The 115,343-nt window shown below is 69.1% G+C and carries 92 protein-coding genes (1 of these 92 running past the window's edge); 56 read left to right on the top strand and 36 right to left on the bottom strand.

Features of this window, described 5'->3' with window-relative positions:
* Positions 1 to 1,184: the 5' portion of a phosphoribosylamine--glycine ligase gene (gene purD, locus ACSF8R_RS08595; RefSeq protein WP_434811453.1), read on the bottom strand. 91 nt of this gene lie to the left of the window's left edge; 1,184 of the gene's 1,275 nt are visible here — the first part of the coding sequence; it begins with the start codon at positions 1,182 to 1,184; the stop codon falls past the left edge of the window.
* Positions 1,185 to 1,366: 182 nt separating this feature from the next.
* Between purD and ACSF8R_RS08590 the strand changes: the two genes are divergently transcribed.
* Complete coding sequence (locus tag ACSF8R_RS08590; protein WP_434811452.1) at positions 1,367 to 1,720, top strand: sterol carrier family protein; 354 nt, start codon at positions 1,367 to 1,369, stop codon at positions 1,718 to 1,720.
* A 30-nt stretch (positions 1,721 to 1,750) separates the two neighbouring features.
* On the top strand, positions 1,751 to 2,092 hold the full coding sequence (locus ACSF8R_RS08585) for a potassium transporter Trk (RefSeq protein ID WP_434811451.1): 342 nt from the start codon (positions 1,751 to 1,753) through the stop codon (positions 2,090 to 2,092).
* Positions 2,093 to 2,094: 2 nt separating this feature from the next.
* Here ACSF8R_RS08585 and ACSF8R_RS08580 read toward each other — a convergent pair whose 3' ends face one another.
* The gene (locus ACSF8R_RS08580) at positions 2,095 to 2,703 is read right to left on the bottom strand and encodes a zinc-binding alcohol dehydrogenase (RefSeq protein ID WP_434811450.1); all 609 of its coding nucleotides are present in this window, start codon (positions 2,701 to 2,703) and stop codon (positions 2,095 to 2,097) included.
* Between the two features lie 61 nt (positions 2,704 to 2,764).
* Between ACSF8R_RS08580 and purM the strand changes: the two genes are divergently transcribed.
* From purM to ACSF8R_RS08565, 3 genes are read left to right on the top strand one after another with little or no spacing between them, the layout of a single operon-like run.
* Positions 2,765 to 3,913 carry a phosphoribosylformylglycinamidine cyclo-ligase gene (purM, locus tag ACSF8R_RS08575; RefSeq protein ID WP_434811449.1) on the top strand — a complete coding sequence of 383 codons (1,149 nt, stop codon included), beginning with the start codon at positions 2,765 to 2,767 and terminating at the stop codon, positions 3,911 to 3,913.
* Between the two features lie 35 nt (positions 3,914 to 3,948).
* Entirely contained in the window at positions 3,949 to 5,412 is a 1,464-nt protein-coding gene (purF, locus tag ACSF8R_RS08570; RefSeq protein WP_434811448.1) for an amidophosphoribosyltransferase, read from the top strand.
* Positions 5,409 to 5,627 (top strand): hypothetical protein, encoded by a 219-nt coding sequence (locus tag ACSF8R_RS08565; protein WP_434811447.1) that lies wholly within the window; start codon positions 5,409 to 5,411, stop codon positions 5,625 to 5,627. The genes purF and ACSF8R_RS08565 overlap by 4 nt, the downstream gene beginning before the upstream one ends.
* A 3-nt stretch (positions 5,628 to 5,630) precedes the next feature.
* Here the strand turns inward: ACSF8R_RS08565 and ACSF8R_RS08560 are convergent, their stop codons facing one another.
* On the bottom strand, positions 5,631 to 5,828 hold the full coding sequence (locus ACSF8R_RS08560; RefSeq protein WP_434811446.1) for a DUF3073 family protein: 198 nt from the start codon (positions 5,826 to 5,828) through the stop codon (positions 5,631 to 5,633).
* A gap of 160 nt (positions 5,829 to 5,988) precedes the next feature.
* On the opposite strand from ACSF8R_RS08560, the gene ACSF8R_RS08555 reads away from it, so the two are divergent.
* Positions 5,989 to 6,525: a universal stress protein gene (locus ACSF8R_RS08555; protein ID WP_434811531.1), complete on the top strand. Its 537-nt coding sequence runs from the start codon at positions 5,989 to 5,991 to the stop codon at positions 6,523 to 6,525.
* Between the two features lie 128 nt (positions 6,526 to 6,653).
* On the opposite strand, the gene ACSF8R_RS08550 is transcribed toward ACSF8R_RS08555, so the two are convergent.
* The gene (locus ACSF8R_RS08550) at positions 6,654 to 7,277 is read right to left on the bottom strand and encodes a PadR family transcriptional regulator (protein WP_434811445.1); all 624 of its coding nucleotides are present in this window, start codon (positions 7,275 to 7,277) and stop codon (positions 6,654 to 6,656) included.
* A gap of 2 nt (positions 7,278 to 7,279) precedes the next feature.
* The gene (locus ACSF8R_RS08545; RefSeq protein ID WP_434811444.1) at positions 7,280 to 8,149 is read right to left on the bottom strand and encodes a DUF4097 family beta strand repeat-containing protein; all 870 of its coding nucleotides are present in this window, start codon (positions 8,147 to 8,149) and stop codon (positions 7,280 to 7,282) included.
* A gap of 157 nt (positions 8,150 to 8,306) precedes the next feature.
* Here ACSF8R_RS08545 and ACSF8R_RS08540 point away from each other — a divergent pair, with 157 nt between their 5' ends.
* Positions 8,307 to 9,071 (top strand): MerR family transcriptional regulator, encoded by a 765-nt coding sequence (locus ACSF8R_RS08540; protein ID WP_434811443.1) that lies wholly within the window; start codon positions 8,307 to 8,309, stop codon positions 9,069 to 9,071.
* Between the two features lie 69 nt (positions 9,072 to 9,140).
* Here ACSF8R_RS08540 and ACSF8R_RS08535 read toward each other — a convergent pair whose 3' ends face one another.
* Positions 9,141 to 9,302 (bottom strand): hypothetical protein, encoded by a 162-nt coding sequence (locus tag ACSF8R_RS08535; protein ID WP_434811442.1) that lies wholly within the window; start codon positions 9,300 to 9,302, stop codon positions 9,141 to 9,143.
* Between the two features lie 170 nt (positions 9,303 to 9,472).
* Here ACSF8R_RS08535 and ACSF8R_RS08530 point away from each other — a divergent pair, with 170 nt between their 5' ends.
* The 4 genes from ACSF8R_RS08530 (at position 9,473) to ACSF8R_RS08515 (ending at position 14,533) form a co-directional block, all read left to right on the top strand.
* A complete protein-coding gene (locus ACSF8R_RS08530; protein ID WP_434811441.1) occupies positions 9,473 to 10,435 on the top strand; it encodes a DNA topoisomerase IB in 963 nt (320 codons plus the stop codon).
* 20 nt (positions 10,436 to 10,455) lie between these two features.
* Positions 10,456 to 10,902, top strand: coding sequence for a fluoride efflux transporter FluC (locus ACSF8R_RS08525; protein ID WP_434811440.1), 447 nt, complete (start codon positions 10,456 to 10,458; stop codon positions 10,900 to 10,902).
* Entirely contained in the window at positions 10,899 to 11,276 is a 378-nt protein-coding gene (locus ACSF8R_RS08520; RefSeq protein WP_434811439.1) for a fluoride efflux transporter FluC, read from the top strand. The genes ACSF8R_RS08525 and ACSF8R_RS08520 overlap by 4 nt, the downstream gene beginning before the upstream one ends.
* Positions 11,277 to 11,368: 92 nt before the next feature.
* The gene (locus tag ACSF8R_RS08515) at positions 11,369 to 14,533 is read left to right on the top strand and encodes an efflux RND transporter permease subunit (RefSeq protein ID WP_434811438.1); all 3,165 of its coding nucleotides are present in this window, start codon (positions 11,369 to 11,371) and stop codon (positions 14,531 to 14,533) included.
* 122 nt (positions 14,534 to 14,655) lie between these two features.
* Here ACSF8R_RS08515 and ACSF8R_RS08510 read toward each other — a convergent pair whose 3' ends face one another.
* Entirely contained in the window at positions 14,656 to 15,234 is a 579-nt protein-coding gene (locus ACSF8R_RS08510; protein WP_434811437.1) for an antibiotic biosynthesis monooxygenase, read from the bottom strand.
* 232 nt (positions 15,235 to 15,466) lie between these two features.
* Here ACSF8R_RS08510 and ACSF8R_RS08505 point away from each other — a divergent pair, with 232 nt between their 5' ends.
* The gene (locus ACSF8R_RS08505; protein ID WP_434811436.1) at positions 15,467 to 17,641 is read left to right on the top strand and encodes a DEAD/DEAH box helicase; all 2,175 of its coding nucleotides are present in this window, start codon (positions 15,467 to 15,469) and stop codon (positions 17,639 to 17,641) included.
* 226 nt (positions 17,642 to 17,867) lie between these two features.
* On the opposite strand, the gene ACSF8R_RS08500 is transcribed toward ACSF8R_RS08505, so the two are convergent.
* Positions 17,868 to 18,914 carry an Rv2578c family radical SAM protein gene (locus tag ACSF8R_RS08500; RefSeq protein WP_434811435.1) on the bottom strand — a complete coding sequence of 349 codons (1,047 nt, stop codon included), beginning with the start codon at positions 18,912 to 18,914 and terminating at the stop codon, positions 17,868 to 17,870.
* A gap of 143 nt (positions 18,915 to 19,057) precedes the next feature.
* On the opposite strand from ACSF8R_RS08500, the gene ACSF8R_RS08495 reads away from it, so the two are divergent.
* Entirely contained in the window at positions 19,058 to 20,065 is a 1,008-nt protein-coding gene (locus ACSF8R_RS08495; protein ID WP_434811434.1) for a M15 family metallopeptidase, read from the top strand.
* A gap of 253 nt (positions 20,066 to 20,318) precedes the next feature.
* Positions 20,319 to 21,482 carry an acyl-CoA dehydrogenase family protein gene (locus tag ACSF8R_RS08490; protein WP_434811433.1) on the top strand — a complete coding sequence of 388 codons (1,164 nt, stop codon included), beginning with the start codon at positions 20,319 to 20,321 and terminating at the stop codon, positions 21,480 to 21,482.
* A 211-nt stretch (positions 21,483 to 21,693) separates the two neighbouring features.
* Here the strand turns inward: ACSF8R_RS08490 and ACSF8R_RS08485 are convergent, their stop codons facing one another.
* The 7 genes from ACSF8R_RS08485 to ACSF8R_RS08455 all read right to left on the bottom strand — a co-directional run bounded on the left by ACSF8R_RS08485 (position 21,694) and on the right by ACSF8R_RS08455 (position 27,862).
* Complete coding sequence (locus tag ACSF8R_RS08485) at positions 21,694 to 22,272, bottom strand: ECF transporter S component (protein ID WP_434811432.1); 579 nt, start codon at positions 22,270 to 22,272, stop codon at positions 21,694 to 21,696.
* Entirely contained in the window at positions 22,269 to 23,147 is an 879-nt protein-coding gene (locus ACSF8R_RS08480; RefSeq protein WP_434811431.1) for a siderophore-interacting protein, read from the bottom strand. The genes ACSF8R_RS08485 and ACSF8R_RS08480 overlap by 4 nt, the downstream gene beginning before the upstream one ends.
* Before the next feature lie 65 nt (positions 23,148 to 23,212).
* Positions 23,213 to 24,046 carry an energy-coupling factor transporter transmembrane component T family protein gene (locus tag ACSF8R_RS08475; protein ID WP_434811430.1) on the bottom strand — a complete coding sequence of 278 codons (834 nt, stop codon included), beginning with the start codon at positions 24,044 to 24,046 and terminating at the stop codon, positions 23,213 to 23,215.
* Complete coding sequence (locus ACSF8R_RS08470) at positions 24,043 to 25,899, bottom strand: ABC transporter ATP-binding protein (protein WP_434811429.1); 1,857 nt, start codon at positions 25,897 to 25,899, stop codon at positions 24,043 to 24,045. Before ACSF8R_RS08470 ends, ACSF8R_RS08475 begins: the two co-directional genes overlap by 4 nt.
* Positions 25,900 to 25,946: 47 nt before the next feature.
* Positions 25,947 to 26,507: an ECF transporter S component gene (locus ACSF8R_RS08465; protein WP_434811428.1), complete on the bottom strand. Its 561-nt coding sequence runs from the start codon at positions 26,505 to 26,507 to the stop codon at positions 25,947 to 25,949.
* Between the two features lie 48 nt (positions 26,508 to 26,555).
* A complete protein-coding gene (locus ACSF8R_RS08460; RefSeq protein ID WP_434811427.1) occupies positions 26,556 to 27,512 on the bottom strand; it encodes a pirin family protein in 957 nt (318 codons plus the stop codon).
* Positions 27,512 to 27,862: a GNAT family N-acetyltransferase gene (locus ACSF8R_RS08455; protein ID WP_434811426.1), complete on the bottom strand. Its 351-nt coding sequence runs from the start codon at positions 27,860 to 27,862 to the stop codon at positions 27,512 to 27,514. Before ACSF8R_RS08455 ends, ACSF8R_RS08460 begins: the two co-directional genes overlap by 1 nt.
* Before the next feature lie 52 nt (positions 27,863 to 27,914).
* Between ACSF8R_RS08455 and ACSF8R_RS08450 the strand changes: the two genes are divergently transcribed.
* The 13 genes from ACSF8R_RS08450 (at position 27,915) to ACSF8R_RS08390 (ending at position 44,328) form a co-directional block, all read left to right on the top strand.
* Entirely contained in the window at positions 27,915 to 28,037 is a 123-nt protein-coding gene (locus ACSF8R_RS08450; RefSeq protein WP_434811425.1) for a hypothetical protein, read from the top strand.
* 37 nt (positions 28,038 to 28,074) lie between these two features.
* Positions 28,075 to 30,354, top strand: a complete 2,280-nt coding sequence (locus ACSF8R_RS08445) for a carbon starvation CstA family protein (protein ID WP_434811424.1) — start codon at positions 28,075 to 28,077, stop codon at positions 30,352 to 30,354.
* Between the two features lie 4 nt (positions 30,355 to 30,358).
* Positions 30,359 to 30,601, top strand: a complete 243-nt coding sequence (locus ACSF8R_RS08440) for a YbdD/YjiX family protein (RefSeq protein WP_434811423.1) — start codon at positions 30,359 to 30,361, stop codon at positions 30,599 to 30,601.
* Positions 30,602 to 30,822: 221 nt separating this feature from the next.
* Positions 30,823 to 32,013 carry a sensor histidine kinase gene (locus ACSF8R_RS08435; RefSeq protein WP_434811422.1) on the top strand — a complete coding sequence of 397 codons (1,191 nt, stop codon included), beginning with the start codon at positions 30,823 to 30,825 and terminating at the stop codon, positions 32,011 to 32,013.
* A 37-nt stretch (positions 32,014 to 32,050) separates the two neighbouring features.
* Positions 32,051 to 32,821 carry a LytR/AlgR family response regulator transcription factor gene (locus ACSF8R_RS08430; protein ID WP_434811421.1) on the top strand — a complete coding sequence of 257 codons (771 nt, stop codon included), beginning with the start codon at positions 32,051 to 32,053 and terminating at the stop codon, positions 32,819 to 32,821.
* Positions 32,818 to 33,204 carry a heavy metal transporter gene (locus tag ACSF8R_RS08425; RefSeq protein WP_434811420.1) on the top strand — a complete coding sequence of 129 codons (387 nt, stop codon included), beginning with the start codon at positions 32,818 to 32,820 and terminating at the stop codon, positions 33,202 to 33,204. Before ACSF8R_RS08430 ends, ACSF8R_RS08425 begins: the two co-directional genes overlap by 4 nt.
* On the top strand, positions 33,201 to 34,658 hold the full coding sequence (locus tag ACSF8R_RS08420) for a cation acetate symporter (RefSeq protein ID WP_434811419.1): 1,458 nt from the start codon (positions 33,201 to 33,203) through the stop codon (positions 34,656 to 34,658). The genes ACSF8R_RS08425 and ACSF8R_RS08420 overlap by 4 nt, the downstream gene beginning before the upstream one ends.
* Positions 34,659 to 34,716: 58 nt before the next feature.
* The gene (locus tag ACSF8R_RS08415; RefSeq protein WP_434811530.1) at positions 34,717 to 37,350 is read left to right on the top strand and encodes a DEAD/DEAH box helicase; all 2,634 of its coding nucleotides are present in this window, start codon (positions 34,717 to 34,719) and stop codon (positions 37,348 to 37,350) included.
* 48 nt (positions 37,351 to 37,398) lie between these two features.
* Complete coding sequence (locus ACSF8R_RS08410; protein WP_434811418.1) at positions 37,399 to 37,938, top strand: DUF1697 domain-containing protein; 540 nt, start codon at positions 37,399 to 37,401, stop codon at positions 37,936 to 37,938.
* A 32-nt stretch (positions 37,939 to 37,970) separates the two neighbouring features.
* On the top strand, positions 37,971 to 38,174 hold the full coding sequence (locus tag ACSF8R_RS08405; protein WP_434811417.1) for a hypothetical protein: 204 nt from the start codon (positions 37,971 to 37,973) through the stop codon (positions 38,172 to 38,174).
* Positions 38,175 to 38,228: 54 nt separating this feature from the next.
* The gene (recQ, locus tag ACSF8R_RS08400; protein ID WP_434811416.1) at positions 38,229 to 40,328 is read left to right on the top strand and encodes a DNA helicase RecQ; all 2,100 of its coding nucleotides are present in this window, start codon (positions 38,229 to 38,231) and stop codon (positions 40,326 to 40,328) included.
* A 43-nt stretch (positions 40,329 to 40,371) separates the two neighbouring features.
* The gene (locus tag ACSF8R_RS08395; RefSeq protein WP_434811415.1) at positions 40,372 to 42,054 is read left to right on the top strand and encodes a formate--tetrahydrofolate ligase; all 1,683 of its coding nucleotides are present in this window, start codon (positions 40,372 to 40,374) and stop codon (positions 42,052 to 42,054) included.
* Between the two features lie 168 nt (positions 42,055 to 42,222).
* Positions 42,223 to 44,328: an acyl-CoA dehydrogenase family protein gene (locus ACSF8R_RS08390; protein WP_434811414.1), complete on the top strand. Its 2,106-nt coding sequence runs from the start codon at positions 42,223 to 42,225 to the stop codon at positions 44,326 to 44,328.
* A gap of 58 nt (positions 44,329 to 44,386) precedes the next feature.
* On the opposite strand, the gene ACSF8R_RS08385 is transcribed toward ACSF8R_RS08390, so the two are convergent.
* The 3 genes from ACSF8R_RS08385 to ACSF8R_RS08375 are packed head-to-tail and all read right to left on the bottom strand — an operon-like array spanning position 44,387 to position 47,534.
* Entirely contained in the window at positions 44,387 to 45,898 is a 1,512-nt protein-coding gene (locus tag ACSF8R_RS08385) for a tripartite tricarboxylate transporter permease (RefSeq protein WP_434811413.1), read from the bottom strand.
* The gene (locus ACSF8R_RS08380) at positions 45,886 to 46,557 is read right to left on the bottom strand and encodes a tripartite tricarboxylate transporter TctB family protein (protein WP_434811412.1); all 672 of its coding nucleotides are present in this window, start codon (positions 46,555 to 46,557) and stop codon (positions 45,886 to 45,888) included. The genes ACSF8R_RS08385 and ACSF8R_RS08380 overlap by 13 nt, the downstream gene beginning before the upstream one ends.
* The gene (locus ACSF8R_RS08375; RefSeq protein WP_434811411.1) at positions 46,554 to 47,534 is read right to left on the bottom strand and encodes a Bug family tripartite tricarboxylate transporter substrate binding protein; all 981 of its coding nucleotides are present in this window, start codon (positions 47,532 to 47,534) and stop codon (positions 46,554 to 46,556) included. The genes ACSF8R_RS08380 and ACSF8R_RS08375 overlap by 4 nt, the downstream gene beginning before the upstream one ends.
* 180 nt (positions 47,535 to 47,714) lie before the next feature.
* On the opposite strand from ACSF8R_RS08375, the gene ACSF8R_RS08370 reads away from it, so the two are divergent.
* The 14 genes from ACSF8R_RS08370 (at position 47,715) to ACSF8R_RS08305 (ending at position 70,559) form a co-directional block, all read left to right on the top strand.
* On the top strand, positions 47,715 to 48,935 hold the full coding sequence (locus ACSF8R_RS08370) for an ATP-binding protein (RefSeq protein WP_434811410.1): 1,221 nt from the start codon (positions 47,715 to 47,717) through the stop codon (positions 48,933 to 48,935).
* Positions 48,932 to 49,639, top strand: coding sequence for a response regulator (locus tag ACSF8R_RS08365; RefSeq protein WP_434811409.1), 708 nt, complete (start codon positions 48,932 to 48,934; stop codon positions 49,637 to 49,639). Before ACSF8R_RS08370 ends, ACSF8R_RS08365 begins: the two co-directional genes overlap by 4 nt.
* 35 nt (positions 49,640 to 49,674) lie before the next feature.
* Positions 49,675 to 50,265, top strand: a complete 591-nt coding sequence (locus ACSF8R_RS08360; protein ID WP_434811408.1) for a DNA-3-methyladenine glycosylase I — start codon at positions 49,675 to 49,677, stop codon at positions 50,263 to 50,265.
* A complete protein-coding gene (locus ACSF8R_RS08355) occupies positions 50,226 to 52,607 on the top strand; it encodes an ATP-binding cassette domain-containing protein (RefSeq protein ID WP_434811407.1) in 2,382 nt (793 codons plus the stop codon). The genes ACSF8R_RS08360 and ACSF8R_RS08355 overlap by 40 nt, the downstream gene beginning before the upstream one ends.
* 322 nt (positions 52,608 to 52,929) lie before the next feature.
* On the top strand, positions 52,930 to 54,216 hold the full coding sequence (locus tag ACSF8R_RS08350; protein WP_434811406.1) for a DUF418 domain-containing protein: 1,287 nt from the start codon (positions 52,930 to 52,932) through the stop codon (positions 54,214 to 54,216).
* A 170-nt stretch (positions 54,217 to 54,386) separates the two neighbouring features.
* On the top strand, positions 54,387 to 60,413 hold the full coding sequence (locus ACSF8R_RS08345) for an Ig-like domain-containing protein (protein WP_434811405.1): 6,027 nt from the start codon (positions 54,387 to 54,389) through the stop codon (positions 60,411 to 60,413).
* A gap of 40 nt (positions 60,414 to 60,453) precedes the next feature.
* Positions 60,454 to 61,425: an AAA family ATPase gene (locus ACSF8R_RS08340; protein WP_434811404.1), complete on the top strand. Its 972-nt coding sequence runs from the start codon at positions 60,454 to 60,456 to the stop codon at positions 61,423 to 61,425.
* The gene (locus tag ACSF8R_RS08335) at positions 61,425 to 62,804 is read left to right on the top strand and encodes a DUF58 domain-containing protein (RefSeq protein WP_434811403.1); all 1,380 of its coding nucleotides are present in this window, start codon (positions 61,425 to 61,427) and stop codon (positions 62,802 to 62,804) included. The genes ACSF8R_RS08340 and ACSF8R_RS08335 overlap by 1 nt, the downstream gene beginning before the upstream one ends.
* Positions 62,801 to 65,062: a transglutaminase-like domain-containing protein gene (locus ACSF8R_RS08330; protein ID WP_434811402.1), complete on the top strand. Its 2,262-nt coding sequence runs from the start codon at positions 62,801 to 62,803 to the stop codon at positions 65,060 to 65,062. The genes ACSF8R_RS08335 and ACSF8R_RS08330 overlap by 4 nt, the downstream gene beginning before the upstream one ends.
* Positions 65,059 to 66,189, top strand: a complete 1,131-nt coding sequence (locus tag ACSF8R_RS08325) for an RDD family protein (protein ID WP_434811401.1) — start codon at positions 65,059 to 65,061, stop codon at positions 66,187 to 66,189. Before ACSF8R_RS08330 ends, ACSF8R_RS08325 begins: the two co-directional genes overlap by 4 nt.
* The gene (locus ACSF8R_RS08320) at positions 66,186 to 67,007 is read left to right on the top strand and encodes a PP2C family protein-serine/threonine phosphatase (protein WP_434811400.1); all 822 of its coding nucleotides are present in this window, start codon (positions 66,186 to 66,188) and stop codon (positions 67,005 to 67,007) included. The genes ACSF8R_RS08325 and ACSF8R_RS08320 overlap by 4 nt, the downstream gene beginning before the upstream one ends.
* Positions 67,007 to 68,227, top strand: a complete 1,221-nt coding sequence (locus ACSF8R_RS08315) for an FHA domain-containing protein (RefSeq protein ID WP_434811399.1) — start codon at positions 67,007 to 67,009, stop codon at positions 68,225 to 68,227. The genes ACSF8R_RS08320 and ACSF8R_RS08315 overlap by 1 nt, the downstream gene beginning before the upstream one ends.
* Positions 68,224 to 69,831: a serine/threonine-protein kinase gene (locus ACSF8R_RS08310; RefSeq protein ID WP_434811398.1), complete on the top strand. Its 1,608-nt coding sequence runs from the start codon at positions 68,224 to 68,226 to the stop codon at positions 69,829 to 69,831. The genes ACSF8R_RS08315 and ACSF8R_RS08310 overlap by 4 nt, the downstream gene beginning before the upstream one ends.
* Positions 69,828 to 70,559 (top strand): hypothetical protein, encoded by a 732-nt coding sequence (locus ACSF8R_RS08305; RefSeq protein ID WP_434811397.1) that lies wholly within the window; start codon positions 69,828 to 69,830, stop codon positions 70,557 to 70,559. The genes ACSF8R_RS08310 and ACSF8R_RS08305 overlap by 4 nt, the downstream gene beginning before the upstream one ends.
* A gap of 17 nt (positions 70,560 to 70,576) precedes the next feature.
* Here ACSF8R_RS08305 and ACSF8R_RS08300 read toward each other — a convergent pair whose 3' ends face one another.
* Positions 70,577 to 71,005, bottom strand: a complete 429-nt coding sequence (locus ACSF8R_RS08300) for a dehydrogenase (protein WP_434811396.1) — start codon at positions 71,003 to 71,005, stop codon at positions 70,577 to 70,579.
* 102 nt (positions 71,006 to 71,107) lie between these two features.
* Between ACSF8R_RS08300 and ypfJ the strand changes: the two genes are divergently transcribed.
* The 3 genes from ypfJ (at position 71,108) to ACSF8R_RS08285 (ending at position 74,690) form a co-directional block, all read left to right on the top strand.
* Positions 71,108 to 71,974 (top strand): KPN_02809 family neutral zinc metallopeptidase, encoded by an 867-nt coding sequence (gene ypfJ / locus ACSF8R_RS08295; RefSeq protein WP_434811395.1) that lies wholly within the window; start codon positions 71,108 to 71,110, stop codon positions 71,972 to 71,974.
* A complete protein-coding gene (pip, locus tag ACSF8R_RS08290; protein ID WP_434811394.1) occupies positions 71,974 to 72,951 on the top strand; it encodes a prolyl aminopeptidase in 978 nt (325 codons plus the stop codon). Before ypfJ ends, pip begins: the two co-directional genes overlap by 1 nt.
* 173 nt (positions 72,952 to 73,124) lie before the next feature.
* A complete protein-coding gene (locus tag ACSF8R_RS08285) occupies positions 73,125 to 74,690 on the top strand; it encodes a DEAD/DEAH box helicase (RefSeq protein ID WP_434811393.1) in 1,566 nt (521 codons plus the stop codon).
* Positions 74,691 to 74,772: 82 nt separating this feature from the next.
* Here ACSF8R_RS08285 and ACSF8R_RS08280 read toward each other — a convergent pair whose 3' ends face one another.
* The 8 genes from ACSF8R_RS08280 to ACSF8R_RS08245 form a co-directional block, all read right to left on the bottom strand.
* Entirely contained in the window at positions 74,773 to 76,380 is a 1,608-nt protein-coding gene (locus tag ACSF8R_RS08280; protein WP_434811392.1) for a GMC family oxidoreductase, read from the bottom strand.
* The gene (locus ACSF8R_RS08275; RefSeq protein WP_434811391.1) at positions 76,377 to 78,116 is read right to left on the bottom strand and encodes an aldehyde dehydrogenase family protein; all 1,740 of its coding nucleotides are present in this window, start codon (positions 78,114 to 78,116) and stop codon (positions 76,377 to 76,379) included. The genes ACSF8R_RS08280 and ACSF8R_RS08275 overlap by 4 nt, the downstream gene beginning before the upstream one ends.
* Positions 78,117 to 78,126: 10 nt before the next feature.
* Positions 78,127 to 79,599, bottom strand: a complete 1,473-nt coding sequence (locus ACSF8R_RS08270) for an MFS transporter (protein WP_434811390.1) — start codon at positions 79,597 to 79,599, stop codon at positions 78,127 to 78,129.
* A gap of 61 nt (positions 79,600 to 79,660) precedes the next feature.
* Positions 79,661 to 79,921, bottom strand: coding sequence for a glutaredoxin family protein (locus ACSF8R_RS08265; protein ID WP_434811389.1), 261 nt, complete (start codon positions 79,919 to 79,921; stop codon positions 79,661 to 79,663).
* Positions 79,918 to 81,063 carry a glycosyltransferase gene (locus ACSF8R_RS08260; protein ID WP_434811388.1) on the bottom strand — a complete coding sequence of 382 codons (1,146 nt, stop codon included), beginning with the start codon at positions 81,061 to 81,063 and terminating at the stop codon, positions 79,918 to 79,920. The genes ACSF8R_RS08265 and ACSF8R_RS08260 overlap by 4 nt, the downstream gene beginning before the upstream one ends.
* Before the next feature lie 119 nt (positions 81,064 to 81,182).
* Positions 81,183 to 82,427, bottom strand: coding sequence for a sulfate adenylyltransferase subunit 1 (locus ACSF8R_RS08255; protein WP_434811387.1), 1,245 nt, complete (start codon positions 82,425 to 82,427; stop codon positions 81,183 to 81,185).
* The gene (gene cysD / locus ACSF8R_RS08250) at positions 82,427 to 83,347 is read right to left on the bottom strand and encodes a sulfate adenylyltransferase subunit CysD (RefSeq protein ID WP_434811386.1); all 921 of its coding nucleotides are present in this window, start codon (positions 83,345 to 83,347) and stop codon (positions 82,427 to 82,429) included. Before cysD ends, ACSF8R_RS08255 begins: the two co-directional genes overlap by 1 nt.
* The gene (locus ACSF8R_RS08245) at positions 83,347 to 84,099 is read right to left on the bottom strand and encodes a 3'(2'),5'-bisphosphate nucleotidase CysQ (RefSeq protein ID WP_434811385.1); all 753 of its coding nucleotides are present in this window, start codon (positions 84,097 to 84,099) and stop codon (positions 83,347 to 83,349) included. Before ACSF8R_RS08245 ends, cysD begins: the two co-directional genes overlap by 1 nt.
* A gap of 212 nt (positions 84,100 to 84,311) precedes the next feature.
* Between ACSF8R_RS08245 and ACSF8R_RS08240 the strand changes: the two genes are divergently transcribed.
* The 3 genes from ACSF8R_RS08240 to ACSF8R_RS08230 all read left to right on the top strand — a co-directional run bounded on the left by ACSF8R_RS08240 (position 84,312) and on the right by ACSF8R_RS08230 (position 88,037).
* Positions 84,312 to 85,280 (top strand): sulfite exporter TauE/SafE family protein, encoded by a 969-nt coding sequence (locus ACSF8R_RS08240; protein WP_434811384.1) that lies wholly within the window; start codon positions 84,312 to 84,314, stop codon positions 85,278 to 85,280.
* Positions 85,277 to 86,452, top strand: a complete 1,176-nt coding sequence (gene cysC, locus ACSF8R_RS08235) for an adenylyl-sulfate kinase (RefSeq protein WP_434811383.1) — start codon at positions 85,277 to 85,279, stop codon at positions 86,450 to 86,452. Before ACSF8R_RS08240 ends, cysC begins: the two co-directional genes overlap by 4 nt.
* 259 nt (positions 86,453 to 86,711) lie before the next feature.
* Positions 86,712 to 88,037 (top strand): carbohydrate binding domain-containing protein, encoded by a 1,326-nt coding sequence (locus ACSF8R_RS08230; RefSeq protein ID WP_434811382.1) that lies wholly within the window; start codon positions 86,712 to 86,714, stop codon positions 88,035 to 88,037.
* 54 nt (positions 88,038 to 88,091) lie between these two features.
* Here the strand turns inward: ACSF8R_RS08230 and ACSF8R_RS08225 are convergent, their stop codons facing one another.
* From ACSF8R_RS08225 to ACSF8R_RS08205, 5 genes are all read right to left on the bottom strand, one after another.
* Positions 88,092 to 89,648, bottom strand: coding sequence for a lipopolysaccharide biosynthesis protein (locus ACSF8R_RS08225; RefSeq protein ID WP_434811381.1), 1,557 nt, complete (start codon positions 89,646 to 89,648; stop codon positions 88,092 to 88,094).
* Complete coding sequence (locus tag ACSF8R_RS08220) at positions 89,636 to 90,502, bottom strand: sulfotransferase family protein (protein ID WP_434811380.1); 867 nt, start codon at positions 90,500 to 90,502, stop codon at positions 89,636 to 89,638. The genes ACSF8R_RS08225 and ACSF8R_RS08220 overlap by 13 nt, the downstream gene beginning before the upstream one ends.
* Complete coding sequence (locus tag ACSF8R_RS08215) at positions 90,499 to 91,617, bottom strand: hypothetical protein (RefSeq protein WP_434811379.1); 1,119 nt, start codon at positions 91,615 to 91,617, stop codon at positions 90,499 to 90,501. The genes ACSF8R_RS08220 and ACSF8R_RS08215 overlap by 4 nt, the downstream gene beginning before the upstream one ends.
* The gene (locus tag ACSF8R_RS08210) at positions 91,610 to 92,914 is read right to left on the bottom strand and encodes an O-antigen ligase family protein (protein WP_434811378.1); all 1,305 of its coding nucleotides are present in this window, start codon (positions 92,912 to 92,914) and stop codon (positions 91,610 to 91,612) included. The genes ACSF8R_RS08215 and ACSF8R_RS08210 overlap by 8 nt, the downstream gene beginning before the upstream one ends.
* A gap of 63 nt (positions 92,915 to 92,977) precedes the next feature.
* Positions 92,978 to 94,534 carry a Wzz/FepE/Etk N-terminal domain-containing protein gene (locus tag ACSF8R_RS08205; protein ID WP_434811377.1) on the bottom strand — a complete coding sequence of 519 codons (1,557 nt, stop codon included), beginning with the start codon at positions 94,532 to 94,534 and terminating at the stop codon, positions 92,978 to 92,980.
* Positions 94,535 to 94,702: 168 nt separating this feature from the next.
* Here ACSF8R_RS08205 and ACSF8R_RS08200 point away from each other — a divergent pair, with 168 nt between their 5' ends.
* From ACSF8R_RS08200 to ACSF8R_RS08185, 4 genes are all read left to right on the top strand, one after another.
* A complete protein-coding gene (locus ACSF8R_RS08200) occupies positions 94,703 to 95,632 on the top strand; it encodes a sulfotransferase (RefSeq protein WP_434811376.1) in 930 nt (309 codons plus the stop codon).
* Between the two features lie 147 nt (positions 95,633 to 95,779).
* Positions 95,780 to 96,694, top strand: coding sequence for a glycosyltransferase family 2 protein (locus ACSF8R_RS08195; protein WP_434811375.1), 915 nt, complete (start codon positions 95,780 to 95,782; stop codon positions 96,692 to 96,694).
* 107 nt (positions 96,695 to 96,801) lie between these two features.
* Positions 96,802 to 101,553, top strand: coding sequence for a PKD domain-containing protein (locus ACSF8R_RS08190; RefSeq protein ID WP_434811374.1), 4,752 nt, complete (start codon positions 96,802 to 96,804; stop codon positions 101,551 to 101,553).
* 23 nt (positions 101,554 to 101,576) lie between these two features.
* Positions 101,577 to 102,206, top strand: a complete 630-nt coding sequence (locus ACSF8R_RS08185; RefSeq protein WP_434811373.1) for an AMIN-like domain-containing (lipo)protein — start codon at positions 101,577 to 101,579, stop codon at positions 102,204 to 102,206.
* A 21-nt stretch (positions 102,207 to 102,227) separates the two neighbouring features.
* Here ACSF8R_RS08185 and ACSF8R_RS08180 read toward each other — a convergent pair whose 3' ends face one another.
* From ACSF8R_RS08180 to ACSF8R_RS08170, 3 genes are read right to left on the bottom strand one after another with little or no spacing between them, the layout of a single operon-like run.
* A complete protein-coding gene (locus ACSF8R_RS08180) occupies positions 102,228 to 102,803 on the bottom strand; it encodes a glycosyltransferase (RefSeq protein ID WP_434811372.1) in 576 nt (191 codons plus the stop codon).
* Positions 102,800 to 103,357: a UDP-N-acetylglucosamine--LPS N-acetylglucosamine transferase gene (locus tag ACSF8R_RS08175; RefSeq protein ID WP_434811371.1), complete on the bottom strand. Its 558-nt coding sequence runs from the start codon at positions 103,355 to 103,357 to the stop codon at positions 102,800 to 102,802. The genes ACSF8R_RS08180 and ACSF8R_RS08175 overlap by 4 nt, the downstream gene beginning before the upstream one ends.
* Positions 103,358 to 103,359: 2 nt before the next feature.
* Positions 103,360 to 104,880 carry a sugar transferase gene (locus ACSF8R_RS08170; protein ID WP_434811370.1) on the bottom strand — a complete coding sequence of 507 codons (1,521 nt, stop codon included), beginning with the start codon at positions 104,878 to 104,880 and terminating at the stop codon, positions 103,360 to 103,362.
* A 499-nt stretch (positions 104,881 to 105,379) separates the two neighbouring features.
* On the opposite strand from ACSF8R_RS08170, the gene ACSF8R_RS08165 reads away from it, so the two are divergent.
* Positions 105,380 to 110,956, top strand: coding sequence for a PKD domain-containing protein (locus ACSF8R_RS08165; RefSeq protein WP_434811369.1), 5,577 nt, complete (start codon positions 105,380 to 105,382; stop codon positions 110,954 to 110,956).
* A 53-nt stretch (positions 110,957 to 111,009) separates the two neighbouring features.
* On the opposite strand, the gene ACSF8R_RS08160 is transcribed toward ACSF8R_RS08165, so the two are convergent.
* A complete protein-coding gene (locus ACSF8R_RS08160; protein WP_434811368.1) occupies positions 111,010 to 111,693 on the bottom strand; it encodes a hypothetical protein in 684 nt (227 codons plus the stop codon).
* 239 nt (positions 111,694 to 111,932) lie between these two features.
* Here ACSF8R_RS08160 and ACSF8R_RS08155 point away from each other — a divergent pair, with 239 nt between their 5' ends.
* The 4 genes from ACSF8R_RS08155 to ACSF8R_RS08140 form a co-directional block, all read left to right on the top strand.
* Positions 111,933 to 112,283: a TfoX/Sxy family protein gene (locus tag ACSF8R_RS08155; protein WP_434811367.1), complete on the top strand. Its 351-nt coding sequence runs from the start codon at positions 111,933 to 111,935 to the stop codon at positions 112,281 to 112,283.
* A gap of 1 nt (position 112,284) precedes the next feature.
* Positions 112,285 to 113,331 (top strand): NAD(P)-dependent alcohol dehydrogenase, encoded by a 1,047-nt coding sequence (locus tag ACSF8R_RS08150; protein ID WP_434811366.1) that lies wholly within the window; start codon positions 112,285 to 112,287, stop codon positions 113,329 to 113,331.
* Positions 113,332 to 114,440: 1,109 nt separating this feature from the next.
* Positions 114,441 to 114,920 carry a hypothetical protein gene (locus tag ACSF8R_RS08145; protein ID WP_434811365.1) on the top strand — a complete coding sequence of 160 codons (480 nt, stop codon included), beginning with the start codon at positions 114,441 to 114,443 and terminating at the stop codon, positions 114,918 to 114,920.
* A partial coding sequence (locus tag ACSF8R_RS08140) for a hypothetical protein (RefSeq protein ID WP_434811364.1) occupies positions 114,913 to 115,343 on the top strand: 431 nt, incomplete at its 3' end. The genes ACSF8R_RS08145 and ACSF8R_RS08140, both read left to right, overlap by 8 nt.

Genomic DNA, 115,343 nt, shown 5'->3' with positions numbered 1-115,343 from the left:
GCGTCGGCGAACGAGTCGCCCAGCGCCACGACGTTCAGCACGCGGCCGCCGGTCGCAACCAGGCCACCGTCGCGCTCGAGCGTCGCGGCGTGCGCGAGGTGCACGCCCTCGACCTGCTCGGCGGCATCCAGCCCCGTGATCGCGCGGCCCGTGAGCGGCGCCTCGGGGTAGCCCTCGCTGGCCAGCACGACCGTGATCGCGGCGTCGTCGGTGAACACCGGCGCCGGTTCGTCCTCGAGCGTGCCGGCCGCAGCCGACAGCAGCAGACGCGACAGCGGGGATGCCAGCCGTGCCAGCACGACCTGCGTCTCAGGGTCGCCGAAGCGGGCGTTGAACTCGATGACCTTCACGCCCGTGTCGGTGAGGATGAGCCCCGCGTACAGCAGGCCGATGAAGGGGGTGCCCTCGGCATCCAGCTGACGGATGACGGGTTCGGCGACCGTGCGGGTGACCTCGTCGACGAAGGCCTGCTCGCTGCCGAAGTCGTCGGCGAGCCAGGGCAGCGGCGAGTACGCGCCCATGCCACCGGTGTTCGGACCGGCGTCGCCATCGAGGGCGCGCTTGAAGTCCTGCGCGGGGCTGAGCGCCCGCACGGTGTCACCGTCGGAGACGAAGAACAGTGAGACCTCGGGTCCGGCGAGGAATTCCTCGACGAGGACCGGGCCGGTGCCGAGGTACGCGTCGGCGTGGGCGAGGGCGGCGGCGCGGTCGTCGGTGACGATGACGCCCTTGCCCGCCGCCAGGCCGTCGGCCTTCACGACATGCGGGGCGCCGTACTCGTCGAGCGCAGCCTCGACCTCGGTGCGGCTGTGGGCGCGCACCGCGCGACCGGTGGGCACGCCCGCGGCATCCATGATCCGCTTCGCGAACGCCTTCGAACCCTCGAGCTGGGCGGCCGCCTTGCCGGGGCCGAACACCGGGATGCCGCGGGTGCGCAGCGCGTCGGCGACACCGGCGACCAGCGGCGCCTCGGGCCCGATGACGACCAGATCGATGCGCTGCGTGCCGGCGTATTCGGTGACGGCGGCGGGGTCGTTCGCGTCGAGGCCGGCGACGATGGTCGCATCGGCGCCGATTCCGGCGTTGCCGGGGGCTGCGAACACCTCGTGACCGGCGTTCTCCGCCTGCAGTGCGAGGACGATGGCGTGCTCGCGCGCGCCCGAACCGAGGACCAGGATTCTCACGACGCAAGCCTACCGACGACCCCGAGCGGCCACCGCCCCGTGACGAACTCCGCCCGTGCCCGCCACATCCCGCGCCGAACTCCTGAGTTTTCGACGCGAAGGGGCCCGGGGACCGGTCTCTTCGGCTGCAGGCGACAGAAACTGAGGAGTTGCGCACGGCGCGGGCGGCGTAGCGTGGACGCATGGCGCGCAGGATCGAGACGGGTGACGGCCGAGCGGCGCTGGATGCCGTGGCCGCCGGCACGGCGGGCCGACCCGATACGGCGACCGCTGTGCGGTACCTGTTGCAGCTGCTCGTCGAGAAGTCGCCGGGCAATTCGGTCGAAGTGCGGGTGCCGCCGTTCGGTGCGGTGCAGGTCGTCGAGGGCCCCCGGCACACGCGTGGCACGCCGCCGAACGTGGTCGAGCTCGATGCCGCCACGTGGATCGCCGTCGCCACCGGCGCCGAGTCATGGAACGATGCCGTCGCGGCCGGTCGCATCGCGGCATCCGGGGTGCGGGCCGACGTCTCGCACCTGCTGCCGCTGCGGCCGTGACACCCCACGCACGGTGAGAGAATGGATGCCATGAGCTCGCCCGACCAGCACGACGTGCCCCCGGCGCCGATCGAAGACGCGCAGGTTCGGCGCGTGCCCCGCTACGGCGTGTTCCTGGCGCTCGGTGCGGGCCTGGGCGTCGTGCTCGCGCTCGTGCTGACGTTCGTGTTCGACGGGACGGGCGAGAAGAGTCCGTTCACGAACCTGCAGTATTCGCAGGGGCAGGTGTTCGGATTCCTGCTGCTGTTCTGCATCCCGATCGGCATCGCGATCGGCGGTGCCGTGGCGCTCATCCTCGACCGCACGGTCGGCCGTCGCCGCCGCAGCGTGCGCATCAGCCACGAGCGCATCCGCACGCCCGACGACGAGTAGGCCTACGCCAGTTCGGCGATGACGGGGCCGATGGCCGCGTCGAAGGCGACGACGTCCCCGCGCAGCCCGTCGGTGACGGCGATCGTGAGCGCACCGATCCACCACACGCCGCGCTGCGTCAGCGGCAGCACCTGCACGTTCAGTTCGAAGGAGTGGGCTCGGCGTCCGACGGCGCGCTCGTGCTGGGCGATGGCGCTCGCGTACGCGCGATACGACGTTCCCGATCCGACTGCCGCGTGCGCCGTGTAGCGCTTGTGCGCATCGCGGGCGTAGGCGACCGCTTCGGCGCCGAAGGGGAGGATCGCGGCCTTCAGCTCGTCGTAGCCCTCGACGGGCAGCGCGACGAGCGTCTCGAAGCCGTCGACGAGGTCGAGGGGCACGGCCGACGGGTGGGCTTGCGGTTCGACCGAGATATCCCACAGCCCCAGCCATTGGCGTTCGAGCTCGTCCTGCTCGGCGCTGTCGCGCATGGATGCCGGGGGCAACCCGCGCAGGTGCGGCAGCTCTTCGGGTGCGCGGATGCCCAGCACCTGGCGCAGGAACAGCGCGACGATGACCGGCAGCCCGGCATCCTCACGCACGACCCACTCGGGTCCCCCTGACGCGGCCATGCCGCCATCCTAGGACGACACGCGCAGAAGGGGATCGGGTGGCAGGTGCTCGGCAGCCGTCATGGGGGCATCCGGGGGCGCGGCGGGCCGGTACGCTGGGGGTGTGGATTCGGACCCCCGCAACCCGTACACCGAAGCCGGCGTCGACACCGCAGCAGGCGACCTCGCTGTGGAGCTCATGAAGTCGGCCGTCCGCCGCACCCAGGGCCCTGAGGTCCTCGGCGGCGTCGGCGGCTTCGCCGGACTCTTCGACGCGAGCGCCCTGCTCGGCTACACCAAGCCGTTGCTGGCGACCTCGACCGACGGCGTCGGCACGAAGGTCGCGATCGCGCAGACGATCGACAAGCACGACACGATCGGCCGTGACCTGGTCGGCATGGTCGTCGACGACATCGTCGTGGTGGGCGCGAAGCCCCTGTTCATGACCGACTACATCGCGTGCGGCAAGGTTGTGCCCGAGCGCATCGCCGACATCGTCCGCGGCATCGCCGACGGCTGCGCCGAGACGGGCACCGCGCTCGTCGGCGGCGAGACGGCGGAGCACCCTGGCCTGCTGGGCGTCGACGACTACGACGTCGCGGGCGCTGCAACCGGCATCGTCGAAGCGGATGCCGTCCTCGGCGCCGACCGCGTCAGGCCCGGCGACGTCGTGCTGGCCCTGGCCTCCAGCGGTCCGCACTCGAACGGCTACTCGCTCATCCGTCACATCATCACCGGCGCGGGCATCGGCTACGGCGACCGGGCCGCCGACCTCGGCACGACGTGGGGCGAGGCGCTGCTCGAACCCACCCGCCTCTACACGCTGCCGCTGCTGCGCCTCGTCGAGGCTCTCGGCGACGGCGTGCACTCGCTCAGCCACGTCACCGGCGGTGGCATCGCGGCGAACCTCGCACGCGTGCTGCCGCAGGGCACCTGGGTCGACGTCGACCGCTCGACGTGGTCTCCTGCGCCCGTGTTCCGCACCCTCGCCGACATCGGCGGGCTGCAGCTCGAACAGACCGAGGGCACCTGGAACCTCGGCATCGGCTTCCTCGCCGTCGTCGCCGCCGACAAGGCGGCAGAAGCGGCATCCACCCTCACCGCAGAGGGCATCGCGACCTGGCAGGTCGGCGTCGTCGGAGACGGGGCACTGCCCGCCGGCGACTACGAGCAGGGCGCCAAGGGCGTCGACGGAGGCGCCGTGCGCCTGGTCGGCACCTATGCGGACTAGCACCACCCCCACCGGATAGGAACCCCCAGCAACCCATGTGCGGAATCGTCGGCGTCGTCGGCCAGGGCCCCGTCAACCAGGACGTCTATGACGCGCTCCTCCTGCTGCAGCACCGCGGGCAGGATTCCACCGGCATTGCCACAGCCGAAGCCAGCGGCACCTTCCACATCCACAAGGCCAAGGGGCAGGTGCGCGAAGCGTTCCGCACCCGCGACATGCGCGCCCTCATGGGCGAGATCGGCCTCGGGCACGTGCGCTACGCCACCCGGGGCGCCGCGTCGAGCGAAGAAGAGGCGCAGCCGTTCTACGTGAACGCGCCGTACGGCATCGTGCTCGTCCACAACGGCAACCTCACCAACACGCGCGAGCTCACCGAAGAGCTCTTCCGCAAGGATCGCCGTCATCTCAACACGACCTCCGACACCGAGCTGCTCGTCAACGTGCTCGCCAACGAACTGCAGGGCACGATCAACGGCGTCGACCTGAACCCCGACCAGGTGTTCCAGGCCGTCACCCGCGTGCACGAGCGCGTCGAGGGGTCATATGCCGCGATCGCGCTCATCGCCGGCTACGGGCTGCTCGCCTTCCGCGACCCGTTCGGTATCCGCCCGCTCATCCTCGGCACCCGCAAGGCGGAGAACGGCCGCTACGAGTGGACGGTGGCATCCGAGTCGCTCGTGCTCGAGAACGGCGGCTTCGAGGTCGTGCGCGACGTCGAACCCGGCGAGGCCGTGTACATCGACCTCAACGGCCACCTGCACACCAAGCAGTGCGCGACCAACCCGCAGCTCGTGCCGTGCTCGTTCGAATACGTGTACCTCGCGCGCCCCGACAGCGAGATGAACGGCATCTCGGTCTACGAGGCGCGCCTTCGCATGGGCGAGCGCCTCGCGGCGACGATCGCGAAGTACACGCCGAAGGGCTCGATCGACGTCGTCATGCCGATTCCCGACAGCTCGCGCCCCGCCGCGATGCAGGTGGCGCGCAAGCTCGGCATCGAATACCGCGAAGGCTTCTACAAGAACCGCTACGTCGGCCGCACGTTCATCATGCCGGGGCAGGCGGTGCGCAAGAAGAGCGTGCGCCAGAAGCTCAACGCCATGTCGAGCGAGTTCAAGGGCAAGAACGTGCTGCTGATCGACGACTCGATCGTGCGCGGCACGACGAGCAAAGAGATCATCCAGATGGCGCGGGATGCCGGTGCCACCAGCGTCACCTTCGCATCTGCTGCGCCGCCCGTGCGCTACCCGCACGTGTACGGCATCAACATGCCGTCGCGGCACGAACTCGTCGCCCACGGCCGCACGATCCCCGAGATCGCAGAAGAGCTCGGCGCCGACTACATGGTCTACCAAGAGATCGACGACCTGAAGGCGGCGATCCTCGAGGGCTCGCCCGACGTCGAAGACCTCGACATGAGCTGCTTCGACGGACGCTACATCACCGGCACGGTCTCGGAGGAGTACCTGGCCTGGCTCGAAGGCTCGCAGGAGTCGTGACCGGCGAGACGGGCGCTGCTGTCGCCCGTCCGTTGTGGCAGGGGCGGATGCTGGCGCTGCTCGTGGCGTTCTCGTTGCGGTCGGCCGTCGCCGCGCTGTCGCCGCTGCTCGCGCTGGGCGCCGTGCTGCTTATCGCGATCCCGGCAGGAGTCATCGTGGCGCGTCCGACGACGATCGAGGACGACTGGGAGCAGCGCCACGGTCGGTGGAGCTGAGCGTTACGCCTTCTCGAACGACGACGTGGAAGACGTCTCGTCTTCGTCGTCGTCGTACTCGTCGGCCCACTTGTCGACGTACTGTTCGTCGTCGGGGTGACCAAGTTCCTTTTCGAGCGCGCCGAAGTTCACGTTGTACGTGTCGTACTTGAGTTCGCGAGCAATCTTGGTGTGCTTGGCTTTCTGACGGCCACGCCCCATGCGAGACCCCCTCATTTCTGAGTCACGGGCCAATTTCGCTGAGCCCGGAGAATCCACATCCGGTTTGAGAACCGGGAAGAGTAGCATTCAGGATAACACGGTGCCCTCACCGTCAGCGCGGACCGGCGCCAGTCGCGGGGGCGAGAAGGGACTGACCGACATGGCCGATGACCCACTCACCAAGGCCGCTCCGGTTGAACCGGTGCCGCAGCAGGCAGTAATCGTGGGGGTGATCCCCGACCAGTCGCCGCGCGTGCTGAAAGAAGCGGCGCGGTACGCGAAGCTCTTCGGTGCGCCGCTCATCGTCGCGCACGTCGACGTCACCCGTTTCGTCACGTACGAAGACCCCGACGGGTACGTGCACTCGGCGCCCATCGATCTCGACATCGCGGCCGGCGAATCGCAGCTGGCCGAGGTGCGGGCCGCCGCCGAAGAGGTGCTGGGCGCCTCGGGGCTGGACTGGTCGGTGCGTCAGCTCGTGGGCGACCCGGCGATGGCCATGAAGCATCTTGCCGACAAGGCCGACGCCCGACTGATCGTCGTCGGCACCCGCAAGCGCGGGCTGGGGGAGTCGATCCGCGAGTTCTTCACGGGTTCGGTCGCCGCGCGCCTCGCGCACCGGCAGGCCCGGCCGCTGCTGGTCGTGCCGCTGGGCGAGCCCGCCGCCGACGACGAGGACCTCTGGCCCGAGGCCTGAGCGCCGTTTCGTCCGCGAGGCCGTGTCGACGCCGAACCCACACACATTGCGCGAGCCCTCACGCTTTGGTCGCACAAAACGTGGGGGCTCGCACAAATCGTGTGGGTTCGCGGAAGCCGTGAACGGCGTCAGCCGCGCAGCGCGCGGGTGACGGCGCGTTGGGCGGCGTCCAGCGCCGACGTCAGCTCGTCGATGACGGATGCCGACAGGCTTCCGCCCCGGGCGACGTGCGAGCGCAGGTCGGCGCGCACTTCACCGCGGAACGCCGTGAGGGCGGCATCCGCACGGCGCAGTTGCTCGCGGGACAGTCCGCGCGGGTCGTCGCCGTCTGACCCGTCGTCGCGCGCCGTCGTGCGTGGGGCGTCGCGCTCTGCCTGCGCGGCGGCGGCGAGGTCTGCCTGCAGACTGCGCATCGCTTCGCGCACGCTGCCGCGCACGCCGTCGGCGATGAGCCGAACGCTGTCGGCAAGGCCCGCTTCGATGCCCTCGAGGTCGCCGGATCGCGAGGCGACCTCGGCGCGGCCGGCGTCGGTGATCTCGTACACCGTCTTGCGACCGTCGGTCGTCTTGGTGACCAGGCCCTCTTCTTCGAGCTTCGCCAGGCGCGGGTAGATCGTGCCGGCGCTGGGGGTGTAGGTGCCGCCGGTGCGATCCGACAGCGCCTGCATGAGGTCGTACCCGTGGCGGGGCGACTCGTCGAGCAGGTTCAGCAGGTACAGGCGAAGGTCGCCGTGCGAGAAGACGGGTGCCATCCTCACCACTCCTCGGGGGCCGGGGCGTCGCCCTCGTCGCCGGCGGCCGGTGCCGCATCGGTGCGGCGCAGCACGGTGATGTCGCCCGAGACCGAATTGGCGCGCACGTCGACGAAGGTGCCGCTGAGCTCACCGCGAGAGCCCGTGTAGTTGGTGGTCGGTCCGGTGCCGCGACCCGAGTGCTTCTCGCCGTCGACGATCACGCGGCCCGAGACGCTGCGGACGACGTAGTTGGCGGGGAGTGTCTCGTCGATGCGCAGGGTCGCAGCGCCGCTGACGGTGTTGGTGCTGACCGATTGGATGCCGCCGGTCGAGTCGATCAGCACGGCACCCGACACGGTGTCGACCGAGGCCTTGCGCAGTGCACCGGTGGCTGCGATGTCGCCCGAGACCGAGTTGGCGCTGAGTGCGCCCTCGAGTGCGCGGATCTGCACGTCGCCGGAGACGGCGTTGACCGACAGGTCGCCGGTGAGTCCGTCGACGATGAGGTCGCCCGAGACCGTGCTCAGCTTGGCGCCGCGGGTCAGGCCCGACACCAGTGCACTGGCACTGACGACGCCGAGGTTCAGGTCGGTGCCGCGGGGCACCGCGACGCTGATCTCTGCCTGGGGTCCGCCGGCGCCGAAGTTGCGGAACACTTCGAGGAAGTTGTCCCACCGCAGTTGGGCGTGGTCGATTTCGATCTGGTCGCCGGTGGCTTCGATGCGCAGGTCTTTGACGCTGACGCTGTGGACTTCGATGCGGATGCCGGGTTCGTCGTGGGCGACGACGTCGATCTGGCCGCCGACGAGGCCGACCTTGAGCTTGCGGATGTCGTCGACGTCGATCACTCGGGTCTCGCCCGGGTGGATGAGCCACTTCTCGAGGGTCATGAGTTCTCCTGGGTGTGTGGGCGATCAAGATATATCGCGTTTGGTGAGGATAACACGATATATCTCGAGATTGTCAAGCACCCAGTCGTTGAGCGAGCGAAGCGAGACGAAACGCGCGCTTGACCTTGACGCAACGTCAACCTCTAGCGTGGTGGGCATGACACAGGAATGGTCCATTCAGCAGATCGCGAAGCTGGCCGGGACGACGAGCCGGACCCTCCGGCACTACGACGACCTCGGCCTGCTGCCGCCGTCGAGCATCGGTGCCAACGGCTACCGGTTCTACGACCAGGCGGCACTCGTGCGCCTGCAGCGCGTACTGCTGCTGCGCGAACTCGGGCTCGGCCTGCCGCAGATCGGCGAGATCCTCGACCGCGACACCGACGAGGTCCACGCGCTCACCGCGCACCTCGCGTGGCTGCGGGACGAGCAGGATCGCCTCGCGCGGCAGATCGCATCGGTGGAAACGACCATCACGGCTTTGAAAGGAGGTGAACGACTCATGGCAGCAGACATGTTCGACGGCTTCGACCACACCGCGTACAAAGACGAGGTGACCGAGCGCTGGGGCGCGAAGGCATACGCCGACAGCGACGCCTGGTGGCGCGGCATGAGCGCCGACGACAAGTCGGCGTGGCAGCAGCGCACGGCGCAGCTCGGTGCCGACTGGCAGGATGCCGCAGCCCGCGGCATCAGTCCCGATTCCGACGAGGCGCAGGCGCTCGCCGAGCGCCACGTCGCGTGGCTCACCGGCATCCCCGGTACCCCTGCGGCCGCGCCCGGCGGCGACGTGAAGGGCTACGTCACGGGACTCGGCGAGATGTATGTCGCAGACCCGCGCTTCGCGGCGAACTACGGCGGCATCGAGGGGGCGACCCTCGTGCGCGATGCCCTGCGCAGCTACGCCGACGCTCGTCTCTGATCGTGACGACGGCATGACGATGCCCCCGCCTCATCGGCGGGGGCATCGTTCGTTGTGACGGCGGAGGGCCTAGCGGCTGCCCCCGCGAACGACTCGCAGGAGGAAGGCGATCAACGCGATGACAGCGACGATCAGCGCCACCCACAGCAGCCAGTTCAGCGCGGTGTTGAGCCCGCCGACGATGGCGAGCACGATCGCGACGACGATGATGATGATGAGTGCAAGGTTCATGCGGCTCTCCGTTCTCGAACGTTCCATCCCGCGGGTCGCGGGAGGTCGTTGCATCGGCAGGCTAGCAAGATCCGACACTCCAACGGCAACCCCTTGACGCGGGTCTGCCGCAGATGCTAATTCGGATGCCAGAAGCGGCATATGCCACGAGGGCGGGCAGGGGAGGGTGCATGGTGGCGTTGAAACGGGTGCATCCGGGTGAAGACCTCGGGTTTCGTCGGTGGCGCGCCGGCAGCGGGTTCCGGTACGTCGACCCGGACGGCGCGAGCGTGCCAGACGAGGTCGCCGAACGCATCAGGGCGCTCGTGATCCCGCCTGCCTGGACAGACGTGTGGATCTGTGCCGACGAGAGCGGACACATCCAAGCGACCGGCGTCGACGAAGCCGGTCGCACGCAGTACCTCTACCACCCCGACTGGGCGCGACGCCGCGATCGCGGCAAGTTCGCCCGCGCGCTGCGACTGGCCGCGGCGCTGCCCGCAGCCCGCGCACGCGTGACGACCTCGCTGCGTCGCGACGGACTCGACCGTGAGCGGGTGCTCGCGGCGGCGTTCCGCATGCTCGACACCGTCGCACCCCGCGTCGGCTCGGAGCGCTACTTCGCGCGGCACGGCAGTCGGGGCCTGGCGACCCTGCTGCGAAGGGATGCCGCGGTCGACGGCAACACGGTGACCTTCCGCTTTCCCGGCAAGAGCGGCGCCGCGCAAGCGCTCAGCGTGGTCGATGTCGACCTGGCCGCGATCGTCGCCGAACTCGCCGTCGGTCGCGGACGCTCGCCCCTGTTGGCGTATCGCACGGGCAGACGGCGGGTGGCCCTCAGCACCCGCGAGATCAACGACTACGTCCGCTCGGTCACCGGCGGCCGGTTCACGGCCAAGGACTTCCGCACGTTGCGCGGCACGATCCTCGCTGCGGAGGCGCTCGCCCAGATCGGCCCGCAGGAGGATCCGGCCGATCGCACGCGGGCGATCGTCCTCGCCGTCAAGGCGACGGCTGCCGGGCTCGGCAACACGCCCACCGTCGCGCGCGGTTCGTACATCGACCCGCGCGTGCTGCGCCGCTACCGCGACGGCGAGGTGCTCGACACCTCGATCTCGGCGGAATCGGCGATCCGTGACCTGCTCGGCGCCTGATCGGGCCCTACCGTGAGCGTGTGGCATCCGCACGGTGGTTCACCCCGATCGGACTGCTGGCGGCGATGGCCGGCGGCGCGATCGGCGTCTCGGCGCGCGCCGCATTGACACTGCCGTTCTCCGCCGGTGCGCACCCCCTCGTGGTGCCGGCCATCACCCTCGTCGTCAACATCGTCGGATCGCTGCTGCTCGGGGTGGTCGTCGGGCTGCTCGGCGACCGGCATCCGGTGCTTCGAACGTTCGTCGGTACGGGCGTGCTCGGCGGATTCACGACCTACAGCGCGTTCGCGGTACACGTCGTGCAGACCTCGACCGCCGCGCCGCTGGTCGGGCTTGCCCTCATGGCCGTCTCGCTGTTCGGTGGGCTCGTCGCCGCAGGATTCGGACTCGCGCTCGGGCGGCGCGCCGCGGGGCGGCGGGCGCATCCCGGCCCCGCCGGGGTCGAACCGCTGGAGGCTGCCGAATGAACGGACTCGAACTGGTGGCGCTCATCGGCGGTGGGGCACTGGGCGCGGGTGCACGCTACGTGATCGACGGACTGCTGATGCGCGGCCGGCGCGAGGCCTTTCCCGTCGGCATCGTCGTCGTCAACGTGACCGGCTCGTTCCTGCTCGGACTGCTGACCGGCATGGGTGCGGTCGTGGGGGCGGTGTGGCTCGCGATCCTCGGCATCGGGCTGCTCGGCGGCTTCACGACGTTCAGCACCGTGTCGGTCGAGACGGTGCTGTTGGCACAGCGCGGCCGGCGCGACTGGGCGTGGGTCAACCTGCTCGGCACGCTCGCCGTCGCCGTCGTGGCCGCCGGTATCGGCATCATGCTCGGCGGTCTGCTGCCGCGCTGACCGGTCATCACGCCGTGCGAGAATGGCCCGGATACATCCGTGTATCGAGCCGTCCCGCACCGCATCGCAGTCCGCAGCAGCAAAGGTCTCCCGTGTCGAACCTCGCCGTTCTGAGCCTCAAGAACCGTGCCCTCATCGCCCTCGTCACGATCGTCGCCGCGATCTTCGGCGGGCTCGCGCTGAACAGCCTCAAGCAAGAGCTCATCCCCTCGATCGAGTTCCCGCAGCTGTCGGTGCTGACCACCTACCCCGGCGCCTCCCCTGACGTCGTCAACAACGACGTCTCGACACCGATCGAGACGGCGATCCAGGGCATCCCGGGCCTCGAATCCACGATCGCGACGAGCACCACGAACGCATCGATCATCCAGGTCTCGTTCACCTACGGCACTGACCTCGCGACGGCGGAGCAGAAGATCCTGCAGGCGATCAACCGCATTGAGTCTCAGCTGCCCGACAGCGTCGAGCCGAACGTCGTGTCGTTCTCGATCGACGACCTGCCCGTCATCGCCCTCGCCGTCACCGGCTACGACGACGAGCGCACGATCCAGTCGCAGCTCGAGGCGAGCGTGCTGCCCGACATCGAAGACCTCGACGGCGTCGCCGCGACCCAGATCATCGGCGGCCAGGGCGAACGCGTCACGATCGTGCCCGACCAGGCGGCGCTCGCCGCTGCCGGTTTCACCCAGACCGCGATCACCGACGCCCTCGACCAGAACGGCGTCCTGTTCCCCGGCGGCTCGGTCACCGAGGGCGACCAGACCCTCACCGTGCAGACCGGCGCGAAGCTCAGCTCGGCTGACGAGATCGCCGCGCTGCCGCTCGTGCCGGGCTCTGCCGAGCAGCTGACGGCAGACCTCGTGACGATCGGCGACGTGGCCGACGTCTCCATCGAGCAGGACCCCGTGGCATCCATCTCACGGGTCAACGGCGAGCCGGCACTGACGATCTCGATCACGAAGCTTCCCGCGGCGAACACCGTCGACGTGTCGCGCCTCGTGACCGCCGCGATCCCCGACCTGCAAGACGCCGTCGGCGACGACGTCGAGTTCACGGTCGTGTTTGACCAGGCCCCCTACATCGAGCAGTCCATCGAGGCGCTCGCGCAGGAGGGGCTGCTCGGCCTCGTCTTCGCCGTGCTCGTCATCCTCGTCTTCCTGCTGTCGGTGCGCTCGACGCTCGTCACCGCGATCTCCATCCCGACGAGCGTGCTCATCACCTTCGTCGGCATCCAGGCGTTCGGCTACTCCCTGAACATCCTCACCCTCGGCGCGCTCACGATCGCGATCGGCCGCGTCGTCGACGACTCGATCGTCGTGATCGAGAACATCAAGCGCCACTACGTCGGCGACGCCGACAAGGCGCAGTCGATCCTCCTCGCGGTGCGCGAAGTGGCCGCGGCGATCACGGCATCCACCATCACCACCGTCGCCGTCTTCTTGCCGATCGCGTTCGTCGGCGATGTGACCGGCGAGTTGTTCCGGCCCTTCGCGCTCACCGTCACGATCGCGATGACCGCCTCGCTGTTCGTGGCGCTCACGATCGTGCCGGTGCTCGCGTACTGGTTCTTGCGACCGGGCAAGCCGCTGCGGGGCGCCGACGGCAACGCGATCGACCCCGAGCACCCCGACGCCCCGCCGTCGCGCCTGCAGAAGGCGTACCTGCCGGTGCTGTCGTGGACCCTCAAACACTCCTGGATCACGCTCGGCCTGGCGGTGCTCGTGCTCGCCGGCACCGTCGCGCTCGCGCCTTTCATGAAGACGAACTTCCTCGGCGATTCGGGGCAGAACACCTTCACCGTGACGCAAGAAGTCGGGCAGGCCGCCAGCCTGGATGCCGAAGACGCGGCCGCCGCGATCGTGGAGGACGCGATCCTCGGCGTCGACGGCATCGAGACCGTGCAGACCTCGGTCGGCTCGAGCGGCTCGGCGATCGCCGACGCGTTCTCGGGCGGCGGCGCCGGCATCACCTACTCGATCACGACCGACTCCGACGCCGACCAGGTCGAGGTGCGCGAAGCCGTGCAGGAGGCGGTCGCCGACCTCGAAGACGTCGGCACGGTCACGGTCTCGGCGGGACAGGGCGGCTTCGGGTCGAGCGACATCGAGGTCGAGGTCTCAGCGCCCGACCGCGACACCCTGCAAGAGGCGACGGATGCCGTCGTCGCAGCCCTCGAAGACCCCGACGGCATCGGTCAGGTCACCAGCAACCTCGCCGCCTCACTGCCCTACGTCGCGGTGAGCGTCGACCGCGAGGCCGCCGCTGAACGCGGGCTGTCGGAGGTCGCCGTCGGCGGACTCGTCGCCAACACGATGCAGCCCCGCCAGGTCGGGTCGGTCGAGATCGACGGCACTGCGGTGACCGTCTACCTGCAGGCCGACGACATCCCGGCGACGATCGACGAGCTGCGCGACCTGCAGATCGCCTCTGCCGCCGGCCTCATCCGCCTCGACGAGGTCGCCGACGTCGAAGAGAGCCAGGGCCCCACCTCGATCACGACGCAGCGCGGACAGCGCACCGCGACTGTCACCGTGACACCGTCGACCGACGACCTCAACGCCGCATCGGCATCGGTCACCGAGGCCCTCGGCGACGTCGACCTGCCGACCGGTGCGGATGCCGAGATCGGCGGCGTGCTCTCGCAGCAGCAGGACGCGTTCGGGCAGCTCGGCCTCGCGATGCTCGCTGCGATCCTCATCGTCTACATCGTGATGGTCGCGACCTTCAAGTCGCTGCGCCAGCCCCTGCTGCTGCTCATCTCGGTGCCGTTCGCGGCGACCGGCGCCATCCTGCTGCAGATCGTCACCGGCGTTCCGCTGGGCGTCGCGTCGCTCATCGGCGTGCTCATGCTCATCGGCATCGTCGTCACCAACGCCATCGTGCTCGTCGACCTCGTCAACCAGTACCGCGAGAAGGGCCTGTCGGCGCACGATGCGACGATCGCCGGTGGCGCGAGACGTCTGCGGCCGATCCTCATGACGGCACTCGCGACGATCTTCGCGCTCACGCCGATGGCGCTCGGCATCACCGGCCACGGTGGGTTCATCTCGCAGCCGCTCGCGATCGTCGTGATCGGTGGACTCATCTCGTCGACCGTGCTGACGCTGCTCGTGCTGCCGACGCTCTACAACCTCGTCGAGGGCGCCAAGGAACGTCGCGTCGCCCGCCGCGGTGCACGCCCGGCATCCACCGCGCCCGTCGAGGCCGCCGACGACCACCCGCTCACCCGCCGCGAGCTGCGCGAGCACGCCGACTGACACGGCGACCCGTCACCGTCGCAGGAGAAATCACCGACGCAGGACGATCCCGGCCGGATCATCCTGCTTGCGGGAGTTCTCCTGCGCTCGTGCGGCCGCGGCGGCGGGCTGGATGCCGAGGCTCAGCGGTGCAGCCAGGGGCGCAGCAGGCGCGTGACCCACGGCAGCACGAGATAGACCATGAGCGGCGTGAAGATGGCCGTGCTGATCGCGACCCGCGCCACCAGCGGAAGCTCCGCGAACCCGGGGATCAGCCCGAGTCCCCACGTGCCGAGCGCGTTCGTCGGGAAGAAGCCCAGCCAGATCGCGACCGCCTGCTTCCAGCGCGGCGGGGCAGTCGGCGCCGTCGCGATGCTGCCGGTCGCCACCTGTGCCTGCACGAGCTCACCCAGCGGCGCGTCGAACCACCCCTCGATGCCGGTGCGTCGCTCGGTGCGCTCCTCGCGGGCGAACGCGCTGCCCGAGTCGAGCCACCACCGGCGCGGGCTCGACTGCTCCCACGCCTCGAGGGTGGAGATGTCGCGGAACCGGTACAGCATGTACCAGCGCTCGCTGTCTTCGCCGGCGCGCACCCACCCCGAGCCGAGGAAGCCCGGAAAGGTCGCTGCCAGATCGGTGCCCGCCTGCATCCAGCTTGTGGCCTCTGCGGTGCGGACCGGATCGATGCGTCGCTCGATCGCGACGGTGATGGGATCGGCCATCCCTCCATTGTGAGGCCGCCCGGCATGCTCTCAGCCGCGGACCGGTAGAGTGGTGCGGTCGGCTCTGGACACCGCGCCGTGCGCGGGTGGGTTTGTGAGTCCAAGGGGCCGATGGTGAGCGCCGATCGGCGCGCATGACCATCACTGTGAACGGCCCCGGCCGACGGATGTCCGGGTATGCCCGCGTGTGCGGGCGCTGTTGCTGTGCGAGAGAACCCAAAAGGACACACCCATGCCCAAGAACAAGAAGCCGGCCGGCGGCCGAGCCCAGAACTTCGAGCCGCGCTACGGCAAGAAGACCTCGTTCCAAGACGCCAAACGCCGCCCCGGCCAGTCGTCCGCCGGCAAGCCCGGCAGCAAGAGCCCCGGACACCGCGGCTTCAAGGCCGCCGATGCTGAGGCGCCCGCCCGCAAGCAGCGCTGGAGCGCGCAGGAGCGTGCCGGCCGCGACGAGGCCCGCGGCATCCGTTCGCACGCCCGCGGCGCCGACGTGCACCCCGACCGCAACGAGCGTGCCGTGCGCCGCTTCGAGCGCACCGACCGCGGTGACCGCCCCGCGCAGGGCGACCGGGGCTACGACCGTCCGCGTCGTGATGACCGTGACGAGCGTCGTTCGTTCGACCGCACCGACCGTGGCGAGCGCCGTTCGTTCGATCGTGACGACCGCCCGCGTCGTTCGTTCGACGACCGTCCGCGTCGCTTCGACCGCGACGACCGTGCGCCCCGTCGTGATGTCCGTGACGGCGCGCGCAACTCCGGAGATTTCCGTTCGGACCGGTCGGATCGGGGCGGTCAGCGCGATTCGGGTCGAAACTTCAGGAGTTACGACCGCGATGACCGCGCTCCGCGCCGCGCGTTTGAGGACCGTGCGCCGCGTCGTGATGACCGTGACGAGCGTCCGCGTCGTTCGTTTGAGGACCGTGCGCCGCGTCGTGATGACCGTGACGAGCGCCCCCGTCGTTCGTTTGAGGACCGTGCGCCGCGTCGTGATGACCGTGGCGACCGTCCGCGTCGTTCGTTCGACCGTGACGACCGCGGCCCCCGCCGTTCGTTCGACCGTGACGAGCGCCCCCGTCGTTCGTTCGACGACCGTCCCCGTCGCGACGAGCGCGCCAACCGAAGCGACTGGAACGCGGATGCCAAGGCCGCCGCGCACGAGGAGCACGTCGACGTCGTGCACGAGCGTCTGCAGGCGGATGCCGTCGACGCCGCGACCGTCGAGGCCGCTTCGTTCGCAGACCTGGGTCTCGGCGCCAACATCGTGAAGGCCCTCGCGGAGATGGGTGCGGCGTCGCCGTTCCCGATCCAGGCCGCCACCGTCCAGCCCATCCTCGAGGGCCGCGACGTGCTGGCCCGCGGTCGCACCGGCTCGGGCAAGACCATCGCGTTCGGCGCGCCCCTGGTCGAATCGATCCTCCGCTCGCAGGCCGGGCAGCGCCGCGAGTTCGGTCGCTCGCCGAAGGCGCTCATCCTCGCGCCGACGCGTGAGCTCGCCCTGCAGATCGACCGCACCGTGCAGGGCCTGGCCCGCAGCGTCGGCCTGTTCACCACCCAGGTGTACGGCGGCGTGCCGCAGGCCCGCCAGGTCGGCGCGCTCAAGAAGGGCGTCGACATCGTCATCGGCACTCCCGGCCGCATCGAAGACCTGCAGGAGCAGGGCAAGCTCGACCTCTCGCAGGTGCGCATCGTCGTGCTCGACGAGGCAGACCACATGAGCGAGCTCGGCTTCCTCGAGCCGATGCAGCGCATCCTCCGCCTCGTCGAAGAGGGCGCGCAGAAGCTGCTGTTCTCGGCCACGCTCGACCGTGAGGTCGCGGCGCTCGTCGACGAGTTCCTCGTCGACCCGGCCGTCTACGAAGTCGCCGGCGAGACGCAGGACACCGGCACCATCGACCACCGCGTGCTCGTCATCGACCACCGCGACAAGGCCGAGGTGCTCGCTTCGCTCGCCGACCGCGACGGCAAGACGCTCATCTTCACCCGCACCCGCGCGTTCGCCGAGATGGTCGCCGAAAACATGGAGGATGCCGGCATCCCCGCCGTCGCCCTCCACGGTGACCTGAACCAGGCCAAGCGCACCCGCAACCTGCAGCGCCTGACTGACGGCAAGGTGCGCGTTCTCGTCGCGACCGACGTCGCCGCCCGCGGCATCCACGTCGACGACATCGACCTGGTGATCCAGGCTGACCCCGCTGACGAGTACAAGACGTACCTGCATCGCTCCGGCCGCACCGGCCGTGCCGGTCGTGAGGGCACCGTCGTCACGCTGGTGACGCGTCAGCGCCGCCGCCGCATGACCGAGATGCTCCAGCGGGCCGAGATCGACGCACCGTTCGAAGACGTGCGCCCCGGCGACGACCTGCTCGAGGAGCTCTCGGGCCGCCAGCTCGCCGACGTCGACGCCTGATCCGCGCGGGTCGTCGAGCCCGCCGCATCACCTTGGACCGGCCCCTTCCGCATTGCGCGGGAAGGGGCCGGTTCGGCATTTCGGGGCGGGCGCGGCGCTACACTCGCGCCATGCGAGTTCCATGTGGTGGTCGCCGAACTCGATGACGCTGCCGCAACGTCGCTGCTGACTGCGCTGGCGCGCTGACAGTGCGCTGATCCCCGACACCGTCGCGCCGCCGGTTGAGTCAGAACAGCCGCTCGGGTTCGCGGGCAGCCGGCCTGGTCGTGAAGACCGGCGGCGTCCGCGAACCGCCGCGCCGTGGCATGTCGTCTTCTTCACGCCTGTCGAGCCGGTGCAGGCGCAGCAACGGCCGCACGCGTTTGCCCAGCCACGACCGGTACGCCTTCGGTGCCTGTACCGACGCTCCGGGGTAGAGGCCCCGGTATGACGACAGCAGTTCGGGGTGATGCTGCTCGAGCCACCCGAAGAACCACGGCTTGACGCCCGGGCGAAGGTGCATCGCGCCCCAGATCACCCGGTGTGCGCCGGCTTCGCGGATGCGGCGGAGCGCATCGTCGAGCACCTGCAGCGAGTCGGTCAGGTGCGGCACGATCGGCATGAGGAACACGGTCACTCTGAACCCGGCATCCGCCGCCGCGCGCACGGTGTCGAGCCGCGCCTGGAACGTCGGGGCTCCCGATTCGATCGCTGCGCGCAGCGGTTCGTCGGCGACGGCGATCGACATCGCGATCGACACGGGCACCTGTTCGGACGCCGACGCCAGCAGCGGCAGGTCTCGACGCAGGAGCGTGCCTTTCGTGAGCACCGAGAACGGGGTGCCGCTCCCCGCGAGGGCGTCGATGATGCCGGGCATGAGTCTGTAGCGACCCTCGGCGCGCTGGTACGGATCGGTGTTGGTGCCGAGTGCGACGGGCTCGCGCTGCCACGTCGACTTGGCCAACTCCCGTGCCAGCACCTCGGTGACGTTCACCTTGACGACGATCTGCGAATCGAAGTCACGGCCGGCATCGAGATCGAGATACGTGTGCGTGCCGCGTGCGAAGCAGTAGACGCATGCATGACTGCAGCCCCGATAGGGGTTGATGGTCCAGTCGAACGGCATCGCGGACGCCCCGGGTACGTGGTTGAGTGCCGACTTCGCGAGCACTTCGTGAAAGGTCATGCCCTGGAACTCGGGGGTCGTGACGGAGCGGATCAGTCCACCGGTTGCTTCGAGCCCGGGCAGGGCGGACGAGTCGATCGCACCCACCGTCTGCCCTTGCCACCGCATATCACTAGTAGAACAAAGAAACGAAGATGCGTCAAGACAAAGTCTCTCAAGTCAGAAGATAACGCCGAAGTCCGCCATCGATCACCGACCACGTGCGTCGCGCCTGGACCACCCGCACGGCAGAGGTTGCGACAATGGTGGGCATGCCCGACTCCCCGGTTCCGTCGACGCGCCGTGCGCGGCGGCAGGTGGAGCGCCGGCGCGCCGAGCGCGCGCGCCGCGTCGCCGCGTGGATCGTCGGGGGTGTGCTCGCGGTCGGCGGGTCGGTCGCCGTCAGCTCCGCGCTCGCCGGGGCGACGGTCGCGCCCGACGAGCGCATCGGCACGACGGATGCCGCAGAACCAGACGTCCAGGCAGCTGCCGAGCTGGGCATCACCGCGCTGCCGGCACCGGTCATGCAATCGGATGTCGCCGAGACCACGGCATCCGACGCGACGTGCGAACAGTCCGCCGTCACCGACGCGCTCGAGAGCGGGTCGGATGCCGACGTCATCGCAGCCTTCGGCGGCGCAGACGCGTTCCGCACCGCGGTGTCAGGCGGCGACGCGCCCTGCATCGACCTGGCCGAAGCCGGCCGCATCTGGGTCGTCGTCAACAAGCACCAGGCACTCGACCCGATCGACTACTGGCCCGTGCCGCAGGCGAGGGCGGACGGCGTGCAGCGCACGAGCGGCGGTCACATGCGCGCCGACGTCGCCGACGCGTTGGAGCAGCTGGCATCCGCCGCGGCGAACGAGGTGGGAGCGATCGGCGTGAACAGCGGGTTCCGTTCGTACGAGTTCCAGATCGGCACCTACAACGGCTACGTCGATTCGCTCGGCCGCGAATCCGCCGACCTCACGAGCGCGCGGCCCGGGCACAGCGAGCACCAGACCGGCCTCGCCGTCGACGTCATCGCATGCAGCAACGGATGCGGCGGCATCGAACGGTTCGGCTCCACCGCGCAGGCCGACTGGGTCGCCGAAAACGCCTGGCGGTTCGGTTTCATCGTGCGCTACGAGTCGGGGCAGACCGGCACCACCGGCTACGAGTGGGAACCGTGGCACCTGCGCTACATCGGCACCGACCTGGCCGCCGCCTACCACGACGGCGGATTCCACACCCTTGAGGACTTCTTCGGCCTCGACCCCGCCCCCGACTACCTCGACTGACGTGCCCGACGTCGTCTTCGTGAACGGGCTCGGGCAGCGGGCCGGGCTCGGGCAGCGGGCCGGGCCCGCCATGTCGGGAGGTTCCTGGCGCCCGGCGCTGCCGTCTGACGCGGTGTCGTTGGCGAGATGCCACAAACTGCGGCATCCGGTGCCGCACGTCGCGGCATCCGATCCCACAGACGCCTGTCGGCGGGGCGCGGTCCGCGCGTAGAGTCAAGCCGGATTCACCGAAACACACCGAGGAGGTCTGCGCATGGAGCGCGACATCTACGAAGAGGACCACGAAGCATTCCGCGACGTCGTCAAGGACTTCATGAAGCGCTACGTCAGCGAAGACAAGCGCAAGCAGTGGGAGGCCGACGGCCAGGTCGACCGTGCCACCATGCTCGCCGCGGGGGAGGCCGGCATCATCGGCCTGTCCGTTCCCGAAGAGTTCGGCGGCGCAGGCATGCTGCAGGACTACCGCTACCGCGCCATCGTGCTCGAAGAGGTCATCGGCGCCGGGCACGGCTCGCTCGCCGGCGCCCTCGGCATTCAGGACGACCTGGCCGTGCCCTACATCGCACACATGGGCACGCAGGAGCAGAAGGAGAAGTGGCTGCCGGGTATGGCGACCGGCGAGATCCTCGGCGCCCTCGCGATGACCGAGCCGGGTGCCGGCTCCGACCTGCGCGGCATCAAGACCACCGCCAAGAAGGTCGACGGTGGCTACATCGTCAACGGCGCGAAGACGTTCATCTCGTCGGGCAAGACCGCCGACATCGTCGTCACCTTCGTGAAGACCGGCGAGGGCAACCGTCCCGATGCGTTCAGCCTGCTGATCCTGGAAGACGGCATGGAGGGCTTCGACCACGGCAAGACCCTCGAGAAGATGGGCTTCCACGGTTGGGACACCGCCGAACTGTCGTTCACCGACGTGTTCGTGCCCGACGCGAACCTCATCGGCGGCAAGGAGGGCCTCGGCTTCATCCAGCTCATGATGAACCTGCCCCTCGAGCGCCTGTCGATCGGTGTCGCAGCGGCCGCCGCCGGAGAGGCCGCGTTCAACTGGACCCGCGACTACGTCATCAGCCGCGAGGCGTTCGGCGAGCGGATCGCCGACTTCCAGAACACCCGCTTCCAGCTGGCCGACATGGCCACCACCGTCGACGTCATGTGGGCCTACATCGACCGCGCGATGCTGCTCTACAAGGACGCGAAGCTGAGCGCCGAAGAGGCCGCGAAGGTGAAGTTCTGGGCCACCGACCGCGAGGCCGAACTGCTCGACGTGGGCGTGCAGCTGCACGGCGGCTACGGCTACATCACCGAGTACCCCATCGCCCGCGCCTACCTCGACGCCCGCGTGCACCGCATCTACGGCGGCACCAACGAGATCATGCGCGACCTCGTCGCGCGTCAGATCGTCGGCAAGCGCTGACCTGACACACCGGATGCCGGGACTCCGCCACAGGCGGGGCCCCGGCATCCGTCGTTTGTGGCGGAGGGTGTGCCCGTGGCCGCGGGTCTCTACCCGAGGCCGCGTGCACAACGTCGCCAATCCGTCCGGGTTGCGGGCCGTTGGGGCCGGTTCCGGGGTGCAGGGACGTGGATTGGCGACGTTGTGCACGGCTGGGCCGGAGCCCCTGCGATCAGGCGGGTTCGGCGACCGGTTCGACCTCGATGGCCGGGCGGCGGCGGGCGAGTTTCGCGACGCCGGCGCGGCGCAGGCGGTCGGCGATGAGGATGCCGAGGGCGACGGCGCCGAGGCCCGAGATGAACAGGCACGCGACGTAGAGCGCGAGCACCCAGGCGGGGAAGGCCTGCATGTCCGCGGCCATGACGGTCCACGCCGCGTACAGGACCGTCAGCACGGCGGCGCCGATGTAGTACAGCCAGCGCGACCAGCGACGGTACAGCGTCACGAGGAACGGCAGCTCGATGAACGCGGCGAACATGACGTTCGTGATAACGATCGCAGGCCCCGTGGTCGACAGCGGCGTGGCGACCAGGCCCGAGATGAGGCCGGTGAGCAGCGCGGCACCCGGGCGTTCGAGCAGTCGCATTGCGACGACGAAGCCGATGACCCAGGCGCCGGCGGCCAGGGCTGACAGCGGCGGCAGCGCCGCGTAGGTCAGGGTCGAGAACGCGGTCGCCGGAATGACGAGCAGGCCCGTGGCGACGCCGATCGCGGCGCAGGTGAGCAGGTAGACGGTCGAGACACGGCTCATGCGTGGGTTCCTTCGCGGGTCGTTGATACCTGGGGAAGCTGAGACTTGGGGGTCGGCGAGGCGGCGCCGGTGCGCCAGTAACCGACGAAGCTGATCGCGTCCTTCGACACACCCTGCGCGACGAGGTGGCGGCGGGCAGAGGTCGGCAGCGACTGCTCGCCGACGATGAACGCGTGGAACGGCTCGGTCGGCAGATCGAGCGCCGTCAGCGCGTCGAGGGCGAGGATGCCGGGCTTCTCATCGCCGCGCACGATCCAGCGCACTTCGACGCCGGCGGGGGCGTCGAAGGCGAGCGCGTCTTCCGCAGAGGGCGCTTCGATGATCGCGACACCGGATGCCGTGGCCGGCAGCGACGCGCAGATCGATGCGACCGCGGGGGCGCCGGTCTCGTCGGCGACCAGCACGACCCGGTCGACGCCGCGCTCGGGGTTGAAGCCGAGGCCCTCGTCGATGATGACGACGCTCTCGCCGGGGCGGCAGGACTGCGCCCACCGTGATGCGGGCCCGGCCGTCGGGCCGCTGCCGTGGATCACGAAGTCGACGTCGAGTTCGGCCCCACGGGCTTCAGTCGCGGGTCGGAACGCGCGCACCGAATAGTTGCGCATGACGGGACGCACGCCGTCGGGGATGCGCAGGTACTTCAGGTACCCGAAGATCTTGTTCGCCTTCGCCGGGATGCGCTCCAGCCCCTCATCTCCGCCGAGCGGCAAGAAGATGCGGAACCACTGGTCGAACCCGAGGGGCGTGAACTTCTCGATCTCGCCGCCGCCGAGGGTGATGCGCATCCAGTGGGGCGAGAGCTGCTGTGTCCGCAGCACCTCGAGGTGCAGCAGGTCTTGCGCGGGGGGCTTCACGAGCGCGCTTGCGCGAGCCATCGTGGGTCCTTTCGTCGGGCGGGCGGTCAGCCCAGGTCATCGACCCAGGTTGTCAACCCAGGGCATCAGTTCAGGGTCCAGGGGAAGCCGAGCCACATCACCACGACGGTGCCGATCCAGCAGACGCCGATGAACACGGCATCCACCGCGCCGAAGGTGACGATGTGCCGCTCGGTGCGGTCGGGGTGGGCGCCGAACGCGCGGGCATCCATCGCGAGGGCGACCCGTTCGGCGTGCCGGATCGCGCCCGCCAGCAGCGGCACGATGTAGCCCCACCACCGTGCGAGGGCCGCGAACGGACCACGCCCGCCGTGCGCACCGCGCACGCGGTGAGCCTGACGGATGACGTCGAGTTCGTGCGCGAAGCGCGGCACGAACCGGAAGGCCGCCAGCGCCGTGTAGCCGACGCGGTACGGCACCCGCAGCTGCTGCACCGTGGCCCGCACGATGTCGGGACCGCTGCTCGTGAGCCCGGCGACGAGCGCCAACGCGATGATCGCGCCGAGCCGCACACCGGTGGCGAGGCCCACCATGAGCGCGCCGCCGTACAGTCGCCACTCACCGATCTGCAGGAGCACGAAGGACTGGTCGACTCGCGACGCGTCGGCCCAGAGCGACATCCCGAGGGCGATCACGCCGATCGCTGCGGGGACGGCGAGCAGCAGCAGCGCCAGCATCCGCCACGACAGCCGTGCGCCGATGAGCAGCAGCGCATACGCGACCGCGATGAACACGAGCGGCGTCTGCAGGTCGCGCACGAACACGAGCGCGATCATCGCCGGGATCGGCGCGGCCATTTTCGCGAGCGGATTCAGGCGATACAGAAACCCCCGCGCGGGTCGGGTCGCGGCATACGGGTCGGGCGTCACCGTGTCCACGGTGGCGGTCACGGCGCTCATGCGTCTGCTCCCGTGGGCTCGACGCGCGGCGCGGGCAGGTCGGCGAGCCGGGTGCGCCCGGCCAGCAGCGGATGCGGCGCGTCGTGCAGTGCACGCGCGAGCGGCGGCAACCGCAGTCCCGCGCGCAGGATGAGCGCTTCCTCGGCGAACACCTCGTCGGTCGTGCCGTCGGCGACGATGCGGCCGTCACCCACGATCACCGTGCGGGTCGCGTACTCGGTCACGAGCTGCATGTCGTGGGTGACGACGACGATCGTCGTGCCGGCGGTGTTGAGCTCGCGCAGCAGGCCCAGCAGCTCGTCTGCGCGCGCACGGTCCTGCCCGAACGTCGGTTCGTCGAGCACGAGCACCGGCGCGCCGGCGACGAGCGCGGTGCCGACCGACAGGCGACGCTTCTGGCCGCCCGACAGCAGGAACGGATGCTGCTGCGCCTTCTGCTCGAGGCCGAACCGCGTCAGCAGGTCGGCCGTGCGCTCGGCCACCTCGGCATCCGGCAGCTTCTGCAGACGCAGGCCGTGCGCGATCTCGTCGGCGACGGTGTGCGCGATGAACTGGTGCTCGGGGTTCTGGAACACGAAGCCCACGCGGCGGGAGAGGGTGCGGCGGTCGGCGCGCGCGGCATCCACTCCGCCCACGCGCACGGTGCCCTTCGGCACCGGCACGACACCGGCGATCGCCTGCGCGAGGCTCGTCTTGCCCGCCCCGTTCGCGCCGACGACGGCGACGAACTCGCCCGCCGTGATCGTGAGGTCGACATCGCGGAGTACCGTCGCGCGGTGCCGTCCGCGTCCGCGCTGCAGCGTCAGTCCCCGCACCTCGACGACCGGTGCGCCGGTCACCGGATTCGGAGATTGCTCACGGATTCGGATGGAGGCGGCGGAATCATCCGAATCTGCGGCATCCGTCCGAATCTGCGACGCGGCGCCGGCGCCAGCACCAGGCGCGGATGCCGGGGCTGCGACCGCATCGCGCAGCTCGTCGGGCGTGAGCGGCAGGCGGTTGAAGCGCCACCCGGCACGCTGCAGGCGGAGGGCCGCGATGGTCGAGACCGGCAGCCACACGCCCATCTCGTGCAGTTCGGCGGCGCGGGCGCGCAGTACGTCGTCCACCGCGCCGTCGGCGACCGTCCGCCCCTGCGCGTCGAGCACGACGACACGGCGCGTGACGGTGATCGCGGCGTCGAGGTTGTGCTCGATCAGCAGCACGGCGCGGTTCGGGTCGGTGCGGACGAGCTCGTCGAGCGCCGCATAGACGTCTTCGATGCCGGCCGGATCAAGGTTGGCGGTCGGCTCGTCGAGTACCAGCAGCGGTGACCCCATCGCCAGCGCGCACGCGATCGCGAGTCGCTGGCGTCCGCCGCCCGACAGCCGGTCGGGATTCTCGGCGCGGCGCTCCCACAGGCCCACCCGCCGCAGCGCGGACTCGGCGCGGGCGAGCACCTCGTCCACGGGCATCCGCAGGTTCTCGGGGCCGAAGGCGACCTCGTCGAGCAGGGTGCCCGTCACGAGCTGTGCGTCGGGGTCTTGGAACACCATGCCGACGGTCGTGCTGAGCTGCGCGACGGTTTCGGTCGCGGCATCCCGCCCTGCGACCGTGACCGATCCGGCGAGGGTCGCGGGGATGGACTGCGGAATGAGGCCGTTCAGCGCCAGCGCGAGCGACGACTTGCCCGATCCGCTCGGGCCGAGCAGCAGCACGACTTCACCGGGGGCGATGTCGAAGGTCGCGGCCAGCGGTGTCGCGGTCGCTGCACCGTCGTGACGGATGCCGAGGTCCCGCACGCGCAGGAGCGGTGCGGGGGCGAATGCGGCGCGTGCGGCGGCCGCGTCGACGCCGGAGGCGGCGGTGGTCACGGGTGTGGTCCCAGCAGGAGAGGGGTGTCTTGCCTGCTTAGCCTAACCTAACTTCGGCTGCCGACCACAGGGCGGGCGACCCCGGCTTTGCGCAGCCCGCTGCCCAGTGCGAGGCCGATCGCCGTCCACGCGACGGGCGCCAGCACCGATAGCACGAGGTACGCGATCTGCGACCACAGGGGCAGCTTGCCGAGGTCGACGGCGAAGAAGACGACGACCGCGACGATCACCCCGACGATCGCTCCCGACAGCAGAAAGCGCCACGCGCCCCACGACCGGTAGCGGGTGAGGGCAGCGACGCCCTCCTGGATCGCGCCGAACAGCAGCGCCGTGCCGATGAACCGGGGTGCCCAGGCAGGGTTGAACGCGCTCGAGACGAGGGCCGCCAGCACGTGGGTCGTGAGCGCGACCAGCGGCAGTCGCAGCACCTCTTGCGCGATGATGCCCGGCAGCACGTGCGCGCCGAGCAACATGCCGTACGCGAACGGCGCGACGAGCAGTACGACGGGGGTCAGCAGGCCCGCGATGCCGCCGACGATGCCCGTTGCGACGCCGATCGCGGCGCACACGAGCAGCACGCGCGTCGACAACTGCGGGGTTCGGGCCACGCACTCAGCGTACCGGCGTGCGGTGAGGCGTCGGCCGTGAGAAATCGGTCAGATGCGGCGCCGTCTGCGGGTCAGGCGCACCCCCGGCATCGGCGGCGCGGGAATGCGTTCGTCGCCGTGCCCGACGACGTGCCCGAATCGGTCGGCATCCGCCTCCCACGCCTCGCGGGCTGCGACGATCTCGTCGTGGGAGCGGGCGACGAAGTTCCACCACATGACGATTTCGTCGTCGAACGGGGCGCCGCCGATGAGGAACAGCGTCGTGTCGCGCTCGGCCGTGATCTGGGCGGCGTCGCGGTGGATGCCGAGGTACAGCAGCGCCTGATCGGGCAGCGTCGTGTGTTCGACGAGCGGGTCACCGGCGACCGCGACGAGCGCGTGCTCCCAGTCCGGGTTCAGCGGCAGCGCGACTCGCGATCCGGCCGGCACGAACAGTTCGGCGCCCACGATCGGGGTGTGCATCGTCGCGGGAGAGGTCACGCCCGCGAACGAGCCGACGACGACGGTCGCGGTCGCGCCGTCGCCGAGATCGACGGTCGGCAGGTGCTCGTGGCGTTCGAAGTCGGGCGCGCCGTGGCGACGAGCTTCGGGCAGCGCCACCCACAGCTGCAGGGCGTCGAGGGGCACATCACCGTCGCCGAGCGAATACTCCGAGTGCGCGATGCCCGCGCCGCTGGTCATGAGGTTCAGTGCGCCGCGGCGCACGACGACGTCACTGCCGACGGTGTCGCGATGGCGCACCTCGCCTTCGAGCGGCCACGTGACCGTCTGCAGCCCGATGTGCGGATGCGGCTCGACGCGCATCGTCGTGGTCTGCGGGCCGAACCGGTCGAGAAAGCACCAGGCGCCGACCATCGGCAAGTCGCGCTGGGGAAGGCTGCGGTGCACCGCCATGCCGCGCACCCCGCCGAGGGGCACGTCTCGCGCCTCCAGCAGCAGCGCGCGCGGACCGTCGCAGTCGGCGGCGCCTTCGTGCTCGACCTCGCCCGCGTCGAGGCGGGTCATCAGTGTTCCGCGTCGTCGACGTCGTCGCTGCCCTGCTCGTCGGCGGTCGTACGCCAGTGCACGTCGAGCCCGGGCACCTCGTGCTCGCGCAGCCACTTCACGACATAGGGGCACACCGGCACGGCGGTCTCGCCGCGCGCGGCAACGTCGGCGAGCGCCTGCGCGACGAGCGTGCCGGCGAGGCCTCGGCCCGAGAACGCAGGGTCGATCTCGGTGTGCGGAAACACGACTCGGCCCTCTTCGTCGATGCGGATGAGGGTGAAGCCTGCCACGGTGCCGTCGTCGAGTTGGATCTCGTAGCGGCGCTTCTCGTCGTTGCGGGTCACGGTCGTCTCGGCTGCTTCGCTCATCGGCGACTCCTCTCGTGCCTGTGTCCTGGCTCCAACGTAGGCGGGCGGGGCGATGTTCCGCCATGGCCAGGGCGAGTCGCATTGGATCGAAGCACCGTTCGTCGCGGCATCCGCACCGCTCGTCGCACGCGTCGGCGCCGAGCGCGTCGGCCGTGCACCCGGCTCCCTAATCTGAACTGCGCGCAACGACGCCGCCCACACCAGGAGATCCGATGACTGCACCTTCGTCACGGTCCGAGTTCGTCGATGAACCGGACATCGCCACAGATCCGAACCTTCCTCCCGTCGCCCTCTCTGAGGAGGACGACGCGAAAGACCGCCGCTGGACCCCCCTGAAGATCGCGATCTGGGTCGCCATCGCCCTGCTCGGCGGCCTGGCCTGGGTCATGCTCGCCGTCGTGCGCGGCGAGACCGTCAACGCCATCTGGTTCGTCTTCGCCGCGGTCTGCACCTACCTGATCGGCTACCGCTTCTATTCGAAGGTCATCGAGCGCCACCTGCTGCGCCCGAACGACAAGCGCGCGACTCCCGCCGAAGTCCGGTCGGACGGCAAGGACTACGTGCCCACCGACCGCCGTGTGCTCTACGGGCACCACTTCGCCGCGATCGCCGGCGCCGGCCCCCTCGTCGGCCCGGTCCTCGCCGCACAGATGGGCTTCCTCCCCGGCACGATCTGGATCATCGTCGGCGTCGTGCTCGCCGGTGCCGTGCAGGACTACACCGTCCTGTTCTTCTCGATGCGCCGCGGCGGCCGCACGATCGGTCAGATGGCCCGGCAGGAACTCGGCCGCATCGGCGGCACCGCAGCCATCATCGCGTCGCTGCTGATCATGCTGATCATCGTCGCGATCCTCGCCCTCGTCGTCGTCAACGCGCTCGGCGAGAGCCCGTGGGGTGTCTTCTCGGTCGCGATGACCATTCCGATCGCCCTGTTCATGGGCGTCTACCTGCGCTTCCTGCGGCCCGGCAAGGTCACCGAGGTCTCGCTCATCGGCTTCGTGCTGCTCATGTTCGCGATCATCGGCGGCGGCTGGGTCGCCGGCACCGAGTGGGGCCAGGCGATCTTCCACCTCGACCGCACCGCGATCGCGATCGGCATCATCATCTACGGCTTCATCGCCGCCGTGCTGCCGGTGTGGCTGCTGCTCGCGCCCCGCGACTACCTGTCGACGTTCATGAAGATCGGCGTCATCGTCATGCTCGCCGGTGCCATCGTGCTGGTGCGCCCCGAGATCTCGGTGCCCGCCGTCACGATCTTCGGTGAGAACGGCCTCGGGCCGGTCTTCTCTGGTCCGCTGTTCCCGTTCCTGTTCGTCACGATCGCCTGCGGTGCGCTGTCGGGCTTCCACGCGCTCATCTCGTCGGGCACCACCCCCAAGCTCGTCGAGAAGGAGCGGCAGACCCGCTTCATCGGCTACGGCGGCATGCTCATGGAGTCGTTCGTCGCGATCATGGCGCTCGTCGCCGCGATCTCGATCGACCAGGGCATCTACTTCGCCATGAACGCCCCATCGGCGCTCACCGGCGGCACGGTCGAAGGTGCCGTCGCGTTCGTGAACTCGCTCGGATTGACGGGCGTGAACCTCACGCCCGAGATGCTCACCGGTACCGCGACCGACGTGGGCGAAGAGTCGATCGTCTCGCGCACCGGTGGGGCCCCGACGCTCGCGCTCGGCCTCGCGCACATCATGCAGCAGGCCCTCGGCGGTCAGGCGCTCATGTCGTTCTGGTACCACTTCGCGATCATGTTCGAGGCGCTGTTCATCCTCACCGCGGTGGATGCCGGTACCCGTGTGGCCCGCTTCATGCTGCAGGACTCGATCGGCGCCTGGTTCCCGAAGTTCCGCGACGTCTCGTGGCGCCCGGGCGTGTGGACCTGCACCGCGCTGATGGTCGCCGGCTGGGGAACGATCCTCATCCTCGGTGTCACCGACCCGCTGGGCGGCATCAACACCTTCTTCCCGCTGTTCGGCATCGCCAACCAGTTGCTCGCCGCGATCGCGCTCGCCGTCGTCATGGCGATCGTCGCCAAGCGGGGTCGCAGCTCGGTCAAGTGGCTGTGGATCGTCGCCGTGCCGCTCGCCTTCACCGCCGTCATCACGATCACCGCGTCGATGTACAAGATCTTCTCGCCGGTGCCCGCGATCGGATACTGGGCGAACCACTTCAAGTACCGCGCGGCGCTCGAATCGGGCGACGACAGCCTCGGCACCCCCGAGGTCATCGGCGCCGTTATGCGCAATACGGCGGTGCAGGGAACCCTGTCGATCATTTTCGTCGTGCTCGCGATCATCGTGATCATTGCGGCCGTCGTCTACACGATCCGTGCGATCGCTGCCGGTGGCGGCGAGAACACCGAAGACGAGGCCGTGCCGTCACGCCGCTACGCCCCGGCGGGGTTCATCCCGACCGCGTCGGAGCGCGCGCTCGAGAAGCAGTGGGAGCCGATCCTCGCCGACGAACGTCGCGAGACGGCACGCCGAGGACACTGACGTGATGACCACCACGGATGCCGCGGCTGCTCGCACCCGCCTGTCGACCCGCGCGGTCGCACAGGTGGTGCGGGTCGGCCGCGGCATCCGCTGGTACCTGACCTCGCTCATGGGCGACAACGCCTACGCGGTCTACGTCGCGCACCAGCGCCGCACCCACCCCGAGGCCGAGCCGCTGACCGAACGCCAGTTCTGGCGGCAGAAGATGGACGACCAGGACCGCAATCCCGGCGCCCGCTGCTGCTGAGCGGCGGTGTCTGCGACCGGCGCGTCACGGGATCGCGGCGTTGCCCAGATTGCCCGTCACGTAGAGCGCGATGAGTGCCACCCCGACGAGCCCGACGATCACGCACAGCACGATCGTCACGCGTCGGCTCATCGGATGCTCACTCTCGTCTCGGGATGCCGTGAGCGTATTGCCGGACGGGCACCACGGCAACGGCCACTCCCGCGATTTAGGCTGAGCGCATGACCGACGCGACCGTGCTGGCCGCCGTGCTCGGGGTGGCGGGCGGCGTCGCGCTGACGGTGCTGCTGCTGCTCGCGCGCCGGCTCGCGAAGGGTGCGTCCGACCTCGGCAGCGATGCCGAGCAGGCCGGATTCCGGGCGCTGCACGAGGCGAGCCTCGCCGCTCCCCACCTGCGCGGCGGGCTCGACGCCCCCGACGTCGAGCGGGCGGCCCGCCATCTGCGGTCACTGCTCGGCAGTGCGGCCGTGGCGATCGTCGGCTCGGACGGGGTCGTCGCCTTCGACGGGCACCCCGGTCAGGCGAGCCTCGACAGCGCCGCGTCGCGCATCGCGGCGCGCGTGCGGACGACGGGGCGGCGACAGGTGTTCCCCCGCGGCGAGGGCGGCGACGAGCTCGAGGCGGTCGGCGCGCCCATCGTCGTCGACGGCGACACGATCGGCGTCGTCGTCGCGTTCGCGGCGCCGGTGCGCGCGACGCTCGTGCGGGCAGCCGGTGAAGTCGCCGACTGGTGTGCGGCGCAGCTCGAACTCGGACAGCTGGATGCCTCGCGCACGGCGCTCGCCGAAGCCGAACTGCGCTCGCTGCGCGCCCAGATCTCGCCGCACTTCATCTACAACGCGCTGACCGCGATCGCCTCGTTCATCCACACCGATCCGCCACGTGCGCGTGAGCTCGTGCTCGAGTTCGCCGACTTCACCCGCTACTCGTTCCGCAGGCAGGGGGAGTTCACGACGCTCGCCGACGAACTGCGCAGCATCCACTCCTACCTCGAGCTCGAACGGGCCCGCTTCGGCGAGCGCCTGCAGGTGACGCTGACGGTCGCGCCCGAGACGCTCGCGACCGTCATCCCCTTCCTCTCGGTGCAGCCGATCGTCGAGAACGCCGTGCGCCACGGGCTCGAGCCGGGCGAGGGCGGCGGCACGATCCGCCTCGCCGCGCGCGACGACAACACCCACACCGAGATCACGGTCGAAGACGACGGGGTCGGCATGGACCCCGACGCACTGCGCACGCTGCTCACGACCGCCGCAGACGGTGCGCACGTCGGCATCCGCAACGTCGACACCAGGCTTCGACAGCTGTACGGCCCCGACGGGGGACTCATCGTCGAGACGGCGACCGGCGCCGGTACCCTGGTGAGGATGCGGATCCCCAAGTCGCAGCCCATGCATCACACCGATGCCGGCTGACGCGAGCGGCCTGAACGAACGCCGGAAAGGTGCCCCCGTGATCGACGTGCTCGTCGCCGACGACGAGCGCCCAGCGCTCGACGAACTGGTGCATCTGCTGCGCGCCGACGAGCGCATCGGCGAGATCCTCACCGCGACCTCCGGTGCCGACGCGCTGCGGCAGCTGTCGGAGCGGGCGGTCGCCGTCGCCTTCCTCGACATCCACATGCCCGGCCTCACCGGGCTCGAACTCGCCACCGCACTCGCCGGCCTCGCCACACCCCCGGCGGTCGTGTTCGTCACGGCGGACGATGCGCGCGCTGTCGACGCGTTCGATCTTCGGGCCGTGGATTACCTGCTGAAGCCGGTGCGCGCCGAGCGGCTGCGTCGCGCCGTCGACCGGGCGATCGACCTCGCCGCGACCGGCGGCGAACCGGCAGACCCCGACGACGTCGTGCCCGTGACGGTGGGCCAGACGGTGCGGTTCATCCGCCGCAGCGACGTGCGGTGGGTGCAGGCGCAGGGCGACTACTCCAGGCTGCACACCGATGGCGGGGATGCCGTCGGCCACCTCGTGCGCATCCCCATCTCCGAACTCGAACAGCGCTGGGAGGCGGTCGGGTTCGTGCGGGTGCACCGCTCCTACCTCGTGCACGCCGCGGCGGTCACCGAAGCCCGCCTCGGCGGCGGTGAGCCGACCGTGTCGGTCGGGGCGGTGTCGCTGCCGGTCAGCCGACGGCTGCTGCCCGCCGTGCGCGACGCCCTCGTCGGCGACCGAGGCAGCGACCGGGGCTCGGAGCGGGGCTCGGAGCGAGGCACCGGGCGATGACGGGTGAGGCGCCGAAGCGGGTGCGCGTCACCGGCGCCCCGGCACGCCCCGCGGGGTCGAGCAGGTCCGACCCGACGCGCGGCATCGCCCTCCCCGGCGCGCCCGCCGACGAAGCGGATGCCGTGTACAGCCGTGCATTGCGCCGAACCCAGCTGCGGCTGGCGCTCGGCACCGTCGCGGGGTTCGTCGTGGTGGTCGTCGCGATGACTGTTGCGCTGGTGTGGGTGCCTGAACTCGACGATGTCGCCATCGCCGGCATCCCACTGTCGTGGCTGCTCCACGCGTTCGCGTTCTATCCGGTCATCGCACTCTTCGCGCTGCTCTACGCGCGCGCCGCGACCCGCAACGAGCAGCGGTACCGCGCCCTGCAGGAGCGCCCGTGAACCCCGCGCTCGACCTCACCGCTGTCGCCGGCGTCGCACTCGTCACGGTGCTGATCGGCGTGTACGGCGTGCGGGTCTCACGCACGACGAGCGACTTCTTCGTCGCCTCGCGCACGGTGCGGCCGGTGTGGAACGCGTCGGCCATCAGCGGCGAATACCTCTCGGCCGGCACGTTCCTGGGGCTCTCGGGCGCCGTGCTCCTCGGCGGTGCGCAGGGCTTCTGGTTTCCGATCGGGTACGCTGCCGGCTACCTGTTGGTGCTCGTGTTCGTCGCGGCCCCGCTGCGCCGAAGCGGTGCCTACACGATCCCCGACTTCATCGAGGCGCGGCTGCAGTCACAGCTCGCGCGGCGGGTGACGAGCATCATGGTGCTCGTCATCGGATGGCTCTACATCGTGCCGCAGCTGCACGGCGCCGGCATCACGCTCGCCGTCGTCGCCGGCCTGCCCACCTGGGTCGGGGCCGTCCTCATCGCGGTGCTGGTCGCCGGGGCGGTCGCGGCGGGTGGGATGCGGGCGATCACGTTCGTGCAGGCGTTCCAGTACTGGCTGAAGCTCACCGCGCTGCTCGTGCCGGTCGTGTGCATCGCGTTCGTGTTCACCGGCGGCCCGCAGCCGGTCGACGTCGCCGAGCTGTTCCCGCCCGCGGCGGGGCCGGCCGGGCTCGACGCGTACGCCTCGGCATCCCTCATGCTGGCGCTGCTGCTGGGCACCATGGGCCTGCCGCACGTGCTGGTGCGGTTCTACACGAGCCCCGACGGCGTCGCCGCGCGCCGCACGACGGTGCTCGTGATCGTCATGGTGAGCGTCTTCTACGCCGTCTCGAGCGCTATGGGGCTGCTCGCCCGCGCGCTCGCCCCCGACCTCGCCGAACCGGGCATCGCCGACACGGTCGCCCTGCTGCTGCCGTCGCGCGTCTTTCCCGGGCTGCTGGGCGAACTGCTGACGGCGCTCGTCGTCGCCGGCGCCTTCGCCGCGTTCCTCGCGACCTCGGCCGGGCTCGTCGTGTCGCTGGCGGGTGTCGTCAGCCAGGACGTGTTCTCGGGGTCGGTCCGCTCGTTCCGCCTCGCTGCCGTCGTCTGCGCGCTCGTGCCGCTCGTCGTGGCGCTCGTCACTGCACCGGCCGGACTCGTCTCGAGCGTCGGCGCGGTGTTCGTGTTCGCGGCATCCACCCTCTCGCCCGTCCTGCTGCTCGGGGTGTGGTGGCGCGGACTCACCGCGCGCGGTGCCGTCGCCGGGATCGTCACCGGGGCCGTCGCCTGCACGCTCTCGCTCGTCGTGCACGCCGCCGTCGACGGCGTCGGCGTCGCGGCCCCGCTGCTCGCCCAACCCGCCGCCTGGACGATCCCGCTCGCCACCGCCGTCACCGTCGCCGTCTCACTGCTTGACCGACGCGACCCGCCGCCGCACACCGACCGGTATCTCGCCCGCCTGCACCGGCCCGAGCGGGCCTGACGCGCCGCGGCGCGCGAGCGTGGGGCAGACTCGTGTGGTGACCGATCCGACGCCGCTGATGGACCGCATCCCCGCCGGATCCGAACCCGACGACGTCTACGACGCGTTCGCGGGCTGGGCGGGCGACCGCGGCTTCGCGCTGTACCCGGCACAGGACGAAGCGATCATCGAACTCGTCTCGGGCGCGAACGTGGTGCTCGCGACGCCCACCGGCACCGGCAAGTCGCTCGTCGCCGTCGCAGCACACGCGGCGTGCCTGGCTCGCGGCGGCCGCACCTACTACACCGCGCCGATCAAGGCGCTTGTGAGCGAGAAGTTCTTCGCACTCGTCGAGATCTTCGGCGCCGAGCGGGTCGGCATGGTCACCGGCGATTCGTCGGTCAACCCCGACGCGCCGATCGTGTGCTGCACGGCAGAGATCCTCGCGAACCTCGCCCTCCGCCAAGGAGCGGATGCCGTCCCCACGCCCCCTCCAGGCGTCGCTACCGCGCCGCCCGGAGCCTCCGGGCGCGTGGGCCCAGTCGATCAGGTCGTGATGGACGAGTTCCACTACTACGGCGACCCCGAGCGCGGCTGGGCGTGGCAGGTACCGCTGCTCACCCTGCCCCGGGCACAGTTCCTGCTGATGTCGGCGACCCTCGGCGACGTCACCGACATCGCCGATGACCTCACCCGCCGCACCGGCCGCGCCACGGCGCTCGTCACCGGCGTCGAACGCCCTGTGCCGCTGCACTTTTCCTACGAACGCCGCCCGGTGCACGATGTCGTCGCATCGCTGCTCGAAGAGCACGAGACCCCCGTCTACATCGTCCACTTCTCGCAGGCCGCCGCCGTCGAGCGCGCCCAGGCACTCTCCAGCGTCAAGGTCGCCGACCGGGCCCAGCGCGATGCCATCGCCGAGGCGATCGGCGGATTCCGGTTCACCACGGCATTCGGCAAGACGCTGTCGCGGCTCGTGCGGGCGGGCATCGGCATCCACCACGCTGGCATGCTGCCCCGCTACCGGCGCCTCGTCGAAACCCTCGCCCAGCGTGGCCTGCTGCGGGTGATCTGCGGGACCGACACGCTCGGCGTCGGCATCAACGTACCCATCCGCACGGTGCTGATCACGGCGCTCAGCAAGTACGACGGCACCCGGATGCGGCAGCTCACCGCCCGTGAGTTCCACCAGATCGCGGGGCGTGCGGGCAGGGCCGGCTACGACACGTACGGCAACGTCGCCGTCATGGCGCCGGAGTGGGAGATCGAGAACGCCGTCGCGCTCGCGAAGGCCGGCGACGACCCCGCCAAACGCAAGAAGATCGTTCGGAAGAAGGCGCCCACCGGCATCGTCAACTGGGGCGAGGGGTCGTTCGAACGGCTCGTCGCCGCCCAGCCCGAACCGCTCGTGCCGCAGCTGCAGCTCACGGCCGCGATGCTCATCAACGTCATCGGCCGAGGCGGTGACGTGTTCGGCGCGGTCCGTTCGCTCGTGTTCGACAACCACGAGCCGCCCGCGCGCCGGTACGAGCTGGCCCGCCGCGCCCTCGCGATCTTCCGCACCCTGCGCGCCGCCGAGATCGTGGAGGTGGATGACGCCGGCATCCACCTCACCGTCGATCTGCAGCCGAACTTCGCCCTCAACCAGCCGCTGTCGCCGTTCGCGCTCGCCGCCCTCGACCTCCTCGATCCCGAGTCGGACACCCTCCCCGTGCCGAACTCCGGAGAATCCACGCCGGTGGGCCCGGGGGAGCCGGATTCGGCCGATCCCACGCCGAATCTCAGGAGTTCGGCACGTACCTCGACCGGCACCGGCCACTACGCGCTCGACGTCGTGAGCGTGATCGAGGCGACGCTCGACGACCCGCGCGCGATCCTGGGGCAGCAGGAGTACAAGGCGCGCGGCGAGGCGGTCGCGGCGATGAAGCGAGACGGCATCGAGTACGACGAGCGGATGGCGCTGCTCGAAGAGATCACCTACCCGAAGCCGCTCGATGAGCTGCTGGCGCAGTCCTTTGAGGTGTTCGCGTCGAGCCAGCCGTGGGTGCGCGACTTCGAACTGCACCCCAAGTCGGTCGTGCGCGACATGTTCGAACGGGCGATGTCGTTCGGCGAGTTCGTGTCGTTCTACCAACTCGGCCGCAGTGAGGGCCTGGTGCTGCGCTACCTCAGTGACGCGTACCGGGCGATCCGGCAGACCGTTCCGGCCGACGCTCGCACCGACGACCTGATGGATGTCATCGAGTGGCTGGGTGAACTCGTCCGCCAGGTCGATTCGAGCCTCATGGACGAGTGGGAGGCCCTCGCCAATCCCGCCGACGACCCGGATGCCCCCGTCGTGCCGCCCGCGCCCCCGTCGGTCATCGCGAACCGCCGCGCGTTCACGGTGCTCGTGCGCAACGAGCTGTTCCGCCGGGTGCAGCTCGCCGCGCTGCAGGACGACGACGCGCTCACCGAACTCGACCCCGACGTGGACTGGCCGGCGGCGCTCGATGACTACTACGACGAGCACGCCGAACTGCTCACCGGCGGCCCCGCCCGCTCGCCCCGGCTCGTGCAGATCGTCGAGGAGCCTGAGCGCTGGCTCGTGGAGCAGACGCTCGATGACCCCGAGGGGCATCACGACTGGCGCATCCGCGGCACCGTGGACCTCGCGGCATCCGTCGAGGCCGGCACTGCCGTGCTCACCGTGACCGAGGTCCTGCGACTCTGACACGGGCGACCCTGGCCGGGTGTCGCCGGCACGGGCCATGATGGGGCGATGGCCACGCACCTCGCGTTCCTGCGCGCGATCAACCTCGGGTCCAAGCGCATCTTCCCGAAGGCCGACATCCAGCGCGTCGTCACGGATGCCGGCTTCGAAGACGTCGCGACCCACCTCAATACCGGCAATGTGCGCTTCGACACCCGGATGCGGTCGACCGAGCGCATCGCCGAGCGGCTCGAGCAGGCGTTCGCCGCCGACCGCGGGTTCGATGTGCCGACGATCGTGTTCTCGGCGTCGGAGTTCGCCGATCTCGCCGCCGCATCCGACGCGCTCGACGAGGCGCACCCGGGGCTCGCACGGCACTATGTCTACCTCTTGAAGGCGCCGCTGCCGGCGGCCCGCGCGAAGCAGGTCGAAGCGACCTCCCGCACGGATGTCGGTCGGATGCTGGTGCGCGGACGCGCCGTGCACGCCCTGTTGCTGCCCGGCTATCAGGACGGTCAGGTCGATCCGCTCGGCGCCGCGAAGCTGCTCGACGAGGGCACGAACCGCAACGCGAATGTCGTCCGCACCCTCGCGTCGAAGTGGTGCTGAGCACACAATGGATGGCGGGGGATGAGCGCACCATGGATGAGAAGTCAGACCGCGTCACAGCGGAGGCCGAGAAACTCGGCGGCGCCAAGGATGCTGGGGCCACCGACGCGCGGGCGATGAGACTCCGCGCAACCATCACCGACGCCCAGGCTGCGTTCTCGGGCGTGGATCTGGGGGCCGCTGCCGAGGACCTCTTCGACCCCGCAACCGGCCTTCCGCGCTCGGCCTCCGAGTGAGCGCGTGGGGATGACCGGCACCGGGTGTCGGCGGCCCGGGCTATCGTTGGGCGGGTGAGTGGAGCAGGCGGCTGGAGCGATGACCCGTACGCCGACCTCGACTGGAATCCCGACGACCTCGTTCCGCCAGACGACCACGACGCCCCGCCACCGCCGGAGTATGACGGATACGCGGGTGCGCTGTCACGGGCGACACGCGACACCCCGGCATCCACCCCGCCGCGGCAGCCTGCGCAGCGGCCCGCATCAGCCCCGCGTCCGGCAGCGATCGCTCCTGCCGTGCTGCAGCTCGACGCGCGCGACCATGTCGGCGCCGACCCCGTCGCCGTGCTCAAAGAGGTCTTCGGGTACGACGCGTTCCGCGGCGACCAGGGCGAGATCGTCCGCCACGTCATCGACGGTGGGGATGCCGTCGTGCTCATGCCCACCGGCGGCGGCAAGTCGATCACCTACCAGGTGCCCGCACTCGTGCGACCCGGCACCGGGCTGGTCGTCTCGCCCCTGATCGCCCTCATGCACGATCAGGTCGATGCGCTCACCGCCAATGGTGTGCGCGCCGCCTACCTCAACTCGACGCAGAGCCCGGGGGAGCGTGCCGGCGTCGAGCAGGCATATCTCGCCGGTGACCTCGACCTGCTCTACGTCGCCCCCGAGCGTCTCAGCGTGCCCGCGACCACGGCGCTGCTGCAGCGGGGGGCGCTCAGTGTCATCGCGATCGACGAGGCGCACTGCGTGTCGCAATGGGGTCACGACTTCCGTCCCGACTACCTCGCGCTCGGTGACCTCGACGAGCGGTTCCCGGGTGTTCCGCGCATGGCTCTCACTGCCACCGCGACCCGCGCCACCCACAAGGAGCTCACCGAGCGCCTGCGGCTGCCGGACGCGAAGCACTTCGTCGCCAGCTTCGACCGGCCCAACATCCAGTACCGCATCGAGGCGAAGGCCGAGGTGCGCCGCCAACTGCTCGCGTTCATCCGCGGTTTCGATACACCGGGCCAGGGGCCCGGCACTCAACCACCGGGTTCACGCGCATCTGGCATCGTCTACGCGCTCAGCCGCAAGTCGGTCGAGCAGACGGCCGAGCACCTGCGCACGCAGGGCGTCGACGCGCTGCCGTACCACGCGGGCCTCCCGGCCGAGGTGCGCGCGGCGAACCAGGCCCGGTTCCTGCGCGACGAGGGTGTCGTCATGGTCGCGACGATCGCGTTCGGCATGGGCATCGACAAGCCCGACGTGCGCTTCGTCGCGCACATCGACCTGCCGAAATCGGTCGAGGGGTACTACCAAGAGACCGGTCGTGCCGGCCGCGACGGCGAACCGGCCGTCGCATGGATGGCGTACGGTCTCGCCGACGTCGTTCAGCAGCGGCGCCTCATCGACCAGAGTCCCGGCGACCGCACCTACAAGATGCGCATGGGGCAGCACCTCGACGCGATGCTCGCCCTGTGCGAGACGGTCTCGTGCCGCCGCGTGAACCTGCTCGGCTACTTCGGGCAATCCTCCGACCCGTGCGGCAACTGCGACACGTGCCTCACCGAACCCGACACGTGGGACGGCCTGGTCCCCGCACAGAAGCTGCTGTCGACAATCGTCCGGTTGCAGCGGGAGCGCAACCAGGCGTTCGGCGCCGGGCACCTCATCGACATCCTCCGCGGCGGCTCGACCGAACGCATCCGCCAGCAGGGCCACGACAAGCTCGCGACCTACGGCCTCGGCGCCGACCTGTCGGAGCAGGACTGGCGCTCGGTCGTGCGGCAGCTGCTGGCCCGCGGCATCCTCGTCGCCCGCGGCGAGTACGGCGTGCTCGCGCTCGGCGACCCGGCTGCCGCTGTGCTACGCGGTGATGAGCCGGTGCCGTTGCGTCGCGATGTGCTCGGTCGCACCGGCGGTGGGTCGCGGGCACGCAAGGCGTCGGCGGCGGATGCGGTGGCCGACGGAGACCGCGACCTGTTCGAGGCGCTGCGCACCTGGCGCGCCGGTGTCGCGAAGGAGCAGGGCGTGCCCGCCTACATCGTCTTCGGCGACGCGACGCTGCGCGCTCTCGCCGAGCATCGACCCCGCACGACCGCCGACCTCGAGGGCATCACCGGCATCGGCGCGAAGAAGCGCGAGGCGTACGGCGAAGCCGTGGTCGCTGTGATCGCCGCCGACTGACCGTAGGCTGACCGCGGACGACGAGGTCCGAGGAGGCACCCGCATGACCGCGAGCAGCATCGAAATCGCCCAGGCCGCTGAGCTGCGGCCCATCACCCGCATCGCCGAATCCCTCGGCATCCCCGAAGACGCGGTCGAGCAGTACGGGCGGTACAAGGCGAAGGTGTCGCTCGGCCACCTCGCCGGTCTCGCCGATCGCTCCGGACAGGCCCAGGGCAAGCTCGTGCTCGTCACCGCCGTCTCGCCGACGCCGGCAGGTGAGGGCAAGACCACGACGACCGTCGGGCTCGGCGACGCGCTGACCCGCATCGGCGAACGGGCGATGATCTGCCTGCGCGAGCCCGCGCTCGGCCCCGTCTTCGGCATGAAGGGTGGCGCGACCGGCGGCGGCTACGCGCAGATCGTGCCGATGGAAGACATCAACCTGCACTTCACGGGCGACTTCTCGGCGATCGGGGTCGCCACGAACCTGCTCGCCGCGCTCATCGACAACCACATCCACCAGGGCAATGCCCTCGGTATCGACCTTCGCCGCATCACGTGGCGGCGGGTGCTCGACGTGAACGACCGCGCCCTGCGCGACATCGTCGTCGGGCTCGGCGGGACCGGCAACGGGTACCCGCGCGAGGCCGGTTTTGACATCGTCGTCGCCTCCGAGGTGATGGCGATCTTCTGTCTCGCGACGAGCATCGCCGACCTCAAACAGCGTCTCGGCGAGATCGTCGTCGCCTACAGGCACGACCGCACGCCAGTGCGCGCCCGCGACCTCGACGCGCACGGTGCGATGACCGCGATCCTGCGCGACGCGCTCGCGCCGAACCTCGTGCAGACCCTCGAGCACACGCCCGCGTTCGTGCATGGGGGGCCGTTCGCGAACATCGCCCACGGGTGCAATTCGGTGCTCGCGACGCAGTCGGCGCTGAAGCTCGCCGACTACGTCGTGACCGAGGCCGGGTTCGGTGCGGACCTCGGGGCTGAGAAGTTCGTCGACATCCTCTGCCGCACGTCGGGGCTGCGCCCCGCAGCGGCCGTCATCGTCGCGACGGTCCGGGCGCTGAAATACCACGGCGGGGTGGAGGTCGCCGACCTCGCAACCGAAGACGTGGATGCCGTGCGCCGCGGCGCCGTGAACCTTCGCCGCCATCTGTCGACGGTGCGCGATGTGTTCGGACTGCCCGCCGTCGTCGCCATCAACCACCGCGCCGAAGACACCCCTGCAGAACTTGCCGCCGTCGAAGAGGCCGCCCGCGCCGAGGGCGTGGAGGCGGTCGTCGCGCGCCACTTCGCCGAGGGCGGTGCCGGCGCCGAAGCCCTCGCGCGGGTGGTCGTGGAGCTGTGCGCCGAACCGAGCACGCTGCGGTTCACCTACCCCGATGATGCGTCGCTGTGGGACAAGATGACCGCCATCGCGACCCGGATCTACGGCGCCGGCGAGATCACGGCATCCTCCGCGGTGCGCGCTCAGATCCGTCGACTGCAGGACGATGGCTACGGCACGCTGCCGGTGTGCGTCGCGAAGACGCAGTACTCGTTCTCGACCGACGCGAATCTGCGCGGGGCGCCGACGGGGCACAGCGTCGATATCCGCGAGGTGCGTCTGGCTGCCGGCGCCGGGTTCGTGATCATGGTGTGCGGCGGCATCATGACCATGCCGGGGTTGCCCGCGACGCCCGCGGCGGCCTCGATCGACGTGGATGCCGAGGGCCGCATCGTCGGGCTGTTCTGACGCTCGCGCGGCCGGGTGAGCGCCGCGATGTCGGGAGGTCACAACCGTCCGCGGCGTCGCCCCCGACGCGGATTGTGTAGACCACCCAACAAGGTTGATGCACAGTTGTGGAAGTCCTACGGTCAGAGTCGACTTCCCATGTATGCATCGGCACCGAAAGGTGAGGCCATGACCGACACAGTCGTCCGCCCCAACAAGCCCGCGACCAGCAAGCGCACGCCCGCCGGTGGCGCCCCCACCACCGCGCACTCCGCCGCCGAGGCGCATGAGCCGCGCATCGACGTCGCGGCCGTCACCGACCTGCTGTTCGGCACCTGGGCCGAGACGCGCCGCGAAGCGCGCGAAATGATCAAGGATTCCGCGTTCTGGCGCATCGAGGGCCAACCCATGCCCGAGCACCGCGAGCGCGTGCTCGGCCAGCTCAAGCTGCTCGTCGACCACGGTGCCTCGGGCCGCGCCTACCCCGTCGAGTACGGCGGCAAGGGCAGCAACGGGTCGAACCTCGCCGGTTTCGAAGAGCTCGTCTTGGCCGACCCGAGTCTGCAGATCAAGGGCGGTGTGCAGTGGGGGCTGTTCGGCTCCGCCATCCACCAGCTCGGCACGAAGCAGCACCACGACGCCTGGCTGCGTGACGTGATGAACATGGAGCTGCCCGGCGCGTTCGCGATGACCGAGACGGGACACGGTTCCGACGTCGCCGCGATCGGCACGACGGCGACCTATGACCCTGCCACCGAGGAGTTCGTGATCCACACGCCGTTCCGCGGCGCCTGGAAGGACTACCTCGGCAACGCAGCCCTGCACGGCAAGGCGGCGACGGTGTTCGCACAGCTGATCACGGGTGGCGTCAACTACGGCGTGCACTGCTTCTTCGTGCCGCTCCGCGACGACGAGGGCGCCTTCCTGCCCGGTGTCGGCGGTGAGGATGACGGGGTCAAGGGTGGCCTGAACGGCATCGACAACGGGCGTCTGCACTTCGACCAGGTGCGCATCCCCCGGTTCAACCTGCTCAACCGCTACGGCGAGGTCGCCGCCGACGGGTCGTACTCGAGCGAGATCCCGAGCCCCGGCCGTCGCTTCTTCACGATGCTCGGCGCGCTCGTGCAGGGACGTGTCTCGCTCGACGGCGCCGCGACCGTCGGTGCCGCGCTCGCTGAGTACATCGCCGTCACGTACGCGAACCAGCGCCGTCAGTTCGACTCGGGCGCCGGCACCGAAGAGGTGGTGCTGCTCGACTACGGCAAGCACCAGCGGCGCCTGCTGCCCCGCATCGCCCAGACGTACGCCCAGTACTTCTCCCACGACGAGCTGCTGCGCAAGTTCGACGGCGTCTTCGGCGGCACCGCCGACACCCCCGAAGAGCGCGAAGACCTCGAGACCCTCGCCGCAGCGCTGAAGCCGCTGTCGACGTGGAACGCGCTCGACACGATTCAGGACTGCCGCGAGGCGTGCGGCGGTTCGGGCTTCCTCGCCGAGAACCGCATGGTGGGCCTCCACCAGGACCTCGACGTGTACGTCACCTTCGAGGGCGACAACAACATCCTGCTGCAGCTGGTGGGCAAGCGTCTGCTGTCGGATTACGCGAAGCAGTTCAAGGGCGCCGACGCTGCGGCACTGGCGAAGTACGCGGTCGGCCAGACGGCTGGCAAGGTCTTCCACGGTGCCGGGCTGCGCCGGTTCGGTCAGGCCGTCGCCGACTTCGGTTCGACCGCGCGTTCGGTCGAGCTGGGGCTTCGCGCCGAGCAGCAGCATGAGCTGCTCACCGATCGTGTCGAGCAGATGATCTCCGACATCGCCACCCGCCTGCGCCCGGCGGCGAAGGCGTCGCAGGCCGAGGCGGCCGCGATGTTCAACGCAGTGCAGGCGGAGCTCATCGAGGCCGCTCGCGCGCACGGCGAGCTGCTGCAGTGGGAGGCGTTCACCGACGCTGTCAACAAGATCGAGGACGAGGGCACCCGCCAGGTGCTCACGTGGCTGCGCGACCTGTTCGGGCTGTCGATCATCGAGAAGCACCTCGCCTGGCACATCATCAACGGGCGCCTGTCGACCCAGCGTGCCGCGTCGGTCGGCCGCTACATCGACCGCCTCGCGCTGCGCCTGCGCCCGCACGCGCAGGACCTCGTCGACGCTTTCGGGTTCGAGCCCGAGCATGTGCGCGCACCGATCGCGTCGGGCGCCGAGCAGGCCCGCCAGGACGAGGCCCGCGCGTACTACGCCGACCTCGCCGCCTCGGGCAGCGCCCCTGTCTCGGAAAAGTCGCTCAAGAAGAAGTGACAGAGCACTCCGGGGCGCGTGGGGAAGCGCCCCGGGGTCCCGACCCGACGTTCGCGGGTCACACCCGGGCGGCGCGGGCGTGGCGCAGGTGCTGCACTGCGCTGATGACGACGATTGCGGCGAGCACGACGTAGAGGACGATCGTCAGCGGCGACGCGACGAGGATGCCGGGGTCCCCCTCCGACACGGCGAGCGCTCGGCGCAGCTGGGTCTCGGCGAGCGGACCGAGGATCGCGGCGATCAGCACCGGCGCGAGCGGAATGTCGAAGCGTCGCATCGCGAAGCCGACCACGCCGATGCCGAGCGCCATCCACAGGTCCACGGTGCGCGAGGCGAGCGCGTAGACGCCGAGCATGGCGAGCACCGTGATCGTCGCGTACAGGTAGTGGCGGGGGATCAGCAGGAGCTTGGCCCAGACCGCCGCGAACGGCAGATTGATGATCAGCAGGATGATCAGCCCCAAGAACAGGCTCGCCAGCAACGGCCATACGAGGTCGCCGCTGCGCTCGAACAGCAGGGGGCCGGGCTGCATGCCGTACTGCTGGAACGCGGCGATCATCATCGCGGCGGTCGCCGATGTCGGGATGCCGAGGCCCAACAGCGCGCCCATCGCCGAGCCTGCGGTGGCGTTGCCGGCTGCCTCCGGGGCGGCGACACCGCGCAGCGATCCGGTCGTGCCGAATTCGGTGTCGCTGCGGCGCCTGGCCAGCCGCTTCTCGGTGCCGTAGGCGAGGAAGGTGGGCACCTCCGAGCCGCCCACGGGGATCGCGCCGAACGGAAGGCCGAACGCGGTGCCGCGCAGGAACGGGAGACCGACGGTGCGCCACTCCCGCAGGCTCAGGAACGGCGAGCCCTTCGGGGCGATGAGCTTTCCGGCGCCGCCGTCGCGACGGATGTGGCCTGACACGTGCAGCACCTCACCGATCGCGAGCAGTCCCACGGTGATGACGATGATCGAGATGCCGTCGAACAGCACCGGGCTGCCCATCGTGAACCGTTCCGCGCCGCTCATGCCGTCGATGCCGACGAGCGCCAGCGCGAAGCCGAGCCCGAGGGCGACGAGGCCGCGAACGATCGATTCGGAGACGACGGCCGAGATCGCGACGAACGCGAAGACGGCGAGCGCGAAGTACTCGGCGGGGCCGAACACCTTCGCCAGTTCGACGATCGCGGGCGCGAAGAAGACGACGAGCACGCACGCGATGAACCCGCCGATGAAGGCCCCGATGGCGGCGGTGCCGAGGGCTTTGGCCGCCATGCCGTTCTTCGCGAGCCGGTGCCCTTCGAACGTGGTCGCGATCGCCGACGAGTTGCCGGGCGTGTTCAGCAGGATGCCGGCGGTCGAGTCGCCGAACAGGCCGCCGAAGTAGATCGAAGCGAACATGATGAACGCGCCGGTCGGGTCGAGGCTGAACGTCACCGGCAGCAGCAGAGCCACCGCCATCGCGGAGCCGAGTCCGGGGAGCACCCCGACGGCGGTGCCGAGGATGGCGCCGATGACGAGGAACAGCAGGTTCTGTAGGGTGAAGGCGACCTGGAAGCCCTCGGCCAGGTGGGTCAGCTGATCCACGGGAACGCTCCTTCGAGGATGCCGGCCGGCAGCGAGAGCCCGAGCCCCGCGCCGAACGCCAGCTGGATGATGGATGCCACGATCGCCGCGACCGCGATGTCGAACAGCGGCCGTTTGCTGCCGAAGTTCCAGGCGAGCACCCAGAACAGTGCGGCGGCGCTGATGAGCCACCCAAGGATCGGCAGCAGCACGATGAAGCCCGCAAGTGCCGCGACGGCGATGCCGAGCGTGCGCCAGTCGGTGCCGGCGGGCGTGGCCTCGACATCCGTCCCTGCATCCGCTCCGTCACCGCGTGCTGCGGCGATCTGCTCCGGGGTGAGCACCCGGATCTCGCTGGTCGCGTCGAGGTCGCCGAGGTCTTCGAGCATGTCGGTCGAGATCTCGGTCGGCTCGCCGGCGGCGTGGGCCCGGCGCGGCGACCGCACGACCGTGATGCCGTGCGCGATGCCGACGCCGTACAGCAGCACGGTGACGATGATCGGGAAGAACTGCGGACCGGGAAACGCGGTGCCCTCCGGCACGGCCATCGTGACGGTGCCGACGGTCAGCGCGATCGCGAGCGTCAACACGGCCGCCGTCACGACGAGCTCGCCGTATCCGGTGTACCAACGCGGCATCCGCTGCACCCGCAGCGTGCCGGTCGTCTGCGGCCCGGTCACAGTCCCAGCTCCGTCATGATCTGCGTGGTCCTCTCGGTCTCGGTGCCGATGAACGCATCGAGTTCGGCACCCGTCATGAAGCTGTCGACCCAGCTGTTGCGGGCGAGGGTCTCTTGCCAGTCGGAGGTCTCACGCATCTCGGTGACCATCGCGATCAGTTCGTCGCGCACCTCGTCGCTGATGCCGGGCGGGGCGACGTAGCCGCGCCAGTTCGCCATCGCGACGTCGTAGCCCTGCTCGACGAAGGTCGGCACGTCGATGCCGTCGACGGGTTCGGCGGCCGAGATCGCGAGGGCGCGCAGGTTGCCCGACTCGATCTGGTCGCGGAACTCGTTGTACCCCGACAGGCCCGCTTCGGCCGTGTGTGACAGCAGGGAGGTGACGACCTCGCCGCCGCCCGGATAGGCGAGGTAGTTCGCGTCGCTCGGGTCGACGCCGGCGGCCGAGGCGAGCATGCCCGACAGCAGGTGGTCGATGCCGCCCAGCGAGCCGCCCGCGATCGCGGTGCCGCCCGGGTTCTCGGCGACGGCCGCGACGAAGTCGTCGAGGGTCTCGTAGGGGGAGTCGGCCGGCACGACGAGCACGTTGAAGTCGTCGGCCAGTCGCGCGATCGGGGTGACGTCCTCGAGGGTCACGGCCGAGCCGTTGACGACGATGCCGCCGAGCATGACGCCGCCGGTCACCATCATCACGTCGTGGCGGTCGCCCATGCCGGCGAGCTGCCCGAGGCCGATCGTGCCCGAGGCGCCGGGGATGTTGACGACCTGGATGCCGCCGGCGATCGTGTTGTCGCGCATGACGCGCTGGCTCTCTCGCGCGAAGGTATCCCAGCCGCCGCCCGGTGAGGCGGGGGCGACGATGGTGAGTTTGGTTCGCGGGCTCGCTGCCGAACCGGCCGTGCTCGCACTGACGGCGGCGACGGCGAACAGGGCCGCTGCGGCGACACCGACGACGGTGGAGATGATCCTCTGGCGCACGGGCTCCTCCTCTGCACTGCGCTGTGCGTGTGGTCAGCGCCCCATCCGGGGATCGGACGCGCACCTAGACTGGACGATGCGGCGCCGACCCGGCACTCCACCGGGTGGTTGTGCTCATTGATGATCACGACGCGGAGGTGTGCCACGGAGAAGGTCGCGGACTCCCCGATGCGCGGCAGGATGCTGACGATCCTGCTGATGCAGTGCCTCGTCGTGCTCGTGTGCGTCGGCGCCACGACGGCGGTCGCCGTCGCCGTGCAGGAGCGGAGCCTGCGCGACGCGACCCGGGAGCGGGTGCTCGATGTGGCGACGAGTCTGGCCGCGCTCGAGCAGGTGCAGCAGGCGATGGGGCTCCCCGTCGAGGAGGCGGCCGCGTCGCTGCAGCCGCTGGCCGATCTCGTCCAGGAATCCGCGGGCGTCGACTATGTCGTGATCCACGATGACGACGGCATCCGCATCACCCACCCCACTCCCGCCGAACGCGGGAAGCGGGTCTCCACCGACCCGACAGCGACCCTCGCCGGTGAGACCTCCATCGGCTCGGAGGAGGGCACCGTGGGCATGACCCTTCGGGCGAAGGTGCCGATCGTCGTCGACGACGACGTGGTCGGGGGCGCCTCGGTCGGCATTCTGGAGAGCAGGCTCGCCGCCGACGTCGGCGACGCGATGTGGGGGCTGCTGCCCTGGGTCGTGGGATCGGCGATCGTGGGATGCCTGCTGAGCGGCGTGCTGACCTGGTTCATCCGGCGGCGGGTGCGTCGCCTCGAAGACGCGGCTCGTGAGTTGCAGGCGCAGCGCCGGGTCTCGGCGGCGCTGCGCGATCAGTCGCACGAGTTCCACACCCGGCTGCACGTCATCCGCGGCCTCATCGCCGAGGGATTCGACGACGACGCACTCGACTACATCGGCGGCATCGTGCCGGTGACCGGGGCGTCCGCCGGTCCCGACGTCGGCGGCATCGACGACCCCGTGGTCCGCACCGTGTTGGAGTCTGCAGCCGAGCCGCTGCACGCCCGAGGCGGGATGCTGGTGCTCGACCCGGCGTCGACGGTGGAGTCCGGTTCGTTCGACGACGACGCACTGCTCGTGCTCTCGAACCTCGCCCGCAACGCGGTCGAAGCGGCGCGCGACCGCGTGGAGGTTCGGGTCGTGGCGGCGGGAGACGGCATCCACCTGCGCGTCGACGACGACGGCGACGGGATCGCCGAATCCGATGTGCCGCGCGTGTTCGAACGCGGCTACTCGACGAAAACCGACGCCGAGGGACACGGTGTGGGCCTCGACCTGGTCCGCCGCACCGTCGTCCGTCGCGGCGGCACGATCGAGGTGGGTCGGGCAGATGGCGGCGGTGCGCGGTTCACGGTGGACCTGCCGTCGGCGCGCGTCGGAGACCTCGCATGAGCGGCGACATCCGCACCGTCATCGTCGACGACGACCCGGCCGTGCAGCGCCTGCACGCCGCGTACCTCGCCGATGCGCCCGGGTTCGTCCAGGTCGGTTCGGCACGAACCGGTGCGACCGCCGCCGACCTCGTCACGCGCGCCGATGTCGACTTCGTCCTGCTCGACATGAACCTGCCCGACTTCAGCGGCATCGAAGTGCTGCATCGGCTGCGCATCGTACGCGACTGGTCGGTCGACGTGCTCGTGATCAGCTCGGCCCGCGACACCACCACGGTGCGCCAAGCGCTGTCGGCGCAGGTCGTCGGCTACCTGACGAAGCCCTTCACGAAGGAGGCGTTCCTGCAGCGCCTCGCCGACTACCGGGCCCGCCGCGTCGACCCGGCCGGTGAAGCGCGGCTGCCACTCGGCCAGGGCGAGATCGACGCGCTCGCCGCCGGGCGCTCGACGCTCGCGGGCGAGACATCGGACGACCAGGCGCCACTGCCGAAAGGGCTGTCGCCCGCCACGATGCAGCTCATCGTCGACGCCCTCGACCCCGTCGTCGCGGCCAGTGCGCGCGAGGTCGCAGGCCGCACCGGCGCGGCGGTCGTGACGGTGCGCCGCTACCTCGACCACCTCTCACGGACTGGCGCGGTCACCGTCTCGCACCGGTTCGGCGCCCGCGGGCGCCCCGAAGTGCTCTACCGGCGCACCGTCGGCTGATCGGCGGTGTCGGAGGCGGGGTTTAGGCTGACGCCGTGACCGACACCCGAACCGGCCCGGACGGGCGGGAGCGCTGCGCCTGGGTGGGGGATGACGCCGAGTACCGCCGCTACCACGACGAGGAGTGGGGGCGCCCGCTGCACGGCGATCGGGCACTGCTCGAGAAGATGAGCCTCGAGGGGTTCCAGGCTGGCCTGTCGTGGATCACGATCCTGCGCAAGCGCCCGCGGTTCCGTGAGGTGTTCGCAGGCTTCGACCCCGACGTCGTCGCCGCGTTCGACGAGGCCGACGTCGAGCGGCTGATGACGGATGCCGGCATCGTCCGCAACCGCGCGAAGATTCTCGCGACGATCGGCAACGCCGCCCTCGTGCGCGACATGGCGCCGGGTGAACTCGACGCGCTCATGTGGTCGTTCGCCCCCGCGCCGAAGCCGAGGCCGCGCGACTTCAGCGAGGTGCCCGCGACGACCCCGGCATCCGATGCCATGAGCAAGACCCTGCGCAAGGCGGGGTTCCGGTTCGTCGGCTCCACCACGATGTACGCCCTCATGCAGTCCAGCGGCATGGTCGACGACCACGTCGTGGGATGCTGGCGGGCGGACGCCACCCGAGAGGACATCCCTTGACTGAGCACATCGCCGATTCGCACGAGGTCATCCGGGTGATCGGGGCGCGCGAGAACAACCTGAAAGACGTCTCGGTCGACATCCCCAAGCGTCGCCTCAGCGTCTTCACCGGGGTGAGCGGCTCGGGCAAGTCGTCGCTCGTGTTCGGCACGATCGCCAACGAGTCGCAGCGGCTCATCAACGAGACCTACCCCACGTTCGTGCAGCAGTTCATGGGCCAGCTCAGCCGACCCGAGGTCGACGGGCTCGAGAACGTGAGCCCCGCGATCATCGTCGACCAGGAGCGGATGGGCTCCAACGCGCGCTCCACCGTCGGTACCGCGACCGACGTGCACGCCATGCTGCGGCTGCTGTTCAGCCGCATCGGCGCCCCGCACGTCGGGTCGCCGCAGGCGTTCAGCTTCAACGTGCCGTCGGTCAAGGGCGCGGGCGCCGTCACGCTGCAGGTCGGCAAAGACAAGGGCAAGAAGGAGCGGCGCTCGTTCGAGATCACCGGCGGCATGTGCCCGAACTGCGAGGGGCTCGGCCAGGTCAGCGACATCGACCTCGACGAACTGCTCGACCGTTCGATCTCGCTCGCCGACGGCGCGATCAAGGTGCCCGGCTACACGGCCGACGGCTGGATGGTGAAGGGCTACACCGAATCGGGGTTCGTCGACCCGGCCAAGCCCATCGTCGACTACACCGAGCAAGAGCTGCACGACTTCCTCTACAAGGAGCAGACGAAGGTCAAGATCGCGGGCATCAACATGACCTACGAGGGTCTCGTGCCCAAGGTCACCAAGTCGATGCTGCAGAAGGACCGCGACGCGCTGCAGCCCCACATCCGCGCCTTCGTCGACCGGGCCGTCAAGTTCATGCCGTGTCCGGAATGCGACGGCACGCGCCTGAACGAGGGCGCCCGCTCGTCGAAGATCGGCGACGTGAACATCGCGGATGCCGCCGCGATGCAGATCACCGATCTCGCCGCCTGGCTCGCGACGATCGACGACCCGTCCGTCGCGCCGCTCATGGCGGGCCTGCGCCAGACCGTCGACTCGTTCCTGCGCATCGGACTGGGCTACCTGTCGCTCGATCGCTCGTCCGGCACCCTGTCGGGCGGCGAGGCGCAGCGCATCAAGATGATCCGGCACCTGGGGTCCGCCCTCACCGACATCACCTACGTGTTCGACGAGCCGACCGCGGGGCTGCACCCGCACGACATCCAGCGCATGAACGCGCTGCTGCAGCAGTTGCGCGACAAGGGCAACACAGTGCTCGTCGTCGAGCACAAGCCCGAAGTCATCGAAATCGCCGACAACATCGTCGACCTCGGTCCCGGCGCCGGCCGCGCCGGCGGACAGATCCAGTACATCGGCGACGTCGCGGGCCTGCGCGCCAGCGACACCCTGACCGGTCGCCACCTCGACCACCGCGCACAGCTGAAAGGCAGCGTGCGCACCCCCACCGGTGCGCTCGAGATCCGCGGGGCCACGCAGCACAATCTGCAGGGCGTCGATGTCGACATTCCCCTCGGCGTGCTGACGGTCGTCACGGGCGTCGCCGGGTCGGGCAAGTCGTCGCTCATCCACGGCAACGTGCCGGGCTTCGCTGATGTGGTCGTCGTCGACCAGGCGCCCATCAAGGGGTCGCGTAGGTCGAGCCCGGCCACCTACACCGGCATCCTCGACGCGATCCGCTCTGCGTTCGCGAAGGCCAACGGGGTCAAGCCCGGTCTGTTCAGTGCGAACTCCGAAGGCGCCTGCCCCGCGTGCAAGGGGCTCGGCGTGATCATCACGAACCTCGGCTACACGCAGTCGGTCGAGACCCTGTGCGAACTGTGCGAGGGCAGCGGCTTCGGCGACGCCGTGCTCGAATACGAACTCGACGGCAAGAACATCGCAGAAGTGCTGGCGATGTCGGCGGCCGAGGCGGCGGACTTCTTCACGAAGGGCCCGGCGGCAACGACGCTCGACCGCATGATCGACGTCGGCCTCGGCTACATCACGCTCGGCCAGGCCCTGAACACCCTCTCCGGCGGTGAGCGGCAGCGCCTCAAGCTCGCGATCTCGATGGCGAAGAAGGGCGCGATCTACGTGCTCGACGAGCCGACCACGGGGCTCCACCTCGCCGACGTCGACAACATGCTCGGCATGCTCGACCGACTCGTGGATGCCGGTAACAGCGTCATCGTGATCGAGCACCACCAGGCCGTCATGGCCCACGCCGACTGGATCATCGACCTCGGCCCCGGCGCCGGCCACGACGGCGGGCGGATCGTGTTCGAAGGCACGCCGACAGACCTGGCCGCGCAGCGCACGACCCTCACCGGCGAGCACCTCGCCGCCTACGTCGGCGCCTGAGTCCGGTACGTTTCGTCTCGGCCCTGCGGGCCTCGCTCAACGACCGGATACCTGCCCGCCCCGGTCGTTGAGCGAGCGCAGCGAGACGAAACGCGTCAGGCCCCCGACAGAGGCGGCAGTGCCGCCGCGACCCCACCCACCCCGCCAGCAGTGCCAGCAGGAACAAGAAGAACTCGTCGCCTCCGCAAGTGAGATCGCCACGGCGCCCGCCGCGCACGCGGCCGCCCACGCCAGAGGGCTGCGCAGCAGGCGCCACCCACCCGACCCCGATCTCCGACTTCTGGGGGATGCGCCCGCCGCGGGTGTCGGCGAGGCTGAAGGCATGACCACTGCAGCGCAGCCTCCCGCACCGAGCACCCGCGCCATCGCGCCCGACGTCGCCCGCGGCCTCATGCTGCTGATGATCGCGCTTGCAAACGCGCCATGGCTGGCGTTCGACGTGACCCGCGGGTTCACGCTCAGCCACGCGAAGGACGCCGAGGGACTCGACCTCGCCTGGCAGGTCATCTCGATCATCGCGATCGACGGGCGCAGCTATCCGCTGTTCGCGTTCCTGTTCGGCTACGGCATCTGGCAGCTCTACCGACGTCAATACCAGTCGGGCATCGACGAGCGATCGGCCCGCCGACTGCTGCAGCGCCGGCACCTGTGGATGCTGGCATTCGGGGCCCTGCATGCCCTGCTGCTCTGGTACGGCGACATCATCGGCGCATACGGGTTGACGGGTCTCATCATCGTCGCCGCGCTGCTCGGCCGCAGCGACAAGGCATTGAAGATCACGGCGTGGATCCTCGCCGGCCTCATCGCGATGGGCGCCGTGTTCAGCGTCGTCTCGGCGATCGTGCTGCAGTTCCTGCTCGATGGCGGCATCGTCGACAGAGCCATGTTCGAGACCGGCGGCTTCGACCCGTTCGCGCTGCTCGCCATCGACGATTACGGGCTGTCGATGGTCGTGCGGCTCGGTGTGTGGGTGGCCATGACGATCGGGCAGGTGCTGTTCATGACGGTGCCGCTCGCCGTGATCCTCGGCATCCTCGCCGCGCGCCGCGGACTGCTCGACAGCCCGGCCGACCACGTGCGGGCGCTCCGCCGGCTCGCGGTGGCGGGCATCGCGATCGGCTGGATCGGCGGCGCCCTCACCGCCCTGCAGTTCGTCGGTGTGCTGCCGCTCGACGACGTGCTCGACTGGGGGCTGCAGGGCGTGCACTCGCTGACCGGTGTCGCGTGCGGTGTCGGGTACGCCGCGGCGTTCGGACTGCTCGCGATCCGGATGCAGCGGCGCCCCGGCCCGGTCGGCTTCGCCTTGCAGGCGGTCGGCAAGCGGTCGATGACCAGCTACCTCCTGCAGTCCGTCGTCATGGCGCCGCTCCTGTCGCCGTGGGGATTCGGCGTGGGCGAGCGCATCACGCCGCTCGCCCTTGTCGCGGTCGCGGTCGGCACATGGTTGGCGACGGTCGCCGTGGCGGTGCTGCTCGAGCGGGCGGGGCGCCGCGGACCGGCCGAATGGTTGCTCCGTCGCCTCGCCTACGGCCACCGCGCCGTCGCCGCGCCGACCCCCGTGACAGCCAGCGACCACCGCCCCGCGGCCGCTACCGAAAGTCGCACATGATCTGCGAAAAGTGATCGCGACGGATGGGGAGTACTCCCCACCGGTCCGAATCGCGTGATCGCGGGCCCTCACGTAGGCTGTCAGGGTCGTCGCCCGGGGGGAGCAGTGCCGGAATGAGAGCCTTTGCGTGGCTACGTGCGCGTCCGCGCGCGGTCGCATCCGTCAGCGTCGTGAGTGCTGCCGTCGTCGCCATCGGCGCGATGGCCTTCGCCTACGAGGGCAAGCCGACGACCGAAGTCGACTTGCACGACGGCGGCGTCTGGGTCACGAAGCAGTCCTCGCTGCTGATCGGACACCTCAACAACGAGTCGGGCGTGCTCGACGGCGGTCTGCGCACCTCCTCGAACCAGTACGACGTGCAGCAGAACGGCGCGCGCGTCCTCGTCGTCGACCCCGTCGCCTCCACCGCCACCTCGATCGACCCGGCGCGCGTGCAGCTCAGCGAGAACGCCGAACTGCCCGCCGGGTCGCAGGTCACCCTCGGCGGCGGCACCGTCGCCGTGGCAGAGCCGAAGGGCCCCGTCTGGGCCGCTGAGTTCAGCGGACTGGCCGGCATTGCGCAGCAGGGCTCGGAGCCCATCGCCGACCTCGGCAAGAACACCGTCGCGACGGTCGGCACCGACGGCACCGTGTACGCCGCGTCGGGCGAGTCGGGAAAGATCGTGACGCTCGCACCGGTCGGCGGGGGCGTCATCGAGCAGAAGGCCGAACGCGAGGTGGAGGGGCTCAAGGAATCCTCTGAACTGACCATGACCTCCGTCGGGCAGACCGGCTATCTGCTCGACGCAGCGACCGACACCCTTCTCGGCTCCGACGGCACGACGATCGAGATGCCGTCCGACCTCGTGCTGCAGCGGCCGTCCGAAGCCTCCGACACGCTTGCCGCCGCCTCGTCGACCGCGCTGCTGCGCGTCAACGCCGACGGTGAGATCGACACCGTCGAGTCCGGTGGCGCCGAGGGCACGCCGGCAGCGCCGGTCTTCGTCGACGGCTGCACCTACGCGGCATGGTCGGGCAGTGCCCGGTTCATCCGCGACTGCCCCGGTGAAGCCGACGACGTCGTGCAGGAGATCGAGGGACTGCCCGCGACCGCGCAGCTGAAGTTCCGTGTCAACCGCGACGTCGTCGTCCTCAACGACATCTTCGGCGGCACCGCGTGGCTCGCGAGCGACGCCATGCAGCGCGTCGACAACTGGGACGACCTCACCCCGCCCGAGGGCGAGGGTGAGGAGGAGGAGGAGACCACCGAAGAGACGGTGGAGACGACCCTCCCCGAGCGCACCGAGAAGAACACCGACCCGATCGCCAACGACGACAAGTTCGGTGTGCGACCGGGCCGCACGACCGTGCTGCCCGTGCTCGAGAACGACACCGATGCCGACGGCGACGTGCTTGTCGCAACGCTCGAGAGCGATCCGGCCTTCGGCGAGATCGAACAGGTCCACAACGGGCAGGCGCTGCAGATCACCGTGCCAGAAGACGCGACCGGCACCATGACGTTCCGCTACAAGGCCGACGACGGCCGCACCGGCACCGACGAGGCGAAGGTCACCGTCAGCGTGCACGGGTGGGAGGTCAATGCGCCCCCGGTGCAGAAGCGCACCACGCCCGTCACGGTCGAAGCCGGTGGCACCGCCTCCTACAACGTGCTGCCCGACTGGATCGATCCTGACGGCGACGACATCTTCCTGCAGAGCGTCACGACCGAAGGCGGCGATGAGGCCGACTTCACCTCGGACGGGCAGATCACCTTCCGGGCGATCGGTGGCACGCAGGGTCGGATCGACGTGCCCGTCGTCGTCTCGGACGGCGACGAGGGCGGCAGCGGTGTCGCCCGCTACGAAGTGCGCCCGCTCGGCACGACGGTGCCGGTCACCAATGCCGACCACGTCGTCACCCGCGCCGGACGCAGCGTCACCGTCTCGCCCCTCGTCAACGACACGAGCACGGGTCGCGAACCACTCCGCCTCACCCGCGTCGAGCCGGTCGACGGTACCGAGATCGTGCCGGACTACGCGGACAAGACCTTCTCGTTCTCCGCCGACGCCGTCGGAACCTACTACGTCGAGTACCTCGTCTCGTCGGGCCCGAACTCGGTCGCGGGCATCGTTCGCGTCGATGTGCTCCCTGAATCCGAGAAGGACCTGCCGCCCATCGCCGTCCGCGACGTCGCGCTGCTGCCCTCGGGCGATGACGTGCTGGTCAACGTGTTGTCCAACGACACCGACCCGGGCGGCGGCATCCTCGTCGTGCAGTCGGTGACCGCCGAGCCGGGGTCGGGCGTCGCGGCGGCTGTGCTCGGCCACGAGACCATTCGCATCAGCGATCTCGGCAACCTGTCCGACCAGGTGCGTGTGGGCTACACCGTCTCGAACGGCACCCAATCGGCCGAAGGCGAGATCGTCGTCATCCCGGTGCCGGCGCCCGAGAGGCTGCGCCCGCCGGTCGCCAACGACGACGAGGCCGTCGTGCGTGCAGGCGATGTCGTGACCATTCCGGTGCTCGACAACGACTACCACCCGAACAACGACAAGATCACGGTCTCGAGCGAGCTCATCCCGCCGCTCGTCGAGCCTGAAGACGGTGAGGCGTTCGTCGCCGAAGACACCGTCCGGTTCCGCGCGAGCGACGAGCCGGGCACGTCTTACGTCACGTACGAGGTCGTCGACTCCACGGGTCAACGCGACGCAGGCTACGTCACGATCCAGGTGCTGCCCCGCGACGACGAGGGCAACGCTGCGCCCCGTCCGCGCGATCTGACGGCGCGCACGCTGAGCGGCTCGTCCGTGCCGATTCCGGTGCCGCTGGACGGCATCGACGAAGACGGCGACTCGGTCGAACTCATCGGGCTCGCGTCCTCGCCGAGCAAGGGACGTATCGAGGCCACGGACGACGACTCCTTCGAATACACGGCGTTCGACGACTCGGTCGGCGTCGACACCTTCACGTATCGCGTGCGCGACCGTCTCGGCAAAGAGGGAACGGCGACGATCCAGGTCGGCATCGCCCCCGCGGGCTCGGTCAACCAGGCACCGTACGCCGTGCGCGACTCGGTCGTCATGCGACCGGACCGCGAGGTGGCGCTGCCCGTCCTCGAGAACGACTCCGACCCCGACGGTGAGCTGTTCGGGTTCGCCGAGAACGCCGTCAAGGTGCCGGATGTCGCCGGCCTCGACGCCAAGGTGTCGGGCAAGCACCTGATCATCACGTCGCCCGGCGCCGCGATGCAGACCTCGGTGCAGTACACGATCGCCGACGCCAGGGGACTGACCTCCACGACGAGCGTGCAGATCACGGTCGACCCCGAGGTGCCGCTGCTCGACCCGATCGCGCGCGACGACCGCGTGCGACCCGAAGACGTCAGCGAAGAGGGCACGGCCGACATCGCCGTGCTCGAGAACGATGACGACCCCGACGGCACGCGTGAACAGCTGTCGGTGGAACTCGGCGAAGGCGGCGAGACCGCGCGGGTCGCCGCCGACGGCACGGTTCGCGTGACGCTCACCGACGAACGCCAACTCATCACCTACACGATCACCGATGCCGACGACCAGACCGCCACTGCGTTCTTGCACGTTCCCGCGGTCGATGACCTTCCGCCGAGCCTGATCGACGCAACGACGGCCGTCGAGGTCAAGAGCGGCGAGACGATCGAACTGCCCCTCGCCGACTACGTGCAGGCGGCTGGCGGCAAGGACGTCGTCGTCACCGAGGCGGCGAAGGTGACCGCCGCCCACAGCAACGGCGCCAGCCTCGTGCAGGATCAGCACACGCTCGTCTACACGTCCGCCGACCGCTACTTCGGTCAGGACGCGCTGACGTTCGAAGTGACCGACGGCACCGGGCCGGATGACCCGAAGGGCCGCAAGGCGACGCTGACGATCCCGATCACGGTGCTGCCGCCCGACAACGTCGCTCCCGAGATGGTCGGCGCGAGCATGAACGTCGCGCCCGGTGAAGACGCCTCGACGCTCAACCTCGCCGAACTCGCGAACGACCCCGACCCCGACGACACCTTGAGCTTCACGCTCGAAGGCGGCGTGCCGGACGGCACGAGCGCGTCGGTCGACGGCACGGTGCTCTCGGTCAGTGCCGACACGAACACGCCGAAGGGCACGACCGCATCGATCATGGTGAGCGTCACCGACGGCGAGGCGGCGGCCGTGCAGGCGCCGATCACCGTGACGGTGACCGCTTCCACACGTGAACTCGCCAGCGCCAACGACGACATCATCGAAGAGGCCGACCAGGGCGAGACGCTCAGCATCCCCGTGCTGCGCAACGACGTGAACCCGTTCCCCGACACCCCGCTGAAGGTCGTCGAGGTCGCGACCGAGACCGGTGACGCAGTTCCCGTGATCAACGGCGACAGCGTCGAGGTCACCAGCGGCGCCGACTTCGTCGGCACCGTCGTGGTCCGCTACCGCGTGCTCGACGCCACCGAAGACGTCGACCGCGCCGTCGACGGTCGCATCCGCATCACGGTGCAGGGTCGCCCCGACGCGCCCGGCAAGCCGACCGTCTCGAGCGTGCAGAGCCGCACCGTCGTGCTGTCGTGGACACCGCCGATCGACAACGGCACGCCGATCACGGGCTACACCGTGCGCTCGACGTCGGGCGCCGTCACGCAGGACTGCGCCTCGACGACCTGCACCATCACGGGCCTGACCAACAACGTGGAGTACAACTTCACGGTCACGGCGACCAACCGTGTCGGCGAGTCGGAGCCGTCGATCCCGTCGGAGACGGCGCGCCCCGATCAGCGCCCCGAGACCCCGGCACCGCCGACGCTCGCCTTCGCCGATCAGGCGCTGAAGGTCGCGTGGACGACGCCGCCGACCGAGGGCTCGCCCGTCGAGACCTTCACGCTCGAGATCTCGCCCGCGCCGGCATCCGGTGTGTCGCAGAAGACGGGCGTCCCCGGCAACACCATCACGTGGGACGGCCTGCAGAACGGCACGTCGTACAAGGTGCGCGTGCGTGCCCACAACCGCGCGCCCGAGCCGTCCGGCTGGAGCGCCTGGTCTGCCGGCGAGATCCCCGCACGTCAGCCCGACGCACCCGCGGCGCCGACCACCGAGCGCATCGACTCGGTCGGCACCCAGAACCAGATGCGGGTCACGTGGAACCAGCCTGCGAACAACGGTGACGCGATCGCCGGGTACCAGTTGAACGTGCTGCAGGGTGGGTCCGTCGTGCGTACCGTCGCCGTCGCGGCCGGCCAGACGAGCCAGGCCGTCACGGTCGACAACTCGACCACCAGCTACACCTTCCAGGTGCGGGCGCAGAACAAGGCCGGCTGGGGGCAGTGGAGCGCGCAGTCCGCGCCGCGACAGTCCTTCGGTCAGCCGGGCGCGCCGACGAACGTCTCGGCCCAGCCGGGAGACAACCGCGTCACCGTGTCGTGGACGCCCGGTTCCGCCAACGGCGCCGCGGCAGGCCAGATCAGCTACCAGTACTCCGTCAACGGCGGAGGCTGGCGCGGCGACTGGGTCTCGGGCGGCAACGGTCAGGGCGTGATCGGCAACGGGCTCGTCAACAACAACGGCGCCTACAGCGTTCGCATCCGCGCGATCGCGACCGTCGACGGCGCGTCCGAGCAGGGCCAGCCCTCGGCGGAGTCGAACCAGGTCCGCCCGTACGGCGCGATCGGCAACCCGACGGCGAAGGCCACCGCCAGCGGCACGAAGATCACGTTCTCGTGGTCGGCGCCGGCGCGCAATGGCCGCGATGTCACGACCGAGATCCGCACCGAGAACGGTCAGGGCTGGCGGGTCGTGGGCCGGAACGGCAGCGAGAGCGGTTCGGAGACGGTTGACGTCGGCTACAGCACGAGCAAGACGATCTACGTGCGCAGCACCGCCGCGGGCCAGACCACGACGGCGCAGGACTCCGCGCGCACCCAAGACGAACCGCCGCGGGCATCCGCGTCTGCGTCGAAGAGTTCGACTTCGGCGCAGGGCCAACCCGGATGCGGTAGCAGCCGGTGCCGGTACGTCGTGGTGAACACGAGCAACTTCCCCGCCGGCCGGTACCAGGTCGACTGCTACGTCGACGGTCGCCGATTCGACACGACGAACGACAGCTTCAACCTCCCCGCCAACGGCTCGACGCGCCTCGGCTGCTACTACGGCGGCTACGGCAACGTCTACGCGAAGATCATCGGCTGGGGCGACACCTCCGGCGTCAATTGGTGACCCCCGCATCCCTCCACCCCCACACGAAGGACACTCCGGCATGAGCATGACCCCCGAGCAGGCGGCCTGGTTCCGCGACACGTTCACCAAGCTCGTCGACAACGTCGACATCGCCCTCATGGGCAAGCGCGACGTCGTCGGCCTCGTGCTGTCGGCGATGCTTGCTGAAGGCCACGTGCTGCTGGAGGACGCACCCGGCACGGGCAAGACGAGCCTCGCGAAGGCGATCGCGGCCAGCGTGCAGGGCACGAGCACCCGCATCCAGTTCACGCCCGACCTGCTGCCCTCCGACGTGACCGGTGTCACGATCTACGACCAGCAGAACCACAAGTTCGAGTTCCACCGCGGCCCCGTCTTCGCCTCGATCGTGCTGGCCGACGAGATCAACCGTGCTTCGCCGAAGACGCAGTCGGCGCTGCTGGAGGTCATGGAAGAGTCCCGCGTCACGGTCGACGGTGTCGCGCACGAGGTGGGTCGCCCGTTCCTCGTGCTCGCGACCCAGAACCCGATCGAGCAGGCCGGTACCTATAAGCTGCCCGAGGCGCAGCTGGACCGCTTCATGATCAAGACGTCGATCGGCTACCCGTCGCTCGCCGTCGCCGAGCGCATCCTCGTCGGCACGGTCGACCGCAACCCGTCGGCCAAGCTCAGCCCGGTCATCACGACCGGTGCGGTCGCAGACATGGCGGACCTGGCCGCCACCGTGCACGTCGACCCCGCTGTCGCACGCTACGCCGCGCAGCTCGTCGAGGCCACGCGCGACGCCGAAGCCACCCGGCTGGGCGTCTCGGTGCGCGGTGCCATCTCGATGATCCGCATCGCCAAGGTGCACGCCGCCTCGCAGGGTCGTCACTACGTCGTGCCCGACGACATCAAGCTGCTGGCGGCGCCTGTGTGGACACACCGTCTCGTGCTCGACCCCGAGGCCGAGTTCTCGGGCATCTCGGCTGACACCGTCATCCAGCGCGCCCTCGCCGACGTCGAGGCGCCGCTGTCGCGGGCCACGGCCTGATGACCGCGACGCGCGACGCCGAGCAGTCCACGCGAGCTTCGCGTCGGGCTGCCGCTGCGCGCGCCGGCGAGGCCGAGGCGGCTGTCGTCGCGTCGGATGCCGAGGTGGACGAGTCCGCCGAGTCCGGAGCATCCGCGGAGCCGGCCACGTCGACCGATCACCGCTGGGATCGCGTGCGCGAGTGGGTCGAGGTGTGGGGCCCGAAGATCACGACGCGCATCCGCGACATCGCGGCGGTCATCCGCCCCGTCGCGTGGGTGGTGATCGCGGTCGCGGTCGTGCTGTGGGTCGTCACGTTCTGGCTCGGCTGGCAGGAGGCGATGATCGCCGCCGCGGTCATCACGGCCGTGCTGCTGCTGTGCCTCGTGTTCCTGTTCGGGCGTACCTCGTACGACGTCGACCTCGACCTCACGCGCAGCCACGTCGTCGTCGGCGAACGGGCCGTGGGGGCCCTGACCCTGACGAACGCCACCTCGCGGGCGATTCTGCCGTCCGAAGTGGTTCTGCCGGTCGGTGCCGGTCGCGGCATCTTCCAGATTCCACGACTGGCCGCTGGGGCGAGCCATGAAGAACTGTTCGCGATCCCGACCACGCACCGCGGCGTGCTCGCGGTCGGCCCGGTGAGCGTGCTGCGCGGTGACCCACTCGGACTCTTCGAGCGCACGCACGACCGGCGACAGGCCGTCGACCTGTATGTGCATCCACGCACGACGAATCTCGAGGGGCTCTCGCTCGGTCACCTGCGCGATCTCGAGGGGCTGCCGGTGCAGCAGCTCGAGCGAGACGACGTGTCGTTCCATGCGTTGCGTGAGTACCAGCCCGGCGACGACCTGCGCCACGTGCACTGGAAGTCGACGGCGCGCGTCGGCGACGTCATGGTGCGACAGTACGAACAGACGCGACGTTCGCATTTCGTCGTCGGCCTGTCGACCCACCCCGATGAGTACCGCACCGCCGACGAGTTCGAACTCGCCATCTCGGTCGCGGGCTCCGTGGGTCTGCGGGCGCTCCGCGACTCGCGGGTGCTCGATGCTCGCGTGCAGAAGGGTGCGCTGCGGGCGCAGTCGGGTCGCCGGTTCCTCGACGAACTGTCGGCGCTCGAGCATTCGCGTCCACGCGAAGGCGGCATCGTCGAACTCGCCGGCGCGCTGGCTGCCCACTCGCCGCAGGCTGCTGTCGTCGTGCTCGTCACCGGCAGCCGGGTCGACAGCGCGCGGTTGCGGCTCGCGTGCTCTCGGCTGCCCTATGGGGTGCGGGTGCTCGCGATCGTCGCCGACCGTATCGAGGCGCCCGAACTGCGCCGCATCGGTGATGCCGACGTGGTAGCCCTGGGTGCACTCGACCAGCTTCCCCGTGCGGTGCGGAAGGTGCTCTCGTGAACCGTCGCGTCACCCTCGATCTGGTCGCCGTCACCCTGCTGCTGATGGTCGGCGTCGTCGGCTTCGGGCCGACGTTCGACAGTCCGATGTACCTGGTCGCTGCGCTCGGTGGGCTCGCGCTGGGCTTGGGCATCGCATGGGTGGGGCTGTGGCGACGCTTCGGCGTGCTGATCCTCACCGGTCTCACCGCCGGCGCGTATTTCCTGTTCGGCGGTGCGCTGGCGCTGCCGCACACGGCGATCTTCGGTGTCATCCCGACGCTGGAGACGTGGCGGCAGCTGGCGGTCGGCACCGTGACGTCGTGGAAGCAGCTGCTGACGACCGTGCCCCCGGTGGCCGTGTACGACGGCCACCTCATCGTGCCGTTCCTGATGACGCTCGTCGCCGCGGTGCTCACCGGTTCGCTCGCGATGCGCGTCACTCCGGCGGCGTGGAGCCTCATTCCTGCGGCCGTCTACCTGGGTGTGCAGATCCTGTTCGGCGTCGCACAGCCGGCGGCGCCGCTCGTGCAGGGCGTCGTCTTCGGTGTCGTGTCGGTGGTGTGGCTGTCGCTGCGGCAGGCGTGGGACCCGGCGCGCGGCGCCGTCCGCGTCGAATCCGCCGACGCACCCTCCGGTGCCAAGCGTGCCGCCCGTTCGCGTCGGTTGATCGCCGGTGCCGCGGTGCTGGTCATCGCTGCCGGTGCCGGCATCGCCACCGCGGCGGTCGCAAGCCCGCCGACGCAACGGTACGTGCTGCGCGACTTCATCATTCCGCCGTTCGACGTCCACCAGTACGCGAGCCCGCTCCAGTCGTTCCGTGCCTACGTGCGCGACTTCAAGGAGGAGTCGCTGTTCACGGTGACGGGCCTGCCCGAAGACGAACGCATCCGGCTCGCGACGATGGATGCCTACAACGGTGTCGTCTACAACGTCGCCGACGACGGTGCCGGCTCATCGAGCGCCTTCACGGCGATCCGTTCGAACATGTCGCCCGAAGCGGTCGGTACCGAGGCGCAGCTGCAGTTCGAGATCGAAGCGCTCGAAGGCGTGTGGCTGCCCGACGCGGGCGCTGTGCGCGAGTTCGACTTCGCCGGCGCCCGTGCCGAAGAACTGCGACGCTCCGCGCACTACAACGACGCGACCGGCACCGCAGTGACCACAGCCGGCGTCGCGCGCGGCGACGCGTACACGATCGACACCGTCTTCAGTCGCGTCCCGAGTGATGAGACGCTCGCCGACGTGCGGTTCGCACCGTTGAAGATGCCCGCCCAGCGCGGCGTGCCCGAGGGCATCGTCGAAGATGCTTCGGCCGCCATCGAAGAGGCCGAGACCCCGATCGAGCGCGCACGGGCGCTGGAGGCGTGGTTCAACACCGACGGCTACTTCAGCCACGGGCTCGAAGGCGACGTGCTCTCGCCGTCCGGGCACGGCTCGGCGCGCATCAACCAGCTCTTCACGGGCGATCAGATGATCGGCGACGACGAGCAGTATGCAGTCGCGATGGCGCTCGTCGCGGGGCAACTCGGCATGCCGGCGCGCGTCGTGATGGGGTGGCACCCCGCAGAGGACGACGAAGTCACGGGCACCTTCACAGCGACCGGCGACAACCTGCACGCGTGGGTCGAGATCGCCTTCACCGGTCACGGCTGGGTGCCGTTCGACCCGACACCCGACGAGGACAACGAGCCGAGCGAGCAGAACACCAAGCCGCGCGCGAACCCGAAGCCGCAGGTGCTGCAGCCGCCGCCGCCCGCTCAGGAGCCGGCCGAGCTTCCGCCGACGATCGCCGAAGAGCGCGAGCAGGAAGAAGAGGAAGAGGCCAATCTCGATTGGCTCGGTCCCGTGCTGCTCGTGGGTGGACTCGGGCTCGGCATCATCGCCCTCATCATCACGCCCTTCCTGGTCGTCGGTGCGATCAAGGCGAGCCGCCGACTCAAGCGGCGCCGTGCGGAGCGCAGCGCCGACCGCATCTCGGGCGGCTGGGACGAGTTGGTCGACAACGCGATCGACTTCAGGACTCCCATCGTCGCGGGCGCCACACGTGCTGAGAGCGCGGCGGTCGTGGGCGAGAGCTTCGAAGGGCCTCGCGTGGTCGCCCTCGCGGGGCGTGCGGATGCCGATGTCTACGGCCCCGGCGAGCCCACGAGCGAAGACGTCGACGCATTCTGGCGTGAGGTGGACGATATCGTCGGGGGGATGAAGGGATCGGCGACGGTCTGGAAGCGCCTGCGCGCGCGCCTGAGCCTGCGGTCGTTCCGACGTGGAGGAGTGAAATGAGCGGCGCGAGAGTTCCCGCCGAACTGCTGCGGCGGGTCATCGCCTACGTCATCGACGGCGCCATCGGCGGTGCGCTCGTCGGTGCCATCGGCGGGATTCTGATCGGCATCGCCATCAGCACGCAGGGCGGCTTCCCGGTGATCGCAGCTGTGCTGATCACCAACTTGCTGGCACTGATGTGGTTCGGCGTGTACTCGGTCATGCAGGGCGGCGACGGGTCGATCGGCATGCGCATCATGAGCCTGCGGCTCGCTGTGCTCGCCGACGATCAGCCGCTTGGGTTCGGGCGCGCGCTCGGTCGCAACCTCATCTGGGGCTTCGGGTCCGCGATCATCGTCGGTGTCTTCTCGCCGCTGTTCGACCGATCGCCGTGGCACCGAGGCTGGCACGACTTGGCGACCGGGGCGGTCATGACCGACATCCGCGTGGGTCATGAGCCTGTGCCGTTCGCCACGGTCCCGCCGATCGCGTCCGCATCGCCGCCGCCCCCGCCCGTTCATGCCCTGCCCGAGGATCTCGAGCACACTGTCATCTCCGAGCAGGCCGCGCCGACCGCCGAGCACGCGCTTCCGAGCGACGTCGAGGCGACGATGCTCGGATCGGGTCACCCTGCACCGGCATCCTCGCCCGTGGCGCCCGCGCCGGTGCAGCCGCAGGTGGCGCCCACTCCCGCCGAAGGTGTCATCGCGTTCGTTCCCGGCATCACCGGTCCGCCGCCTCGCCGCCCCGCCGCGCCGACACCCGAGACGATGGGCCCCGACGCGGTGCCCGTCGACGAGGCCCGGCTGACGCAGGGCGGCCCGAAGGCGATCGCCGCCGTGGTGTGGGATGACGGCAGCCGCCAGGCGCTCTACGGCCGGACGATCTTCGGACGCAACCCCTCGTCGGAGGCGGGCGCGAACGTCGTGGCGGTCCGTGACGAGACGCTTTCGCTGTCGAAGACCCACTTCGAGATCGGGTCCGATGACGACGGATTGTTCGTCATCGACCGCCATTCGACGAACGGGGTGCTCCTGCGCCGCGGTGATGACCGACGCAAGGCGGCTCCCGGCGAGCGCACGAGCGTGCGGGCCGGTGACATCCTCGAGTTCGGCGACCGTCACGTGACGCTGGAGGTCGCTCGATGAAGCCCATCGACGTCGCCTGCGGCACCGCGACCCACGAGGGTCGGCGGCGCACCGTCAACGAGGACTCTCTGTTGGCCAGCGCGCCGCTGTTCCTCGTGGCCGACGGCATGGGCGGACACGATGCCGGCGATCGGGCCAGCGCGGCCGTCGTGGAGGAGTTCGCAGCACTCGTGGGCCGCGACAGCATCGGCATCGACGACATGCGCGCCGCTCTGCGCCGTGCCCGGGTCCGTGTCGGCGCGATCGCGAGCGGTGCACGTGCGGCCGGCACGACGCTGACCGGCGTCGCCGTCAGCGAGGTCGGCGGCGTCGGCTACTGGCTCACGATCAACGTCGGCGATTCGCGCACGTACCGATTCGCGCGCGGTGTGCTCGAACAGATCAGCGTCGACCACTCCGTCGTGCAGGAGCTCATCGACGCGGGCGCGCTCGACGGGGTCTCTGCTGCCGCTGATCGTCGCCGCAACGAGATCACGCGCGCCATCGGCGCCGGCAGCGACGGCGAAGCCGACTACTGGATGGTGCCGGCCGAGCGCGGCGACCGCATCCTCGTCTGCTCCGACGGGCTCTCGGGTGAGCTCGACGCAGCGCGGCTCGCCGAGATCCTCGCCGACGAGCACGATCCGCAGGGTGCGGCGACTCGTCTCGTGCACGAGGCGCTCGTGCGCGGCGGACGTGACAACATCACCGCGATCGTCCTCGACGCCATCGGCGTCGGCGGCGAGGAAGATGTCTTCGACACCGCTCCGGCAGGTGGTCGCAGAGCTGATCTCGACGAGGACACGCGTCCGCGGTCGGGAACAAGGGGGGAACGCTGATGGTCGAGGTCAGGTATGTGCCGTCGCCGGCGACCGATCGCTGGCGCGCGGTCGTCGCGGGCGACAGCGTCGCTGTGCTGTCGCCCGACGTGAGCCCGCTCACCGCTGAGGCGGTGTTCACCCGCCTCGGATCCGGTGGTCTGGGTGCGCTGCTCGATGCGCTCACCGGTGCGTTCGGCACATCGTTGACGGTGCTGCCGTCGTTCGCGCTCGTGTCGGTCGAGGGCGGCGGCATCCGCGTTGCAGTGCGCGGCCCGCTCGAGCTGGTCGTCGAGGGAACGGATGCCGCTGAAGCGGTCTCGGGCGAGGGCGTGTCGACCTGGACCGAACGGTTCCTGCCGGGTGCCGCGCGAGTGACGCTGGAACTCGACGGCGACCTCGATGCGGCTGCGACCCTGCCGCTGACGGCGGGTGTTGTCGTGGCATCTGCGCTGACGGTGACCGCGGGGGATGCGGGTGCGGTTTCGACGTCGGTCGCCGCCGCTCCCGTCGAGTTCGGGATGACGCACGTGCCCGCCGAGCCCGAGTCCGCGCCGGAACCGGAACCGGAACCCGAGTCTGAGCCGGAGCCCGCGCCCGAGCCGGTGCCGGATCTCGGAGCCGACGACGAAACCGACGTGGAAGTCGCGCCGACTGCGGAGCTCGAAGCGTCCGCAGCGGAGGTGCCCGCCGACACCTGGCTGACCGCGGCGCCGTCGGAGGACGACATCCTGTGGGGCGAGACGATCGCCCGCCCGGCGCCGCCCGTCCCGCCGCCGCCGGCGCCCGAATCACTTGGCGACCACGACGGAGAGACGATTGCGGTCGCCGACCTGCGCGCACTCAAGGCGCGGGAGGCCGACTACCACTCGACCGACAACGTGCCGCCCCGCCAACCCTCGAGAGGGCGCATCACACTGTCGACCGGTCGAGTCGTCGAACTGGAGCGCACCGTCGTCATCGGGCGCCGCCCCAAGTCGACACGTACGTCGGGCGCGGATTTGCCCGTGCTCGTGGCCGTCGACAGCCCGCAGCAGGACATCTCGCGCAGTCACGTCGAAATCCGCAGCGAGGGTGAACACGTGCTCGTGACCGACCTCAACACCACGAACGGCAGCGTGCTGCTGCGTGGTGGGCAGGAGCCCGTCCGGCTGCATCCGGGCGAGGCGACCATGGTCGTCAGCGGCGACGTGCTCGACATCGGCGACGGTGTCACGGTGACGTTCGAGGATCTTCCGTGAACAGTAAGCGTCAACCGGCGCCGCCGCCCCAACTTCCGGGCTTCACGTTCGTCGAGGTGCTGGGGTCCGGCGGCTTCGCCGATGTGTATCTGTACCAGCAGCAGATGCCGCGGCGACGCGTCGCGGTCAAGGTGCTCCTGCCCGACCGCATGGCAGGAGGCTCCGCCGAGCAATTCGCCGCCGAGGCGAACGTCATGGCACTGCTGTCGACGCATCCCGCGATCGTCACCATCTACCAGGCCGGTGTCTCGGGCGACGGCCGGCCGTACCTCGTCATGGAGTACTGCCCCCGCCCCAACCTGCAGGTGCGCTCTCGGGCCTCGGCGTTCTCGGTCGCCGAGGCGCTGCGGGTCGGCGTACAGGTGGCGGCTGCCGTCGAGACCGCGCACCGTGCCGGCATCCTGCACCGCGACATCAAGCCCGCCAACATCCTCGTCACCGAGTACAACCGTCCTGCCCTGACCGACTTCGGCATCGCCACCGAGACCGGTGCAGAAGCCGACTCGTCGGGCATGTCGATCCCGTGGTCGCCGCCCGAGTCGTTCGCCGACGTCCCCGAGTCGGGCGTGCGCTCCGACGTCTGGGCGCTCGGCGCCACGGTCTACACGCTGCTCGCGGGGCGGTCGCCGTTCGAGGTGCCCGGCGGGCGTAACGGCGGCGCGGAACTGATCGAGCGCATCGAGACGCAGCCGCTGCAGCGCATCGACCGCGCCGACGTGCCCGAGTCGTTGCAGGTCGTGCTCGATCGAGCCATGTCGAAGCGCCCGGGTGACCGCTACGACAGTGCAGTCGCCTTCGCGCGCGCCCTGCAGAAGGTGCAGATCGAACTCGCCCACTCGGTCACGCCCATTGACATCCTCGACGACGCACCGCCCGAAGAGCTCGAAGATGACGAAGACGACGAACTGACGCGCGTGCGCGGCATCGTCAGCATCGAACCGCAGACCAACCCCGCTGCCGGCAACACCCGCCAACGTCCGCAGTTCGAGCCCGTCGTCGAATCGGTGCCCGACCACACCGTCGTTCGCCATGCGACGCCGGTCGCGACGCCCGACCAGGACGACGCCACCGTGCTCCGCGGCCCCGCGACGATCCCCCCGAGTGCGCCGACCGCACAGCACGCGCCCGCAGCGCCCGCGCAGGGGCCCGTCGCGCCGACGGCGGAAGCGCCGGCCCCGGCGCCCGCAGCGCCGCGTTCGCGGCGCGGCCTGTGGATCGGGCTCGCGGTGGGCGGCGGCATCCTGCTCATCGTGATCGTCGTCGCGCTGTTCAGCGTGTTCGGGCCCACGCCCGAGCCGCAGCCGACCGACACCGGCACCCCCGAGCCGCAGGACCCGCTCGGCGGCTTCATCGCACCTCCGGGTGAGCTGACCGGCACGGTGTCATCGGGGCAGGCGACGTTCACCTGGACGAACCCCGACCCGCAGGACGGCGACGTCTACGTCTGGTATCCCTACACACTCGACACGCAGGGCGATTCGCAGACCACCGAAGAGGCGACCGTCACGGTGCCTGTCGATGCGGGTGGCGTGTGCATCGCGGTGCAGGTCGTGCGAGACGGGGGCCGTTACAGCGACCCGGCGAAGGAGTGCGTCACCCCATGAGCAGCGTCGAACCCGAGCAGACCGGCACGGTCACGATCGAGTACGCCGGCGAGTACTTCACGGTCTCGCCCGGGCAGCAATTCCTGATCGGCCGCGAGGGCGACCTCGAACTCGACGACAACCGGTTCCTCCACAGGCTGTTCCTGTCGGTCGAAGAGGCCGGCGGCATGTGGTGGCTCGTCAACATCGGCTCACGCCTGTCGGCGACCGTCACCGACACCGAAGGCCGCGTGCAGGCGCAACTGGCGCCCGGGGCGCGGCTGCCGATCGTGTTCGCGTCGACCACCGTCGTCTTCAGTGCCGGGCCCACGACGTACGAGCTGTCGATTACGACGGCGCAGCCCGCGTTCCGTGAGACCCTGCCCGAAGTCGACGCCGACGGCGATTCGACGATCGGGGCGGTGCCGCTGACGGTGAGCCAGAAGCTGCTCATCGTGGCACTCGCCGAGCCGGTGCTGCGTCGCGAGGGCACCGGCATGAGCGAACTGCCGAGCTCTGCGGGTGCTGCGGAGCGCCTGGGGTGGGCGCTCACACGGTTCAACCGCAAGCTCGACAACGTATGCGACAAGCTCGACCGACAGGGCGTGCCGGGGCTGCGCGGCGGGGTCACCTCATCGGCGACCAACCGTCGCGTGCGCCTCGTCGAGCACGCCGTCGCGTCGCGGCTCATCACCCGGGCCGACCTGGCGATGCTCGACGACCCCGAACTGCTCGAATCCGCGCGCTGACCGTCGTCCGCCCGTGCTCAGGCGCGGGCGTGCCCCAGCACCTTGACGATGACGCCACGGCGACCCAGCTCGGCGAGGGTGCGGGTCTCTTCGTCGACGTCGCGTCCGAGGGCGTGCTTGTCGGCGACGACGAGCACTTCACCGGCCGTGAGCCGACCGAACAGGCGCGTCAGGCGTTCCTGCCAGCTCTCGCCCGTCTCGGGGGCCGGGTGGCGAAAGCCGGCGATGGGCACGCCGAACGCCGCGAGCGCGTCGCGCTGGGCGAGGATGCTGGGCATGTCGTCGCGCGCCACGACGAGTCCGACCAGTCGCGAGCCCTGCGGGCGGGCTGCCCACCAGTCGGGGCCGGGCAGGATGGCGGCGACCTCGGCGGGCAGTTCGTCGTGGTCGACCGGCAGCGCGATCGATTCGGCGTAGTCGGCGGGCGCGCGGTGCTCGTCGGTCATGAGGCTCCTTCGTCGCCGACCATCATCCCAGACCCGATACGGATGGATCACGGTCGATGTGGCGGGCCGCATTTCACTGAGAAATGGCTGTACGGTGTGGCCATGACGTTCAACAGGGATGCCGACGTCAGCGGCAGCACCGCCCGCAAGCGCGGCCGCGGCGGCCTCATCGCCGGCGGCGCAGGGGTTGCGGGGCTCGGCGGCATCGCCATCCTGCTGCTGCAGATGTTCACCGGTGCCGACCTCAGCGGTCTCCTCGGCGGAGGCGGTCTCGGCGGTGGGCAGCAGGCAGAAGAGACCGTGATCGCGAACTGCGACACCGGTGCCGACGCCAACACGAACGACGAATGCCGTCTCGCGGCGGCGCAGCTCGTGCTCGACGACTTCTGGGGCACACAGCTCGACCGCTACCGTGCGCCCGAACTGATCATCGTCGACGGCGCGACCTCCAGCGCCTGTGGCACGGCATCCAATGCGACCGGCCCCTTCTACTGCCCGCCCGAGGAAGCCGTCTACATCGACCCCACCTTCTTCGAGGTGCTGCGTCAGCAGTTCGGTGACGAGGCGGGGCCGCTCGCCCAGCTGTACGTGCTCGCGCACGAGTGGGGGCACCACATCCAGCAGATCACCGGCATCATGGAGCGCTACCCCAACAACGGGTCGGGCCCGGAGAGCAACGGGGTGCGCATCGAGCTGCAGGCTGACTGCTTCGCGGGTGCGTGGGTCGCGGACGCCGCGAAATCGAAGGACGCGAGCGGCACAGCGTATTTGAAGGAGCCCACCGAGGCGCAGATCCGTGACGCGCTCGAGGCTGCCGCGACCGTCGGCGACGACAACATCCAGTCCCAGTCCGGCCAGGTGAACCCCGAGAGCTGGACGCACGGCTCGAGCGAGCAGCGGCAGCGCTGGTTCGCGACCGGGTACCAGAACGGTGTCGGCGCGTGCGACACGTTCGCCGGGACGCCGTGATGGGAACGGCGCACCTCGACGACATCCTCTATCCCCCCATCGAGCCGTACGAGACCGGCTTCCTGGTCGCGGGTGAGGGGCAGCGGGTCTACTGGGAGCAGTCCGGCAACCCCGAGGGCAAGCCGGTCGTGTTCCTGCACGGCGGCCCCGGCGGTGGCACGTCCGACTGGCATCGGCGGTTCTTCGACCCCGAGCGCTACCGCATCATCCTGCTCGACCAGCGTGGCTGCGGCCGGTCGACGCCCCACGTGAGCGAACCGGATGCCGACCTGCGCCACAACACGACGTGGCACCTGGTCGCCGACATCGACCTGCTGCGGCGCAACCTCGGCATCGAACGGTGGATGGTCTTCGGCGGTTCGTGGGGCAGTACCCTCGCGCTCGCTTACGCGCAGTGCCACCCCGACGCGGTCAGCGAGTTGGTGCTGCGCGGCATCTTCACGCTGCGCCGCCACGAATTGGAGTGGTTCTACGAGGGCGGCGCGTCGGCCCTGTTCCCCGACCTGTGGGAGCAGTACCTCGCGCCGATCCCGGTGCTCGAGCGGTCGCGGCTCATCGAGGCGTACCACCGCAGGCTCAGTGACCCAGACCCCGCCGTGCACGGCGCGGCGGCGCTCGCCTGGACACGGTGGGAGGCCTCGACCGTGACCCTTCGCCCCGACCCCGAACTCGTCGAGGCGATGACCGACCCGGTCGCAGCGCTCGCGTTCGCCCGCATCGAGAACCACTACTTCCTCAACGGCGGGTGGATGCGGGAGGGGCAGCTGATCGAGGACGTCGCCCGCATCCGGCACATCCCGGCGGTCATTGTGCAGGGACGCTACGACGTGTGCACCCCGATGATGACCGCATGGGACCTGCACCGGGCGTGGCCGGAGGCCGAGTTCGTCGTCGTCGACGACGCCGGGCACTCCGCCGCCGAATCCGGCATCGCTGCCGCCCTGCGCGACGCGACCGACCTGTTCGCTCTCGACTGATAGACTCAGTCGTTCGGTGCGCGATTCCGTGCGCCGAGGCGTCGTTCAACGCTTCCCTCGCCGCCAGGGCCCCGATCCTGAAGCCGGCTGACATTCTTCGTACGGCGAACCTGTGTGCGCATCCGCATGCAGGCCACCGACCGGGCACCGTCTGCGTGCCCAGAGACTTCTCCATGACTGACATCACCTTCGGCGCGCTCGGCGTGCCCGCCCCACTCGTGAACGCGCTCCGCGCCGACGGCAAGACCACTGCTTTCCCGATCCAGGTCGACACCCTGCCCGACACGCTCGCCGGCCGCGACGTGCTCGGCCGCGGCCGCACGGGCTCGGGCAAGACCCTCGCCTTCTCGATCCCGATGGCCGCGCGCCTCGGCGACGGCCGTAGCAGCCGCATCCGCGGGCTTGTCCTCGCCCCGACGCGTGAGCTCGCGACCCAGATCGACGCGACCCTCGCGCCGCTCGCTGCCGCGTACGGCCTGACGACCACGACGATCTTCGGCGGCATCAGCCAGAACCGTCAGGTGCAGGCGCTGCAGCGCGGCGTCGACATCGTCGTCGCGTGCCCCGGCCGTCTCGAAGACCTCATGGGCCAGGGCTTCGTCAAGCTGGATGCCGTCGAGATGACCGTCATCGACGAGGCCGACCACATGGCCGACCTCGGCTTCTTGCCGGTCGTCACCCGCATCCTCGACAAGACCCCGCGCGGTGGGCAGCGCCTACTGTTCAGCGCGACCCTCGACAACGGGGTCGACAAGCTGGTGCGCAAGTTCCTGCAGAACGAGGTCATGCACTCGGTCGACGAGGCCACCTCGCCTGTCGACGCGATGACCCACCACGTGTTCCACCTGGCCGACACCGACGCCAAGAAGCACGTCGTGCGGGCCCTCGCCTCCGGCATGGGCCGCCGCATCCTCTTCACCCGCACCAAGCACGCCGCGAAGAAGCTCGCCAAGCAGCTCACCGGCGAGGGCATTCCCGCCGTCGACCTGCACGGCAACCTGTCGCAGCCGCAGCGTGACCGCAACCTCGCCGCGTTCTCGTCGGGTGCCGCGAAGGTGCTCGTTGCGACCGACGTCGCCGCGCGCGGTGTGCACGTCGACGACGTTGAGCTCGTCGTGCACGTCGACCCGCCGATGGAGCACAAGGCGTACCTGCACCGCTCGGGCCGCACCGCCCGCGCCGGCGCCGCCGGTTCGGTCGTCACGGTCGTGCTGCCCGGTCAGGAGAAGGACGTGAAGGATCTGCTGCGCAAGGCGGCGATCACCGTCACGCCCGAGAAGGTCGACGCATCCAGCGCAGCCGTCACCGACCTCGTCGGCGAGGTCGCCCCCTTCGTCGCCCCCGCGCCGAAGGAGCAGCAGCAGCCCGGCCGCAGCCAGGGCGCCAACGCACAGCGCAAGCGCGCCGCGCGCGATGCCCGCGGCGGCCAGCCCGCCGGTGGGCAGAACGGCCAGGGCGGTGGCAGACGTCGCCGCGGTCGTGGCGGCCAGGGCGGCCAGAACGCCGGCCAGGCCGCGCAGGGCGCCGGCCGCGGCCAGGGCCAGGCAAGCCGCGGTCAGGGCGGTCGCGGGCAGTCGGCGACGCATGCCGCGGCGACCGAGCGTCAGCACGCGCGTCCCGCGCAGCAGGCACCGGCCGGCAACCCGCGCACGAAGGGCCGTCGCGCCTCGCACGACGGCGGCAAGCTGATGGTCGGCTCGGTCGTCCGTCAGAACGGCGCCGGACGCCGCGGTCGCTGACCCTCGACCGGCACGAGTTCGGGGCAGTACTTGTCGCTCGCAGCTGAGTCCGGCGACAACGACTGCCACGAACTCGGCGACGTCAGCGGCGCAGCAGGTCGGCGGCGACCTCGCCGATGACGATCGCGGGGGCATTGGTGTGTCCCCGGATGATCGTCGGGATGACCGACGCGTCGGCCACCCGCAGTCCGTGCACACCCCGCACGCGCAGTTCCGGATCGACGACGGATGCCGCATCCGCGCCCATCCGGGCCGTGCCGACCGGGTGGTACAGCGTGTGCGAGTACTGCCGCAGTGACGCTTCGATCCGCTCCTCGGCGCTCATCCGCTCGCCGCCTTCGGGCTGCACCCAACCGCCCGTGGTCACCGCACTGAGGGCGTCGGTCGCGATGAGCCGTTCGCATTCGCCGAGGCCCGCCGTCATCGCCGCGACGTCGCGCGGGTCGGACAGGTACCGCGGGTCGATGAGCGGATGCTGCGTCGGGTCGGCCGATGCCAGCCGGATGCTGCCGCGGCTGTGCGGCCGCAGCAGAATCGCACCGACCGTGATGCCTTCGGCCGGCAGCGGTACGAGCCCCTCGCCGACGTACGGCGCCGGGGCGAAGATGATCTCGATGTCGGGCAATCCCTCGGGAACCCCGGCATCCTCGGCCGCTGACGTGCGCACGAACCCGTACGCCTCGGCGACGTTCGACGTCAGCATGCCGCGCTTGCGCGTCAGGTAGTCCATGAGCTGCCGGGGCGACTCGGCGCCGAACAGGGTGCCGCCCTCGGCGGCCGGCGCGAGGCCTGCGACGAGGTGGTCCTGCAGGTTCTCACCCACCTCGGAAGCATCGACGAGCACGTCGACGCCGACCTCGCGCAGGTGGTCGGCAGCCCCGATGCCGCTCAGCATGAGCAACTGCGGGGTGTTGATCGCGCCGCCGCTGAGCACGACCTCGCGCCTGGCCGTCGCGTGGCGGGGGATGCCGTCGATCTCGACGTACACGCCGGTGGCGCGTTTGTCGGCGTCGAACGTGACCCGGCGCACGAGCGCGTCGGTGATGACCGTCAGGTTCGGGCGCCGCCGCGCCGGCCGCAGGTACGCGTCCGCCGTCGAGGCGCGGGCGCCGCGGGACTGGGTCACCATCGTCTGCGAGAAGCCCTGCCCCCTCGGGGCGTTGGCGGCGGTGACGGGATGCCCGAGTTCGCGGGCGGCGTCGAGGAATGCCGCCGTGTGCGGCCGCGGGTCGCGCTGCACCGTGACCGCCTGCGCCCCGTCGGTGCCCTGCGAGGGGTCGGTCGTCGACTCGGTCGCCTCGACGCGGTGGAAGTACGGCTGCAGGGCATCCCACGACCAGTCGGAGCCGGCGGCATCCGCCCATTCGTCGTAGTCGGCGGCGAAGCCGCGGATCCACATCATCGCGTTCAGCGAGGAGGATCCGCCGAGCGTCTTGCCGCGCGGCCAGTACACGGTGCGGCCGTTCAGATGCGGCTGCGGCACGGTGTCGTACGACCAGTCGTGCGGGCCGCGGAACAGCTTCGAGAACGCGGCGGGCACGTGCAGTTCGATGGCGCGGTCGACGGGGCCGGCCTCCAGCAGCAGCACCTGCACGGTCGGGTCCTCGCTGAGCCGCGCCGCCAGCGCGGCGCCCGCAGATCCGGCGCCGACGACGATGTAGTCGGCATCCAGCCGTTCGCCGGCGCTCACGCCCCGAACGCCTTCACGAGCGTGACGAGCAGGCGCGGGATGTTGCCGTCCATGCGGAACCGCGTGAATCCTTCGCTGACGGCGGCGCCGGTGCGCGACGTGACGAACCACGGTGGCTTCGGCAGCACCGACAGCAGACCGAGGTCGCGCCGTTCGAACACGGTGCGCAGTGCGCGGGGGAAGGGCCGGAACGGGCCGCGGACGACGGTGCGTTCGACGTCGTCGAGCAGCAGCGCGTTGTGCACGATGCCGAGTCCGCTGGGCGCGTCGGCGAGCGTGCCGCCAGGGTAGGCGCCCCACGTCGCGGTGGGGGTGAGGAAGCCGAACGCCGTCCACGCGTTGACGGCGACCGTGCCGTAGCGCAGGTCTGCGATCGCCCGTTCGAACCCGTCGCCGAGGGCCGCTTGCGTCACCGGGTCGATGAGCAGGTTCGCACCGAGCGTGCCGTGCAGGTGCTCGTTGGCGTGCGCGACGGCGGTGTCGACGAACTCCTGCCCGAGCCCGCGGAGCGTGACGACGCCCAGCACGGGGGAGAAGTACTCGGTGCTCTGCAGCGCCTCGGCCGCATCCGGGGTCGTCTCGATGAGCGCGCGGCGGCCGTCGGGGCTCCACGTCGCGTCAGGGTAGGCCTCGCGCGCCGCGTCGAGCTTCGCGTCGGCGTGCGGATACCAGACCGATCGCCGCGGGGCGCGGGCGTACGCGGCGCGCAGTTCGCGCAAGAACGCGTCGCGCTGCGGCCAGTCCTCGCTCAGCAGCACGACCTGCCCGGCGATGCAGTTGTGCCCGCTGTTCTGCAGACGCATCGTCACGACGTGCTCGGCCTGATAGCGCAGGTCGGCGGTCGACCAGATGCCGGGCACGACGATGATCGGCGAGACGCCGCCGAGCTCTGCCGAGATCGGCACGGTCAGCTTCGGGTCGCCCTCGCCCGGGGTGCCGCCGGGGCCCCATACGATCGCGCGGAACGTCGCGTCCGACCCGGTGATGTGCACATGGTCCATGCCGGGATGCCGCGTGAGATACGCGCCGACCGCGCCGTCGCCGCGGACGATGCGCAGGTAGCCGGGCTCGATGAGCGGGGCCAGCGCGCGCTCGAACACGGGCACCATCGCGTCCTGCGTGGGGTTGACCTTGAGCACGACGACCCGGTTGAAGGCGAGCAGTTCGTAGAGCACGTCGAGGAACGGGATCGACGTGATGTTGCCGGCACCGAGCACGAGGCCGACCCCGCCGCCGTCGCGAGGCGTCCGCTGCGCCAGCCCAGCGCGCTCACGGGCCTGCGACTCGGTGACACCGGGCTGCAGCCACACCTCGGTCGAGTAGCCCGACAGCAGCAGCGCGTCCGCGGCATCCAACGGTGACGTCGACAGTGCGATCCGGCCACCCGGCGCCGCACGCGCCCCGATATCGTGCGCCGGGCTCTGGCCGCGCGCCAGCCGCGAGAGAGAGCCGGCGTACGCGTCGAGCGCGGTGAGCGCTGCATACGGTCCCGACAGCCACTCCTCGCCCCGCAGCGGATGCCCGGGCTCCAGGCCCTTCGACGTCGCGGCGACGTCGGCCCAGTCCGTGGCGGCCGCGACGACGGCGGCGCGGATGCGGCGTAGCAGCGTCACCCGCTGCCGTAGCGTCAACAGCGGCCACGAGCGCGCGCCGGCGGTCACCGCCTCGACGGCGCGGTCGGCCTCGGTGAGGCCCTGCGCGATCGGGGTGGGTTCGATGTCAGCAGTCGAAGGCACGGAGGTCTTCTCAGTCGATGTCACGTCGGTCGACGTCCCCTCTCTCGATATCACTGCGGCGCAGCCGGTAGCGGGAGAGCGGAATCAGGCTCAACGCGATCAGTGCGGCGGGCGCGATGCTGAAGCTCAGCACGATCGCCGACAGTGCGGCATCCGGCTGGCTGACGCTCTCGCCCGCCGTGCGCGAGACGTAGCCCGCGAACTGCAGCACGAGCACCAGCACCGCAGCACCCAGTGCGAACCCGGTCGTCTCACCCGCCGTCCACACGCCGCCGAACGCGCCCGCCCGGCCCGCGCCGTACCGCCTCGCATCGTGGGCGATCACGTCTGGCAGCATCGCCATCGGCAGCGACTGCATGCCGGCGTACGCGATTCCTGCGAACGCGACCGGGATGTAGATCCAGTCGCCCGGAGCCCACAGCGCGAGCACGATGCTCGTCGCGGCGACGGCGAACAGCGCGCTCGCCATCACGAACGCCGCCTCCTTGCCGATGCGCCGGGCCAACCCGCCCCACGCGGGCGTCGCGAGCAGGGCCGGAGCGATGAGCGCGACGAACAGCAGCGTCACCGCATCCTCCGACCGCATGATCCACGTCGCGAGGTATTGCGCGCCCGCGAGCATGAGGCCGGTCGCGAGCGCCTGCAGCACAAACGTCGCCAGCAGTGCGCGGAACGGCTGGCTGCGTGTGAGTGCCTCCCACGCCGAACGGAAATTGTCGCGGATGCCGCCGCCCGACGTCGACGCATCGCGCGCTGCGTTGTGCTCGGGGCGGCCCGACACCTGGCCTGCCACCAGTTCGGCGTACTCGGCAGAGCTCGTCGCCGCCGCCGTCATCGCCGAACGGGTGCGGGCGGTGCGCCCGGCGACACCGGTCGACACCAGCATCCCGACGCCGATCACGACGCCGGCGACGACCCCCATCAGCAGGTAGCCGCTCGTCGAATCGCCCGTGATCCCGCGCAGCACGGGCCCGCCTGCGCCGAACAGCAGGATCGCGAAGGTCAGCACGACCACCCGCCACGTGAGCAGCGTCGTGCGGGTGTCGTATCGGGTCGCGAGCTCTGCCGGCAACGCGATGTACGGCACCTGGAACAGGCTGAATGCGGTCGCCGTCAACAGGAACGCGATCAGCACCCAGATCGCGCCGACCACCGGTCCGAGCGTGGGCGGCACCGCGAACGTCAGCGCGAAGAAGACCGGAATCGTGAGCGCACCGACGAGCATGAGGCGTCGTCGTGTGCCGTGACGCGCGAGGTCGCGGTCGGTCAGGGCACCGACGACGGGGTCGATCACGACATCCCACACCTTCGCGACCGTCATGATCACGCCCGCCAGCGCAGCCGTCACACCGAGGTTGTCCGTCAGGTAGTACAGCAGCACGAGCCCCGGCAGGGTGCCGAACCCGCCCGTGCCGATCGAGCCGACCGCGTAGCGCGCGACCGTGCCGCGCGTCAGCTCGCGCGGCGGTGCATCGTTGCCCATCTGGCCAGGCTATCCGCCCGCGGGGGCCGCGCCGAGCAAGGCCCGTGCAGCGGATGCGGCGTCAGATGAGGGAGAGTTCGCGCAGCTTGGCGGCGACGTCGTCGTTCGACGGTTCGACGTGATGCGTCGCGTCGGGGTAGACCACGACGGGGATGTTCGTGCGTCCCGAGATGTCACGCGCCACATCGGCGGCCGCGGGATCGGCCTCGAGATCGACGTACGTGTACGCCACGCCCAGGCTGTCGAGCTGCGCCTTCGTGCGACGGCAGTCGCGGCACCAGTCGGCACCGAACATCGTGATGGTCTCGGTGGGGGATGTCATGCATCCAGCGTACGTCGACCCGACGACGCTGAGGCCGCAGGCTCCTTGCGGGCGGTCGCCGCAGAGACCGCGCCGCGTTTGGGGGCGTAGACCACGAGCGCGTGGAACACGAAACGCACGACGAACGCGGCGACCAGCGTGAGTCCGGCCGCCAGCACGCTCGGGATGTGCGCGCCTTCGACCAGCACCGACATCACCGGGATGCGCACGACGGCTTCGAGGTTGTTGAAGGTGAACGACTTCACGAAGCGGTGCGTCACCCTGCCCGACTCGGCACGCATGTCGGCGAAGACGAGGTATTCGAGCAGCAGGAAGTTGCCGATGATCGTGACCTCGCTCGCGATGATCGCCGCCGGCACGTAGTCGAGGCCGAGCCGAATCAGCCCCCACATGATCACGAGATTCGCGATCGCCCCGGCGCCGCCCACGAGCGCGAAGGCCGACATGCGCCCGAACCGCAGCATCGCCAACTGCGTCAAGAAGCGCACGCCCTGCGTGAAGCTCGCCTTCGACTGGCCCGCGAACCGCTGCGCGAACGAGAAGGGCACCTCACCGATGCGCAACTGGCGGCGCGCCAGGATCTCGAGCAGGATCTTGAACCCGCGAGGACGCAGCGCCTCGAGGTCGACCGCCTCCCGATCGACGAGGAAGAAGCCCGTCATCGGGTCGGAGCACCCCGACAGCTTGCGGGGGAACATCGACTTCGTGAGCAGGGTCGACGCGCGGGAGACCGTCGTGCGCGTCGCATCGGCCAATCCCTTCGAATCACCGCCGGATGCATACCGTGAGGCCACGACGATGTCGACGTCACCTGCCTCGGCGCGTTCGAGCATGCGGGGGATGTCTTCGGGCGGATGCTGCAGATCGCCGTCCATCACGAGGCACCACCGTGCGGCGGCCAGGTGGAACCCCTCCACGACCGCGCCGCCGAGCCCCGCTGTCGCCGACTCACGGTGGAGCAGCCGCACCGGAAAGGGGGAGCGCTCGGCCGCCGCCAGCACACGTTCCGGGGTGTCATCGGTCGAGTCATCGACGAAGATCACCTCGAAGCGGCGATCGCCCAGCGTCTCGCCGATGCGGCGCAACAGCTCATCGACGTTCGGACCTTCGTTGAAGGTCGGGACGATGATGGACAGGTCCATGTGCTGCTCGCGAGTCTTCGGGCGGGCCGGGTCGTCTCACCTTACCCGCGCTCGCCGATGAGCAGGCTGGGGATGTGCGAGGACTGTGGAAGGCCCTCATCGGCTCCCGGCGGCAGCGATCAATTCTCTGTGATGAAGCCGGCCCCCACGGTGCGATTGGTCGCCTCGTCGATGACGATGAACGATCCGGTCTGCCTGTTGCGGCGATACGGGTCGGATAGCAGCGGCAATGTCGTGCGCAGATTGACGCGACCGATCGCGTTCAGCCCGAGCTCGGTCGGCGATTGCGAACGATGCAGACTGTTGATGTCGAGTTCGTACTGCACGTGCTTCACAAGCGCGCGTACGGTCCGCGTCGTGTGCTTGATCACATACTTGGCGCCCACGCGCATCGGTTCGGGGTCCATCCAGCAGATCATCGCGTCGATGTCCTGAGTGATCTCGGGCTGATTGTTGGGGCGGCAGATCATGTCACCGCGCGAGATGTCGACCTCATCCTCCAGTTGGATCGTCACCGACATCGGTGGGTACGCGGCCTGCAGTTCGCCGTCTGCCGTGCTGACGGTTCGGACCCGGGTGGGGAGCCCACTCGGCAGAGCGATCACCTCGTCACCAGGGCGCACCACGCCGCTGACCAACTGTCCGGCGAAGCCTCGGTAGTCGCCGCGGCCGTTCTGGGGGCGGATGACGTACTGCACCGGGAACCTGACATCGACGAGGTTGCGGTCGCTCGCGATGTAGACGTGCTCGAGGTGATGGAGCAACGCTGGTCCCTCGTACCAGTCCATGTGCTCCGAGCGACTGACGACGTTGTCGCCGGTGAGTGCCGAGATCGGGATGGCCGTGACATCGGCGAAATCGAGGCGCGCCGCGAAGTCGCGGAACGCGCCGCTGATCTCTTCGTAGACGTCCTGCGACCAGTCGACGAGGTCCATCTTGTTGATCGCCAGGACGACGTGCGGTACGCGCAACAGCGACACGATGGTCGCGTGCCGTCTGCTCTGCTCGACCAGGCCCTTGCGCGCATCGATGAGGATGATCGCAAGGTCTGCGGTCGAGGCGCCGGTCACCATGTTGCGGGTGTACTGGATGTGCCCAGGGGTGTCGGCGATGATGAACTTTCGCAGCGGTGTCGAGAAGTACCGGTACGCGACGTCGATCGTGATCCCCTGCTCGCGTTCGGCGCGCAGCCCGTCGGTCAGCAGGGCGAGGTCCGTGTAGGCGTCGCCGCGCTGCTGACTCGCGCGCTCAACGGCATCGAGCTGGTCGGAGAAGATCGACTTGGAGTCGTACAGCAGACGCCCGATGAGCGTGCTCTTGCCGTCGTCGACCGACCCCGCGGTCGCGAATCTCATGATGTCCATCAGAAGTACCCCTCCTTCTTCCGATCCTCCATGGCGGCCTCGCTCACCTTGTCGTCGCCGCGAGTGGCGCCGCGTTCGGTCACACGGGTCGCGGCGACCTCGGCGATGACCTCCTCGGCGGTGCGCGCGTCGGACAGGACAGCCGCGGTCAGCGTCGCATCGCCGACGGTTCGGTAGCGCACCGTCTCGGTGAACACCTCCTCGCCGTCTCGCGGCGTGCAGTGCTGATTCACGGCGAAGTACATGCCGCCGCGGAGGAAGACCTCACGTTCGGCCGCGTAATAGATGGAGGGCACTTCGATGCCCTCCCGGGCGATGTACTCCCAGATGTCCAGCTCGGTCCAGTTCGACAACGGGAAGCAGCGGATACTCTCGCCCTGGTGGATGCGCCCGTTGTACAGCGACCACAGTTCCGGTCGCTGGTTCTTCGGATCCCACTGCCCGAAGTCGTCGCGGAATGAGAACACCCGCTCCTTCGCGCGGGCCTTCTCTTCGTCCCGGCGGGCGCCGCCCATCAGGGCTGACAGCCCGTGGTCTTCTGCAGTCTTCAGCAGGACCGGCGTCTGGATGCGGTTGCGAGAGCCGTTCGGTTCCTCGCGCACGAGGCCCGCATCGATCGCGGCCTGCACGGACCCGACGATGAGTCGGGCGCCGAGTTCGGCGACGCGTCGATCGCGGTACTCGAGCACCTCGTCGAAGTTGTGACCCGTATCGATGTGCACGACCGGGAACGGCAGAGATGCCGGGGCAAACGCCTTGGTCGCGAGATGCAGCATGACGATCGAGTCCTTGCCACCCGAGAACAGCATGCCGGGGCTCTCGTTCTCGGCGACGATCTCGCGAATGATGAAGATCGCCTCGGCCTCCAGGTAATCGAGTTGCGTCATTCCGTAGCCGACGTCGTCAGCAGTTTCCGCCATTATTCCCCCTCAACTGTGTTGGCGCGTACTCGACGGAGGAGCTCGTCCGCGAGTGACGGGTTGCAGATCATGAGATCCGGAAGATATGGGTTCTCGCGGTTGTATTCCAACGGAGACCCGTCGATCCGCGCCGTGAACAATCCCGCCGCCCGAGCCACTGCGACCGGCGCGGCAGAGTCCCACTCGTACTGGCCACCGGTGTGCAGGTATGCGTCGACCTCACCGCGCACGACGGCCGACGCTTTGAACCCCGCCGAGCCCATCGGGACGAGTTCGGCACCCATTTCTTGTGCGACGGCCACGACGAGTGCCGTCGGGCGCGTGCGCGAGACGGCGATGCGTACGGGGTAGGGAGTCGGCCAGCTGCGGACCGGGTCGTCGGCGCCGAGCGTGATGCCGAGGCCCGGTAGTGCGACCGCGCCGGCGATGAGGTCGCCCGCCGACCACAGAGCGACATGGACTGCCCAGTCCTCTCGCCCTTCCGAGAATTCGCGGGTCCCGTCGAGCGGATCGATGATCCAGACGCGTTCGGCTGTGTGTCGTGCCGGGTCGTCCTTGGCCTCCTCGGACAGAATCGCGTCAGCCGGTCGATGCTCGGCGAGGGCGGCCGCCAACAGGTCTTGGCTGGTGCGGTCGCCGAGATCCTTCAATTCACGTGTGCCGAGCAATCCAGGCTCGCTCGAGCGCTGAAGCGCCTTCAGTGCCGCCCCGGCGTGCTCAGCGAGCATCCTCGCGAGTGCGCTGTCGTCCATGCATCCCCCATCCGATCTCAATCGGTGCGGGGGGCCGGGCGTACGCAGACGCCCGGTACCGGCGGTGCACGCACCACCTGTATGACGCGACTCCCCAGTTGCGTCCTCCCCCAGAAGGCTCACCCTACAAGAAGGGGCCACCGCACCGCCAGATGAGAGTTTGATCATCTTTTGGGTGGGCAAGGCGGTGGATGCTATGCCACAATGCCGCCATGGACTGGGGGATGGTTCTGGGGGCCTTCGCCGTAGGCATCATCGTCGGCTTGACCGGCATGGGCGGAGGGGCGTTGATGACGCCGATGCTTGTGCTGTTCTTCGGCGTGCCGCCGTTGACGGCCGTGTCGAGTGATCTTGCAGCGAGTGCGGTGATGAAGCCGGTCGGGTCATTCGTCCACCTCCGGCGCGGCACCGTGAATCTGCGCCTGGTCGGGTATTTGTGTATCGGATCCGTGCCCGCCGCCTTTGCCGGGGTCTTCGTGTTGAAGGCGATGGGAACGGCCGAAGCAGTGCAGAGCGGCGTCAAGATCGCCCTCGGCATTGCCATCCTCTTCACCGCCTCGATGCTCATGGTCCGGGCCTATTTGCGGCTTGTCGAGCGCGCCCGATCACGCGACGGTCGCGGGCAGCCGCTCCCGCAGGATCGGCCTCATGTGGTGGTCAAGCCGATCCCGACGATCCTTCTCGGTGTCGTGGGCGGGCTCATCGTGGGAATGACGTCGGTCGGTTCCGGGTCGCTCATCATCATCGGGCTCATGCTGCTGTACCCGGGGCTCAAGGCGAGCCAGCTCGTCGGAACCGACCTGGTACAGGCGGTTCCACTCGTGATCTCAGCCGCGATCGGTCACGCACTGTACGGGGATCTCGATCTGGGCATCTCCGTGCCGCTGATCATCGGCAGTGTCCCCGGTGCCTTCATCGGTGCGCAACTGTCGGCCAGACTGCCCGGCGGCATCGTGCGTCGCGCGCTCGCGTTCGTATTGCTCGCGTCCGGTCTGAAGCTGCTCAACGTGAGCAACGAGGTCACCGGCATCGTGCTCGTGGCTGTCGCGGCACTCGGTCCCATCGTCTGGATGTTGATTCGCCGGTCGATGGGCTTTCCAGCGTTGGCGAGCGTCGAGGCGCGCCGAAAACGAGCCTCTCGCGCCGTCGCTGACGAAGCCGGCCCCGGGAGGTCGGAATGACCATCGGCACTCTTGCGCTGGAGGGATCGAGATTGGAGGGTCTCGAGCTCATCCTGAGCGGGCTGGTGCATCCGGTCGCCGAATACGTCCTGCCGGAGCACGGCGGCGCGACGGCAGCCCCGATGCTGCGCGTGCCGCCAGACCTCGTCGATAGCGTCGAGCGAGGCGGCGAGCTGACCCTGACTGATCGCGACAACACGCCGCTGGCCGTCCTGACCGTGACCGGCGCGAGCTTGGGTGTTGACAGTGCATGGCTCGCCGGGCCGCTGCGAGGGGTTCGCGCTGCCGAGCACGGTATCGGTCGGCATCGCCGGATGCGACGCGAGACGGATCTGGAGGGTCGCGTGGCCGTCATCGTGTCGGAGGCGTGTGCTGCCGATGTCCTACGCGCGGTCGCGTTCGCGGAGGGTCGCCCGATCGATTTCGTCCTTGCCGGAGGCCCCGACGCGGTCGTATCGGGCAAGGCGCTCGCAGACTTGGAGGCGTGCATCGAGCAGTTGCCCGACGCACGCGTCTGGTTCGTTCCCGATACCGATCTCGGGACCCCCGAGATCGATGCCGTCTCGCTGCTGACCGACAGTCGCCGTCCCGCCGAGGTCGTCGATCTGCGCCGCCCCGTCTCGTCACCGTCTCGAGGGGCGGTCCTGTTGTTCACTGGCTTGTCCGGGGCGGGAAAATCGACCATCGCGCGGGCTGTGTCGCAGCATTTGGCGGCTCGTGGGTTGCACCGCCCGGTGCTCCTCGACGGCGACAATGTTCGCCACGAATTGTCTTCTGAACTGGGGTTCAGTCGCGAAGATCGAGACAAGAACGTGCAACGGATCGCGTGGGTCGCTGCACGCGTGGCCGAGGGCGGCGGGCTGGCGATCTGTGCGCCGATCGCACCCTTCGCGGCGTCGCGCGAGGCGATGCGGACGAAGGTCGAGCCGAACGCGCCCTTCCTCGTGATCCACGTCGCGACACCTCTTCACATCGCCGAGGGGCGGGATCGGAAGGGGCTCTACGCGAAGGCGCGCGCGGGGTTGCTGACCGACTTCACCGGCATCGATTCGCCCTATGAAGCGCCGGTCGACCCGGCCCTTCGGATCGACACTTCGACGCTGTCGGTCGAGGAGTGTGTGGAGCGGGTAGAACGCATGCTGCGGGAGAAGTCCCTCGTCAGCGGTTCATGAACCAGCTCTCATGTGCTCAGTTAATTAGCTCTCATGGGTTTTGTCGCGCTCGGACGCAAAGGGTACCCTTCCCCAGACAACAATTTCATATCAGTTTTCCATGAGGCCACCCGGGGGGGGAGGGGCCGACTCCTACCCGAAAGCGTCTATGACTTCGCATACTGCCCAGTCACCCGTCCGAAAACCATTGCGTCGCCTCGCGCGAGCCACGATCGCCGGCGCCGCATCCATCGCCCTCGTCTTGGGGGCCGCTCAAGCGGTGTCGGCCGCCGAAACCGAACTCGTCACCAACGGTGACTTCAGCCAGGGCCTGACCGGCTGGCACGTCGCCCCCGGGTCGCCGGAGAAGCTCGTCCTCCGTGAAGGCTCCCGCAGCGCCTACGCCACACTCTGGCGATCTGGCGGCGGTGCGCTCCGCATGGGCGATGTCACCTCGACCGTCCCCAGCGCCAAAGCCGGCGTGACCTACGAACTGACCGCCAAGGTCCGCACGCAGAACGGTTCGCTCACCGGCGATGTGCGCGTCGACGAGGTTTCAACGGCCGGAAAACTGCACCACACCGCCCCCTTCACGCTCACCGACTCGACGTGGAAGACGGTCTCGACGACCTTCACCACGACCCGTGCCGGCGCCCAGCTCAACATCGCGATGGTCGCCTCCGACGCAAAGGCCTACCAGCCGTTGCAGGTCGACGACGTCTCGCTTCGGGTCGTTTCAGGTGGTGGTGCGACGTCGCCCACCACGCCTGCTCCTGTCGAGAATCCCGTGAGCGGGGCATGCGCCCCCTCGTCCTTCGGCTCCGAAACGGACTTCGGGTACGCCCTCGACATTCCGGGGGGGAAGCCACTCCGCGAGGCCTGGGCATACGCGAAGTCGACGTACGGTGCAGCTGATGTCGTTCGAATCTTCCATCCCGGCGTTCCGAATTGGAACGCGGCATCAGTCGTCGAAGGGGCGGACTTGTCGGTGTCCTTCAAGCTTGCTCCCAAGGCAGTCCTGTCCGGTCAGTACGACGCGACGCTTCGCAGTTGGTTCCGTGCCGCGCCACAATCTGTCGACGTGTACTGGACGTACTTCCACGAACCCGAAGACAACATCGAGGCCGGAGAGTTCACTGCGGCCGACTACCGCGCGGCATGGAAGCGCATCGCTGCGATTGCCGATGAGACCTGCCAGCCCAAGTTGCACTCGATGCTGGTGCTGATGGACTGGACCGTCGACTCGCGCTCCGGGCGAACGTTCTCGGACTATTATCCGGGATCCGCCTCGATCGACGTTCTCGGCTGGGACCCGTACAACCCGTGGACCAACAACACCGAGTACCGGACGCCCGCGTCCATCTACGACAAGGTGATCGCGACCTCGAAGGCACAGGGCAAGCCCTTCGCCATCGCAGAGACCGGATCGATGCTGATGGGCGGTGACACGGGAGCGAAGCGAGCTTCGTGGTTGCGCGATATCGCGAGCTACCTCGACAGCCAAGGCGCGCTGTTCGTGACCTACTTCGACACCATCGCCAAGCGTGACTTCCGCCTCGCGGACGCGCCATCAAAGGCGGCGTGGCGCGAGGTGGTCACCGGTTGACACCGATCGTGGGGCTCTCGGATCCGGGAGCCCCACGATCCGATCCGTCGCGAATCAAGACCGAGCGCCACCTCGAGACCGCAGCATCCCGGCTATCCCGAGTTCTCGTCGAAGTCGCCACAGCACGGGGAGGTAGAGCGCGACGCCAGATGCAAACGAGATTGTCGCACCGATCACACCGCCGCCGAGTAGCCCTACGACCCACGGCGCGAGCCCGAAGAGCAGGAGGGGGATGGCAGCGGCAAGCACTGTCAGCCGTCCGAGCGGGTGCACGCCGAGCCCGGCCCGAACCTGCACCAACGGAACCAGATTGTTGACGAGGATCGCCGCGATCCACGCGATCGTCGCACCCAGGATGCCGAGCTCCGGGATCAACCACACATTCAGACCGACGTTGACGATCAGCGCCACCCAGGCGTTGATCATGGTCCACGTCGAACGGCCCGCCATCAGGAGCACGGCATCGACGGCGCCGCAGGCAGTCGCCACGAGCATGGCGGCCGCGAGCAACTGCAGAACCGGTGCGCCGCGTGCATAGTCGGCACCGAACACCATCATGAGCCACTCTGCCTGCACGATGAACGTCAGATACAGGGGCCATGTCGCGAACATGACCCACGCCGTCGACGTTCGATACAGGTGTTGCAGGGGGCCCATCTCATTGCGCGCCGCCAACGCGCTGAATCGCGGCTGCACTGCTGTCCCGATGGCATTGGCAGCGAGCTGGCCGAAGATCAGGAAGCGGCTCGCGGCTGCGTAGACCGCAGCCTCGACCGGGCCCACCCACAGTGCGATCAAGATGATGTCCACCCGCTGGATGCCCACCTGTGCGAATTGTCCGATGGCGCGCGGCCCGCTGAACCGCCAGAACTCGCCCACCGTCTCGCGTCGCGGCATCCACCGATCACGCGCGGGTGCGCCTTCGGGGGAAGGATGGCGGCGGAGCAGGCGCGAGAGCCACGGAGCGGCGACGATCACGACGGCCGCGAACCCGACGACGCGCGTCCACACCAGGTCGGCGCCCCCGGTCCAGCCCGCCAGCGCGAGCAACAGGAGGGCAGTCAGTTGCACCGTCGGATTGACGAACTTGTCGGCGACGACCGTCGGCCGCATCACACCGAACCCGCGCGTTGCCCCCAACAACGAGTCCGCGACGATCGCGGCCAACAATCCACAACACAAGACGGCCACGATCGTCGCGTGCGCCTCGACATCGGCGCCTATCAGAGCCGCACCGAGGGGCTCGCGGAAGATCAGGGCCAGCGAGACCACGAGGACGCCGAGCCCCAGGACGGGAACCGCGCCTGTCGTCAGCACCGATCGAAGCAGTGCTGTCCGTCCGGTGCTGCGGTACCGCGCGAGCAGGTACACGTAACCGACCGGCACCCCGACCTCGACGAGCGCGACGGCGATGAGGAGGATGGAGATCGCGGAGAAGTAGACGCCTGCATCCGCCGGCTGTGCAATGCGGGTGACGATTGCCGTGATTGCGAAGGTCGCCAGTCCCGAGTACGCGGCGCCGGCGAGGTTCGCGATCCCGCCGCGCGCGACGGAGCGAGTGCCCGCTTCGTCGTGTGCAGCGGAATGCCGACTCGCCGTCACTCGCGCCATGACAACGGTCGTCCCCACCAGCGCGCCAGGCGTGCATCCGTCTCATCGAACTTCGCGAGCAGACGCTGTTGCATATCGGACTTCATCGGGTTGCGATCGCGAGCGTTGTGCCGCTCGAACGTGATGCCGTCATGCGGCGGTAGCCCCAGGAAGTCGAGCACGCCCGCGAAGGTCTCCTCCGGTCGGGTGAAGAACTCCTGTGAGTCGACCACGTGCAGTCTGCCCGGCCCGACGGCCGCCTCGAGCGCCTCGATCTGCTCGATGTAGCGTCCGCGGGCGAGATAGGCGTGGTGCTGCAGGTGGAAGCTGACGTACGTCGGGTCCGCGAGCATCTTCTCGCGTTCACCGTGGGTACGCTCCTCTTCGAGCTCGAGGGCGCGCTCGAACGTCTCGGTCTCGAACCCGCGTGCGCGCTCGTGGCTGTGGGCCGAGTACGCGCGCTCGACCGGATCGCGAAGCAGCATGAGAAGACGCACGCCGGGCAGTTCTGCAGCGATGCGCTGCGGCGCGAGTGGATGGAAGCCGTAGAACGGGCTGGACTCGCCCGTGATGGGCCCTCGGCGCCCGAGGCGCTTCAGCTGCGACGTGATGCGGATCGGAAAGTGCCCGCGGTACCACCCGAACGAGCGGTCATGGTGCATGTCGAAGTAGTGGACGCCCTTGAACGCGAACGGACGCGCGACCTCCGGGTGCTGCGCGAGGGTCTTGAACAACGAGGTCGTGCCGCAGCGTTGTCCGCCGACGATGAGGAAGTCGGGCCGCATCCGCAGCCGTGACGTCGCCGTGGCCGTCGCGCCGATCACGGAGCGGGCCAGCGGCTGCAGCGGGCGTAGCAGGTCCTTGGTCGTCGTCATCGGTGCTCCTGTTCGCGATACCAGTCCATGATGGCGGGAAAGATCCAATTCTCGACAGCGCCGAGGCGAGAGCCCGCCTCGTCCTGCCCGTCTTCGACATACCGCGCGGCCAGTCGGATGAGGTAGTCCGCCGCGACCACCGGGGCCAGGGGAGCAGTGATGCCGAGAGGTTCGAGGATGGCGGGCGCCGTGCGCAGGAGGCGATCCGCCGCCTGTCGCGGTGCGAGCCCGTCGGCCGTGACCCAGCGCTGCACGTCGTGATGCAGCAGGTCGAATCCCACCGGCAGACCGCTGCGCCAACGTTCCCAGTCCCACAACACCGGCATCCCGTCGCGGGCGACGCCGAGATTGCCGGCGTGGAGGTCGCCGTGTGACGAACCGTGCACGACGGCCGAGGTCCTGGCGTCGATGTGTCGGGCGGCGGTGACGAGAGGAGCCATCCGGTCGTGCCCCACATCCAACGGCGCGCGAACCACCTGCGCACCCGCGACCCGCCGCACCGTGTCGACCAAGACCGACCGCTCCACGGCGCGCGTCCGATCGAGCCTGGGCAGCGGCGCCATCATCATGGCCTCGACCGCCCCCCACTGCGTCGTCGCGACCAATCGGGGCACGTGCACCTTCGAACCGACGGCGCGTTCGACCTCCGCCAGGGCGGTTGCTTCTTGTCGCACGAGCGGGGCGGTGACGGCATCCCAACCGACTTTCACGACGGCGACGAGCTCACCGCGACGGTCCGTCAGCAGGACGACCGGCTTGCGGTTCGCGCGTGGAGGGCCGATGAGCACCGCGCCGACACGAACGTCACGGCTCAGCACGCCCCGAACCCAGTCGTGGAAGACGCGGGCGTCGGGCGCCCGCCAGTCGGAAACCCGCCAGGGCGAGACGCGCGCCGCGATGCCGCTCGCGGCAAGGCCGGTGAGCACGCCGGTCTGCAGGCGTCGCTTGAGTGACCCGCCGCCGTACTGGTGCCGCACGAGTCGGGTCGCTGCGAGGGCCGGGGCGGCTGAGACGTAGGCGCGCGGCGCCTTGGCGCGGGGGACCGCGAGGACCCGGACCGGCCCCGTCGGGGGCACCATGATGTCGGCGAGGCACTGCCGGAGCGCGTCATCCATGCATGCCGCTTCCAACGACCTCGCGACGGGAATGGGCGCGCTTGGCCGACGGGTCGGTGCCCGTCTGCTGGTTGCGCCACAACACGGCGAGCGACAGCATCGCGAGTGCCAACGGCACGCCGACCGCGGCGTAGAAGTACAGGTAGAACAGCGAAAGGATCACCACCGCAGACGCGGCGATACCGCTCGGTGAATGGTCCCGTCTGAACGTCCAGAGCGACCACAGGAAGAAACCGACGTACAGGATCGTGCCGAGCCAGCCCTGCGCCACCAGCAGCAGCCACAGGTGCCCCGTGCTGCCGATGACCCGTTCGCCGCACTGCTCACAGTCCGCGGACGGTCCGATCGCGATCGACTCGTACGATCCTTGCGTCTTGCGGGTCGAGCCGAACCCCAGGATCGGTGATTCGTTCGCGAGGCGGATGGCGTCGGCGGCGAGGTTCTCGCGGATCTGATCGGAGTGCCCTGCCTCGATGCGTGATTCGACGAGTTCGCTCGCGGGCGTGAAGGTGATCAGGCCTGCTCCGAGGACGACTGCGGCGGTGATGGCGGCGACCGGCGCGAAGTGCAGGCGCATCGCGAGGCGCACTGCGACGTAGACGATCGCGAGGATGGTGCCGACCCAGACGCCTCGATTCAACGAGGCGAGAATCGGGATGGCTGTCACGGCGACGATGAGCGCGATCCATGGACGAAGCCGGCGCGAGACCACTGCATAGACCACGAGCCAGATGAGCGCCATCGAGACGACTTCGCCCCAGGTGTTCGTGTACTCGAACGGTGCGGAGGGGCGCGGTGCGTCTTCGCCGAGGATGTCCTGCACCTGTGCGAGCCGGACGGTGCCGTCTCCGACGAGGATGCTGGGCAGCACGTAGCTCGCGGGGGCGCGGAAGGAGAAGTCCGGTGCCACCAGGCCGGCGAGCCCGAGCAGGCCGGATGCCGCGGCCATGACCGAGATCGCGGCGACCACGCTGCGCACCGGGAGCGACCGGTCGGTGTGGTTGCCGACGTACAGCAGAAGGAAGGTGAATGCGAGGTAGCTCATGAGGCGAAGCGCGTAGGCGCCATACGGCCCGATGCCGCCCTGTACCGCTGTCTGCGGCGCATCGACACCGAGCATGACCGCGCTCATCACCACGACCACGAGGAACATCACCCACAGCAGCCACGCCGGCGGGAGCCGCAGCGGCCGCATCCGCATGAGGTAGAGGCCGAGCACGACCGCCAACACCGGGTACACGAGCGTCGTGACGCCGAGTGCCCACCACAGCGGGTAGGCGGCCGTCGCAGCCCACACTGGCCACGACGGCGGCAATGACACACGTCCGAACGCGGACGAGACCGGAGACTCGCCGCGCATCTAGATGCCGCCCGTCGTCCTCGCAAGGATGGGGCCCACCGCGGTGTCGTCGAAGCGCATTTCGGTGTCGGCTTCGGTTGCTTGCGCGGGGGATTCGGCGGGGACGGCGTCGCGGTGTCGCGCCCGTCGAGGTCTGCGATCCGGCGCGACGAGCGCGACGACGATCGTTCCGGTGAACTGGGAGCGCTCGATCGACTCGAGTGTCCGGGCGAGATCCCGGTCATCGACCCCACCTGCGCGACCGATGACCACGACGCGGTCCATCGTCCGAAGCATCGCCTGCGCGCCGGCGGAGTCATGCACGGACGGCGTCGCGGCCACGAGCACGGTATCGGTGAGACCGAGGATGCGGGTGACCGAGCGCGGCCGCTGGAGCAGCCTGCCGAGTTGCTGGGGTGAACTTCCCGGACCGATCGCCATCAGCCCGGTCGCGTCCACCTCGATCGCGGTGGCGTCCGCGCCATTGATGAGATCGGTGATGCCGGGACCGTCGATGCCCAGCTCGCGCGGCACGTCGGACGTCGGATCGATGACCGCGTACACCGCGGAGCCCAGGCGCCGGGCGTACGCGCGGCCGAGTGACAATGCGATCCAGTCGCTCCCCGAATTCGATCCGACAGGGGTGACCAGCACACGGTCGGGGTCGCCCGCCGCCGACGAGTCGATCGCGATCCTCAGCTGATCGACCTCCTCTTCGAGACCGGGGTCGTGATCATCCGACCCGCCCGTGCTGGAGAGCAGCTCGTCGTGCGTCCGGAGGCGACGTCGCGGGTGCACGTCTCGAGGGCTCCTGATGCGGTGATCGAACTGCCCCAGGATCACCGCCAACGACAGTGCCGCCAGAATGCCCACGACCATGCCGATCGCGGTGTTCACCACGAAGCTCGGCGATGTCGCGTCGCGGGGGAGGTCGGCTGCGCTCAGCACATGGCCGGGGTTGACCGCCGAGCGCGTGAGCGCAGACAGGTTGGCGTTCAGCGCGGCGATCTGATCGACGAGTGTCTCGCGCTGACTGGACGCGATCGCACGGTCGACGTCGCTCAGGTCCTCGTCACGGCTGCGTGTCGTCTGTTCGGCGAACTCCTCCTGCAGGGTCTCGAGTTGCGCCTCGATGCCCGCCTTGGCCTCGGCGATCGCCTCTTCGCTCCCGGCGCGGCGTTGTGCGAGGTAGGCGCTCGCATACCCTTCAGCGCCTCGCTGCGCGGCCTCCGCAGAGTCGGCCTCGAACGTGATGTTGAGGACCTGGCTGTTCGCGGGGACCGTGACCGAGACCGCAGCCGCGATCTCTCGGGCTGTGAGATCTGTGCCGATGTCGGCGGCCACCTGGTCGGCGAGGGTGACCGATCGCACGATCTGCGCCTCGGTGTCGAGGTTGATCTCGCCGTTGGTGCGGCCGTTGGCGACCGACGCATTCGTGTTGCTGGTGACAGGCGCGACCAGCACGCTCGTCGTCGATGCGTATGTCTTGGGCAGGAAGTACGTCGCGGCAGCCCCGGCCGCAGCGAACAGCAGCGTGATCACGACGATCAGCAACCACCGTCGCCTGATCGCGTCCATCTGGCGCGATGCATCGACTCTTCCCACATCGGTTCTCAATGCGTCCACAAACGTCCCGCTTCCCCCAGCGAACGACCCACTCCCCAGTGGTGACGTACACCCTAATATGGCGGGCATGTCGATGAGCGCGCAAGCTTCTGGTTGGTGTGAATACGGACAGGATGCTCCATGACCGCGCCGACCGTCCTGTATGTCGGGGGCTTCGGGCGCTCCGGATCGACCCTGGTGGAACGAGTCGTCGAGGCTGCTCCGCAGGCTGTTTCGCTCGGTGAGGTCGTCCACTTGTGGCGTCGCGGCGTCGTCGAGAACGAGCTCTGCGGGTGCGGCGAGCCGTTCGACCGTTGTCCGTTCTGGACAGCAGTCGGAGAGCGGGCGTTCGGTGGATGGTCGATGCTCGACGTCGATCGCGTACTCGCGTTGCAGCGCGAGGTGGACCGGCAGCGTCATGTTCCGCGAACGCTCCGGCCGTTCTCCAGGCGTACGCGAGCCGCGATGCGTCAGTACACCGGGTACTACCGGGCGGTATACGAGGCTGCCGCCTCGGTCTCCGGGGCGGAAATCGTCGTGGACTCTTCGAAGCACGCCTCGACCGCCGCCGTGCTCGCGAACGACACCGGGATCGATCTGCGCGTGCTGCACCTCATACGCGACAGCGTCGCCGTCGCCTACTCCTGGTCAAAGGAGGTCAGCCGGCCCGAGACCGCAGAGCGCGGTGAAGGGATGACCCGCTACTCCTCGTCTCGCGCGTCACTGCTGTGGTCCTCCAACAATCTCCTCGTGGCACTCGTGCGACTGGCGCGCAGGCCTGTGCGCCGTTTGCGATACGAGGACTTCGTGCGGAACCCGTCGGAAGCATTGCGGCAGGTGTGGCGGGGCCTCGCGCTGCCAGGCGATTTCACGCCTCGCATCGAGCAGGGCGTGGGCGTGGAGCTCGAGCGCGGTCATTCGATCGGCGGCAATCCGATGCGCTTTCGAGAGGGGCCGGTCGTCATACGCGAGGACAATGCGTGGCGCACCTCGATGCCCCGGAGGCGGCGATACCTGGTCGCGTTGCTGACAGCACCGCTGCGACTGTGGATGGGGTATCCGCGACGCTGACAGACGAACGGCTGTTGCCTCAACCCGGTCGGGCGCCTAGCATGGGCGCGATCCGGCGCGTGCGTAATGGGGATGTCGCGGCCGGCTGGAAGACTGGGGGAGCAGGTGGAGAAGTCACACTCCACCACGGGGGAGCAGAGTGCGCACTTGAGCGATCTGCCCGACGTGGATGTCATCATTGCGACGCACAACCGGCCTGAACTGCTGAAAGTAGCGCTCGAAGCGGTCCTTCGGCAGTCCTACGCCGGGAGGATAACGATCTATCTCGTGTTCGATCAAAGTGATCCTGATCTGTCATTGGCGCGCGAAGGCGATGATCGGCGTGTCATTGTTGTCGCCAACGACGAACGGACGCCGGGGCTTGCAGGGGCGCGCAATACCGGTATCACTGCTGGATCCGCACCGTTCGTTGCGTTCTGCGACGATGATGACGAGTGGTTGCCGTCCAAAGTCGCGAGCCAGATCGATGAGCTGATTCGGTCCGGACATCCGACCTCGGTGACGGGCATCATCATCGATTACGGCGAGCATCAGAACGTTCGAATCCCTACGCCGTCTCGGATGAACTTCGCGGAGTTGATCCGTGACCGTGTCATGGAAGCGCACCCATCGACGGTGATGGTTCGGCGGTCGGCGCTTGAGGGTCCGATTGGCCTCGTCGATGAAGCGCTGCCAGGCAGTTACGCGGAGGACTACGACTGGATTCTTCGGGCCGCAAAAGTGGGTGGCTTCGCCGTCGTCCCTGAGGCGCTCGTGCGCGTCCGGTGGGGCCAGTCGCTGTTCTCAACCCGATGGCAGATCATCGCTGACGCGATGGATTACATGCTCACCAAGCACCCCGAGTTCCTGGAGAGCCCCAAGGGCTGTGCGCTGCTGTACGGCCGCAAGGCATTCGCTTTGGCTGCCGTCGGGCGGCGCCGAGAAGCGTTGAGCACGGCGTACGCGGCGTGGCGTCGGAACCCGCGTGAGCGTCGTGCGTACCTCGGAGCAGCCGTCGCTCTGAGGCTTGTCTCGGCACCGCGGCTGATGGACATGGCACACAAGCGAGGGCGCGGCATCTGAAGACCGTTACAAGTCGGGGCTTGTTCGCGTCGACCTGAAGGGACTAGTGTGTGGCGCACGCGCCGGGTTGGGGAACCCTGCGTACAACTGGGGAATCTGGAGCAGCTATGCGCCGCTGGGGAATACTTGTCGCGTCCGTCGTTGTCGCCGCACTCACCGTGCCGCTCAGCGCACCACCGGCCACGGCCGCAGAAATACCGCATACGCGGGTCGTCAGCGACAATCCTGCGAACAACACGCCGCACGTTCTCGACGGTGACGTCAACACCATCGCCCAGGTCGGTGAGCTCATCATCCTCGGCGGCAGCTTCTCCCAAGTGAGCAACGCCGCGCGCACGCAGACGTACAACCGTCAGAACGTGGTCGCGTTCAATGCGAGCACGGGCGCGATCACGCCGTTCAATCCGGCACCGGACTCGACGGTCGAGGCGATCATCCCTGCGGCCGACGGAACGAGTGTGTACTTCGGCGGCAACTTCAACAACATCGCGGGCCAGACCCGACGCAAGGTCGCTCGCATCGATATCGCGACGGCCACGAACGTCGCGGGATTCCGGAACGTCGCGGGCAACGGCAACGTGCGCGACCTGCGTCTTGTCGACGGCCGACTGTGGGTCGCCGGTTCATTCACCAGCATGTCCGGCTCGACCCAGGGCAAGCTCATCACGCTGAATGCCGAAACAGGCAACGCGGACGCGTTCATGGCGCTGCCGGTCGAAGGCCAGCACAACGGCGGCACGACCCAGGTCACGAAGATCGACGTGTCGGCCGACGGTGATCGCCTGGTCGGCATCGGGAACTTCACAACGGTCGCGGGGGAGAGCCGTCGCCAGATCTTCATGCTCGACACGTCCGCGGCCTCCGCGGCCGTCGCGAACTGGCAGACGACATTCTACGAGCACCAGTGCGCGTCGGTCTTCAACACGTACATGCGTGACCTCGATTTCGCACCGGACGGCAGCTTCTTCGTCGTGACGACGACCGGTGCGCACGGTGGGCCGACGGCACCCTGCGACACCCAGGCGCGGTTCGACACCGATCGCACCGGTGCCGCCATCCGGCCGGAATGGATCAACACGACCGGTGGTGACACGACGTACGCCGTCGAGGTGACGGGTGCGGCGGTGTATGTCGGCGGTCACATGCGCTGGGAGAACAACCCGTTCGCCGGCGACCAGGCGGGTGCGGGGGCCGTAGCACGCGAGGGCATTGCGGCGCTCGACCCGGCCAATGGTCTGCCGCTGTCTTGGAACCCGGGGCGAACGCGTGGCGTAGGCGTCTTCGACATGCTCGCGACCGAAACCGGGCTGTGGATCGGATCCGATACAGAGTGGGTCAACGGCGAGTTCCACGGACGGGTCGCCTACTTCCCGCTGGCCGGCGGCACCGATCTGCCCGAGACGGCCGCGCCAGACCTGCCGGCGAACATCGTCCTGCTCGCGCCGAAGGCGGACGCGTCGAACTCGCCGGTGCTGTACCGCATCAACGCCGCCGGACCCGCCGTCGTCAGCGCGGACTCCGGCCCGGACTGGGCCGCTGACACCGATGCGACGAGTCCCTACCGGGAAGGTGGGTCCAACATCGCGACCTACTCGCCGAGCGTGACCTTCGACGGCACGGTGCCCGCCGGTACCCCGGCAAGCATCTTCGATCAGGAGCGCTGGGACGACGGCGGCGCACCTGAGATGCAGTGGAGCTTCCCGGTGACAGCGGGCACGCCGATCGAGGTGCGCCTGTACTTCGCGAACCGGTACGCCGGCACTGCAACGCCGGGGACGCGTGTGACCGATATCCGCCTCGACGGCGCATTGGTGCTCGACGACTTCGACATCATCGACGCCGCCGGCGCAACCAACGTGGGCACGATGCGCGCCTTCGAAATCGTCAGTGACGGCACCGTGAACATCGACTTCGGCCACGTCGTGGAGAACCCGCTGATCAACGCCATCGAGATCGTCCGCACGGATGTCGAGGCCGTCGACACTGCAGACCTCGTCCGCACAATCGCGTTCTCCGGCACGGATGTCGGCGCGACGACGGAGTCCGGCGGCGTCATCGATTGGACCGGCACGCGCGGAGCGTTCATGCTCAACGGGGTCGTGTACCTCGTGCAGGGCGACGGCAGCTTTGTGCGGCGCACGTTCGATGGAGCGACATGGGGCCAGCCCGTCGCGGTCGATACGCACGACGCACTCGTGCCTTTGACGGCCTGGCGAACGAACGCATCGCGCATCACCGGCGTGTTCTACGACAACGGGCGCATGTACTACACGCAGACCGGTGACACGGCTCTCAAGATGCGGTACTTCACGGCCGAGAACGATGTCGTCGGCGCGGCGGAGTACACCGCCTCGGGGTCGATCGCAGGTCTCGACCTCGCATCCGTCAGAGGCATGTTCCTCGCCGGGGACTGGGTCTTCGCCGTGCAATCGGATGGTTCGCTCGTCCGCGTTGAATGGGCGGATGGCGGATTCGTGCCCGGCACCGCGACCACGGTCTCGGGCCCCGATGAAGACGGAACCAACTGGCTCGCCGCTGCACCATTCGCGTTCCAGTCCGAGGACGGCTCGGCGCCGAACTTCCCGCCCACCGCGCAGGCTGCGGTGGAATGCGACAACCAGGTCTGCGAGTTCTCGTCCGCCGGATCGAGCGATGTCGGCGGGACGATCACCGACTATCTATGGGACTTCGGCGACGGCGAGAGCAGTGAGGCCGCGAACCCCACGCACACCTACGCCGCCGCGGGGCTGTATGACATCACGCTCACCGTCACCGACGATGCCGGTGCGACGGACTCGGTCACCGTTCCGACGCAGGTGGAGTTCTTCGACGCAGAGCCGGAGGCGGCGTTCGAGGTGTCGTGCGACGGGCGGGTCTGCTCGTTCGACGGGTCCGGATCAGCAGATGCGGAAGGGCCGATCGCTGAGTACGCGTGGGCATTCGGCGACGGCGAGACCGACGACAGCGGCCCGCAGGTGGAGCACACCTTCGCCGCAGACGGGACCTATGAGATCACCCTCACTGTGACCGACTCGGCCGGGCAGACGTCCGAGGCCGAAGAGTCCATCGACGTCGAGCACGTGTTCTCGGCGCCGGAGGCTTCGTTCACTCTCGAGTGCGAGCAGCTGGCGTGTTCGTTCGATGGGTCGGGGTCGAATGATGCTGATGGTCCGTTGACGGCGTGGGAGTGGGACTTCGGGGGTGATGGGACGGCTTCGGGTGAGACTGCGGAGCATGTGTTCTCTGCGCCGGGTACGTATGAGGTGACGTTGACGGTGACGGATGGTCAGGGGCAGTCGGCTGCGGTGTCGGAGTCGGTGTCTGTTGCGGAGCTGGCGGAGCAGATCACGTTCGTCGGCGAGGAGTCGAGCAACCGGAACTCGCTGACGCATCCGACCGCGGTGCCGGCGGACACCGAGGTCGGTGACCTGATGGTGCTGGTGTACACGAGCAACTCGACTTCGGCGACGGTGACGGCGCCTGCGGGGTGGACGGAGCAGGCTGCGGGGCAGTCGGGCAATGGTGTGTTGGGTCGGGTGTGGACTCGGGTCGCGACGGCGGCTGATCTGGGGTCGACGGTGACGCCCACGGCGTCGGCGTATGTGAAGGCGTCGTCTTCGCTGTTGGTCTACCGGGGGGTGGATGCTGCTGATCCGGTCGCGGCTGTGGAGTCGGCGTTCCAGTCGACGACGACGACCTCGTTCGTCACGCCGGAGGTTGCGGGCGTGCAGAACGGGATGCTGGTGTCGTACTGGGGTGTGAAGGGGAACACGACGAACACGTTGACGGCCCCCGCGGGTACGCAGGAGCGGCACGCGACGACCGGTTCGTCGAACGGGCATGTCGATGCGTTGGCTGCCGATTCGGGACCGATCGCTGCCGGTGATGCGGGTGGACTGACCGCGACCGCATCGGTGGCGAGCAACAAGGCATTCCTCCTCTCCCTCGTCCTCCAACCGGCAGGGCCACAACCGGAGATGCCACCCACCGCTGCGTTCGAGGTCTCGTGTTCGAGTCTGGCGTGTTCGTTCGATGGGTCGGGGTCGAATGATGCTGATGGTCCGTTGACGGCGTGGGAGTGGGACTTCGGGGGTGATGGGACGGCTTCGGGTGAGACTGCGGAGCATGTGTTCTCTGCGCCAGGTACGTATGAGGTGACGTTGACGGTGACGGATGGTCAGGGGCAGTCGGCTGCGGTGTCGGAGTCGGTGTCTGTTGCGGAGCTGGCGGAGCAGATCACGTTCGTCGGCGAGGAGTCGAGCAACCGGAACTCGCTGACGCATCCGACCGCGGTGCCGGCGGACACCGAGGTCGGTGACCTGATGGTGCTGGTGTACACGAGCAACTCGACTTCGGCGACGGTGACGGCGCCTGCGGGGTGGACGGAGCAGGCTGCGGGGCAGTCGGGCAATGGTGTGTTGGGTCGGGTGTGGACTCGGGTCGCGACGGCGGCTGATCTGGGGTCGACGGTGACGCCCACGGCGTCGGCGTATGTGAAGGCGTCGTCTTCGCTGTTGGTCTACCGGGGGGTGGATGCTGCTGATCCGGTCGCGGCTGTGGAGTCGGCGTTCCAGTCGACGACGACGACCTCGTTCGTCACGCCGGAGGTTGCGGGCGTGCAGAACGGGATGCTGGTGTCGTACTGGGGTGTGAAGGGGAACACGACGAACACGTTGACGGCCCCCGCGGGTACGCAGGAGCGGCACGCGACGACCGGTTCGTCGAACGGGCATGTCGATGCGTTGGCTGCCGATTCGGGACCGATCGCTGCCGGTGATGCGGGTGGACTGACCGCGACCGCATCGGTGGCGAGCAACAAGGCATTCCTCCTCTCCCTCGTCCTCCAACCGGCAGCGTGACGCTGAGCGCTCAGGGGGAGAGCATGCCAGATCATCTGCACCGAAGGGTCTGCGGCATCGGCGCGCTGGGCATCGTGCTCGTCGGGGTGTTGCTCACCGGATGCGTCGGCACGCCCGGTGCGACGCCGCGCGCTGACGAGACAGGGACGACCGCACCGGCGGCTTCACCCGAGCCTTCGCCGTCGATGGTCGAGATCACGCCGGCGCCCTCGCTGTCGCCGGCCGCGCCGCAGGAGGACAGCGTCGCGCCTCGCACAGAGGACAGCGATGTCGAGGGTCGGCTGCGCGCGGTGACGGCGCGGAGCGGGGGCGACCGCGACACGCTCACCTTCACCTTCGAGGACGGGGCGGTCCCGGGGTACGACATTCGCTTCGTCGACCGGGTCGAACGGGACAACGGCGACGCGCTCATGCTCGAAGGCTCGGCGGCACTCACCGTCACGCTGACGCGTTCGACACCAAGCGTCGACGGTGCGATCGCTGATGACGTGGTGACGAACGAGGCCTACGACCTCCCGGTGATCCGACAGGTGCTGCTCGCCACGAACGTCGCCGGCACCGTGGTATTCGGCATCGGCACGTCCTGGCAAGGACCGTTTACGGTCAGCGTCGACGGGTCCGACTTGGTCGTCTCATTCCAGCACGAGCAATAGCGGCCTCAGGCCGACTGACGATCAGCGGGTGCGGCCGAGGCGCAGTACCGATCGCCGTCTGCGACGCATCGCCGGAATCTCGCCGATCCGAATGCCGAGCGTGGTCACACTCTCGCGCACTTGCGCGGTGGGATCAACGTTGCCGGTCGCGCTGACGTCGCCAGCCGCCTCGAGCGCACTCCCCAGCTGTGCGGCATCCCATACGACCCTTCCCAGGCCGTGTTCTGCGGCCCACGCTGCGAATCGCATCTGGTGCCCATCGACGTGTTCGCCGCGTTCGGGGTCTCTCGGCAGGATGATCGGGTACTTCCCGGCTGCGCGGACGGCGGAGATGGTGCCAGGGCCGCCGTGGGTGACGACGAGCTGTGCGCCGCCCAGGACGACGCCCAACTGCTGTGGGGCGAGGATCTCAACCCCCCGCGCCACGTGCGGCGCATTCGTGAAGCCGTGCTGGACCAGCACATCGTGATCCGGATTCGACGAGGCCCACTCATCGGCCCACTCGCAGGCGCGCGCAAACGGGTGCCGATCGGTGCCGACGATGACCAGCAGCGTGCGCTTCCCCTCGGCCCATGTGGGACAGGAGTCCGGCGTCACAGCAGCGGTCCGATCACGACGGCGCCTCGGAACAGTGGCCGTTGCTCCGGCCACTGCACGGCGAAGAGGTCGGTGAACGGGCGGCAGAGGCGCGCGGTCAATGTCGCGCTGTCGACCCGGTCGTACACCTCGATGTAGATCGTGCGGGCTCCGAACAGCCTGCTCAGCACGAAGTAGGGCAACGCGATGGCCGCACCTGTCGAAACGACATAGTCGGGCCGCACCCGACGCATGACCCGCCAGGCCTGTGCCGCGTTGCGCAGCAGATTGGGGATGTTGCGGGTCGTAGGGTGGTGGCCCCACACCACGTCGCCTTCCTCAGCGAGCGCACCGACGGCATCCGGGGTCTGGAAGGTCACCCACGTCCGGTGATCGGGAGCGAAGAGATCGCGAAGCGGCAACAACTGGGCCAAGTGCCCGCCAGACGATCCGGCGAGCACGACGCGGTCACTCGGATTCGGGTGGATCGCGGTGTCATGGGCAAGCGTTTCGGCAGCCTTGCGCGCAAGTCGCGTGGCGCGACGTTCGCGAGCGGGAGGGTTCGACCTGGACATGGTCAGTACGCTCCTTGCGGCCGGATCATGATCTTGGCGGTACGCCACATCAGGACGAGATCAGACAGGACGGACCAGTTCTCGACGTAGCGGAGGTCGAGGCGGACGCTCTCCTCCCACGACAGGTCACTGCGTCCGCCGACCTGCCAGGGGCCGGTGATGCCCGGCTTGATGTACAGCCGACGAAAGACGGTGCCGTCGTACGTGAGGGCTTCTTGCGGGAGAGGAGGGCGCGGGCCGACGACACTCATGTCGCCCCTCAGGACGTTCCAGAACTGCGGTACTTCGTCGAGTGAGTACTTCCGCAGAATCCGTCCGATCCGGGTGACTCGCGGGTCGTTCTGTATCTTGAACAGCGGGCCCGCGCCCTCGTTGGCCGACATCAGCGCCTCACGCTGCTGCTCGGCATCGACCGTCATCGAACGGAACTTCAGCATCCGGAAGTGACGACCGTCCCGCCCGACCCGTGCCTGGGGGAAGAACACCGGGCCGGGCGAGTCGAGTTTGATGGCGATCGCGATGATCGCCGCGAATGGCGCGAACAACACCAGCGCGCAGACGGCAGCAACCACATCGAGTGCGCGCTTCGCGACGTGCGCCCCGCCCTCGAAGGTCGGGATCTGCACGTGGAGCAGCGGGAGCCCTTCGACCGGGCGCAGCGACATGCGCGGTCCGGCGACGTCGGTGATCCGGCTCGAGACGACGAGCTCAGCCGCCGTCCGTTCGAGCTCCCACGTGAGGCGCTTGATGTAGTCGGGGTCATCAGCGGGTCGGTTGGCGACGATGATGGTGTCGGCATCCAGCACGTTGGCCGACTCGGCGATCGTGTGTGACCGCAAGACGGGGTAGATCGCGGCGTCGACCCGGAGGGCGTCGACCTCCTCGCCCTCGATGAACGCACCGATCACCTGGTATCCGAGGTGACTCCCGCTGAGTATGCGGATGACGTACTCGATGTCGCTGCGACTCCCGACCACCAGGGCACGTGACGTGCAGGCCCCCCTCGCGCGTTGTCCCACGAGCCACCGTCGCGCCAGCCAGCGACCCGCGAGGAGCGCGACCAGTCCGACCGGCAACGCGAACAGGAGCTGCGTCCGGATCCCGTCCCACTCGAAGGCGATGAATGCGATTGCAAGCAATCCGAACGACATTCCCGTGGCCTGCGCGACGCGCCAGTACTCCGTCGCCCCAGAGCCGATGACACCTGTCGCACGGGTGAGGAAGAACGACAGCATCGCGAGCCAGCACGCGGCCGTGGCCAACGCCGTGACTACCGCGATGCCGGCCGCTGTCCACGTCGCGAAACCCGCGGACTGGACAGCGACGAACACTGCGAGCAGACACGTGGCGATGACCACGGCCGCGTCCGTGGTGCGCAACGTCCAACGGAATCGGCGTTCCCACCGATGCCGTCGCTCCAGCGCGCGCGAGATTCGCGGCGCGGACGCCGTCGCCGCTGAAGCGAACGGTGGCGCAAGCACCCCGGTCGTCAGCGCTCCAGACGCGTCGTCGAGCGCGGTCATCGGGGACTCACCCCGTCAAACGCAGTCACCACTACCGTCGGCATCATGCTCCCCAGCAACAGACCGACAGACGGAGCACGCTCCGTCTGATCCCCAGATATTTCCCCAGTACGTGCCGAACCCCAGTTCTTCGGTGCCGACCCCCCGGTCTGCACCTGCACGTGGCCCCGACTCTATACCCATGTTCCGCGATATTGGAAGGGCTTTGTACCGCGTGTGTTCAGCGGATGTTCAAAGCGAGGTGCGATCGGCTCGCGACGCGGTCGACGAGGGCGTCGAAATTCGTTCTTGCGCAGGCGGTGGTGCGCGCGCATAATTCCCTCGGGACAGTGGTCTGGGGCCACTGCGTTTGGATCTGGGGAGATCGCCGTCTTTCGTTCGGCGATCGTACGCATCGAGAGCGTGTGCGCGGAGCGGCGAAGTCGGCGCTCCGGCCTCGCCGTCGATACGCCCCACCTCCCGCGCATCCCTTGGCTGATGGGAATCTGGGGGACTGTTCATGCGCACGACACTCACCGGGCGGGTACGTCCGCCGGTCATCGCCCTCGTCGTGGGCGCATTGCTCGCATCGCTGTTCACGTTCGTCGCGGCACCCGCGGCGCACGCGGCCGACGGCGAGCTGTCGTCGGCCGGCGCTGCCAGTACCTCTGGCGCGCGGACACAACACACGGTCCGCATCCCGACGTCCATCGCATCGGGTGACCTGCTCGTGCTGGCGTTCACCGTCAACAGCACGACCGGCACGGTTGCCGCGCCCACTGGTTGGACCGAGGTCGAATCGGTCGAAGGAAACGGTGTGCGGGGGTACGTATGGTCGAAGTCGGCGAGCGCCGGTGACGCGAACTCGAACGTCACGGTGGTCACGAGCTCGACCCTGAAGGGCGTCGTCAGTGTCGCCGCGTACCGCAGCTCGATCGGGACCGCATCCATTTCGGCGTCCGAGAGCACGGTCGTCAACACCAGCGCCACGACGCACACCGCGCCCGCCGTCGAGATCGCCGGCGCGAATTCCTGGCTCGTGAACATCTGGGGGGAGAAGTCGTCCACCGAGACGACGTGGACGCTCCCCGGGGGCACGACCGAGCGGACCGCCGGGGCGGCGACTGGCAGCGGCAAGGTCAGCCACGTCATCGCCGACTCGAACGGTGTCGTCGCGGGCCCGATCTCGGCCGCGCTCGAATCCACAACCAGTGTCGCCGTCGGACGCGGGGTGCAGTTCTCCCTCGCCGTCGCGCCTGGAGCCGAAGCAGAACCCGGCAACTCGGCACCTACTGCATCGTTCGTCGCCGACTGCGACGGCATGGACTGTGCGTTCGACGCGAGCGCCAGCAGCGATGCCGACGGAGACACGCTCACGTACACCTGGGACTTCGGGGACGGTGAATCGGCGACCGGCGTGACAGCCGCACGGACCTACACCGCGGCCGGCGGGTTCACCGTCACGCTCACGGTCAGCGACGGTGTCGACACCGCGCAGACCACTCGAAACGTGAGTCCGGCGCCGCTCGACGCCACCGTCGGACAGCTGTCGTCGTCGGGGGCGGCCAGCACATCGGGTGCGCGGACGCAACACACGGTGCGTATGCCGTCGACGATCGGCGTCGGTGACGCGCTCGTGCTCGCCATCACGGTCAACAGCACGACGGGAACCATCTCCGGCCCCAACGGCTGGACCGAGATCGAAGCGGTAAACGGCGACGGCATCCGCACTCGCGTCTGGACCCGGACAGCGGGCGCCGGCGACGCGAACACCAACGTCACCGTGTCGACGTCGTCGATGCTGAAGTCGGTGGTCAGTGTGCTCGGCTACCGCTCCACGATCGGCATCCCGTCGATCACCGCCGCTGAAGGCAAGGCCGTCGGCTCGTCGGCGAGCACCCACACCGCCCCTGCCGTGGCGATCGAAGGAACCGCCTCATGGCTTGTGAACCTGTGGGCCGAGAAGACCTCGCAGACGATCACGTGGGATCTGCCGAGCTCCGTCACCGAACGCACCGCGGGTGCAGCGACCGGATCCGGCAAGGTGAGTCAGATCATCGGCGACTCCGACGCTCCGGTCGCCGGACCGACGTCGGGAACGCCGCAGGCGTCGACGAGCCCATCGGCCAGCCGAGGTGTGCAGGTCGCCATCGCAGTTCTGCCGGGCAGTGAGGCAACGCCCGGAAACACCCCGCCGACGCCCGCATTCACGGCAACCTGCTCGGGTCTGGCTTGCTCGTTCGACGCGAGCGGGACCACGGATGCGGAAGACGACGACCTGACGTACACGTGGGCCTTCGGGGACGGTGGCACCGCGGACGGGGTGACTGCTCAACGCACCTACGCGCAAGGCGGCACGTATTCGGTGGTGCTGGTGGTCTCGGACGGGGTCAACACTGCACAGGCGACGCGCCAGGTCAGTCCTGCGCCGACCACCACCGGCCCCGGACACACCACGGAGGTGTCGGACACGGTTCTCACCAACATGCCGCGCATCACCTCCGGTGAGATCTGGGACCTCGAGATCATCGGCGAGCGTGTGTTCGTCGTCGGCGGCTTCACCAGCATCCGCAACAACGCCGGCGGAAACACCACGAACTACACCCAGCGCTACCTTGCGGCGTTCAACGTGCGCACGGGGCTGGTCGACCCGAACTTCCGGCCGACCTTCGACAGCACCGTGCAGGATGTCGAGGCCTCCCCGGACGGGACGAAGCTGTTCATCGCCGGCAGGTTCAACACCGTCAACGGCATCACCAAGCGTAAGTTCGCGTCCATCGACCCGTCGACGGGTGCGACGGTGACCGGCTGGACCGCAAACGCGAACGGCGCCGGCACCGAACTCGAGGCGACGAACACGACGGTCTATCTCGGCGGGCAGTTCACGCAGATCAACGCGGCCGACAAGCGCGGCCTCGCCGCAGTCAGCGCCACGACCGGCGCGCTCGTCGGTCGCAGCGGCCAAAATCCGCGAGGCACCTGGAACAACGACATCAGCGGCGGCATCGGTGTCAACGGCCAGCTCAACGTGCAGGAGCTCAAACTCTCGCCTGACTTCTCGACACTGATGGTCGTGCACACGGGCCGGCAGATTGCCGGACAGGACCGCTACGGCGTTGGCCTCATCAACGTCGTCACCGGCGAGTTGCTGCCCTGGCGGACGCGACTGTGGGAGGACAACCTCACCTATGTGGGCGGCATCCAACGTGCGTACGGCGGTGATATCTCGCCCGACGGTTCGTTCATGATCGTGACGAGCGGATCGGGTGGCGACCGGCCGCCGATCAACGACACCGCGGTCGCGCTCCCGATGACAGGTGGCGACTTCGTGGAGCCGCTCTGGATCTCGCGGGCGTTCGACAGCATCTACTCCGTCGCGATCTCCGAGGTCTCGGTGTACATGGGCGGACACTTCAGCTGGATCGAATCGCAGGAGTCCCGTGATCCGTGGCCGGGTCTGGACGACCAGGGCTATGGGACGGGTCAGGGGCTGTCCGGATACGGCCTCGGAGACGAGGTGCTGCGCCGCGATCACGTGGGGTCGATCTCGCCGACCAACGGCAAGGCGCTGCACTGGAACCCCGGTTCGAACTCGTTCGAGGGCAACAAGGCGATGCTCCTGACGCCGTGGGGGCTCGTGACCGGAGGTGACGCGACCACGCAGGGGGCGCAGAATGTGGGACGGCTCGCCGTCTACAACCTGCCGTCCACCGCACCGCAGGCGAACGACACCGACATCACGCATCCGATCGAAGGCCGAGTCGTCGTCACCGGTCAGGAGTTCACGATGACGGGCACGGCGAAGGCGACGAGCGGCGTCAATCGCGTCCAGATCGAGGTGCGTGACCGCGACGCGAACCGGTACCTGCAGGACGACCTCGTCACGTGGGGCGGAGCGAACACGATCAACGCCGTCCTCGCGAACCAGGGCGCCACCGAGACCGACTGGTCGTTGGCGCTCACCGTCGCCACCAACCGCAACCTCGAAGTCATGGCGCGCACGGTTGCACTCAACGGCAGCCAGGATGCGAGCAAGGCGGTCAACAAGTTCGAGTCCTTCAGCAACGAGGACGAGGCCCCGCGCGCGTCGTTCTCGACGCCGTCGCCGGGCATCGTGCCCACGACCACCTTCACCGTCACCGGGTCTGCCACCGACGACGAGGGCGTGCAGTCGATCAGCTACACGATTCGCGATGAGTCGAACCGCTACCTGCAGGATGACGGCACGGCCAGCTCGACGTACAACTCGTTCAACATCACGCCTGACGTCGTCGGTGCCACCAGTACAACGTGGTCCACCGAGGTGACGGTGCCCTACGAGGGGTTGTGGCGGATGCAGCTCGTCCCGCGCGATGTCGCCGGGCAGTCCTCGCTGGACACGTTCGACCGCACGTGGACGGTCACCGCGTCTGCGGTGGCACCGCAGGTTGTGATCAGCGCGCCTGTCGCAATGACTCCGCCGACAGCCGTTCCAGCCGTCACGATCACACCTGGATCGCCGATCACGTTCAGCGGCACCGCATCCGACGACGACACGGTGCGGGTGATCCAGATCCAGCTGCGGAACACGAGCACCCGTGAGGCGCTCGCATCGGACGGAACCTGGGCGGTCGACAACTCGGCGGGCTGGTACCGCGTCTCGCCGGCGAACCTGAGTGCGCAGAACGCGAACTGGTCGTACACGACCAACTTCACGGTGCGCCCTGGCACCTACACGTTCAGCGTGCGCGCAACGGACGACCTCGGCATCTCCACATCCAGCGCGAACCAGGGCAAGCTGACGCTGAACGCGCAGATTCCGGGCGACGCGCCGCCGGAAACGGTGCTCGATGTCACGGGCACCCAGACGGGCGGACAGACCCTCGCGCTGAACCTCACCGGCTCGGCGACGGACGATCTGGGAGTGCAGGGCGTGCGGGTGGCGTTCCGCGACCGTGACACCGACCGGTACCTGCAGCCCAACGGGACCGTCTCGGCAGCCTACGCAGATCTGCCGGCCTCGCTGGCGACCGGCGGTGCCACGACGACCAATTGGTCGTTGGCGCTCACGCTGCCGACCGAGGGGAGCTGGGACGTCACCGCGTTCGCCGTCGACACGGCCGGGCAGCAGGACCCCTCGACGTCGGGGGCGACGGCACGCTACGTGCTCTACCCGGGGGACCAACCGCCGAGCGTCGTGCTCGCGTTGCTGCAGCCGACCGATGGAGCGGTCTTCAACGACGGCCGGATTCAGGTCACCGGACGTGTGGAAGATGATCGACAGATCGATGCCGCGCAGGTGGCGATCCGCAACGAGGCCGGCCTGTACATGGGCAGCAACGGAACGTTCACCAGCGCGAACGAGAGTTGGCGGACGGCGTTCCTGAACTCGCCCGGGTCTCCCGGATCCAACTACAACTACACGTCCCCCGTTGTGCCGGCGGGTGTGTACACGGTCCGGGTTCGGGGCGTCGACCACCACGGGTTCGCGACGAACCCGACGGTGGATGTGACGGTGACGGTGAACCAACCGCCGAACGAGCCGCCGGTCGCCGTGGCGAACGTCACGTGCCAGACCGGCAACCAGACGGCGAACCAGGAGGCCAAGGCTCCGGTGTGCTCGCTCGACGGACGGTCCTCGACCGACGAGAACACGACCGGGCTGACGTACACGTGGGCCGTCGGGGTCGGGACCACGACCCGCACGGGTGCACAGGTCAGCTACACCTATACGACCCCGGGAACCTTCACGGTGACGCTGACGGTCCGTGACGAGTACGGGCTCACCGCGACCGCGACGCAGGATGTCACGATCGTCGAGCCTGTCGGCAACGATGCGCCGGTGCCTATCATCGGGAACGTGACGGTGCCGAACAACGGATTGAGCTGCTCGGGGCTCGTGTGCACCGGGTTCACGAGTTCGCAGACCACCGACCCGAACGTTGGCGATGTGGTCACTCGGCTCTGGGACTGGGGCGACGGCACGGCGACGAGCACGTCGACCTCACCGAACAGCCACACCTTCCCGGCCGCAGGAACCTACACGGTCACGCTGACCGCGACGGACGGGTGGGGCAAGGTCGGAACGATCACGCGCGAGGTGGTCGTCACGGGCTGACGCGAAGCTTGGGGGCAGCCGTGAGATCCGGCTGCCCCCGCCAAGGTCACGCGTCAGGGGGCGACGGTCTCCCCGACCCACACCGCGTCGAGCGATCCGTTGAACTGGTCCGGCTGCTTCAAGATGCCGACGCCATCCGCGCCGGCCTTCCGCCCGATCGCCAGCGGCACGTTCTCATCGAACGTCACTGCGCCGACGGTCCCGGGCTCGGTGAATTCACCGCGTTCGCCGGTGTCGAGGTCGGTCACCGTGAGGGTCATGCCGGTGGCGTCGAGGCGGCACGCGACTCGGTACCAGGTCTGGTCGACGAGGGCATCGCCCTTCACGAGCACACGTCCCGCAGATCCGGTTGCGCTGCAGGACGGTCGACCGTTGTCCACCTGCAGCTTGTACTGGGCGAGGTCGGCCGCCAGCCCGCGCTGGATCACATTGTCACCGTTATCGGCGGCAGAGGACTGTGCCCCACCTTCGATCCTGACATCGGCGCCGAACCCGAACGCGGTTGCCGCCGGATCAGGTTCCGGGACCCCGGGGCCGAGCACCGTGATGCCGACGCCGGGTTCCTCCTCGCCGTCGGCGAACGGTGGGAACGCCAAGGCGGTCCCGATGCCGTCGGCGGCGGTCACGGTCGCGAGCCCACCACCGAAGAACTCCTCCTGTGAGACGACGACGTCGGCATCCGCGGTCGCTGCCAGCGTGTCCGTCGTGTCGAACTCCATCGCGAACAGCACCGTCATGCCTTCTCGCGATTCGGTGGTCTGCGTGGGCGAGGCGGTCGGCGACGGGGGTGGTTTCGGTGGCGGCGTACCCGACGTACAGGACGAGAGCGTGAGCGCGCCAACGAGCGCAGATGCCGCACCCCATGCGATGGTGTTCGGCCGTCGGAAGATCTGCCCCATGTCGCTCCCCGTCTCAGCGATGATGGGAGTCTAGCGCTCGCGCGCCAGGCCAAAGCCATGCGGGATACGCTGACGCCATGGCATACGACGAAGCGCTTGCCGATCGCATCCGGGTCCACATTCCGTGCGGCGATCACGTTGCTGAGATCAAGATGTTCGGCGGGCTGTGCTGGACCTTCAACGGCCACATGATCGTCGGCCTCGGGCAGACCGAGCTCATGATCCCGGTCGGGCGGGACGGGATGCCGGATGCCATCGCCCGCGGCGCGCACGAGATGAGGATGGGCGAGCGCACGATGACCGGGTTCGCCGGGGTCGTCGACCCGACCGACGAGCAGATCGACGAATGGGTCGCCGAGTCGCTGGCCCGCGTGTCGGACCTACCGCCGAAGATCAAGAAGCCCCGCACCTCCACGAAAGGGAGATGACATGCGAACCGTCAACGCCTACGCCGCACCGTCCGCGACTGAACCGCTCGTTCCCGTCACGATCGAGCGTCGTGACGTCGGCCCGACAGACGTGCTCATCGCGATCCGCTACGCCGGCATCTGCCACTCCGACATCCACACCGTGCGTGGGGAGTGGGGCGAGATCGCCTACCCGCAGGTGGTGGGGCACGAGATCGTCGGCGAGGTGCTCGAGGTCGGCGCCGACGTCACCCGCTACGCGGTGGGTGACCGGGTCGGGGTCGGCTGCATGGTCAACTCGTGCCGCGAGTGCGAGAACTGTCTCGCCGGCATGGAGAACTACTGCCTCAACGGCATGACCGGCACCTATGCGGCCGTCGACCGTGACGGCACGATCACACAGGGCGGGTATTCGACCCACATCGTCGTCGACGAGGACTTCGTGCTGCGCGTGCCCGAATCGATCCCGTATGAGGCGGCCGCGCCGTTGCTGTGCGCAGGCATCACGACGTACTCGCCCCTCGCCCACTGGGGTGCCGGGCCGGGCAAGCGCGTGGCCGTCGTCGGCATGGGCGGCCTCGGACACATGGCCGTGAAGATCGCAGCCGCGATGGGCGCCGAAGTCACCGTCCTGTCGCAGTCGACGTCGAAGGAGGTCGACAGCCTCGCCTTCGGTGCGACGCGGCACCTGGCAACCGCCGACGGCAGCGTCTTCCGCGAACTGCGCAACACGTTCGATCTGATCATCAACACCGTCAGCGCGCCGATCAACATCGAGGCGCACCTGCGCATGCTGCGGCTGGACGGAACCCTCGTCAACGTCGGCGCGCCGCCCGAGCCGCTGCCCGTGCGCGTGTTCACGCTGTTCAGCAACCGCCGCTCGTTCGCGGGATCGAGCATCGGCTCGATCGGCGAGACCCAGGAGATGCTCGACTTCTGTGCCGAGAAGGGCATCGCGCCCGCCGTCGAGGTGATCGCCGCGGATCGTGTGAACGAGGCGTATGAGCGGGTGCTGGCATCCGATGTGCGCTACCGCTTCGTCATCGACACCGCGACGCTCGCGGGCTGAGGGCGGCCGCGCGACCTGTGCAAGGCTGGTCCAAACGCGTCGTAGGGGGGTACGGCATGAATGAGATCTGGGGCGACATGCCCACATGGATCACAACGTTCGCCCGGCCAGTTCATCGTGGGGCAGAACGCGCCCGGCGACGAATACACCTGGTCGTTCCCGCAGCACCCGTCTGAGCAGCGGCGCACGCTTCGTCCATATATGAACAGCGATCGTTACGCGGTGCTGTCGGTGGAGTTCGCCGACAACCTGGATCAGCGGTGGCGCACCGATGGGCACGCTGTGCTCACGAGGGTCGCGGCCTGACCAGGGAAAAGCAAAACCCCCGCCATGTAGAAGCTAGGCGAGGGTTTCTGGGACCGTTGTAACGACGGTCCGTGTGGCTCCGACGGGCGTCGATCCCGTGACCTCACGATTTTCAGTTGTATGCGCGAGGCTTACGGGTGCTCACGAGTGCTCGTTCGCCGCGTGATTCCGCGGAAGTCGTCCTCGTTGGTGGCGGTTGGTTTCGGGTGGTTTCAGCCGAGTTCCCGGCCCGGGACCGGCCCGAGCTGGTAGGGAAGGGGATCCTCGAGCGGCATGCGGATCAGGCTCACGTGAGATGTACGGAGCTATCCATAGACTCGTGCCATGCCAGAGACGAGCGCCGATCGCATCGACGTTACGTCTTGGGAGGCGGTCAGGGTAGAGACCCGTGGAGCATCAGCGAAGACGTGGATCCGAGAGCCCGGTGGCTCGTCGTCGCGCTTTGACTCGGACTGGCTATTCAAACCCGCTACGGAGCAAGCCAACGGAGTGCGCCAGATCGGTGATTGGACTGAGTGCGTCGGATCGGAGCTGGCTCGCGTTCTCGAGATTCCTTCGGCAGAGTCACGCCTGGCTGTGCGTGCCGGCAGTGCGGGGGTAATCGTCCGAAACGTACGTGTCAGCGGGTACGACATGGTCACGGGTCGCCTGGCGATGCTCCACGAGATCGGCGTCGCCACACGCGATTCTGCTCGCGACAAGACAGCATCGCTGGGTCACTCGGTGGACAACATCCTCCGCACGCTTTCAGGCTACGGTCCGCCCCCGGTCGGGAGGAGTGGTCAGGCGCATCCGCTGTTGAGGTGATGGTGAGCTACTTTGTCCTGGACGCGCTGATTGGCAATGGGGATCGTCATGAGCAGAACTGGTCGGTTCTCCGCGCTCAATCGAGTCTCGATGGTCTACCTGACGCGCTCGCACCGTCCTACGACCTTGAGGCTTCGCTCGGCTTCCAGCTCAGCGATGACCAGCGAGTCGCGCGACTCAACGACCCGCGCGCGATGGAGGACTTCGCCAAGAAGGGGCGTGCCCGCCGCTTTGACGGCGACCGAACGACAAGCCTGGTGGATCTTGCGGCGAATGCCGCGAGCTACTGCAGCGCCGAGGGACGAGCGCGGCTCGAAACGCTCGCAACGCGGATCTCTGCGCTCGATTTCGAGGAGCTTCTTGATGGCATCGGCGGAGTGTCTGAGGTAGCGCGTAGATTTGCAAGCAACGTTCTTGAGATCAATGGAAGGAGGATCTGCGATGTTGACTGGAACGCTTCCGGAGCGCGTGACTGAGCTCGTTGTTCTGTGGCAGCAACCGACGACGCGCGCGATGATCCCCGTTGGACTGCTCGGGTACGACGGCGTCAAATATCGGTTCGAGTACCTCCAGGCGGCGACGTCCGCCGAAGGCTTCAGACCGTTGCTCGGCTTCAAGGATCTGGGCGCGCACTACGAAAGTGACGAACTGTTCCCGCTGTTCCATGAGCGGATCATGGATCCCTCAAGAGACGACTTCGATCATGTGCTTGAAGGACTTCAGCTTGACCCGAGGACAGCAACCCCGTGGGAGCAACTCGTGTTCTCCGGTGGTGGGTCCGAGGGCGACACTCTTCAGGTGACTCCACTGCCTTGTGAGGAAGAGCACGGATGGTCGTGCACAGCGCTTGCGTCCGGTCTTCGCTACCTCCAGATCAAGTCGGTCCGCACTGCACTAGG

The organism is Microbacterium sp. bgisy189 (genome assembly GCF_965345345.1).
Classification (GTDB): Bacteria; Actinomycetota; Actinomycetes; order Actinomycetales; family Microbacteriaceae; genus Microbacterium.
This window is presented reverse-complemented; position numbering and strand designations above follow the sequence as displayed.

Coding starts and splice junctions, on each gene's coding strand:
- ACSF8R_RS08590 (WP_434811452.1), top strand. CDS start 1,367: ATGGCGCGCAGGATCGAGACGGGTGACGGCCGAGCGGCGCTGGATGCC.
- ACSF8R_RS08585 (WP_434811451.1), top strand. CDS start 1,751: ATGAGCTCGCCCGACCAGCACGACGTGCCCCCGGCGCCGATCGAAGAC.
- ACSF8R_RS08580 (WP_434811450.1), bottom strand. CDS start 2,703: ATGGCCGCGTCAGGGGGACCCGAGTGGGTCGTGCGTGAGGATGCCGGG.
- purM (WP_434811449.1), top strand. CDS start 2,765: ATGGGGGCATCCGGGGGCGCGGCGGGCCGGTACGCTGGGGGTGTGGAT.
- purF (WP_434811448.1), top strand. CDS start 3,949: ATGTGCGGAATCGTCGGCGTCGTCGGCCAGGGCCCCGTCAACCAGGAC.
- ACSF8R_RS08560 (WP_434811446.1), bottom strand. CDS start 5,828: ATGGGGCGTGGCCGTCAGAAAGCCAAGCACACCAAGATTGCTCGCGAA.
- ACSF8R_RS08555 (WP_434811531.1), top strand. CDS start 5,989: ATGGCCGATGACCCACTCACCAAGGCCGCTCCGGTTGAACCGGTGCCG.
- ACSF8R_RS08550 (WP_434811445.1), bottom strand. CDS start 7,277: ATGGCACCCGTCTTCTCGCACGGCGACCTTCGCCTGTACCTGCTGAAC.
- ACSF8R_RS08545 (WP_434811444.1), bottom strand. CDS start 8,149: ATGACCCTCGAGAAGTGGCTCATCCACCCGGGCGAGACCCGAGTGATC.
- ACSF8R_RS08540 (WP_434811443.1), top strand. CDS start 8,307: ATGACACAGGAATGGTCCATTCAGCAGATCGCGAAGCTGGCCGGGACG.
- ACSF8R_RS08535 (WP_434811442.1), bottom strand. CDS start 9,302: ATGAACCTTGCACTCATCATCATCATCGTCGTCGCGATCGTGCTCGCC.
- ACSF8R_RS08530 (WP_434811441.1), top strand. CDS start 9,473: ATGGTGGCGTTGAAACGGGTGCATCCGGGTGAAGACCTCGGGTTTCGT.
- ACSF8R_RS08520 (WP_434811439.1), top strand. CDS start 10,899: ATGAACGGACTCGAACTGGTGGCGCTCATCGGCGGTGGGGCACTGGGC.
- ACSF8R_RS08510 (WP_434811437.1), bottom strand. CDS start 15,234: ATGGCCGATCCCATCACCGTCGCGATCGAGCGACGCATCGATCCGGTC.
- ACSF8R_RS08505 (WP_434811436.1), top strand. CDS start 15,467: ATGCCCAAGAACAAGAAGCCGGCCGGCGGCCGAGCCCAGAACTTCGAG.
- ACSF8R_RS08500 (WP_434811435.1), bottom strand. CDS start 18,914: ATGCGGTGGCAAGGGCAGACGGTGGGTGCGATCGACTCGTCCGCCCTG.
- ACSF8R_RS08495 (WP_434811434.1), top strand. CDS start 19,058: ATGCCCGACTCCCCGGTTCCGTCGACGCGCCGTGCGCGGCGGCAGGTG.
- ACSF8R_RS08490 (WP_434811433.1), top strand. CDS start 20,319: ATGGAGCGCGACATCTACGAAGAGGACCACGAAGCATTCCGCGACGTC.
- ACSF8R_RS08485 (WP_434811432.1), bottom strand. CDS start 22,272: ATGAGCCGTGTCTCGACCGTCTACCTGCTCACCTGCGCCGCGATCGGC.
- ACSF8R_RS08480 (WP_434811431.1), bottom strand. CDS start 23,147: ATGGCTCGCGCAAGCGCGCTCGTGAAGCCCCCCGCGCAAGACCTGCTG.
- ACSF8R_RS08475 (WP_434811430.1), bottom strand. CDS start 24,046: ATGAGCGCCGTGACCGCCACCGTGGACACGGTGACGCCCGACCCGTAT.
- ACSF8R_RS08460 (WP_434811427.1), bottom strand. CDS start 27,512: ATGACCCGCCTCGACGCGGGCGAGGTCGAGCACGAAGGCGCCGCCGAC.
- ACSF8R_RS08455 (WP_434811426.1), bottom strand. CDS start 27,862: ATGAGCGAAGCAGCCGAGACGACCGTGACCCGCAACGACGAGAAGCGC.
- ACSF8R_RS08450 (WP_434811425.1), top strand. CDS start 27,915: ATGTTCCGCCATGGCCAGGGCGAGTCGCATTGGATCGAAGCACCGTTC.
- ACSF8R_RS08445 (WP_434811424.1), top strand. CDS start 28,075: ATGACTGCACCTTCGTCACGGTCCGAGTTCGTCGATGAACCGGACATC.
- ACSF8R_RS08440 (WP_434811423.1), top strand. CDS start 30,359: ATGACCACCACGGATGCCGCGGCTGCTCGCACCCGCCTGTCGACCCGC.
- ACSF8R_RS08435 (WP_434811422.1), top strand. CDS start 30,823: ATGACCGACGCGACCGTGCTGGCCGCCGTGCTCGGGGTGGCGGGCGGC.
- ACSF8R_RS08425 (WP_434811420.1), top strand. CDS start 32,818: ATGACGGGTGAGGCGCCGAAGCGGGTGCGCGTCACCGGCGCCCCGGCA.
- ACSF8R_RS08415 (WP_434811530.1), top strand. CDS start 34,717: ATGGACCGCATCCCCGCCGGATCCGAACCCGACGACGTCTACGACGCG.
- ACSF8R_RS08410 (WP_434811418.1), top strand. CDS start 37,399: ATGGCCACGCACCTCGCGTTCCTGCGCGCGATCAACCTCGGGTCCAAG.
- ACSF8R_RS08405 (WP_434811417.1), top strand. CDS start 37,971: ATGGATGAGAAGTCAGACCGCGTCACAGCGGAGGCCGAGAAACTCGGC.
- ACSF8R_RS08395 (WP_434811415.1), top strand. CDS start 40,372: ATGACCGCGAGCAGCATCGAAATCGCCCAGGCCGCTGAGCTGCGGCCC.
- ACSF8R_RS08390 (WP_434811414.1), top strand. CDS start 42,223: ATGACCGACACAGTCGTCCGCCCCAACAAGCCCGCGACCAGCAAGCGC.
- ACSF8R_RS08370 (WP_434811410.1), top strand. CDS start 47,715: ATGCTGACGATCCTGCTGATGCAGTGCCTCGTCGTGCTCGTGTGCGTC.
- ACSF8R_RS08365 (WP_434811409.1), top strand. CDS start 48,932: ATGAGCGGCGACATCCGCACCGTCATCGTCGACGACGACCCGGCCGTG.
- ACSF8R_RS08355 (WP_434811407.1), top strand. CDS start 50,226: ATGCTGGCGGGCGGACGCCACCCGAGAGGACATCCCTTGACTGAGCAC.
- ACSF8R_RS08350 (WP_434811406.1), top strand. CDS start 52,930: ATGACCACTGCAGCGCAGCCTCCCGCACCGAGCACCCGCGCCATCGCG.
- ACSF8R_RS08340 (WP_434811404.1), top strand. CDS start 60,454: ATGAGCATGACCCCCGAGCAGGCGGCCTGGTTCCGCGACACGTTCACC.
- ACSF8R_RS08335 (WP_434811403.1), top strand. CDS start 61,425: ATGACCGCGACGCGCGACGCCGAGCAGTCCACGCGAGCTTCGCGTCGG.
- ACSF8R_RS08325 (WP_434811401.1), top strand. CDS start 65,059: ATGAGCGGCGCGAGAGTTCCCGCCGAACTGCTGCGGCGGGTCATCGCC.
- ACSF8R_RS08320 (WP_434811400.1), top strand. CDS start 66,186: ATGAAGCCCATCGACGTCGCCTGCGGCACCGCGACCCACGAGGGTCGG.
- ACSF8R_RS08315 (WP_434811399.1), top strand. CDS start 67,007: ATGGTCGAGGTCAGGTATGTGCCGTCGCCGGCGACCGATCGCTGGCGC.
- ACSF8R_RS08305 (WP_434811397.1), top strand. CDS start 69,828: ATGAGCAGCGTCGAACCCGAGCAGACCGGCACGGTCACGATCGAGTAC.
- ACSF8R_RS08300 (WP_434811396.1), bottom strand. CDS start 71,005: ATGACCGACGAGCACCGCGCGCCCGCCGACTACGCCGAATCGATCGCG.
- ypfJ (WP_434811395.1), top strand. CDS start 71,108: ATGACGTTCAACAGGGATGCCGACGTCAGCGGCAGCACCGCCCGCAAG.
- pip (WP_434811394.1), top strand. CDS start 71,974: ATGGGAACGGCGCACCTCGACGACATCCTCTATCCCCCCATCGAGCCG.
- ACSF8R_RS08285 (WP_434811393.1), top strand. CDS start 73,125: ATGACTGACATCACCTTCGGCGCGCTCGGCGTGCCCGCCCCACTCGTG.
- ACSF8R_RS08270 (WP_434811390.1), bottom strand. CDS start 79,599: ATGGGCAACGATGCACCGCCGCGCGAGCTGACGCGCGGCACGGTCGCG.
- ACSF8R_RS08265 (WP_434811389.1), bottom strand. CDS start 79,921: ATGACATCCCCCACCGAGACCATCACGATGTTCGGTGCCGACTGGTGC.
- ACSF8R_RS08260 (WP_434811388.1), bottom strand. CDS start 81,063: ATGGACCTGTCCATCATCGTCCCGACCTTCAACGAAGGTCCGAACGTC.
- ACSF8R_RS08255 (WP_434811387.1), bottom strand. CDS start 82,427: ATGGACATCATGAGATTCGCGACCGCGGGGTCGGTCGACGACGGCAAG.
- cysD (WP_434811386.1), bottom strand. CDS start 83,347: ATGGCGGAAACTGCTGACGACGTCGGCTACGGAATGACGCAACTCGAT.
- ACSF8R_RS08245 (WP_434811385.1), bottom strand. CDS start 84,099: ATGGACGACAGCGCACTCGCGAGGATGCTCGCTGAGCACGCCGGGGCG.
- ACSF8R_RS08240 (WP_434811384.1), top strand. CDS start 84,312: ATGGACTGGGGGATGGTTCTGGGGGCCTTCGCCGTAGGCATCATCGTC.
- cysC (WP_434811383.1), top strand. CDS start 85,277: ATGACCATCGGCACTCTTGCGCTGGAGGGATCGAGATTGGAGGGTCTC.
- ACSF8R_RS08225 (WP_434811381.1), bottom strand. CDS start 89,648: ATGGCGCGAGTGACGGCGAGTCGGCATTCCGCTGCACACGACGAAGCG.
- ACSF8R_RS08220 (WP_434811380.1), bottom strand. CDS start 90,502: ATGACGACGACCAAGGACCTGCTACGCCCGCTGCAGCCGCTGGCCCGC.
- ACSF8R_RS08215 (WP_434811379.1), bottom strand. CDS start 91,617: ATGGATGACGCGCTCCGGCAGTGCCTCGCCGACATCATGGTGCCCCCG.
- ACSF8R_RS08205 (WP_434811377.1), bottom strand. CDS start 94,534: ATGGACGCGATCAGGCGACGGTGGTTGCTGATCGTCGTGATCACGCTG.
- ACSF8R_RS08200 (WP_434811376.1), top strand. CDS start 94,703: ATGACCGCGCCGACCGTCCTGTATGTCGGGGGCTTCGGGCGCTCCGGA.
- ACSF8R_RS08190 (WP_434811374.1), top strand. CDS start 96,802: ATGCGCCGCTGGGGAATACTTGTCGCGTCCGTCGTTGTCGCCGCACTC.
- ACSF8R_RS08185 (WP_434811373.1), top strand. CDS start 101,577: ATGCCAGATCATCTGCACCGAAGGGTCTGCGGCATCGGCGCGCTGGGC.
- ACSF8R_RS08175 (WP_434811371.1), bottom strand. CDS start 103,357: ATGTCCAGGTCGAACCCTCCCGCTCGCGAACGTCGCGCCACGCGACTT.
- ACSF8R_RS08170 (WP_434811370.1), bottom strand. CDS start 104,880: ATGACCGCGCTCGACGACGCGTCTGGAGCGCTGACGACCGGGGTGCTT.
- ACSF8R_RS08165 (WP_434811369.1), top strand. CDS start 105,380: ATGCGCACGACACTCACCGGGCGGGTACGTCCGCCGGTCATCGCCCTC.
- ACSF8R_RS08160 (WP_434811368.1), bottom strand. CDS start 111,693: ATGACGGTGCTGTTCGCGATGGAGTTCGACACGACGGACACGCTGGCA.
- ACSF8R_RS08155 (WP_434811367.1), top strand. CDS start 111,933: ATGGCATACGACGAAGCGCTTGCCGATCGCATCCGGGTCCACATTCCG.
- ACSF8R_RS08150 (WP_434811366.1), top strand. CDS start 112,285: ATGCGAACCGTCAACGCCTACGCCGCACCGTCCGCGACTGAACCGCTC.